This window comes from Acidovorax sp. SRB_14, from assembly GCF_012932145.1.
Taxonomy (GTDB): domain Bacteria; phylum Pseudomonadota; class Gammaproteobacteria; order Burkholderiales; family Burkholderiaceae_C; genus Simplicispira.
The window spans coordinates 1-91,082 of sequence record NZ_MWOK01000016.1; the positions used below are offsets into that span (position 1 = coordinate 1).

A 91,082-nucleotide genomic window follows, 5' to 3' on the forward strand; every position below is an offset into this window, starting at 1 on the left:
GGCGGCCGGCGCGCGCTGCTGCGCCACGAGCGTGGCGCCAAGCGCCAGCACGCTCACGCCCAGCACGCCGATGGCCGCCCAGAGCCAGCGCAGCGGCGGGCCGGAGGCGGCGGGCAGCGCCGCCGGCGTGGCGGCAGAGAGGGCGGGTGGCGTGGAAGGCGGTGCGTTCATGCGGATTTCCTGTGCAGGTGGGGTGGCAGGGCCACCGGGGCGCTCGGCGAGCGCGGTCCGCGACACGGTACACAGCACCCGCTGCCGGGATACGTCTGTTTGTAAACCCAGGTTATCGCACGGCGCTGCCGCCGCGCGCCGTTCAGGCCGCGGTCGCCACTGCCTCGCTGCGCTCCTGCAGCGCGCGCGCGCAGCCGGCCGACAGCAGCAGCACGGCCGACGAAAAATAGATCCACACCAGCAGCGCCACCAGCGAGCCCGCCGCACCGTAGGCCGACACCACGGCCGCACTGGCGAGGTAGGCCGACAGGGCATGGCGCCCCACGGTGAACAGGCCCGCGCCGATCACCGCGCCCAGCGCCAGGTAGCGCAGGCGCGGCTTGGGATCGACGCTGATGCGCATGAGCCCGAAGAACAGCGCGGCGGCGAACACAAACGACACCCCCTCGCTGAGCGCCACCAGCAGCACATGGAACGGCAGGTGCTTGCCCAGCCAGGCCGAGGCCACGGCCAGCGCGGCCGACACCAGCAGCGACACCAGCAGCAGGAACCCCATCGCCAGCACATAGGCCAGGCCGCGCACGCGCATCGTTGCCGTGATCCACCACGCGGGCCGCGACGATGGCGCGGGGTTCTCTTCCTGCCACAGCCGCGCAAAAGCCGCCTGCAGCTCGGCGAACACACCGGTGGCGCCCCACAGCAGCAGCAGCAGGGCCACGGCCGAGGCCGCCAGCCCCTGCGACGGCGCCTTGGCGCTGGCCAGCGCCTGCTGCACCACCTCGGCGGTGCGGTCGCCGCTGAGCGCGCGGATCTGCGCGAGAAGGTTGTTCTCGACCAGCGAGCGGTCCACCCACCAGCCGAGTGCGGCCACTACCACCACCAGCAGCGGCGCCAGGCTCAGCATGCCGTAGAACGACATCGCCGCGCTCATGCGCAGGCCGTCGGCGCCCAGCCACAGCTCGACAGCGCGCACCGGCCACCAGGGGCGCGGCGGCGCCGAACTCACAAAGCGCGCAGGGTCATCGGGCAGCACGGGCATGCGGACCACTGTAGCCGCCGGGCGCGGGCTGCGGTGTCGGACCGGGCCGTCTTTTCATCACTATCAAAGTGATAGCTTTCAGCGCTTTCCCCATAAGCGCCAGAGGCTATTTTTACCTGAAATTACAAGTTCGGCCCGAGCAGGCGGCGCAGTTCGGCCTCCGGCATGCCGCGGCGCTCGGCCATGTCGCGCACCTGGTCGTCGCCGATCTTGCCGACGCTGAAGTACACGCTCTCAGGGTGCCCGATGTAAAAGCCGCTGACGCTGGCGGCCGGCGACATCGCCAGGCTCTCGGTGAGCGACATGCCGATCTCGTCGCAGCGCAGGAGCGCGAACAGGTCGTGCTTGGCGCTGTGGTCGGGGCAGGCGGGGTAGCCGGGCGCGGGGCGGATGCCGGCGTACTTCTCGGCGATCAGGTCGGCGTTGTTGAGCTGCTCGCCGCCGGCGTAGCCCCACAGGTCGGTGCGCACGCGCTGGTGCAGGCACTCGGCAAAGGCCTCGGCCAGGCGGTCGGCCAGGCTCTTGAACAGGATGGCCGAGTAGTCGTCGAGCGCGGCTATGAAGGCCTGCTCTTTCTTCTCGATCCCCAGGCCGGCCGTGACGGCGAACATGCCGGCGTAGTCGGCGATGCCGCTGTCCTTGGGCGCGACGAAGTCGGCCAGGCAGCGGCTCGGGCGCGTCACGCCGTCCACGGTGTGCTTCTCGGTCTGCTGGCGCAGGCCGTACCAGGTCATCGCGACCTGGCAGCGCGTCTCGTCGGTGTAGAACTCGATGTCATCGCCCACGCTGTTGGCCGGGTACAGCCCCAGCACGCCGCTGGCCTGGAGCCAGCGCCCGTCGATGATTTTCTTCAGCATGGCCTGGCCGTCGGCGAACACGCGCGTGGCCTCCTGGCCCACCACCTTGTCGGTCAGGATCGCGGGGTACGGCCCGGCCAGGTCCCAGGTCTGAAAGAACGGGCCCCAGTCGATGAAGGACACGAGTTCGTTCAGGTCGAAATTCTTGAACACACGCCGGCCGAGCGCGCGCGGGCGCGGCGGCTGGTAGCCGCTCCAGTCGATCGGCGTCTTGTTGGCGCGGATCTTGGCCAGCGGCCACAGCGGCGTCTGCTTCTTGTTGGCGTGCTGGGTACGCACCTTGTCGTAGTCGGCGTTGACCTCTTGCACGAAGGCCTCGACGTTGTCGCCGAGCAGGCTCTGCGCCACGCCCACGCTGCGCGAGGCGTCGGGCACGTAGACCACGGGGCCGCCGTAGTGCGGCGCGATCTTCACGGCCGTGTGCACGCGGCTGCAGGTGGCGCCGCCGATCAGGAGCGGAATCTTCTTGACGCGGAAATGGTCGTCCTTGTGCATTTCGGCGGCCACGTACTGCATCTCTTCGAGGCTGGGGGTGATCAGGCCCGACAGGCCTACGATGTCGGCGCCCTCGGCCTTGGCGCGCGCGAGGATTTCATGGCAGGGCACCATCACGCCCATGTTGATGACCTCGAAGTTGTTGCACTGCAAGACCACGGTAACGATGTTCTTGCCGATGTCGTGCACGTCGCCCTTGACGGTGGCGATGACGATCTTGCCTTTCGTGCGCACGTCGCGCCCGGCCAGCTCGTCCTGGCGCTTTTCTTCCTCGATATAGGGGATCAGGTGCGCGACGGCGAGCTTCATCACGCGCGCCGACTTCACGACCTGCGGCAGGAACATCTTGCCTGCGCCGAACAGGTCGCCAACGATGGACATGCCGGCCATCAGCGGTCCCTCGATCACGTGCAGCGGGCGCCCCCCCTGCGCCAGGATCTGCTGGTAGGCCTCTTCGGTGTCTTCGACGATGAAGTCGGTGAAGCCGTGCACCAGCGCGTGCGACAGGCGCTCTTCGACGGTCTTCGGCGCCTCGGGCGTGCCGCGCCATTCGAGCTTCTTGCCCTCGTCCTTGGCGCCGCTCTTGGCGGTCTCGGCCACTTCGAGCAGCCGCTCGGCCGCATCGGGGCGGCGGTTGAGGATCACGTCCTCGACGCGCTCGCGCAGCTCGGGCTCGAGGTCGTCGTAGACGCCCACCATGCCGGCGTTGACGATGCCCATGTCCATGCCGGCCTGGATCGCGTGGTACAGGAACACGGTGTGGATGGCCTCGCGCACCGGGTCGTTGCCGCGGAAGCTGAACGACACGTTCGAAACCCCGCCCGACACCTTGGCGCCCGGCAGGTTGGCCTTGATCCAGCGCGTGGCCTCGATGAACTCGACCGCGTAGTTGGCATGCTCCTCGATGCCGGTGGCGACCGCGAAGATGTTCGGGTCGAAGATGATGTCCTCGGGCGGAAAGCCGACCTCGTCGACCAGGATGCGGAAGGCGCGCTCGCAGATCTCGATCTTGCGCGCGAAGGTGTCGGCCTGGCCTTTTTCGTCGAAGGCCATGACCACGGCGGCGGCGCCGTAGCGGCGCACCAGGCGCGCGTGGTGCTTGAAGGCGTCCACGCCCTCCTTCATGCTGATCGAGTTGACGATGGGCTTGCCCTGGATGCAGCGCAGGCCGGCCTCGATCACCTCCCACTTGGAGCTGTCGACCATGATCGGCAGGCGCGCGATGTCGGGCTCGGACGCGATCAGGTTCAGGAAGCGCACCATGGCGGCCTTGCTGTCGAGCATGGCCTCGTCCATGTTGATGTCGATGATCTGCGCGCCGTTCTCGACCTGCTGGCGCGCCACGGCCAGGGCGTCCTCGAACTGGCCGTTCAGGATCAGGCGCGCAAAGGCCTTCGAGCCGGTGACGTTGGTGCGCTCGCCCACGTTGACGAACAGCGAATCGGCGCCAATGGAGACGGGCTCCAGGCCCGACAGCTTGAGGGGAGGAGGAAACACTTCAGACATACAGCTCACCTGTAAAAAACGGCAATAAACAGGTGAGCGTCGTTGGGTGGGCCTGCTGCGGCACCCGAGCCTGACGGCTGCCGGCTCGGGGCCCGGGCTGCCGCTGCAACGCTCCTCGGAGGAAAGCAACCATTTTAAGGGATGGCCCGCTCCCGTGCGGCCGCAGGGCTGCGGCGCCGGGCGCGGCTCAGGCCGCCGAGGCCGGCAGGCCAAACACCCGGTCGAACGCCAGGTTGAAGGCAAAGGTGTAGCAGAGGAAGAAGAGCATCAGCCCGATGTCCATCACGAAGGCCTGCCACAGGCCCACGCCAAACCACCAGGCGAACAAGGGCACCAGCATGAACACCAAGCCGCCCTCGAACCCGATCGCGTGCGCGACGCGGCGCGCGATGCTGCGCCCGCGCACGGCCTGGCGCGCCTCCCAGCGCTCGAAGGCGCTGTTGAAGACGATGTTCCAGACCACGGCAATGACCGAGGACGCAGCCGCCACCACGCCCGCGTGGCCCGCACCGGCGCCGGTGAGCTGGGCCAGCCCGGCGGTGGCCACGGCGATGGCGATCAGTTCGTAGAGCGTGACGTAGACGATGCGGCGCTTGGGGCCCTGCAGGCCGCGCTGGTGGGGGATGGCAGAAGACATGGCCTCGACTTTATGTGTGATTGCCTGACACTAAAAGTTAGCTTGTTTCAATTTTTCTGATAATTGGCGCATGGCATTTTCTTCCGACAGCGTCCAGGTCTTTCTCGCCGTGCTCGACCGCGGCTCGTTCTCGGCGGCCGCGCGCGCCCTGGGCCGCGTGCCCTCGGCCGTGAGCATGGCCGTGGGGCACCTGGAGGCCGAACTGGACGTGCTGCTGTTCGAGCGCGCCGGCCGCGAGCCGCGCCCGACGGCCGCGGCGCGCGCCCTGGAGCCGCAGGCGCGGCTGCTGGCGGCGCAGCTGCAGCAGCTCAATGCGCAGGCGCTGTCGCTGACGCAGGGGCTGGAAGAGCGCCTGACGCTGGCGATCGCCCCCGAGCTGCTGGCCGCACCCTGGAGCGCGCCGCTGGCCGCGCTGGCGCAGGACCACCCGCTCCTGCAGGTCGAGGTGCTCGCCGCGCCGCAGGCCGACGCGCTCGACCTGCTGCACACCGGGCGCGCGCAGCTGGCGCTGGTGTTCGAGCGCCCCAGCATGGACGGGCGCGAGGGCTTCCAGGAAGTCGGCACCGAGGCCCTGGTCGCCGTGATGGCGCCGCAGCACCCGGTGCTGGCGGCCGCGCGCGCTGCCGCGGTGGCGCGCGGCGAGACCGCCGCCAGCGCGCGCCTGCGCGAAGAGCACCTGACGACCACGCGCCAGATCGTCGTGGCCGGCCGCGACCTGGCGCACAGCGACCCGCGCTTCGTGTTTGCGCGCCACAGCTGGCGCACCGACAACCACATCGCCGCGCTCGGCCTGATCGAGGCCGGCCTGGGCTGGGGCTGGCAGCCGCGTGCCCTGGTGCAGCCGCGCATCGAGGCCGGCACGCTGGTCGAGATGCCGTTCGAGAACCTGAGCAACGGGGTGGAGCTGTGGGTGGACCTGGTCTGGTCCAAGGAGCGCCCGCTGGGCCTGGGCGCGCGGCGCTTTGTGGCGCTGATGGGCGAAAGCGCCGCCGCCGGGGCGCCGGGCACCGCGGCACAAAAATCGGGCAAAAAAAGGCTATAGCCCTTACCCTGCCAGCGCGCACAGCCATTGATTCAGTAGCATTGAAGCCCTCGTGCGCGGGGCGGTGGCACGGGGCGCATGCCGGTCTCGCCTAAGCTGGGCGCTTCCCCCTTTTTCTGGAGAACCGCATGGCCTCCCCTTTCGACAGCCAGCACGCCGATGTGGCGCACCCCTGGTCCGCGTGGCAGCCCGCCGCCGGCGGCAAAGGCAGCAAGGCCGCCGCCGTGTCGCTGGCCGACTTCGACCCCGCGGCCAAGCCGTTCTCGCGGGGCAACAAGGCCCAGGACAAGGCCGCGGTGGAGGCGCTGGCGCTCGAACTCGACGAGCTGCAGAACCGCCTCTACGCCGACCGGCGCTACAAGCTGCTGGTGGTGCTGCAGGGCACCGACACCGCCGGCAAGGACGGCACCATCCGAAGCGTGTTCGGCCGCATGAGCGCGCTGGGCGTGCACGTGGTGGGCTGGAAGGCGCCCACTGAAGTCGAGCGCGCGCACGACTTCCTGTGGCGCATCCACCAGCAGGTGCCCGGCGCGGGCGAGGTCACGGTGTTCAACCGCAGCCACTACGAGGATGTGCTGGTGCCCGTGGTCAACGGCACCCTCACGCGCGCGCAGCAGCGCGAGCGCTTTGGGCACATCAATGCCTTCGAGCGCCTGCTCAGCGACACCGGCACCGTGGTCGTGAAATTCATGCTGCATATCAGCGCCGACGAGCAGCGCGACCGCCTGCAGGAGCGCCTGGACGACCCCACCAAACACTGGAAATTCGACCTGGGCGACATCGCCGTGCGCCAGCAGTGGGCCGCGTACCAGTCGGCCTATGAAACGCTGCTGGCGGCCACGCACACGCGCTGGGCGCCCTGGACCATCGTGCCGGCCAACTCCAAGACCCACCGCAACCTGATGATCGCCACGGTGCTGCGCGAGGTGCTGCGCAACCTCGACCTGCGCTACCCGCCGGGCGACCCGGCGCTGGAGCACTTCACGGTCGAGTGAAGGGAAGGCTGCCAGGCCCGGCCTGCCGCGCCTACCAGGCGCGCGCCACCGCCTCGGCAATCAGGCTCTCGCCGTGCGCCTGCAGCAAAGAACGATCCGGCGCGAGGCCGGCGAAAGATAACCGTCGCGCCGGTAGCTCACCCCCAGCGGGCGCACCAGGGTGGTCTCCGTCAACAGGACTTCCTTGAGCCGGTGGTCGCTCTTGTGGGCCCAGGGCCTCTGGCACTGCGCCCTGAAAACCTCGGAACGGCCATCACGCCTTCACAGCGCCGCCGGCCTCGCCTAAGCTTGCCGCTTCGCCCCTTTTCCGGAGCAAGGCATGGCTTTCCCTTTTTGCAGACCCTGCAGCGCGCGGTCCCCGGGGGCGACGCCATGAACGCCTCCGTGCGAACCCCTGGCAGCGCCGCCGCCCTGGTGGCGCTGTCGGCCGCCGGCTTCGGCGCCCTGGCGATCTTCGTGCGCGCTGCCTACGACGAAGGCGCGGACATGCTGGGCGTGCTGCTGCCGCGCTTTGCGCTGGCGGCGCTGGCGCTGTGGCTGCTGCTGCGCTGGCGGCACACCGGCCTGCCGGCGCGCGCGCGCCTGCCCGCCCTGGTGCTGATGGGCGCGGCCTATGTGGCGCAGTCGTTCTGCTTTTTTGGCGCGCTCCTGTTCCTTCCGGCCGGCATGGTGGCGCTGCTCTTGTACCTGTACCCGCTGTTCGTGGTGCTGCTGTCGTGGCTGCTGGGCCTCGAATCGCTCACGCGGCGGCGCCTGGTGGCGTTGGCGGTGTGCAGCGCCGGCACGGTGCTGACGCTGGGCTGGAGCCCGGGCCAGGGCGGCGGCCCGGCGCTCGACCCGCGCGGCGTGGCGCTGGCGCTGGGGGCGGCCTGCATCTACGCCTGCTACATCATCGGCGGCAGCCGGGCGACGCGCGGCGTGGCGCCGCTGGCGTCGACCGCGGTGATCCTCACCAGCGCGGCCGCCGTGCTGGCCTGCGTGGCCAGCGTGCGCGCGCTGGGGGGCCTGCCGCCGCAGCTGGCGCAGACGCTGCCGGGCTGGGGCGCCGTGGCCGCCATCGTGCTGGTGTCCACGGTGCTGGCCATTGGCCTGTTCGTCGCCGGGCTGGAGCGCCTGGGGGCGTCGCGCACCGCGCTGATCTCGATGCTCGAGCCCGTGGTCACGGTGCTGCTGGCCTGGGTCTTCCTGCAGGAGCACCTGGGCGCAGCGCAGCTGGCGGGCGGCGCGCTGGTGCTGGGCGGCGCCCTGCTGCTGGCCACCGAACGCGGCGCGCCGGCCCCGGCCGCCTGAAGCGTGGCAGCGCCGGAGGCAGGTTATGCGGGAAATGCATGACCACGAAACACCGCGGCGTTGGACACCGGCAGGGCAGTGCTTCTAAGCTAGGCGACCTTCACATCCTCCGGTCAGGATTGCCGCCATGTCACCCACCCCCAGCACCCCCGGCGTGCCCACGCACGCCCTGCCCTCGTACCTGCAGGCCGACCACCTCGGCCCCTGGGGCAACTACCTCAAGCAGGTCGACCGCGTCACGCCCTACCTGGGCCACCTCGCGCGCTGGGTCGAGACCCTCAAGCGCCCCAAGCGCATCCTGATCGTCGACGTGCCGATCGAACTCGACAACGGCACCATCGCCCACTTCGAGGGCTACCGCGTGCAGCACAACCTCTCGCGCGGCCCGGGCAAGGGCGGCGTGCGCTTCCACCAGGACGTGACGCTGTCGGAGGTGATGGCGCTGTCGGCCTGGATGTCGGTGAAGAACGCCGCCGTCAACGTGCCCTACGGCGGCGCCAAGGGCGGCATCCGTGTCGACCCGAAAAAGCTCTCGCGCAGCGAGCTCGAGCGCCTGACGCGCCGCTACACCAGCGAGATCGGCCTGATCATCGGCCCGAGCAAGGACATCCCGGCGCCCGACGTCAACACCAACGAGCAGATCATGGCGTGGATGATGGACACCTATTCGATGAACACCGGCGTGACGGCCACCGGTGTCGTCACCGGCAAGCCCATTGACCTGGGCGGCTCGCTCGGCCGGCGCGAGGCGACGGGCCGCGGCGTATTCACCGTCGGCATGGAAGCGGCGCACCACACGGGCCTCAAGGTCGAGGGCGCGCGCCTGGCCGTGCAGGGCTTTGGCAACGTCGGCGGCACGGCGGCCAAGCTGTTTGGCGAGGCCGGCACGCGCCTGGTGGCCGTGCAGGACCACACCGGCACCGTCTACCGCGACGCGGGGCTGGACGTGGCGGCGCTCACCGCCCACGTCGCTGACAGCGGCGGCGTGGCCGGCTTTGCCGGCGCCGAAGCCCTGGACAACAGCGCCTTCTGGGCCGTGCCCTGCGACATCCTGATCCCCGCCGCGCTCGAGAGCCAGATCACCGCCGACAACGCCGGCCAGATCCAGGCGCGCATGGTCATCGAGGGCGCCAACGGCCCCACCACGCCCGAGGCCGACGACATCCTGCACGACAAGGGCGTGCTGGTGCTGCCCGACGTGATCGCCAACGCCGGCGGCGTGACGGTGAGCTACTTCGAGTGGGTGCAGGACTTCTCGAGCTTCTTCTGGAGCGAAGACGAGATCAACGCCCGCCTGGTGCGCATCATGAAAGAGGCCTTTGCCGGCATCTGGCAGGTGGCGCAAGAGCACCAGGTGAGCCTGCGCACCGCGACCTTCATCGTCGCCTGCACGCGCATGCTGCACGCACGCGAAATGCGCGGCCTGTACCCCTGAAGCGGGCACGGCCGCCCGGCCGCGCAGATTTCCAAGCCAAAAGAGCTGCCAACGCTTACCCAGCAAGCGTTAGCAGCTCTTTTTTTGATAGTCACAGCGCCCGCCCGGGCGCTGCAGTATCAGGCCTCTGCGGCGTAGAAACCCGCGCGCTGCAGCGGCCGCGTGGCGACCGGGCCCACGGCCCGCGCGATCGCGCCGATGTGGTCGGGCGTGGTGCCGCAGCAGCCGCCGACGATGTTGACCAGCCCCTCGGCGGCGAACTCGTGAACCAGGCGGCTCGTGACCTCGGGCGTCTCGTCGAAGCCGGTGTCGCTCATCGGGTTGGGCAGGCCGGCGTTCGGGTAGCAGCTGATGAAAGTGTCGGGCGCGGCCTTGGCCAGTTCCTGGATGTAGGGGCGCATCAGCGCCGCGCCTAAAGCGCAGTTCAGGCCCACGGCCAGCGGCCGCGCGTGGCGCACGCTGTGCCAGAACGCCGTGACGGTCTGGCCCGAGAGGATGCGGCCCGAGGCGTCGGTGACGGTGCCGCTGATGATCAGCGGCAGGCGCTCGCCGGTCTTCTCGAACACTTCCTCGACCGCGAACAGCGCGGCCTTGGCGTTGAGCGTGTCGAAAATCGTCTCGACCAGGATCACGTCGGCGCCGCCCTCGATCAGCGCCTCGGTCTGCTCGAAGTAGGCCGCGCGCAGCTGCTCGAAGGTGATGTTGCGCGCGCCGGGGTCATTCACGTCGGGGCTGATGCTGGCGGTCTTGGGCGTCGGGCCCAGCGCGCCGGCGACAAAGCGCGGCTTGTCGGGCGTGGAATATTTGTCGCAGGCGGCGCGCGCCAGCCGGGCCGAGGCCAGGTTCATCTCGCGCGCCAGGTCGGCCATCTTGTAGTCCTCCTGCGCCACCGTGGTGGCGCCAAAGGTGTTGGTCTCGATCAGGTCGGCGCCGGCGGCGAGATAGCCCTCGTGGATGTCGCGGATCACGTCGGGCCGCGTGATGCTGAGCAGCTCGTTGTTGCCCTTGACGTCGCGCGGAAAGTCCTTGAAGCGCTCGCCCGCGCTGCCGGGTCCGCTGTAGCCCTCGCCCCGGTACTGCGCCTCGCCCAGCTTGAAGCGCTGGATCATGGTGCCCATGGCGCCGTCGAGGATGGCGATGCGTTGGGCCAGGATGGCGGGAAGCTGTGCGGCGCGGGTGTAGTGAAGGGCTTGCATGGGGCGATTGTAGAAAGAGCGCCCCGCCCGGCGCCGCGCGCGGGCATTGCGCGCCGTCGCCGCAACGGGCCTACGGCCGGTCCGCCGCCGGATAGCGCGCACGCGCCATGCGGAACGTCAGGTTCCAGCGCGCGCTGCCCAGCAGGTCGTGGTGGCCGTCCTTGAGCGGGTTAACGCCGTGGTAGGCCATGCGCGCGGGGCCGCCCCACACCACCACATCGCCATGCTGCAGCGGCACGCGCTGCACCGGGTCGCTGCGGCGCAGGCCGCCCCACAGGAAGGTGGCGCTCAATCCCAGCGACACCGAGACGATGGGCGCCGACAGGTCGGCCTCGTCCTCGTCGCGGTGCAGCGAGAGCTTGGCGCCGGGCACATAGCGGTTGATGAGGCAGGCATCGGGCACAAAGCCGGGGTGGCCGGCCGCGGCGGCGGCCGCCTGCGCCTGTGCGCGCAGCCACGCGGGCAGCGCGGGCCAGGGCTGGCCCGAGACGGGGTCGGTGGCGGTGTAGTGGTAGCGGCGTGCGTCCGACACCCACCCGAAGGCGCCGCAGTTGGTCATGGCCACCGACAGCGGTGCGCCGCCGGGCCGCACCATGGTGCGAAACGGCGCCTGCGCCGTGACCGCCACCACCTGCGCCACCCACTGCGCGGCCTGCGCGCGCGCCCAGCCGCGCAGCAGCATGGCGCCCGGCGAGAGCGTCTGCGGGCCGGGGTCGGGGGTGTCGAACAGGGGCAGTGTCATGGCAGCAATGCCATTGTAGAAACCCCGCTCCGGCGCAGGCGGCGCACAATAAGCGCCTTCGGGCGCCGGGCCTCACCGCACGCGGGCGCCGCCTGAAATATTGGTCAAATTGGCCTTCAACGCTTACCCATACTGCGCTGAAAGCTATCAAACAAAGAGCATCCATTTGTCCCCCGCGCACTCCGTCCTGCAGGACGCCTTCGGTTACGAACAATTCCGCGGCCCGCAAGAGGCCATCACCCAGCATGTGATCGCCGGCGGCGACGCACTCGTGCTGATGCCCACGGGCGGCGGCAAGAGCCTGTGCTACCAGGTGCCGGCCATCGTGCGCCAGCAGCAGGGGCACGGCGTGGCCATCGTCGTCTCGCCGCTGATCGCGCTGATGCACGACCAGGTCGGCGCGCTGCACGAGGCCGGCGTGAGCGCGGCGTTCCTGAACTCGACGCTGTCGTTCGACGAGGCGATGGACGTGGAGCGGCGCCTGCAGACGGGCGGCATCACGCTCTTGTACGTGGCGCCCGAGCGGCTGAACACGCCGCGCTTCCTGGGGCTGCTCGACGGGCTGTACCAGCACGGCGGCCTGAGCCTGTTCGCCATCGACGAGGCGCACTGCGTGAGCCAGTGGGGCCACGACTTCCGGCCCGAGTACCGCGCACTGTCGGTGCTGCACGAGCGCTATGCCGGCGTGCCGCGCATCGCACTCACGGCCACGGCCGACGAGCTCACGCGCGCCGACATCGTCGAGCGCCTGCAGCTCGAAAGCGCGCGCCTGTTCATCAGCAGCTTCGACCGGCCCAACATCCGCTACACGATCGTCGAAAAGAAGGACGCCACCGCGCAGCTGCTGCGCTTCATCGAGCGCGAGCACGCGGGCGATGCCGGCGTGGTCTATTGCCAGTCCAGGAAGCGCGTCGAAGAGCTGGCCGCCACGCTGGTGGGCGCGGGCGTCAACGCCCTGCCCTACCACGCCGGTCTGCCGCAAGACGTGCGCCAGCAGAACCAGGACCGCTTCCTGCGCGAGGAAGGCATCGTGATGGTCGCGACCATCGCCTTCGGCATGGGCATCGACAAGCCCGACGTGCGCTTTGTCGGCCATGTGGACATGCCGAAGAACATCGAGGGCTACTACCAGGAAACCGGCCGCGCCGGCCGCGACGGCCTGGCCGCCGACGCCTGGATGGCCTATGGCCTCAACGACGTGGTCAACCAGCGCCGTATGATCGACGAGAGCCCGGCGGGCGAAGAGTTCAAGGCAGCGCTGCGCGGCAAGCTCGACGCGCTGCTGGGTCTGGCCGAGGCCACCGACTGCCGGCGCGTGCGCCTGCTGGCCTACTTCGGCGAGCCGTCCACGCCGTGCGGCAACTGCGACAACTGCATCAGCCCGCCCGCCGTGTGGGACGCGACGGACGCCGCGCGCAAGCTGCTGTCCACGATCTACCGCGTCCACGCGGCCAGCGGCATCGGCTTTGGCACCGGGCACATCATGGACATCCTGCGCGGCAAGAAGACCGAAAAAGTCGAACAGTTCGGCCACGACAGGCTCTCGACCTTCGGCCTGGGTGCCGAATTCAGCGAGGCGCAGCTGCGCAGCGTGCTGCGCCAGCTGCTGGCCACCGGCGCCGTCGGCCTGCACAAGGTGATGCTCGAGAGCGGCCACAGCTTCGACACCCTGTGCCTGGCCGACGGCTCGCGCGCCGTGCTGCGCGGCGAGGTGCCGGTACAGCTGCGCGAATCCACCGCGGCCGCGCCGCGCGAGCGCAAGCGCCGCAGCCCCGCCGGCACGCTGTCCCCGGCCGCCGCCAACCTGGACCAGGACGCGCAGGTGCGCTTCATCAACCTCAAGGCCTGGCGCGCCGAGGTGGCGCGCGAGCACGGCCTGCCGGCCTATGTGATCTTCCACGACGCGACGCTCGCGGCGATTGCGCAGCAGCCGCCGCGCACGCTCGACGACCTGCAGGGCATCAGCGGAATGGGGGCGAAGAAGCTCGAAGCCTATGGGGCGGATGTGCTGCGCGTGTGCGCGCAGTGACGGATCCGGAAAGCGCCATCTTCTGCCGCTTGCGCAGACCGAGCGCCAGCCCCGCCAAACCGAGCGCCAGCAGCGCCAGGCTGCCCGGTTCAGGCACCTGGAGGAAGCCGCGGATCTCGCCCGAAGGGAAGGTGCTGGAGTGGATATTGAGGTAGGCCTCTCCCGCCACCATGCCGGCGTACAGCGTCGCTTCGGCGCTGGCCGTGCTGCCGCCGTTGGCGGAGATGAACGCCGCGTTGTACGACGAGGCCAGGCCCATGTCGAAGGTGTGGTCGTAGGTGCCGGCGGTCACCCCGCTGGGAAATCCGGTAAAGGTGGGCGTGGTGGTGGCCACCAGGGCGTTGCCCGCGTTGGGCACCGCAGTGCAGCAGTGGATGTGGGACGCCGTCGTGCCCGCGACCAGCCCCGAAAAATCGACGCGGACCCGCATCGTGTGGGCGGCCAGGTCAAAATCGACGGTCGCAAAACCGGTGCCCGGGGAGGCCGTCGCTGGGGACTCGCTTGCTCCGTTGAGGACGGCGCTGAAGGTCACCGGGCTCGCCTGCACCACCGGAGCGCCGACAAGCGCTGCGGCCAGGGCCAGGCCCCTGAAGAAGGTGGAAGTCATGGCGGCTCTCCTTGAAGCTGCGTGTCGTGCCCCGCACGGACCGCAGGGCGCATGCATGCCGTCAAGCAAATTGCGCGCCAGCAGGCGGGCCGGCCACGCAAACCCTTGCGGGGCGCGGCTTCCGCAGGCTTCGGTGGACGCCCGCTGGCTTGGCCCGCGCAGCCGGTGGCAATTAATCCGACAGACGTTGCGTTGCATCCGGTGACGGATTTTTCGCCGGGCCGGCGCCCCGCCGGTCGTCTTTATCGGCGCTGGCGCGTTCTACACAGTGGGGTGAATCACTGCGGCCGCCCCTGGTGTCAACAGGCTGCGGGGGGCCACAACGTGCATGCCAACGCCTTTATTTCAGCCCGCGGGCGGCGCCTGGCGCTGGTGCTGTTCGTGCTGGTGGCCGCCGTGTGCGGCACCGCCGCCTTCGCACAGGCCGCCGGTGACCCGCCCGGGCGCGTGGCGCAGCTCAACTATTTCGACGGGCCCGTGAGCTTTGCGCCGGCCGGCTACGAACAGTGGGCCGGCGCGGTGCTGAACCGGCCGCTGACGCAGGGGGACCGGCTCTGGAGCGACGCCGGTGCGCGCTCCGAGCTGCACATCGGTTCGACCGCGCTGCGCATGGACGCGCAGACCAGCCTGGCCTTGTCCGCGCTCGACGACCAGACCGTGCAGCTCGCGCTGACCCAGGGCAGCCTGATCGCGCGCCTGCGCAGCCTGCCACCGGACCAGCGCTTCGAGGTCGACACGCCGAACCTGGCGTTCATGGCGTCGCAGCCCGGCAACTACCGGCTCGACGTGGACCCGGCCGCCGGCACCACGCGCGTGACGGTGCAGGCGGGCAGCGCCGTGGTCTATGGCAGCGACGGCGCATCGGTGGAGCTGGGCGCGCGCCAGCAGATCACGTTCGCGGGCGCGGACCTGGACCAGATCGCCGGGCAGACCGCGCCGGCGCTGGGCCCGTTGGACCGCTGGGCGGCGGCGCGCGACCTGGACGAAGACCGGTCGGTGGCGGCGCGCTATGTCTCGCGCGAGGTCATCGGCTACCAGCAGCTCGACCCGTACGGCGACTGGGAGGATGACCCGGCCTATGGCACCGTCTGGGTGCCGCGCGTGGCGGTGGCGGGCTGGGCGCCTTACCGCGTCGGCCACTGGGCCTCGATCGCGCCCTGGGGCTGGACCTGGATCGACGACGAGCCCTGGGGCTTTGCCCCGTTCCACTATGGCCGCTGGGCCCAGCGCGGTGCGCGCTGGTGCTGGGTGCCGGGCGCCGCTGCCGTGCGCCCGGTCTATGCGCCCGCGCTGGTGGGCTTTGTCGGCGGCAATGCGGGCGCCGGGAACTTCGGCATCGCGGTGGGCGGCGCCGTGCAGCCCGGGGTGGCCTGGTTTCCGCTGGCCCCCGGCGAAGCCTGGCGCCCGAGCTACCGGGCCAGCCCGGCCTACGTGCGCAACGTGAACCGCAGCGGGATGCGCCCCCACGCCCCAAACTCCGCGAACGCCGCCAGTGGCTACCGCTACCAGCACCTGCCGGCCGCCGTGACGGCGGTCACCGTCGCCGCGTTCGCGCAGGGCCAGCATGTGCGCGGCAACGCGCGCCCGGTGGCCGCGGCCGACCTGCAGCGCACCCGCACCGTGGCGCCGCCTGCCCCCACACGCGACCCGCGCAGCGTGTTCGGCGCCTCGCGACTGGCGCAGCCGCACCCCGCGCCACCGGCCGCCGTGGTTGACCGGCGCGTGGTCTCCCCCTCGGCCTTCCAGCACGGCCGCGGCGGTGGCGCACCGCTGCGCGAAGCCCTGCCAAGCCCGCCGCGGCAGCCCGAACCGCCGCACAGCGCGGCCGCACCGGCGCGCGGCTTCTTGTCACCGGGCGCCGCCCCTGCGCAGCCCCCGGCCGTGCCACGCCCGCCCTTGGTGCAGCAGGAACCCAGACAACGCGAGCGGGCGCAGCCCAACCCGGCACTGCGTGAACCGAACGCGCCGGACACGCGGGCCGCACAGATGCAACAGGAACAACAGCGCGCACAGGCCGCCCGGCGCGCGCAAGCCCAGAACGAGCAGGCGGCGCGTGAACAGAATGCCCAGCGTGCGCAGGCCGCCCAGGCCGCACAGGTGCAGCAAGAGCAGCAGCGCGCGCAAAACGCCCGGCGCGAACAGGCGCAGAGCGACCAGGCAGCCCGGGAACAGAACGCCCAGCGTGTGCAGGCCACCCGGGCCGCACAGCTGCAGCAGGAACAGCAGCGCGCGCAGGCCGCCCGGCGCGAGCAGGCGCAGAACGAACAGTCGGCCCGCGCTGCGCAGATGCAGGCGCAACGCGCACAGCAAGAACAGCAAATGCGCCAGGCCCAGGCCCAGCACATGCAGCAACAGCAGCAGCAGATGCAGATGCAGATGCAGCGTGCGGAGCAGCAAATGCGCCAGGCCCAGAGTGAAGCCCAGCGCCAGCGGCCCCCGCAAGAGCCGCGCGGCACGCAGGTGCCCGACGACCGGGGCCGGCCTGGGGGCGGGCCGCAGCGCCCGCACCGCGAAGACCCGCGGCCGGCGCCAAACAACTGAGGGCGGGGCTTGCGCAGGCGCACCGGCCCGGTGCGGCCCAAGGCGGCTTGCCCACCAGGGCGCAGCGCAAAATGCTTCCAAAATAGTGAGCTAGAAGCGCTTATCCCATAAGCGTTACAGCCCATTTTCTTAAACTTCACGCACCCTGCCAGGCACGCCGTGAAGCGCCTGCAAAAGAGCCGGCGCGGGCGCTGGCCGGGGCCCCCCGGCGCGGCGGCTTGCGCCATCCCAACACCCGGCGCGGCCGTATTGCCTAGACTGCGGCAGAGACACCCATCCAGCCCGAGAACGGAGACCCCCATGGCCGGCCCCACGCACGAGGTTTTCAACCAGTTCGACGAGCTCAGCGGCTACGACCTGCTGGCGACCGATGCCGCCCTGCGCGAGGCGATGGCGCGCGCGGGCGCGCAGTGGGCGCTGCCGCAGCTCGGCGCCTATGGCGCGCAGCTGGGCCGCGCCGAAACCTACCAGCTCGCGCGCGACGCCAACCGCCATGGGCCCGAGATGCGCCCCTTCGACAGCCGCGGGCGCCGTGTGGACCAGGTGGAATTCCACCCGAGCTGGCACACGCTGATGGCGCTGTACCGCGCGCAGGGACTGATCTCGCTGCCGTTTAGCAATGCGCAGCCGGGCCGCTGGAGCGCCTGGGCGGCGGGCTTTTACCTGCACGGCCAGGTCGAGCAGGGCACGCTGTGCCCCGCGACCATGACGACGGCGAGCATTCCGGTGCTGCAAAAAGAGCCGGCGCTGTGGGCGCAGCTGCAGGGCAAGCTCTACAGCGACGCCTACGACGCGCGCGACGTTCCGGTGGCCGACAAGGCCTCGGTCTGGCTGGGCATGGGCATGACCGAAAAGCAGGGCGGCTCGGACGTGCGCGCCAACACCACGCAGGCCACACCCTTGCGTTCGGGTCCGGGCGCCGGCGGGCGCGGCGGCGAATACCTGCTGCGCGGCCACAAGTGGTTCTTCTCGGCGCCGATGTGCGATGCACACCTGGTGGTGGCGCAAACGCCGCACGGCGGCCCGGCGTGCTTTTACGTGCCGCGCTGGCGCCCCGACGGCAGCAAGAACGCGGTGCACGTGCAGCGCCTCAAGGACAAGGTGGGCAACCGCAGCAATTCAAGCAGCGAGGTCGAGTTCGACGGCGCCTGGGGCCTGCTGATGGGCGAAGAGGGGCGCGGCATTCCAACCATCATCGAGATGGCGACCATGACGCGGCTCAACTGCGTGATCGGCAGCGCCGCGATGCTGCGCCAGGCAACCGTGCAGGCCATCGCCTATGCGCGCCAGCGCCAGGCCTTTGGCAAGCGCCTGGCCGAGCAGCCGCTGATGCGCTCCGTGCTGGCCGACCTGGCGCTGGAGAGCGAGGCCGCGCTGGTGCTGGCGATGCGGCTGGCGCACGCTTTCGAGCACGCCGACGACCCGGCGCAGCGCGCCTGGAAGCGCGTGGTGACGCCGGCGGCCAAGTTCTGGGTCTGCAAGCGCGCCGTGGAGCTCACGGGCGAGGCGATGGAGGTGTTTGGCGGCAACGGCTACGTCGAGGACGGCGTGATGGCGCGGCTGTTCCGCGAGGCGCCCGTCAACTCGATCTGGGAAGGCTCGGGCAACGTGATGTGCCTCGATGTGCTGCGGGCGCTCGCGCGCGAGCCCGAGGCCGCCGCCGCGCTGCTGGCCGAGCTGGCGCAGGACGCGGCCGGCGAGCCGCGCCTGGTGGCCGAGCTGGACACGCTGGCCCAGTGGCTGGGCCAGGGCGCGCCGGTGCCCGAGGCCGCCGCGCGCACCCTCACCCAGCGCCTGGCCCTGGTGGCCCAGGCCTGCCTGCTGCGCCGCCACGCGCCGGCCTGCGTGGCCGACGGCTTCATCGCCACGCGCCTGGCCGACCCACACTGGGGCCGCGTGGTGGGCGCGTTCGATGCGCGCGCGCTCGCCGTGGACGCCCTGCTGGAGCGCGCCTTTCCGGCCTAGGCGCTGCGGAGCCACGCCGCCGATATGGATGAAAATCGCCTCTGGCGCTTATGGGACAAGCGCTGGAAGCTATCAAAAGAGAAGCGGAACCGGTGCGCCGCCCTCTTTCCAAAGAGGGACCTGCGGCCCCACAATGGCGCGCATGCTATCCCTCCAAGACATCCGCGACGCCGCCGTGCGCGTGCAGGGCCACGTGCTGAACACGCCCTGCGTCGAATCGCAGACACTGTCGCAAATCGTCGGCGCGCAGATTTTCCTGAAGTTCGAGAACCTGCAGTTCACCGCCTCGTTCAAGGAGCGCGGCGCCTGCAACAAGCTCACGCTGCTCACGCCCGACGAGCGCGCGCACGGCGTGGTCGCGATGAGCGCCGGCAACCATGCCCAGGGCGTGGCCTACCACGCGCAGCGCCTGGGCCTGCGCGCCGTGATCGTCATGCCGCGCTTCACGCCCGGCGTGAAGGTGGAGCGCACGCGCGGCTTCGGCGCCGAGGTGGTGCTGCACGGTGACACGCTCGACGAGGCGCGCGCGCACGCCTATGCGCTGGCCCAGGCGCAGGGCCTGATCTTCGTCCACCCCTACGATGACGAAGCCGTGGCCGCCGGCCAGGGCACGCTGGCGCTGGAAATGCTGGCCGCGGTGCCCGACCTGGACACGCTGGTCATCGCCGTGGGCGGCGGCGGCCTGATCGCCGGCGTGGCCACGGCGGCCAAGGCGCTGCAGCCCGGCATCGAGATCGTGGGCGTGCAGACCACGCGCTTTCCGGCCATGGTGAACGCGGTGAAGGGCACGCACCACCCGCAGGGCACGTCGACCATTGCCGAGGGCATTGCCGTGGGCACGCCCGGCGTGATCACGCAGGAGGTGGTCAAGCGCCTGGTGGACGACCTGGTGCTGGTCGACGAGGGCGACATCGAGCAGGCCGTGCTGATGCTGCTCGAGATCGAAAAGACCCTGGTCGAGGGCGCCGGCGCGGCCGGGCTGGCCGCGCTGCTGCGCTACCCCGAGCGCTTTGCCGGCAGGAAGGTCGGTCTGGTGCTGTGCGGCGGCAACATCGACCCGCTGCTGCTGGCCGCGATCATCGAGCGCGGCATGGTGCGCTCGGGGCGCCTCGCGCGCATCAAGGTCAGCGCGCGCGACACCCCCGGGGCGCTCGCGCGCATCACGGCCACCGTGGCCGACGCCGGCGCCAACATCGAGGAGGTGCACCACCAGCGCGCCTTCACGCTGCTGTCGGCGCAGAACGTGGAGATCGAGCTGGTGCTGCAGATGCGCGGCCACGCCCATGTGGCCGAGGTGCTGGAGCAACTGCGCAGCGCCGGCATGGAGGCGGCTCTGGTGTGAAGTTCCGAGGACCTGCGGGCAATACCCGCCGATCGCGCTAGGGCGCCATTTTCTTGAGCAGCGGAGCGACCAGGTCCATCGGCAACGGAAACACGACGGTCGTGTTCTTGTCCGCGCCGATCACGGTCAGCGTCTCCAGGTAACGCAGCATGATGGCCTGCGGCTCCTGCGCCAGGACTTTGGCGGCTTGGAACAGTTTTTCGGACGCCTGCAGTTCGCCCTCGGCATGGATGACCTTGGCACGCCGCTCGCGCTCGGCCTCGGCCTGGCGCGCGATCGCCCGGATCATCGATTCGGTCAGATCGACCTGCTTGATCTCGACATTGGACACCTTGATGCCCCAGGTGTCGGTTTGCGCATCGAGCGCCTGCTGGATGTCCAGATTCAGCGACTCGCGCTCGGCCAGCATCTCGTCGAGCTGGTGCTTGCCGAGCACCGAGCGCAGCATGGTCTGCGCCAGCTGGCTGGTCGCCTCCAGGTAGTTGACCACCTGGATCACCGCCTTCTCGGCATCGACCACGCGCAGATAAACCACGGCGTTGACCTTCACCGAGACGTTGTCGCGCGAGATCACGTCCTGGGGCGGCACCTCCAGCACCACGGTGCGCAGATCCACCCGCACCACCTGCTGGACCACGGGAACGAGGAGGACGAGCCCCGGCCCCCGGACCTTCCAGAAACGCCCCAGGGTGAAGACGACGCCGCGCTCGTACTCGCGAAAAACCCGGATCGAGGCGAACGCCAGGGCGATCAGCAGAAGCAGGCCTGGCAGCCAGGACCAGTGAAAAGCAGTTGCCATATTGCCCATCCTTTCGGCGGTGAATACCGATCCATCGCTGGCGCCAGCCGAGGCCGATGGACCTGCCCACGGGGCCAGCACGGCAGCGGTCGTGCTGTGGCCCGGCGCGCTGCCCCTCCAACGGCTAAAATCGCGCCAACACTGCAATTTTGGAGATGAGCACAATGTCCCAGCCCCACGCCCCGCAAGCGCACGATGCCCCGACACACGACGCCGTTGAGGCGGTTGTGCCCCTGATCCCCGTGGTGATCCCGCTGGTCGGTGGCATCATGATCTTCCTGCTGGCCATGATCGCCGTGACCATGGCCTGAAGGGTCCTGCGCTTCGCCCGAGCCCCGCTTTGCGGGGCTTTTTTTTCGACTCCGCACCAGAGTGCACGCTTGGCGCCCCGGCGATCTGGCTTACCGCACTACCGACCGGCCATCGACGGATGCACCGAGCATACGCAGTCCTAGCGCCCCGTTTTGCTCGAAGGTGCGGCTGACGCTTGCCACAGGCAGCACCAAGTCGGCACCGGGCGCGCACCATCCTGGAAGGGAACGCCATGGGGCGCGCCGCCGGTGTTCACCTAGGCCACGGAGGGGCCCCGCGCCACCGCGATCGCCGCGGGTGCCGACGCAAGGTTGGCGGCTGAAATCACGGCCTGCGCGGCGGCGGTCCCGGTGGCGGACGGTTGCACGACGATTTTGCGCGGTGCAGTGCCGACCGCGATTGCCTTCGTCTGGCCGGTGGCGAGGTCCACGGCGCTCACGTCGTTCGAGCCTTCGTTGGTGACATACACGGTTTTGCCGTCCACGGAAGCCTGCCAATGCGGCTGCTTGCCCACCGCAATCGAACGCACACTCTTGTTCGTCACGGGATCGAACAACTGCAATTCGCCCGGACCTTGGACGACCGCGGTGGCGAACGCCGCGCCACGGTAGAGTTTGGCCACGTGCGGCGACACGCCGGTCGGCACTTCGGCGACGGTCTTGTCCGTCTCCGGGTCCAGCACCTCGATCGCGTTGAGCCCGGCCACGGTGACATACAAGGCCTTGCCGTCGTACCCGAACTCGGGATCGCGCGGCGCCTTGTCCAGCGCCAGCGAACGCAAGACGGCGTGCGACGCCAGGTCGATCACCACCAGCGCGAATTTTCCGGGCGCCTGCGAGGCGACATAGGCGAGCTTGCCGTCCGGCCGAATCGCGATGGTGTGCGGATTCGCCACCGGGACCGTCGCCACGACGGCGTTCGTCGCCACGTCGATGAAAGCGACGCGGTTGTCGCCGTAAACCCCGGCGAGCAGGGTCTTGCCATCCGGCGCCATGGCCAGGCCGTGCGGCGTGTGGCCCACTTCGATGGTCTGGACGACGCGGTCATTCGCCGTGTCGATCACGCTGATGCCGGTGCTGCTTTCGCCACCGACATAGACCCGGCGGCCGTCGGGCGTAATGCCCATGCCGTGCGGGCCCGCGGCGACGGGCACCGTCGCGACGACTGCGCCCGTCGCCGTGTCGATCACGCTGACCGTGCTGTCCTTGAAATTGCCGACATAGGCCTTGGGACCACCCGCAAAAGCCGCGATGGCCAGCGACGCCATCGCGGCGCCAGTGACCATGCGCACGAGTTGCATCAACCACCGGCGGCATGTCGGCAATGCCGCGATCAAGGTGCCACCACGGTGGGGAAACAGCGAAGACAGCATCATGCGAACACCCCCTGAATGCCGGAACAAACGACCAAGAGATTCGACAGGCAGTACTTTTGGACCGACACGGCGCCACGTTGGTTCCGGCATGCGTGCGGGCCTGTCGGGCCGCCGCAATCGACCTGTGCGAACGGAGCGATGGGTGGGTTGACCGGGGCGGGCCATGCGCATCTTTCCGGCACTCGGCCGGTTTTATGGCTTTCTCGTCCACAAGCGGGCCGGAAACCACATAACGTTATGCTTTGTTTGCATGAATATGCCGCCTGTCTGACAGACAAAAACCGGACGGCTTCATAAAATCGTCACCCCAGCCGCTGGTGCAGCACCGGGCCATCACACCTGCCGGCTGAGCCCAAGCTGTTTTTTCAAAGGCAGCGCTTGGCGCTCGCGCCAACGCAGGCCTGTAACGCGCCCGCCGGTCCGCTTCCTTTGAAAAAACCGTTTTTCAACTTAAGGAAGCTCCCGATGAACTCCCCCCACATGCAGGGCCTGGCCCTCAATGCTCCCGACTATGTCAAACACCCGCGCCTGCTCGCCTGGGTGGCCGACATGGTGGCGCTGTGCAAGCCCGACGCCATCTACTGGTGCGACGGCAGCGAGGCCGAGTACGACCGCCTGTGCCAGCAGCTGGTGGATGCCGGCACGCTGCAAAAGCTCAACCCCGCCAAGCGCCCCAGCAGCTTCCTGGCCAAGTCCGATCCCAGCGACGTGGCCCGCGTCGAAGACCGCACTTTCATCTGCTCAGAGAAGAAGGAAGACGCCGGCCCGACCAACAACTGGATGGCGCCGGCCGAAATGCGCGCCACGCTGGCGCCGCTGTTTGACGGCTGCATGCAGGGCCGCACCATGTACGTGGTGCCGTTCTCCATGGGCCCGCTGGGCAGCCCGATTGCCCACATCGGCATCGAACTGTCCGACAGCGCCTATGTGGCCGTGAACATGAAGATCATGACGCGCATGGGCCGCGCGGTGTTCGACGTGCTGGGCACCGACGGCGATTTCGTGCCCTGCGTGCACACCGTGGGCGCGCCGCTGGCCGCAGGCCAGACGGACGTGAAGTGGCCCTGCAACAAGACCAAGTACATCGTGCACTACCCCGAAACGCGCGAAATCTGGAGCTACGGCTCGGGCTACGGCGGCAACGCGCTGCTGGGCAAGAAGTGCTTTGCGCTGCGCATCGCCTCGACCATGGGGCGCGACCAGGGCTGGCTGGCCGAGCACATGCTGATCCTGGGCGTGACCAACCCCGAGGGCAAAAAGTACCACGTCGCGGCGGCCTTCCCTTCGGCGTGCGGCAAGACCAACTTTTCGATGCTCGTGCCGCCCACCGGCTTTGACGGCTGGAAGGTCACGACGATCGGCGACGACATCGCGTGGATCAAGCCTCAGGCCGACGGCTCGCTGCGCGCCATCAACCCCGAGGCCGGCTACTTCGGCGTGGCCCCGGGCACGAACTACCACACCAACCCCAACTGCATGGCCAGCCTCGACAAGAACGTGATCTTCACGAACGTCGCGCTGACCGACGACGGCGACGTGTGGTGGGAAGGCATGGAAAAGGACACGGGCAGCCTGCCCGACCACCTGATCGACTGGCAAGGCCAGGACTGGACACCCCAGATCGCCAAGGAAACCGGCGCCAAGGCCGCCCACCCCAATGCGCGCTTCACCGTGGCCGCTACCAACAACCCGGCGCTGGACGAGGCCTGGGACGACCCCAAGGGCGTGAAGATCGACGCCTTCATCTTCGGCGGCCGCCGCTCGACCACGGTGCCACTGGTGACCGAGGCCCGCAACTGGACCGAAGGCGTCTACATGGCCGCCACCATGGGCAGCGAGACCACCGCCGCCGCCGCCGGCCAGCAGGGCGTGGTGCGCCGCGACCCGTTCGCCATGCTGCCCTTCATGGGCTACCACATGAGCGACTACTTCCAGCACTGGCTGGACCTGGGCACCAAGGTGCAGGCCAGCGGCGCCACGCTGCCGCGCATCTACACCACCAACTGGTTCCGCAAGGGCGAGGACGGCAAGTTCGTCTGGCCCGGCTACGGCGAGAACATGCGCGTGCTCAAGTGGATGATCGACCGCATCGAAGGCCAGGCCGCAGGCCAGCAGACCATGTTCGGCGTGGCGCCGCAGTACGCGGAGATCAACTGGACCGGCCTGGACTTCAGCCCCGCACAGTTCGAGACCGTCACCGCGATCGACACGGCGGCCTGGCAGGACGAACTCAAGTTGCACGACGCACACTTTGACCAGCTGGCCGAGCGCCTGCCCCGGGAACTGCTGGCGACGCGCGCCGCCATCGAGGCACGCCTCGGCGCCTGAGGCGCCAGCGCGGTGCAAGGCGCAGCAGCGCCGCGCCGCCCACCGCGCAACAGCCACCCGCCGGGTGGCTGTTTTTTGGGCCAGAAATCCCCGCTCTGCGCGGGTCTCCGCGGCAAAGACTCAGATCCTCTGAACGTCTGCGGTCGCTGCGGGCACAAAAAAACCGCGCACGCGGCGCGGTGGGACAGTGGCGCGGCGCTGGGCCGGGCGTTCAGTCTTGGCGGTTCAGGGCGCAGATCAGGTCGGTCATGATGCGCGGGTCGGTCTGGGCCAGCGCCCACAGTTCACGCTCTTCGCGGGCCAGCTTGCGGGCAGCGCGCCAGGCATTCCAACGTGCGCGCAAGCGGCCCACCGCGGGGGAGATCGCGCCAGATTCCGCCGCGCCATAGGCCGAGAACACGGTGCTGTGCACCACACGCTCGGCAGCAGGAGCCGGGGTCTTGGCCGGAGCGGAATACGAGGTGAAAACGGCGTTGTGGGCCAGGGAAGTCATGGTGGAGTCCTTCAAACAACAGCACTGTGTGGGTGCGATGGGTCAATCCTAGGGTTTACCCAGGCATCTGTCCACTTTAGGTTGGTGATGATGGCCATTCACACCATGAATACCGTTATCGCATGTCCACTGCTGCGTTTCGCCGGCTCGACCTGAACCTGCTGCGCGTCTTTGACGCTGTCATGGCCGAGCGCAACCTGACGCAGGCGGCGCACAAGCTGGCGCTCACGCAGCCGGCCGTGAGCAATGCACTGCGCCGCCTGCGCGAGGCGCTGGACGACGAGCTCGTGCGCCGCGGCGCCACGGGCATGGAGCCCACGCCGCGCGCCCTGGCGCTGTGGCCGGTGGTGCAGGAGGCCTTGGCGCAGCTGGAAGCGGCGCTGGTGCCCGCAGAGTTCGTCCCCCGGCTCGCACACAACACCTTTGTGCTGGCGATGGCCGACGCCACCGCGGCGGCGCTGATGCCGCGCATGGTGGGCATCCTCGCCGCCGAGGCGCCCGGCGTGTCGGTGCGCGTGCTGCCCCTGGCCACGCGCGACCCGCGCCGCCTGCTCGACGACGAAGTGGCCGATCTGGCGATCGGCTACTTTCCTGCCGTGCTGACCGACCTCACGGCGCAGCGGCAGGCGGGCGAACCGGTGGCCTATGCGCACCAGCGCGTGTACGACGGCGAGTACGTGTGCCTGATGCGCAAGGACCACCCGCTGGCCCATGCGCCGCTGACGCTCGATGCCTATTGCGCCGCGCGCCACCTGCTGGTGAGCTTTTCGGGCCGGCCGTATGGCTTCACCGACGAGGCGCTGGCCGCGCTAGGGCGCGAGCGGCGCATCGTGCTCACCGTGAACCAGTTCTTCACCGCCGGGCGCGTGGTCGCCCGCTCGGATCTGCTCACCGTGCTGCCGCTGCATTTCTTTGGCGTCACCGGGCTGGAAGGCGAACTGGTCTGGCGGCCGCTGCCGCTGTCCCTGCCCACGGTGCATGTGGACGCGCTGTGGCACCTGCGCCGGCGCCACGGCGCCGCGCACGAATGGCTGCGTGCCGTGGTGGAGCGCTCGGCCGGCGCCGACAATGGCGCCCATGAAGATCCAGCTGCTGTCCGACCTGCACCTTGAGGTACACCCCGGCTTCGTGCCCGAACCCGCGCCCGGCGCCGACCTGCTGGTGCTGGCCGGCGACATCGGCTCGTACCAGACCAGCTCGCTGCTGCAGGATGGCGATTTCGGTCTGGCGCGCTTTTCGCCGCTGCCGCAGTACGCGGGCTGGCCCACGCCGGTGCTGTTCGTGCCGGGCAACCACGAATACGACGCCCAGGACTTCGACGCCGCCCATGCGCGCTTGCGCGCCACCTGCGAACGCCTCGGCCTGGTCTGGCTGGAGCGCGAGACCGCCGTGCTGGGCGGCGTGCGCTTTGTCGGCACCACGCTGTGGAGCGACTTCGATGCGCTCGCCGAACACGAGGGCTGCACCGACCTGGCGCGGCGCCTGCGCATGCGCGAGAAGGCGTTCCGCGCCGCCAACTTCTACCTCCGCAAGACCGGCGGCACGCGCGCGGGCCAGCCCTTCCTGGCAGACGCCGTGCGCGCGCAGGGGCTCCTCTGCCAGCAGTGGCTGCGCGCCGCATTGGCATCTTCTTTCGACGGGCCCACCGTGGCCATCACCCACTTTGCGCCCAGCCTGCGCAGCGCCGACCCGCGCTATGGCCTGGTGCCCGGCACCGCGGGCTTTTGCAACGCGCTCGACGGTCTGATGGAACACGCGCAGCTATGGCTGCATGGCCACCTGCACGCCCCCAGCGACTACAGCGTGGCGGGCCGCCGCCGCGACGGCACCCCCTGGCAGTGCCGCGTGGTCGCCAATCCGCTGGGCTATGCGCGCAAAAACGAGCAGGAGCGCTTCCTGGCGCAGTGCTGCGTCACCTTATGATGCCCAGCGACCGCGGCGGTAGCGGGTCCCTGCAGCCCCACCGCCTTTTGTAAAACTGACTTATCGGATTGGGAGAACTGCATGAACATCCTGCTTGCTGTCGACGGCAGCGCGTACACCAAGAAAATGCTCGCCTACCTGGCCGCGCACGACGAACTGCTGGGCGGCTCGCACAGCTACAGCGTGCTCACCGTGCAGCCCGCGCTGCCGGCGCGCGCGCGCGCCGCGCTGGGCAAGGCCGTGGTGGACAAGTACTACGCCGATGAGGCCGACAAGGTCATCAGCCCGGTGTCCAAGTTCCTGAGCCGCAAGGGGGTGGAGCCGCAGCGCATCGTCAAGGTCGGCCCCGTGGGCGAGACCATCGCCAAGGTGGCCGACAACGGCAAGTTCGACCTGCTGGTCATGGGCTCGCACGGCCACGGCGCGCTGGCCACGCTGGTGATGGGCTCGGTCACCACCCAGGTGCTGGCACACAGCGGCGTGCCGGTGCTGATCGTGCGCTGAAGCTGGGACACCCGCTGCGGCGTCCGCCCTCGGCCTGCGTGCCGGCGGGTGGATCGCCGCACCGCACCGATGCCCGCCTGCGCGGGCGTTTTTCATGGCGGGCCGCCGTGTGCCGCGTCAGCGCGCGCGCAGGCCGTCGAAACAGGAGCGCAGCACGAGGTCGACGATCTCGGCATCCTGGTATTGGCCGCTGTCCTTGAGAAAACCCACCACCGGGTCGCAGGCGCGCGCGTACAGGGTGTAGAGCACGGCCAGCGGCGGCAGCGTGGTGTCGACCGCGCCCTGGTCCTGGGCCTCGGTGATCCACTGCCCGAGCTGGTCGCTCACGGCGACCAGGCCGGCGAGGTAGTTCGGGTCGGCCATCAGCACCGCACGCAGCGCCGAGTTGCGGCTGGGCAGCAGCGGCATCTCCTGCGCCAGCAGGCGCTCAAGCGACCAGCGCACCACGGCGCGCAGCTTGTCGGTCGGCGCCAGGGCGCCATCGAGCGAGGCGAGGTAGGCGCGCACCCGGCCCAGTACCTGCACCATGGCGGCGCAGCACAGGTCCTCCTTGCTGCCGAAATGCTTGTACAGGCTGGCCTTGGCAATGCCCACGGCCTGGGCCACGTCGTCCATGGTCATGGCATCGAACGCCTTCTCGCCGAGCAGCTGGCAGGTCGCCTGCAGGATGGCTTCCTCGCGTGCGAGGTGCATGTGCTCCTTGAAGGAACGCCGGGGCGGTGCGGTGGTCATGGCGCTATCTTATTCAGCGCAGGCAAAAAACAGATCGCCATGGTTAATCGGCAACCCCGCAGTAGCCGTGCATCCACGCCGGTCTTGCGGCCAACCCGTCAGGCCAGCGCCCGCCCGGCGCCCGCCCGCAGCGCCTGGGTCAGCGCATCGAGCACCTGCGACTCCAGATTCCAGCAGTGCCAGTACAGCGCGATGGGCAGCGCGTGGCCCGGCGCCAGGTCAACGAACTCGCCGCTGGCCAGCCGCTGGCGCACCAGCAGCTCCGGCACCACGCCCGCGCCCCAGCCCGCGGCCACCGCGCGCACCTGGCCTTCCGAACTGGGCACGAACAGGTGGCTGAGCGCCACGCGCTTGAGGCCGAAGGCGCGCGCAACGAACTCGGCCTGCATGTCGTCCTTGCGGTTGAACGACAGGAAGGAGACCTTGCGGAAGTTGTGCGCATTCAGGCCGTCGGGCAGGTGCTGCTGGGCGAAATCGCGCGAGGCCACGGCGACGTAGCGCATGGCCCCCAGCGGCACGACCTTGCAGCCGCGCAGGGCCTGCCCGAGCGTGGTGACGCAGCCGAGCACCTGCCCCGAGCGCAGCCACTCCTGGGTGAAGTCCTGGTCGTCGGCCACGATCTCCAGCGGCAGCCGCTGGTGCACCAGGGCCTGCAGCGCGTCCAGCGCCCAGGTGGCAATGCTGTCGGCGTTGATGGCGATGGCGATGCGCTCGTCCTCGCGGCCGCCGCCCGGCGCGCTGGGGGCCAGGTCCTGCAGATCGCGTTCGAGGTCGGCGCGCAGCAGGCGCAGCTGCTTGGTGTGCTTGAGCAGCAGCTGGCCCGCCGAGGTGGGCTTGAGCGGGCGGCTGCGCACGATCAGCACCGAGCCGACCTGCGTCTCCAGCGCGCGCAGGCGCTGCGACACGGCCGACTGGGTCACGTTCAGGCGCTGCGCGGCGCGCTCGAAGCCGCCCTCTTCAACGATGGCGGCGAGGCATTCGAGGGCGGTGGGATCGTAGGAACTCATGGCAGGCCAGGTCAGGGAAGGAACAGGGAGAGCGGGCTCGGCTACTCTATTAGAGCAACTGATGCTTTTAGAACAAGTTTAATTTTGCTGTTGGCGCCCGGCAATGTGTCGCACACTGCGCCCCATGAAAACCATTGTTCTGGGCGCCGGCATCATCGGCATCAGCACGGCCTGGCACCTGCTCGAGCGCGGGCACGAGGTCACCGTCGTCGACCGCCAGCCGGACGCCGCGCTCGAGACCAGCTTCGCCAACGCCGGGCAGATCTCGGTGAGCTACTGCGAGCCCTGGGCCAACCGCGAGGCGCCGCTCAAGGCGCTCAAGTGGATGTTCGACCAGGAGGCGCCGCTGCTGTTTCGCCCGCAGCTCGACTGGCAGCAGTGGCGCTGGGGCCTGCAGTTCCTCGCGCAGTGCAACGACGCGGCCTTCGAGCGCAACGTGCAGCAGATCGTCGCGCTGGGCGCCTACAGCCACGCCGCGCTCAAGGACGTGGTGCGCACCACCGGCATCGAATACCACCGGCTAGAGCGCGGCATCGCGCATTTCTACACCGACCAGAAGTCCTTCGACGAGGCCGGGAGCGCCGTCGAGCTGATGCGCAAGTACGGCGTGCAGCGCCGCCTGGTCAGCCGCGAGGAGCTGCTCGCGATCGAGCCCGCTTTCCGCGCCTACGGCGCGCACATCACGGGCGGCACCTACACCAGCACCGACGAAAGCGGCGACGCGCGCGTGTTCACGCAGGCGCTGGCCCGGCGCTGTGCCGAGCGCGGCGTGCGGTTCCTCTACGGCCACGACGTGCTGCGCCTGAACAAAATCGGCAATGCTATTGAATCCGTAGCTATCAGCGCACGCCAGGAAAGCGCTGGAGGCCAAAAACAGTCCAAATACCAGGCCCTGAAGGCCGACGCCGTGGTCGTGGCCTGCGGCTCCTACAGCGCGCCGCTGCTGCGCCGCGTCGGCGTGGACTTGCCGATCTACCCCGGCAAGGGCTACAGCGCCACCTTCCCGCTGCTGCGCCCCGAGGGCGCGCCGCTGGTCTCGACCATCGACGACGGCCGCAAGATCGCCATGAGCCGGTTGGGCAACGTGCTGCGCGTGGCCGGGACCATTGAGCTGGGCGGCTACGACCTTTCGCTCGACACGCCGGTGGCGCGCGCGCGCTGCCACATGCTCTCGCGCCGCATCGAGGAAATCCTGCCCGGCGTCTGCGACACGCGCACGCCCGAGCAGGGCGGCGATCCGCAGTACTGGGCCGGCCTGCGCCCGGCAACGCCGACCAACATCCCCTACATTGGCCGCACGCGCGTGGACCGGCTCTGGGTCAACGCCGGCCACGGCACGCTGGGCTGGACGCACGGCGCGGGCTCGGGCAAGGCGCTGGCGGAGCTGATCAGCGGCGAGCGCCCTGCCATGCAGTTCGGCTTCCTGGGCATGGACCGGGCGCCGGTGCCGCCGCAGCGCACGCGCATGCCGGCGTAGGCGCCACAGGCGGTCTGCGGTCTCTTGCGGGCATCGGCACGCGGCGCGCCGCCGCCCTGCCTCAGTGCAGCGTGCGCCGGCGGGCCAGGAAGTCGAGCAGCGCGGCGTCAAAGCCGTCGGGATCTTCGAGCTGCGGCCAGTGGCCGACCTGGGGCAGGCTGGCATGGCGCGCATCGGGCAGCACATGGGCCAGCGCCTGCAGGGCCTCGGGGGGCGTGCAGCGGTCATGGGCGCCGCCCAGCAGCAGCACCGGCAGGTGCAGGCGCGAGAGCGCCGCCGCGCGGCGGTCGAACGCGACCAGCGCCTGTAGCGCGCGCCGGTAGGTGGCGCGGTGCACCTGCGCCATGGCGTGGCTGGCCAGCCGCACGCCCTCGGGCAGCGCGCCCGGGCCGATGCCCTGCGGCACCAGCGTCTGCGCGATCTGCTCCATGCCGTGGCCCGCGTCGAGCGCCTGCAGGCGCGGCGCCACCCAGTCGCGCACGGCCGCCGCGTCCAGCGGCGGGCCGCCGGCGCACAGTACCATCCGGCGCACGCGCGCCGGGTGGCGCAGCGCCACCTCCAGCGCCAGCATCGCCCCCAGGCCGTGGCCCACCAGGGTCAGCGCGGTGGTGGGCTGCAACAGATCCATCAGCGCCAGGCAGCGCTGCGCGAGGCCTTGGAAACCGTAGGGCTCGATCGGGGCACTGTGGCCGTAGCCCGGCATGTCCCAGGCGACGGCGCGGTAGCCGGCGCTCGCCAGCGTCTCCACCTGGGGCGCAAAGCTCAGGTGCCCGCCGTCGGCGTCGTGCAGCATGAGCACCGCGGCGCCCGAGCCCAGGGAGGTGAAGGTGGGAAGCATGGACATGTGGTGGGGGGCGCGGTGCGCTGCAGCGTTTCGGTGCCCGGACCATAATAGCCGGCCCCGCCTGCGACTGCCCCACTTCCGCCCCCTCTCCCGTGCCCCGTTCTGCCCTGCTCCGCCCGCCCAGTTTTTCCTCCAGCGAATTTCGCGCGGCCCTGGGCATGTTCGCCACCGGCGTGACCATCGTCACGGCGCGCAGCGCCGAGGGCCAGCTGACGGGGCTCACGGCCAATTCCTTCAATTCGGTGTCGCTCACGCCGCCCCTGGTGCTGTGGAGCCTGGCGCGCAAGGCCGCGTCGCTGCCGGTGTTTGCCGCGGGTGCGCACTATGCGATCAACGTGCTGGCGGCGCACCAGAAGCCGTTGGCCGAGCGCTTTGCCATGCGCGGCGTGGACCGCTGGGCCGGCGTGGCGCACACGCCGGGCGAAAACGGCGCGCCGCTGCTCGAAGGCGCGCTGGCCACGTTCGAGTGCTTCAACCGCAGCCGCCACGAAGAGGGCGACCACGTGATCTTCGTCGGCGAGGTCGAGCGCTGCACGCACCAGGCCGGCGTGCCGCCGCTGCTGTACCACGGCGGGCGCTTCTACACCGAGCACCCGCTCTAGATTGCTATTGCTTCAATAGCTGCAAGCGCTTTGCCAGAAAGCGTTTGAGGCCATTTTGGCCCCAAGCTATCCGCGCGCGGTCTCGGGCAGCTCGATCTTGACTTCGAGCACTTCGAGGTTGTCCTGGCGCTCCAGGTGCACCTTGATGTCATCGGCGTTGATCGACACGTACTTGGAAATCACGGCCAGCAGCTCGCGCTGCAGCGCGGGTAGGTAGTCGGGCGCGGCAGCGTTGCGGCCGCTGCGCTCGTGCGCCAGGATGATCTGCAGGCGCTCGCGGGCGACGCTGGCGGTCTTTTTCTTTTCTCCGAGGAGCAGGGACAGCAGGGACATGGCGGCTTACCTCCCACCGAAAATGCGCTTGAAGAAACCGGGCTTTTGCGCGTCGGTGAAGCGCAGCGGCTTGTCCTCGCCGAGGAAGCGGTCGATCACGTCCTTGTAGGCCTCGGCCACGTCGGTGCCATTGAGGTGGATCGCGGGCAGGCCCTGGTTGGACGCCTGCAGCACGGCCTCGGACTCGGGGATCACGCCGATGAGCTTGATGCGCAGGATGTCCTGGATGTCGTCGAGCGAGAGCATGTGGCCGTCTTCGACGCGGCCCGGGTTGTAGCGCGTGATCAGCAGGTGCTCCTGGATCGGCTCGCCACCGTCGATGGCGCGCTGGGTCTTGGAGCCCAGCATGCCCAGGATGCGGTCGGAGTCGCGCACCGACGACACCTCGGGGTTGGTCACCACCAGGGCCTCGTCGGCGAAGTGCATCGCCAGCAGCGCGCCGCTCTCGATGCCGGCGGGCGAGTCGCAGACGATGAAGTCGAAGTCCATGGCCGCCAGGTCCTTGAGCACCTGGCCCACGCCGTCCTGGGTCAGCGCGTCCTTGTCGCGCGTCTGCGAGGCCGCGAGCACGAACAGGTTGTCGCTGTTCTTGTCCTTGATCAGCGCCTGGTGCAGGTTGGCGTCGCCCTGGATGACGTTGATGATGTCGTACACCACGCGCCGCTCGCAGCCCATGATGAGGTCGAGGTTGCGCAGGCCGACGTCAAAGTCGATCACGGCGGTCTTATGGCCGCGCAAGGCGAGGCCCGAGGCAAATGCGGCGCTGGTGGTGGTTTTGCCCACGCCACCCTTGCCGGAGGTCACGACGACGATTTTGGCCATGTGTTGCAAATCCCTTTGGGTTGGTTCAGAAAATCGGAATGCGGGGGGCTCACAGCGGCTCGATGAGCAGCTTCTCGCCCTCCAGGCGCACCTGGGCCGGTTTGCCCACGATGTCGGCAGGAATGGCGACCTCGGTGGTGCGGTAGATGCCGGCAATGGAGACCAGCTGCGGCTCCATGCAGGTGGTGAAGATGCGCGCGCCGGTGTTGCCGCGCGCGCCGGCGATGGCGCGGCCGCGCAGCGGTGCGTAAACGTGGATGTTGCCGTCGGCGATCACCTCGGCGCCAAAGCTGACCACGGCCAGCACCACCAGGTCGGCGCCGCGCGCATAGACCTGCTGGCCCGAGCGCAGCGGCTTGTCGACCACCACGGTGCCGGGGCCCGGCACGGGCACCTCGCGCACCACCTCGACCTCGTGCACTTCGTGGACCACCTCGGGCGGTTCGGTGGGCTCGGCCCGCGCGGGCGGCGCCTCGGGCGCGGCCGTGAGGCCGGCGGCCAGCGCTGCCGCCATCTGCGCGGGGCTGCCCCCTCGCACTGCCACCGGCACGGTGTGGAAGCGGCGCAGCAGCGCCACGATGGCCGGGAAGTCTATGGCCTCGTCCGCCTCGCGCACCGGCGCCAGGTCGATCAGCACGGGGTCGTTGTCGAAAAAATCGGGGGCGTCGGCCATGCGCTGGGCCAGGTCGGTGGCCAGCAGCGCAGCGTCGGCGGACTTGAGCACCACGGCCACCACCGGCAGCGAGGCGCTCTTGAGGTCAAAGCTGGTGTGCGCGGCGCGCACCGTGTCAACGGCCATGGATTTGTGGTATTCGAAAGCCGCAAAGTGTACCGTGCGCCCGCCCAGGTCCCGTGTCCGGGCGTGTCCGTGAGCGGCGCGGCAGCGGCCCGAGGCGCTTGGATAATGCCCCATGCCTTCCCCGCGCAAAAGCCACCTCGACGCCCTCGCCATCGCCCTGCTGTTGGGCTGCTGCCTGTTCTGGGGCTTCCAGCAGGTGCTGGTCAAGGTCACGGTGGCCGAGGTGGCGCCGGTGTTCCAGGCCTTTGTGCGCTTTGCCATCGCGACCGCGGCCGTGGCCGCGTGGTGCCTGTGGCGCGGCGTGCGCCTGGGCCACCGCGGCGACCCGGCCGGCTCGGCGGCCGCCGGGCTGCTCGCCGGGGCGCTGTTCGCCGCCGAATTCGCCTGCATCTACGTCGGGCTGCACTACACGACGGCCTCGCGGCTCACGGTGTTCCTGTACTGCGCGCCTTTCTGGGTCGCGCTGCTGCTGCCGCGCTTCGTGCCGGGCGAGCGGCTGCACGGCGGCCAGTGGCTGGGCCTGGCTGCCGCCTTTGCCGGCGTGGGCCTGGCGCTGGGCGACGGACTGCTGGGCGGCCAGCGCCCGGCCCTGGCCTGGCTGGGCGACGCGCTGGGCCTGCTGGGCGGGCTGCTGTGGGCGTTGACCACGGCGGTGATCCGCGCCACGCCGCTGGGGCGCACGGCCCCCGAGAAGCAGTTGCTCTACCAGGTGGCGGTGAGCGCGGCCGCGTTGCCGCTGCTGTCGCTGGCGCTGGGCGAGCGCTGGAGCCTCGACCTCAGCGCCTTTGCGTGGGCATCGCTGCTGCTGCAGGCGCTGGTCGGCGCCTTTGTCAGCTACCTGGCGTGGATGTGGATGCTGGCGCACTACCCGGCCACCCGGATCTCGGTGTTCGTGTTTCTCACGCCCGTGTGTGCGCTGCTGTTCGGCGCAGGCTGGCTCGGCGAACCCGCCACGCCGGGGCTGCTGGTGGCCTTGGCACTGGTGGCGTCAGGCATTGTTCTGGTCAACCGCCGGCCGGCCGCCGCATGATGGCGCCGGAATGGAGAGAAAACGCCTCCAGCCGTTGATGGGCAAGCCCAAGAAGCTCCTGGATTGATAGCAACCATTTCCCCGCCGCCGGCCGCAGCAGGCCCGATGCGGGGGTACAGCCGCCCACACGCCGGGTGGACCCCTCTGTGCCCCTCCAGCGGGGGCTGGCAAGGCAACTGGCGACAATAGGCGCTTTTGCCGGCATGCAGATCGTTTCTCGCCGCATCCCGTGCACGACTCTGCTTGCGCTTTTGCTGGAACCATGGACACGCCCACCGCCCACATGCTGACGCCTTGCCCCGCCGGTCTGCACCAGCCATGAGCGCCCGTTCCTCGGACGCGGCTGGGGCCGCTGCTGTGGCGCCCCGAAACTGCGAGCACTGCTCTGCGCAGCCGTCTTGTCCGGCGACCCGCATCCCAGGCCATCCCGCGGCCGAACTGCAGATCCAGGAACACCCCTTCCGCGCGGGCGATGTGCTGCAGGCGCAAGGCTCGACCTCCACCGCGATCCGCATCGTCAAGTCGGGCGCCGCCATGCTGTGCCGCGAATCCCGCTACGGCGAGCGCCAGCCCATCGGCATGCTCGGGCGCGGCACGGTGATCGGCAGCTTTGGGCTGCTGGGCCGGCCAAATCCGGTCACGCACGTCGGCATTCTGGAAGGCCGTTTTTGCGAGCTGTCCACCGCATCGCTGCGGCGCAGCGGACTGCTCGAAAACCCCGTGTTCCTCGGCCGCATGTCCGAGGCGATGGCGCAGGCGTTCGAGAGCCATTTCAATTGGTGCCAATTGAGCCACGGTGACGGCGTGGCGCGGCAATTGGCCGGGGCACTGCTGCACCTGAGCGACCTGCAGCGCAGCCTGCGGGTGCGCCTGCCGAACCAGACCACCCTGGCCGCGCTGCTGGGCACCACCCGCGAATCGATCACGCGCGCCTTTGCCCGGCTCGAAAAAGACGGCGACGTCAGCCGCAGCGGCCGCTATTACTGCGACCTCCACCTGCCCAGACTGCTGCGGCACAGCACAGCACCGGGTTCTCCCCCGCTGCACTAGGCCACGGGGCGCGCCGGCACGCGGGGCGCATCGCGGGCCAGGTTGGCGTCGCTTTTTCCGCACAGCGCAGGCGGTCTGCGGTGACATCGATCACATCAGCTGCCGTTACAGGGCTGCCGGGTGCAGGCGCGCTATCGCCTGACATGGTCACTTCCCACAATAAATTCCACGCCCCCGGCACCGTGCCGGGGCGCGGCGGCTTCTTTGGATGCCCTGAACGTTGACCTGCCCTCTCTCCCATGAAACACAACGGCCCCGTCACGCAGCGCGAGTACCCGGTCGGCGAGCACGAGACCTTGCTGTCTGCCACCGATCTGCAGGGACGCATCACCTATGCCAACGATGCCTTTATCGCCTGCAGCGGCTTTGAGCGCGACGAGCTGTATGGCAAAGCCCACAACCTGGTGCGGCACCCCGACATGCCGCCTGCGGCGTTCGACGACATGTGGGCCACCATCCAAAGCGGTCGCACCTGGACGGCCTTGGTCAAGAACCGCCGCAAGGATGGCGACCACTACTGGGTGCGCGCCAATGCCGCGCCCATCCGCCACCAGGGTGACGTGACAGGCTACCTCTCGGTGCGCACCCAGCCCGACCGCGACAGCGTAGCCGCGCACGAGGAGGCCTACCGCGAGATCCGCGCGGGAGGCCGAAAGCTCGGCCTGCGGCGCGGCCAGGTGGTGCGCATCAGCCTGATGGGCTGGTGCGCGCGCTGGCGCTTCGTGTCGCTGGCCATGCGCATGCGCCTGGGGCTGGGGGCCTTGTGGCTGGCGGGCTTGGCGGGCATGGCGTCGGTGGGGGGGCCTGCGGCATTGCCATGGCCCCCCATGGTGGGCTGGACGCTGGCCGTGCTGCTCAGCGGCTGGTGGCTGCGCACGGCGGTGCATGGGCCGCTGCAACAGCTCGTGGCGCAAGCGCAAGCCGTGGCCAGCGGCCAGCGCGCCGCACCCTTGTTCCTGCACCGCTGCGACGAGATCGGCGCGGTGATGCGCGGCATCGAGCAGGCATCGCTGAACCTCATCTCGCTGGTCAGCGACATCCAGGGCAAGGTGGTGCGCCTGCGCACCGCCGCGGACGACCTGCAGCACGGCAACGATGCACTGGCCCACCACACCCGTGAGGCCGCGGCCAGCCTCGAAGAAACCGCCGCCGCCAACGAACAGCTGGCTGCGACCATCGGCAGCAACAGCGAGACCGCCGCACAGGCGGCGCAGATGGCGGCGCAAGCGGTACAGGTGGCAGCGCAAAGCGCCGCCATGGTGGCGCAGGCGCAGGAAAACATGCGCGGCGTTTCGGCATCGAGCCAGAAGGTGGCCAACATCACCGGCCTGATCGACTCCATTGCGTTCCAGACCAACATCCTCGCACTCAACGCCGCGGTCGAGGCCGCACGCGCAGGAGCGCAGGGCAAGGGCTTTGCCGTCGTGGCCGCGGAAGTGCGCGCGCTGTCGATCAAGAGCGCGGGCGCTGCCAAGGAGATCAAGCAGCTCATCGATGCGTCAACCGCGCAGGTCGAGGCGGGCCATCGCACCGTGGCAGCGGCCGGCCACACGCTGACCGAAGCCGTGCAGGTCGTCGAGCGCGTGGCCACCATGATGGAAGACATCCGCCTGGCCGGCCGGGAGCAGGCGCACGGCGTGGCGCAGATCAACCAGGCGCTCGGCCAACTGGAGCAAATGACCCAGCTCAATGCGGTGCAGGTCGAGCACAACGCCCAGCTGAGCCAGGTGCTGGGCGAGCAGGCCCAGCGCCTCGACGAAGCCGCGTCGGTGTTCAGGCACGGGCGGTGAGGTGCCGAAGGCCTCCCCCGAGGCAGCCTTCGCCCCAGGCGCCCGAGCGTGGGCCAGACCGTGTGTTCTGGCCATTTCCAGCTCCGGCGGCACGCGAAGGCCCAGCGAAGCCGGCAGGGTGCAGGCTGGAGAAAGCGCGGGAATCAGAACTTGGGGATGCGGATGCGGCTGATCATCAGCGAGCCCGACAGCGCAAACAGCAGCACCAGCGGATGCAGCGTGAAGCCACCCACGCGCAGCGCCCCGCCCCACAGCCGATCGCCCACCGCGCCCTGCCAGGCGGCCAGCGCCAGCAGCGCCACGAGCACGATGGAGGTCGGAATGGGCGTGCCCTCGAAGTATTTGACCTTGCCGGCGCTGTCCGACAGCGCCTCGGCCGTGACGTTGAAGCGCGCCAGGCGCGAGACGCCGCAGGCGACGAAATACGCCAGCACGATGCGGTCGTACAGCCCCTGCATGCCGCAGCCGTAGGCGATCACGGCGGGCGCAACGCCAAACGAGATGACGTCGGCCAGCGAGTCGAGTTCGCGCCCGAGCGTCGAGCTCTGCTGGCGCCAGCGCGCCACGCGGCCGTCGAGCACGTCGAACACCAGCGCCGCAAGCACCAGCGCGCAGGCGTAGTAGACGTGCGCAACGCGCCCTTCCTGCAGGTACGAGAGCATGGAAAACAGCGCGCCCGTGCCGCACACGGCGTTGCCCAGCGTCACCCAGTCGGCCAGTTGGAACTCGCGGATCATGGCAAAGCGCTTGGACGCGGTGGACGGGGTCGTCATGGTGGAACTCCTGCTGAAAGGGGGCGCCACGGCGCCGCGGGCTGCGGGCCTGTCGCCTGCCACAGCCCCGGGACCGGGCAGGCGCCGCATGCCACCGATTATGGGGAGGGCCCCCGGCGCCCGGTGTAGGCCTGGGCCGGGCATTGCCGGGCCGGCGCCGTGCACCGGTCGGGTTCGTGTCTTTTAAGCAAAAATGGCCTCCAGCGCTGACGGAGTGTGCGCTGGCAGCTCTTTTTTCAATAGCATCCCGGGGCGGGCGCGGTGGCAGCTGCGGGGACTGCCGCCGCGCGCTCGGCGGCAAAGGCCACGTACCAGGCCAGGCAGCCGGGGTTCGCCATGGCATCCTTGTTGACCACCTTGTCGATCGGCTGGCCCAACAGCAGCTTCTTGATCGGCAGCTCCTGCTTCTTGCCGCTGAGCGTGCGCGGCACCTCGGCGACGGCGAAGATGGCGTCGGGCACGAAGCGCGGGCTGAGCGCCGTGCGGATCGCGCCCTCGATGCGCGCGCGCAGCGCGGCGTCGAGCGCGGCGCCCGGGCGCAGCACCACGAACAGCGGCATGTAGCTCTCGCGGCCCAGGTATTCGAGGTCGACCACCAGGCTGTCGAGCACCTCGGGCAGGGCCTCGACCGCACTGTAGATCTCGCTCGTGCCCATGCGCAGGCCGTGGCGGTTGATGGTGGCATCCGAGCGGCCGTAGATCGTGCAGCCGCCGTGGGCGCCGATCTTGAGCCAGTCGCCGTGGCGCCAGACCGCGCCCATCTCGGGCGGGCCGTCGCCGCCGCCGGGCCGGCGGCCATGGCCGCTCGGGTACATGTCGAAGTAGCTCGACAGATAGCGCGAACCGTCCGTGTCGCCCCACAGGTACAAGGGCATCGACGGGATCGGCTGCGTGCAGACCAGTTCGCCGACCTCGCCGATCACGGGCTGGCCTTGGTCGTTCCAGGCCTCGACGGCGGCGCCGAGCATGCGGCACTGCATCTCGCCCGGCACCTGGGGCAGCTCGCGGTGGCCGCCGAGGAAGGCGCCGCAGAAGTCGGTGCCGCCCGAGATGTTGTTCCACCAGATGTCCGGCGTGCCCAGCGCCTCGAACTGCGCCGTGCCCCACTGCTGCACCTCGGGCGACAGCGGCGATCCCGTGGTCCCGAGTGCGCGGATGCGCGAGAGGTCGCCGCAGTCGGACAGGTTCAACCCGGCCTTCATGCAGTGGGCATAGAAAGCCGCGCCAGCGCCGAAGCAGGTCACGCCGGTCTCGGCAGCAAAGCGCCACAGCAGGCCCCAGTCGGGCTGGTCCTTGCTGCCGCCGGGGTTGCCGTCAAAGATCACGCAGGTGGTGCCGCCGAGCAGGCCGCTGAGCTGGGCGTTCCACATCACCCAGCCGGTCGAGCTGTACCAGTGGTAGCGCTCGCCCAAACTGTTGGGCGCGTAGCTGCAGCCGACGTCGTTGTGCAGGCCCTTGAGCTGCAGCGCGACGAGCACCATGCCACCGTGGCCGTGCACGATGGGCTTCGGTAACCCCGTGGTGCCGCTCGAATAGACGACCCAGAGCGGGTGGTCGAACGACAGCCAGAGCGGTTCGAAGGCCGCGGTTTGGGCATCATTTCGGGCTGTAGCGCTGGCCCATTCTGCGCAGCCAGCTATCGAAACAGAAGCATCGAGCTGGCCCAGCAGCAGCGTGTGCTCGACGCTCGGCAGCTGCGCGCGCAGCTCGGCCAGCACGCCCAGGCGGTCGTGGTCGCGCCCGCCGTAGGTCACGCCGTCCACCGCGATCAGCACCTTGGGCGCGATCTGGCGAAAGCGGTCGAGCACGGCGTGCGTGCCCATGTCGGGCGCGCAGATGCTCCAGACGGCGCCAATGCTCACCGTGGCCAGCAGCGCCACCATGGCCTCGGGCACGTTGGGTAGGTAGGCGGCCACGCGGTCGCCGGGCTGCACGCCCTGGGCCTGCAGGTGCAGCGCGAGCGACGCGACCTGGCGGCGCAGTTCGGGCCAGGAGAGTTCGCGGTGCACGCCCTTTTCGTTGCGGCTGATGACGGCGGGCTGGCCGGCGGCGTGGGCCGCGTCGACATGGCGCAGCACCTGGCGCGCGTAATTGAGCTGCGCACCGGGAAACCACTGCGCGCCCGGCATCACGTTGCGCGCCAGCGCAGCGCTGTGCGGCGTCGGCGACTGCAGCGCGTAATAGTCCCAGATGCTTTGCCAGAATGCGCCCAGCTCGGTGGTGGACCAGCGCCACAGCGCGCCGTAGTCGGCAAACTCCAGGCCGCGCGCGGTGCGCAGCCAGTCCTGGTACAGGCGGATCTGGGGGATGAACGGGGGGGTGGGGTGGCGTGTCTCCATAGCGGCGCAGCCTACCAGTGGCGCGCCCGCGCTGCCCAGCCCCGGCAGTCCCTCAAACGACAGCGGCCGGGCGCCCGCAGGGCGCGGCGCAAGGCTTCAACCGGTCTGTTCGTGCAGCCCGGTGATCGCATAGCCTTTGTTCTCGATCTGCTGGCCGGGCTGCGCGATGCCGTAGTCGCTCCAGTGCGGAGCGTTCTCGTCGAGTTCCAGGCCGCGCTGCTCGCTCTCCCAGTCCACATTGATGGCTTCCGAGGGAATCGGCTTGCCTTCGGGCACCGCCAGGTGGGAAAACTTGTCGTCGGCTTCGGCTCGGCGGTAAATGTCCACGCGCATGGTTGCGTCCTCGCTGTTTCAGTGAATGAACACCCACTCTACGGGCGCCGCGCCGCGCGCCGCGTAGGAAGGGGGCGCCTTCGAGCGCGCGCGGCGCGCCGCATTTCTTCGCGCGGGCCGGGAACCCGGGGCGAACTCCCCTTACCATCCGCGCCACCAACCACAACGGAGAAAGTTCCATGGGCTTCATGACCTGGAGGGAGAAGAGTGCCGGCGCGCTGCAGCAGGGCGGCGTGATCGGGCCAGACGAGCGGCTGCCCTGGCCGCAGACCGCAGCGATGGGCGTGCAGCACGTCATCGCGATGTTCGGCGCGACGGTGCTCGCGCCCATCCTGATGGGGTTCGACCCCAACCTCGCCATCCTGATGAGCGGCATCGGCACGCTGATCTTCTTTGCCATCACCGGCGGCAAGGTGCCCAGCTACCTGGGCTCGAGCTTCGCCTTCATCGGCGTGGTGATTGCCGCCACCGCGTACGCCGGCAAGGGGCCGAACGCGAACATCGGCCTGGCGCTGGGGGGCATCATTGCCTGCGGCGCGGTGTACACGCTGGTCGGCTTCATCGTGCAGGCGGTCGGCACGCGCTGGATCGAGCGCTTCATGCCGCCCGTGGTGACCGGCGCGGTGGTCGCGGTGATCGGCCTCAACCTGGCCGCCATTCCCATCAAGAACATGGCGGCGAGCAACTTCGACAGCTGGATGCAGGTGCTGACCTTCGTCAGCGTCGGCCTGGTGGCCGTGCTCACGCGCGGCATGGTGCAGCGGCTGCTGATCCTCGTCGGCCTGGTGGTCGCGACCATCGCCTATGCGGTGCTGACCAACGGCCTGGGGCTGGGCAAGCCGCTGGACCTCTCGGGCGTGTGGAACGCGCCCTGGGTGGGCCTGCCCAATTTCTCGGCGCCGGTGTTCGACACCAACGCCATGCTGCTGATCGTGCCGGTGGTGATCGTGCTGGTGGCGGAGAACCTGGGCCACATCAAGGCCGTCACGGCCATGACGGGTCGGGACCTCGACCAGTACATGGGCCGCGCGTTCATCGGCGACGGCATTGCCACCATGGTCAGCGGCAGCGCCGGCGGCACCGGAGTGACCACCTACGCCGAGAACATCGGCGTGATGGCGGCCACCAAGATCTATTCGACCGCGGTGTTCCTGGTGGCAGCGCTGATCGCAGTGCTGCTGGGTTTTTCGCCCAAGTTCGGCGCCGTGATCCAGGCGATTCCGCTGCCCGTGATGGGCGGCGTCTCCATCGTCGTGTTCGGTCTGATCGCGGTCGCGGGCGCCAAGATCTGGGTCGACAACAAGGTGGACTTCTCGCTCAACAAGAACCTGATCGTCGCCGGCATCACGCTGATCCTGGGCACGGGCGACTTCACGCTCAAGTTCGGCCAGTTCGCGCTCGGCGGCATCGGCACCGCCACGTTCGGCGCCATCGTGCTGTACGCGCTGCTCAACCGCAAAGGCTGATGGCGCAGGCAAAACATCGGGTTAACCCTTAAACGCTCGGGCGCGCCAGATAAACTGGGGGTTTGCCTGGCGCGCGCCCCGCGCGCTGGCGCCCACCACCGTTGCGGAGTTTTGTCCATGTCCCTGGCCGATCGGGTCCGTCACCCGGCCCTTCTTGAACGCGTCATGTCGGCCCACGAGGCCGCAGCGCTGATCCCCGCCGGCGCCAATGTCGGCATGAGCGGCTTCACCGGCGCCGGCTACCCCAAGGCCGTGCCCGGCGCGCTGGCGCAGCGCATCGAAGGCCTGCACGCGCAGGGCCACCCGTTCAAGATCGGCGTGTGGACCGGCGCCTCGACCGCGCCCGAGCTCGACGGCGCCCTGGCGCGCGCGCACGGCATCGGGATGCGCCTGCCCTACCAGTCCGACCCGACCTGCCGGCGCCAGATCAATGCCGGCGAGATGCAGTACATCGACATGCACCTCTCGCACGTCGCGCAGTTCGTCTGGTTCGGCTTCCTCGGCAAGCTCGACGTGGCGGTCGTCGAGGTGGCCGGCGTGCTGCCCGACGGGCGCCTGATCCCGTCGTCGTCGGTCGGCAACAACAAGACCTGGCTCGACCAGGCCGACAAGGTCATCCTCGAGGTCAACCAGGGCACCCCGGCGGGCCTGGAGGGCATGCACGACATCTACTACGGCACCGACCTGCCGCCGCACCGCGTGCCGATCCCGCTGCTGCGCCCCCAGGACCGCATCGGCGAGCCCTACCTGCACTGCGACCCCGACAAGGTCATCGCCGTGGTGGTGACCGACCAGCCCGACCGCAACTCGGTCTTCGCCGCGCCCGACGAGAACTCGCAGCGCATCGCCGGCCACATCATCGAATTCCTGCAGGGCGAGGTGAAGCTCGGCCGCCTGCCGCGCGAGCTGCTGCCGCTGCAGTCGGGCGTGGGCAACATCGCCAACGCCGTGCTGGCGGGCTTGAACGAAGGGCCGTTCCAGCACCTCACCGCGTTCACCGAGGTGCTGCAGGACGGCATGCTCGACATGCTGCGCAGCGGCAAGCTGGCCTCGGCCTCGGCCACCGCACTGTCGCTGAGCCCCGCCGCGATGGACGACTTCGTGCGCCATCTCGATTTCTACCGCGAGCGCATCGTGCTGCGCCCGCAGGAGATCAGCAACCACCCCGAGCTGATCCGGCGCATGGGCCTGATCGCGATGAACGCGATGATCGAGGCCGACATCTACGGCAACGTCAACTCCACGCATGTGATGGGCTCGTCCATCATGAACGGCATCGGCGGCTCGGGCGACTTCGCGCGCAACGCCTACCTGTCGATCTTCATGACGCCCTCACTCGCCAAGGACGGAGCCATCTCGTGCATCGTGCCCATGGCCTCGCACGTCGACCACACCGAGCACGACGTGCAGATCCTCGTGACCGAGCAGGGCCTGGCCGACCTGCGCGGCCTCTCGCCGACGCAGCGCGCGCAGCGCATCATCGAGCGCTGCGCCCACCCCGACTACCGCCCGCAGCTGCGCGACTACGTCGAGCGCGCGCGCCGGGGCGCCACCGGCCAGCACACGCCGCACCTGCTGAGCGAAGCGCTCGGCTGGCACCAGCGCTATGTGGAAACCGGCAGCATGCGCGCCTGAATGCGGCGCCTGGCCTGGCCGTGCGTGCGCGGCCGTCACGGCGGCGACGTACAGCGCGCGCGCACTTCCGATAATGGCGGTCTGCTTCGGGCCGGCCCCGGCCGCCCGTCACCGCACTTGAGGAACGCCCACCCATGTCCGCCATCTGGAAAAAACCCATCACCCTTGCGCTGTGCACGGAGACCAGCGCGAACACCGCCGTCAGCCACCTGGGCATTGAATTCACCGAGATCGGCGACGACTTCCTGCGCGGCCGCGTGCCCGTCGATGAACGCACGCGCCAGCCCTTTGGCCTGTTGCACGGCGGCGTGAGCGTGGTGCTGGCCGAGACGCTCGGCTCCATCGGCGCGTTCTACGCCAGCCCCGAGGGCCACCGCGGCGTGGGCCTGGACATCAACGCCAACCACCTGCGCGCCGCCACCAGCGGTTGGGTCACGGGCACGGCGCGCGCCGTGCACATCGGCCGCACCACGCAGGTCTGGCAGATCGACATGGCCAACGACGCGGGAGAGCTGACCTGTGTCTCGCGCATCACCATGGCGATCCTGGCGCCGCGCTGAATTTCAGGTGATTTTGACCTCCAGCGCTTGACTGGCAAGCGTTGGAAGCTATTATTTTCGGAGCACTGATGCGCCCGCGCCACTCACTCGGCGTCGTCTGCCGCGCTGCGCGCCAAGCGCTCACTCTTCCAGTACACGTCGTCGCCGCCGTCCATGCGGTTGAGCACGCGCGCGAGCACGAACAGCAGGTCCGACAGCCGGTTGAGGTAGTGGCGCGGCGCTTCGCGCATGGCCTCCTGCGCGCCCAGCGCCACCACGGCGCGCTCGGCGCGGCGCGCCACGGTGCGGCACACGTGGGCCTGCGCGGCCGCGCGCGTGCCGGCCGGCAGGATGAATTCCTGCAGGCGCGGCAGCTGTGCGTTGTGCATCGCCAGCGCCTGGTCGAGCTGCAGCACGGCCTCTTCCTTGAGCAGCTCGAAGCCCGGAATCGACAGCTCGCCGCCCAGGTTGAACAGCTGGTGCTGCACCTCGACCAGCAGCGCGCGCACGTCGGCAGGCAGCGGCTCGCACAGCAGCAGGCCGATGTGCGAGTTGAGCTCGTCCACATCGCCCATGGCGTGGGGCCGCGGGCTGTGCTTGGAGACGCGCGTGTTGTCGCCCAGGCCCGTGGTGCCGTCGTCGCCGGTGCGCGTGGCGATCTGGGTGAGTCGCTTGCCCATGGGTGCTCCTTGAAAAATGGAATACGGGATTGTGGGTTACACCGGGCGCGCAAATGTTGGCCGGGGAAACAGCCGGCAAAAGTGCTGGCCCGGGCCCGCACGCTGCGGTGCAATGGGCGCCTGTTCAACTTTGATGGAGCATCTGGTCCATGCATTTGACGAAACAACGCACCGCCCCTTTTGACGCCCGCAGCGTGCTGCTGTTCGCGGCCCTGGCCCTGGGCGGCGCCGCCGCCGTGAGGGCGCAGACGGCGCCGGGCGCCAGCTCCCCCAACGCGTCGGGCCCCGCCGCCACCGTGCAGACCGCCACGCACTCCCCCCGCAGCGGCAGCGGCAGCGCCCACTCCGCGACCGAGACCGCGTTTGTCCGTGCCGACACCAACCACGACGGCAAGCTCAGCGCCACGGAAGCGGCCGCCCTGCCCGCGATCGGCAACCGCTTTCAGCAGCTCGACGCCGACAAGGACGGTTTCCTCTCGCGCGCAGAATTCGAGAAAGGCGCGCAGCCCTGACCGGCAGGCCGCGCGCACCGCTGCTCGCGTGAGCAGCGGGTTGTCCCTGGGCTCTGGCGGGCATCGCCGCCAGGGCCTTTTTGCTTTGGGGGCCGGTGGTATTCTTTTGCCCCCTGCCGGAGAACCCCCATGAACGCCCCCACCCCCACCCAGTTGCTGTCCCCCACCCTACCGCGCGCCGTGCCGCAGGCGCTGCTCGATGCCCTCGCCGCGCGCTTTGGCGCCCAGTGCTCGACCGCGCTGGCGGTGCGCGAACAGCACGGGCGCGACGAAGGCTCGCTGGTGGCGCCGCCGCCCGAGGCCGTGGTGTTTGCGCAAAGCACGCAGGACGTGCAGGACGCCGTGCGCCTGGCCGGCGAGTACGCGGTGCCCGTCATTCCGTACGGCGCCGGCTCCTCGCTCGAAGGCCACCTGCTGGCCGTGCAGGGCGGCATCAGCCTCGATGTCTCGCGCATGGACCAGGTGCTGTCCATCGACGCCGACGACCTCACCGTCACGGTGCAGCCCGGCATCACGCGCAAGGCCTTGAACGAGGCCATCAAGGACACGGGCCTGTTCTTTCCGATCGACCCCGGCGCCGACGCCAGCCTCGGCGGCATGGCCGCGACGCGCGCCAGCGGCACCAACGCCGTGCGCTACGGCACCATGCGCGAGAACGTGCTGGCGCTGGAAGTCGTCACCGCCAGCGGCGAGGTGATCCGCACCGGCACGCGCGCCAAGAAAAGCGCCGCCGGCTACGACCTCACGCGCCTGATCGTCGGCAGCGAGGGCACGCTCGGCGTGATCACCGAAGTGACGGTGCGGCTATACCCGCTGCCCGAGGCGGTGTCGGCCGCAGTGTGCTCGTTCCCCAGCATCGAGGCCGCGGTGCGCACGACCATCCAGACCATCCAGCTCGGCGTGCCGATCGCGCGCGTCGAACTGATCGACGCCAACTCGGTGCGCATGGTCAACCAGCACAGCAAACTGAACCTGCGCGAGGAACCGATGCTGCTGATGGAATTTCACGGCTCGCCGGCCAGCGTGCAGGAGCAGGCCGAAACCGTGCAGGAGATCGCCAGCGAATTCGGCGGCAACGCCTTCGAATGGGCCAGCACGCCCGAGGAGCGCACGCGCCTGTGGGCCGCGCGGCACAACGCCTACTTCGCCGCTGTGCAAAGCCGCCCCGGCTGCCGCGCGATCAGCACCGACACCTGCGTGCCCATCAGCCGCCTGGCCGACTGCCTGCTCGACTCGGTGGCCGAGGCCGACGCCAGCGGCATTCCCTACTTCCTCGTCGGCCATGTGGGCGACGGCAACTTCCACTTCGGCTATCTGCTCGACCCGAACATCCCCGCAGAACGCGTGGCGGCCGAGGCCCTGAACGACAAGCTGGTGGCGCGCGCGCTGGCCCTGGGTGGCACCTGCACGGGCGAGCACGGCGTGGGCATCCACAAGATGGGCTTCCTGGTCGATGAGGCCGGTGCCGGCGCCGTGGCCATGATGCGCGCCATCAAGCAGGCACTGGACCCGCAGAACATCCTGAACCCCGGCAAGATCTTCGCGCTCTGAGCGCCGGCCCGGCGCAGCCGCAGGAGAGCTTCATGCCGCGTCCTGCTGCGCGGCCTTGTGCAGCAGAAAATCGATCAGCGTGGCGATGGCCTTGGTCTGGTAGCGCGTGGGCATGTACAGCAGGTACTTGCTCGTCGACAGGAAGGCCAAGCTGCCCGGCTCGAACGGCAGGCGCACCAGGTCGCCGCGCTGCAGCGGCTCGCGCACCATGTAGTCGGGCACGACGCCCACGCCCAGGCCCTGCAGGATCGCGTCGCGCAGAAAGTAGAAATTGGCCGACACCAGCCGCGGCTGGATGCGCAGTTCGGCGCCGCTGCCCCCGTGGTAGCCGGCGAGGCGCAGCTTCTGGCCCGTGAGGTTCGAGGTGATGAGCGGCACCTGGTGCAGGTCCGCCAGGCTGCGCGGCAGGCCATGCGCCTGCACCAGCGCCGGCGCCGCGCAGGCCACGTAGTGCACCGGCCCCATATTGCGCGCGACCAGGTGGGCCGGCGGCTCGGCCATCACGCGCATCGCGAAATCGACCGCGCCGGCGAGCAGGTCATCGATGTCGTTGTCGAAGACCACCTCCAGCGTGACGCCCGGGTGCAGCTGCATGAACTCGGTGAGCCACGATGACATCGCCAGCTGGCCATAGCCGCTGGGCACGGACAGGCGCACCGTGCCCTGCAGGCTTTGGCCCAGGCTGCCCACCGACTCGGTGGCGGCCAGCAGCTCGCGGCGGATCGTGCGGCCGTGTTCATAGAGCTTCCAGCCCAGCTCGGTGGGCTCGATCTGGCGCGTGGTGCGCCGCAGCAGCTGCTGGCCCAGTTCGCGCTCGAACTGGTTGAGCCGGTGGCTCACGTTGGCCCGGCTCATGCCCAGGCGCAGCGCGGCCTTGCTGAGGTTGCCGGCTTCGATGATGTCCACGAGCAGGGACAGCGCGGTCAAATTCATTGTCAAATTTCCAGATACACAATGTCCAACTTTTATCACGATTGCAAAATTTATTAAACACATGAAAAATGCGCGCTGGTGAACTGCCCCTGCGCAATCCGCCGTTTCCAGGGGTCTGTGGGCCTCGTGTTGCTTTGTTGGACGAGGCCCTTTTGCATGAGCGTTACTTCTCCCATCCAGCCGCTGGCTGGTCTGCGTGTTCTCGACCTGTCGCGCGTGCTGGCCGGTCCCATGTGCGCCATGTCGCTGGCCGACCTCGGCGCCGATGTGATCAAGGTCGAGCACCCGAGCCGCGGCGATGACACGCGCGACTGGGGCGTGCGCGTGGGCAGCCGCAACACCTCGTACTTCAACAGCGCCAACCGCAACAAGCGCTCGATCAGCCTGGACCTGCAGTCGCCCGAGGGGCAGGAAATCGCGCTGCAGCTGGCCGCGCAGAGCGACGTGGTGGTGCAGAACTTCAAGGTCGGCGGCGCCGAAAAGCTGGGCCTGGGCTACGAGCAGCTGAGCGCTTTGAACCCGCGCTTGGTCTACTGCTCGATCTCGGGCTATGCGCGCTCGGGGCCGGAGGCCACGCGCCCCGGCTACGACCTGGTGGTGCAGGGCGAATCGGGCCTGATGGCGATGAACGGCGAAGAAGGCCAGGGCCCGCTCAAGTTTGGCGTGGCCGCCGTGGACATGTTCACCGGCATGTATGCCGCCCAGGCCATCCTGGCGGCGCTGTACGAGCGCCACCGCACCGGCCTAGGCCGCCATGTGCAGATGGCGCTGTACGACTGCGGGCTGATGATCACCAGCTACTACGGCATGGAAGCGCTGCTCCGTGCGGGCGACCCGCCGAAGTTCGGCAACGCCCACCCCTCCATCGTGCCCTACGGCGTGTTCGAGGCGGCCGACGGCCCGCTGGTGATCACCGTGGGCAACAACGGCCAGTTCCAGCGCTTTTGCACAAAGGTCATCGGGCGACCCGAATGGGCCAGCGACGAGCGCTTTGCCACCAACACCGCGCGCTCGGCCCACCGCCACATCCTCATGCCACTGATCCACGAGGCGCTGCGCGGGCTGCCGCGCGCCCAGCTGCTCGCGCAGCTGACGGCCGCGCAGATCCCCTGCGGCGAGGTGCTGGGGCTGCTCGATGCGCTGCAGTCCGAGCGCACCGAGTCCGCCGGACTGCTGCACCGCTTTGAAGACAGCGAAGCCGGCGCACAGGCCGTGCTCGCTCCGCCCTACGCGATGGACGGCGAACGCCTGGCCGTGCGCATGCCGCCGCCCCACCTGGGCGAACACACCGACGCCGTGCTGAGCGAGCAACTGGGCCTCGCCCCCGACGCCATTGCCGCACTGCGCGCACAAAACATCATCTGAACCCCTTTTTGACCCGGAGACAAACATGTCCAAGCCCCACGCTTCCCTCCACCGCCGCCACCTGCTGGCCGCTGCAGCCGCCGGCGCCCTGACCGCCTTCACGGGCACCGCCGTGGCCTCTGCCTGGCCCGACAAGCTGGTGAAGATCGTCGTTGCTTTCCCGCCCGGCGGCCCCACCGACACGGCCGCGCGCATCGTGGCGCAGAAGCTCGGCGAGCGCCTGGGCCAGTCGGTGATCGTGGAAAACCGCCCGGGCGCCTCGGGCTCGATCGGCACGGCGGCCTTCATCAAGTCCCCGGCCGATGGCTACACGCTGTCCATGTTCGGCATGCCGGCGCTACTGGCGCCGCTGCTGTTCAACAACAACGCCTACGACGTGCGCAAGGACTTCCTGCCCGTGGCCACGGTCTACGACCTGCCGATGGCCGTCGTGATCAACCCGCGCGTGCTGCCGAACGTGACCACCCTGCCGCAGCTGATCGCCCACGCCAAGGCATCGAAGACGCCGCTGAACTACACCAGCTCGGGCACCGGCAGCTTCGGCCACCTGTCGATGGAGCAGCTCAAGGACCTGGGCGGCTTCGACATGCAGCACATCCCCTACCGCGGCAGCGCCCCGGCCGTGACCGACCTGATCGGCGGCCAGATTCCGGTGATGTTTGCCGACGTGGTCGCGGCGCTGCCGCACATCCAGGCGGGCAAGCTGCGCGCCATCGCGGTCAGCTCCAACCAGGCCAAACTGCTGCTGCCGGGCGTCAAGTCGGTCGCCGAACAGGGCTTTGCCGGCTTTGACGCCGACACCTGGGGCGGCCTGATCGCGCCGCTGGGCACGCCGCGCGCCGTGGTCGACCGCCTGAACAAGGAACTGAAAGTGATCATGGCCGACCCCGAACTGCAGCAGAAGATGATCGGCGCCGGCGCCGTGGCCAACTACCAGACCGGCGAGACCATGCGCAAGCGCCTGCTGTCCGACTACGACCGCTGGAGCAAGATCGCCAAGGACAAGAACATCTCGGCCCTGTGAGCCCGGCGCCCTGCGGCGGCAGGGCGCGCACATCACCAAGCCCTGGCGGGCGTGCCCGCCAGGGCTTTGTTTTTTGGTGGCCTGCCAGCGCTTGCGCAGGCATGTATGTACGCTGCCTCCGCAATAATCACCGCCGAGCCGCCTGCGGGCGGTGTCCCTTGTCCCTGAGCTTGTCCGTTAGGCGCCCAACATGCACCACCTGCACACGCAGATCCAGATTTCCGCCCCGATTGAGCGGGTCTGGTCGCTGCTCGTCGACCTGCCCGCGCACGCGCGGTGGAACCCGTTTGTCCGGTCCATCGAAGGCCCGCTTGCGGTGGGCCAGACGCTCCAAGTCGCCATCCAACCGCCGGGCAGCCGGGGCATGCGTTTCCAGCCAACGGTGCTGGCCGTGCACGAGGGCCGGGAACTGCGCTGGAAGGGCAAGCTTCTCGTCGCCGGCCTGTTCGACGGCGAGCACTACTTCAAGCTCGAAGCCGGCCCTGCGGGCGGGACCGTGTTCCACCACGGCGAACTTTTCTCGGGCGTGCTCGTGCCGCTGTTTCGGCGCTCGCTGGACGGCGCCACCCAGCAAGGTTTCGTGGCCATGAACGAGGCGCTCAAGCGCGAAGCCGAGAAGCCGTGACGCCGGTCTGAAGCCGATTTGTGCCTGACCCCTGTCGGGGCATCCGCGGCAGTGGCGGCCGGCCGCGCGCCGGGCCGCGACAATCGCCCGTTCGGCACCTGCGCGCGCACGGACCTTCCGTCTCCGCCATCGCCCCACTTTCTGGAAACCCCCATGACCCGTTCTTTCCCTTCGATCCGCACGCTGAAGGCGCTGCTGGCCAGCGCCGTTCTGGCCCTGGGCAGCCTCGCGCAAGCCCAGACGGTCTTCAAGATCACCGCGATCCCCGACGAATCGCCCACCGAGCTGGCGCGCAAGGCCGCGCCGCTGGTGAAGTACCTGGAGCAGCGGCTGGGCATGAAGGTGGAGTTCACGCCGGTCTCGGACTATGCCGCCGCCGTGGAGGCGCTGGCCCACAAACAGGTGGACATGGCCTGGTACGGCGGCTTCACCTTCGTGCAGGCCAGCATCCGCTCGGGCGGCAAGGCCGTGCCACTGGTGCAGCGCGAGGAAGACGAGAAATTCCGCTCCGTCTTCATCAGCGGCGACCCGGCCATCCGTTCGCTCGCCGACCTCAAGGGCAAGACTGTGAGCTTTGGCTCGCAGTCCAGCACCTCGGGCCACCTGATGCCGCGCAGCTACCTGCTGCAGGCGCAGATCGACCCCGACAAGGACTTCCGGCGCGTGGCCTATTCCGGCGCGCACGACGCCACCATCGCCGCCGTGGCCTCGGGCAAGGTGGACGCGGGGGCGCTCAACATTTCGGTGTGGGAGAAGTTCGTGGCCGACAAGAAGGTGGACACCGGCAAGGTCAAGGTCATCTTCACCACCCCGGCCTACTTCGACTACAACTGGACCGTGCACAGCGACATGCCGATGGCCCAGCGCGAACAACTCACCAAGGCGTTCCTCGACCTGAACCGCAACACCCCTGAAGGCAAGGAAATTCTGGACCTGCAGCGCGCCACGCGCTTCATTCCCACCCAGGCCAGCAACTACAAGGGCATCGAGACGGCAGCGCGCAGCGCGGGCCTGATCAAGTAAGGGCCGCCTGCGCGTGCGCTCTATTTTTAATAGCTGGCTGCGCTGCCCCCGCAAGGGCTGCAGCCTGATTTGGCCATGAACCTGCGGCTGCACAACGCCACCGTGCGCCACCCCGCGGCGCGCGCCGGCGCACCGGCCGCGCTGCAGGGCCTGGACCTGGCGGTGGCCCAGGGCGAACAGATGGCCGTCATCGGGCCGTCGGGCGCGGGCAAGACCACGCTGCTGCACCTGCTGGCCTGCGCGCAGCGGCCGGCCGAGGGCAGCGTGCACTTCGATGGCAGCGACCCCTGGGCGCTGTCGCGCCGCGCGCTGCAGCGCTTGCGCGGCCGGCTATTTCTGGCCCCGCAGGTGCCGCCGCTGCCGCCCCGGCAGCGCGTGGTCACCGCGGTGCTGGCGGGGCGCCTGCCGCACGAGAGCCTATGGGCCAGTGTGCGCAGCCTGGTGCACCCGACGGGCACCGCGCTGGCCGAGCACGCGCTGGCCCATTTCGACGTGGCGGACAAACTGTTCGACCGCGTGGACCGGCTCTCGGGCGGTGAGCGCCAGCGCGTCGGCCTGGCCCGGGCGCTGGCCACGCAGGCCAGCCTGTTCCTGGTCGACGAACCCCTGTCCGCGCTGGACCCGGCACGCGCGCAGCAGGCCCTGGCCTCGCTCACGCAGGCGGCCCGCGAGCGCGGTGCCACGCTGGTGGCCACGCTGCACCACGTGGACATGGCGCTGCACCATTTCCCGCGCGTCATCGGGCTGCGCGGCGGCACGCTGGCCTTCGACCTGCCTGCGGCGCAGGTCACGCCAGACCACCTGCACCAGCTGTACGCGCAGCACCTGGACGAGCTGGCGGACACCACGCCGCCCGCACCGGACGGGCCCATGGCCGCCGCGCCCGTGCCCATGCAGTGCCGCTAGCGCAACGGGCCATGGTGTCGTTCCTGGGCGTGCCCCCCGGCGAAAGCCTGCCGTCCGCGCGGCGCGACCCGGCCTGGCGCGCCCGCCTGGCCGGTGCCGTGGTGGCGCTGGTGGTGCTGTGGCCGATGCTGGTGCTCACCGAATTCAAACCCTGGCAGCTGCTGGCCCCGGACGCACTGAAACCCTCGCTGCGATTTCTGGCGGACTTCGTGCCGCCCCGCTCGGACGCGGAGTTTCTCGCCCTGGTGGCGCGCGAGACCTGGCGCACCGTGGCCATCGCCACGGCAGGCCTGGCGCTGGCGCTGGCCCTGGCCGTGCCGCTGGCGCTGCTGTCGGTGCGGGCGCTGTCGGTCTCGGCGCTGAGCGGCCCGATGGCCGCCGTGCCGGCGCTGGTGCGGCTGCTGGTGCGCTGGCTGCTGGTGGTGCTGCGCAGCGTGCCCGAACTGGTCTGGGCGCTGGTGTTCGTGCGCGTGGTGGGGCTGGGCCCGACGGCTGGCGTGCTGGCCATTGCGCTGACCTATGCCGGGATGCTGGGCAAGGTCTATGCCGAGATTCTGGACAGCGCCGAGCCCCATGCCGCCGCCACCCTGCTGCGCAATGGGTCCGGCCGGCTGCAGGCCTTTTTCTATGCGCTGCTGCCGCAGAACGCCGCCGAACTCACCAGCTACACCGTCTACCGCTGGGAGTGCGCGATCCGCTCGTCGGCGGTGCTGGGCTTCGTCGGCGCGGGCGGCCTGGGCCAGCAGATGGACGCCTCGATGAAGATGTTCGAGGGGGCCGAGGTGGCCACCATGCTGCTGGTGTTCATGGCGCTGGTCTGGCTGGCGGACCGCACCAGTGCCTGGTTGCGGCACAGGCTGGCATGACGACGCGCCACCCGCCGCCACCCCGGCCACCCACCCAGCGCTGCCTGGCCTGCTGGTGCATGGCCGCCGGCGCACTGGCGCTGGTGGGCCTGAGCTTCTGGTCGCTGGACCTGCAGTGGGCGCAGTTCGCATCCGCACAGGCGCTCGCCAAGATGGCGCGGTTTCTGGCGGAGCTGCTGCGGCCCGACACCAGCCCGGTGTTCCTGCACAAGCTGCTGTGGGCGACGCTGGAGACGCTGGCCATGTCGGCGCTGGGCACGGTGCTCGCGGTGCTGCTCGGCCTGGCGCTGGCGCTGCCCGCCAGCAAGGCGTTCGAGGGCGACCCGGCGCGCTGGCGTGGCCCGGCGCGGCTGGTGCTCAACGCCTTGCGCAGCATTCCCGAACTGGTGTGGGCCACCCTGCTGCTGATCGCGGCCGGGCTGGGGCCGTTTGCCGGCACGCTGGCATTGGCGCTGCACACCTCGGGCGTGCTCGGCCGCCTGTTCGCCGAAGCGATCGAGAACGCCCCGCCCGGCCCCGGCTTCGCCCTGCGCGTGCGCGGCGTGGGCAGCAGCCGCGTGTTCCTGTATGCCACGCTGCCCCAGGTGCTGCCGCAGCTGCTGAGCTACACGCTGTACCGCTGGGAGAACAACATCCGCGCCGCCGCCGTGCTCGGCGTGGTGGGGGCCGGCGGGCTGGGGCAGATGCTGGCGTTCCACCTGGGGCTGTTCCAGATGGGCGAGACCAGCAGCGTGCTGGTCGCCATGCTGCTGCTGGTGGCGCTGGTGGATGCGCTGAGCTTTGCCAGCCGGCGCTGGCTGGCCCTCTAGTGCATCACCCCAGCGGGATCGAACCAGCGCGCGCCCGGCGCGGCCCTGCTCCCCTGCAGCGCAGGAAACGCCTGTCAACTGGTTGACATATTTCGGTAGCAAACTCCACCACTTTGCATCCTTGGTGCGCGGCCGTTGTGCAACCCCCTCTCCCCCGAGCATGGCTCGCGTTCCTGAGCCGCCATTCCGGGCGCATTCTCGTCACTGGCAGCGCCGGTCTGTCACTGGCTCTGCTGGTCCTGGTCTGGACCTTCACATGGCAGAGGCTGGACGCAGAGAAAGTGCTGACCCGTGCCAACGCCAGCGTACAGCAGCAGAACCTGAGCCACATCATTTCCGAGAACCTGGGCCAGATCCTGGACCGCGGACGGGTGATGGCGATCGCCGCCGAGGGCTGGTTCAATGGCAACCCCGCGGAAACCCTCGGCCACCTGTCGTCGATGGCGGCCGCAGACCGCATCTTTCTGCGCATCGCGCTGTACGACCAAACGTCGCGGCGGGTCTACACCTCGTCCCCCGCGCAGGACAGCCCCGAATTCACCACTGCCGTCTGGGCGTTGCTGAGCACGTCCGCGCAGGAAGGCACCAACCATCTGCGCCTCGCGCCCCTGTCGCCATCGAGTGAACACGCGTGGCAGATCCCGCTCCTCATCCCGGTGAACGGCAACCACAACACCCCGCGCGGCGTGCTGCTGGTGGTACTCGACCTCGGCTACTTTCTGCAGTTGTACCGGCACATCGACATGGGCCGCTCCGGCGTGATCCAGGTGCTGACGGCCGACGCCATGGTCGTGGCGGAGGCGCGCCCCGAGGGTCTGGTGCTGCAGAACGGCGCCCGCCGTGCGGGTGTGTCACTCCCGCCCGGCGTCCATGCGGGTGCGCTGCAGGGCGATCTGTTCCAGGATGGGCGGACGTACCTTTCCAGTTTTCGGCAACCCGAGAGCCGGCCGTTCACCGTCGTCGTCAGCCGCGACATGCAGGAGATTCTGACCGCGCACTCGGCCATCCGGTCCCGCTTGTTTGCCGGTCTGGCCGTGCTGACGGCCTTCTTCGCCGCGGTCACCTTCTGGGTGGCGCGCGGCATCCAGCGCCAGGGCGGTCTGGTGGAGGCCCTGGCCCGGTCCAATGAGAAGAACCAACTGCTGATCGACCAACTGGAAGAGGAGAAGCGCCGCGCGGTCATGCTGGCCGCCCACGACCATCTGACCGGGCTGCCCAATCGGCGCATGTTCAACGAGCTGCTGGCCAGCCACCTGCTGCAGGCCAAGCGCAACCGCAGGCACTATGCGCTGATGTATCTGGATCTCGACCGCTTCAAGAGCGTCAACGACACCCTGGGCCACCATGTCGGCGACCTGCTGCTGCAGGCCGTCTCGGCCCGGCTGCGCGCGGGCCTGCGGGAGTCTGACCTCGTGGCGCGCCTGGGCGGGGACGAGTTCGCCGTGCTGGTGACCGGCCTGGAGCGCATGGACGACATCGCCGCCGTCGCCGGCAAGCTGGTGGAACAGCTCAGCCTGCCCTACGAGGGCCTGGACGGCCACGCCATCCAGACCAGCCCCAGCATCGGCGTGGCCGTCTTCCCCCGGGATGGCCAGGACATCGGCGCCCTGAGCCGGCATGCCGACGCCGCCATGTACCAGTCCAAGCGCTCCGGTCGCGGCAGGTACACCTTCTACGACGCGGTGCGCAAACCGGCCGATGCGCGCTTCCTCGAACAGCGCCTGCCCAAAGCCATTGCCGAGCATGAACTGGTGCTGCATTTCCAGCCCAAGGTCCGCCTCTGCGACTACCAGTTGGTCGGGTTCGAGGCGCTGGTGCGCTGGCAGCACCCGGAGTTCGGCCTGATCTATCCGAACGATTTCATCCCCCTGGCCGAGAGCACGGGCGCCATCGTTGAGCTGGGCAACTGGGTCGCGCAGGCCTGCTGCCAGCAACTGGCAAGCTGGCAGGCCGAAGGGCTCAAGGTGGTGCCCATCGCCTTCAATGTGTCCGCCATGCAGCTGCTGGACGAGGAGCTGCCCCTGCGCGTTGCGGGCATGCTCGCCACCCACGGCGTGGCGGCCGGATCGCTGGAAGTGGAGATCACCGAGACCTGCCTCGTCGAATCGATGGACGTCGCTGTCAAGGTGCTCGATGCGCTCGAGAAGCTGGGCGTGCACATCGCCCTGGACGACTTCGGCAGCGGATTTTCCAGCCTGGGCTACGTGCGCACCCTTCCCATCCACTGCATCAAGATCGACCGCTCGTTCATCAACGACATCCGCAACAGCCCGGACGACGCGGTCATCGTCACCTCCATCATCACCCTGGCGCACAACCTCAAGATGCGCGTGGTGGCCGAAGGCGTCGAGCGGCTCGACCAGCTGATCCACCTCAAGACCGCCGGTTGCGACGAGGTCCAGGGATACTTTTTCAGCCGCCCCGTTCCCGCCGATGCGGCCCGGGAATTCCTCCTGCAACCCGCGATGTCCCCGGCATGAAAAACCCCTTTCGCAGCCTGTGCGCCGGCTTGGCGCTCACGGTGGTCGCGCTGCACGCCCCGGCGGCCACCTGTGAAGATCCGCGCCCCCTGCGGCTGGCGCTGGTTCCCCTGAAAGACCCGACGACCCAGCTGGCCCAGTACCGTCCCCTGATCCGACAGCTGGAAATCGCCCTGGACCGGCGCATCGAGACGGTTCCGGCCACCTCGTACGGCGCGGTCATCGAAGGCCTGCTGGCCGGCGGCATCGACCTGGCCGAACTCGGCCCGGCCTCTTATGCCATCGCGATGCACCGCGGCGCCCATATCGCCCCCATCGCCTCGTTTCGCCTGCGCGCGGGGCCGGCGACCGACTCCACCAAGTCCTACTACTCGCTGCTGATCACGCGCCGCGCAGCGGGCCTGACAAGCCTGGAGGGGCTGCGCGGGACCACGCTCAGCCTGACCGACCCGGCCAGCACCTCGGGCGCGTTGTTGCCGCGCAAGGCCATCCAGCAGTTGACCGGAACACCCCTGGACAGCTATTTCCAGCGCGTCACCTTCGCCGGCTCGCACGACCGCGCCATCGACACCGTGCAAAAAGGCCTGGTGGATGCCGCCTTTGTTTCGAGCACCTCGGTGGACGAAGCCGTCCGCCGTGGCAGGCTGCGCATGGAAGACCTTCACACCCTGTGGAAGTCAAACCCCATTCCCTACGACCCCTTCGTGCACCGCACTCAACTGTGCCCGGCGCTGGCCGCCAAAATCCGGCAGGTCTTTCTGGGCGACGTGAGCGCGTTGCAAGGCATGTTCAAGGACCTGGGAATGACCGGCTTCGTTCCGGTGTCCGATGCGCAGTACCGCGAGATCCGGGCGCTGTTCCCGCCCAGACCCTGACCTGCGGCCGGCTCACGCCGCCACCGCAGCGGGCCTCGGCGACCGCGCGGCCACGCCCACGCCCACCAGGGCCGCGGACACCACGCTCAGGGCCAGCGTGAGCGCAGAGCCGTAGAAGATGCCCGAGGTCATGCCCCGGTCGAGCATGGCGCCAAACACGGGGGCGGCGAGGCAAAAGCCCAGGTCCAGGCCAGAATACACCGTGCCGTACACGCGGCCCGTCGCACCGGGCGGGCTGGCGCGCTTGATGAGCATGTCGCGCGACGGCCCCGCCAGGCCGGTGCCCAGGCCTGCCACCGAAGCCACCGCCACCGCCGCCATGCCGGACAGCCAGCCGGTTCCGACCAGCACCAGCAAGGCCGCCGAGGCCAGCAGGCACACTGAGATCACCTTTTCCAGGCGCACCACGCGGCCCACCAGGAAGCCGCCCACCACCATGCCCGCCGCACCGCACAGCATGTAGCCGGTGACCACCATGGCCGTCACGCTCAGGGGCAGTCCGTGCATGGTCTGTAGCGCGGGGCTGGCGAAGCTCTGGATCGCGCTCAGGGCGCAGGTGCTCCAGAAAAAGAACGAAAAGCACAGCCACACCGAGGGCAGCTTGAGAAAGGCCATCGGGTGCTCATCCGCCACGGCGCTGCCGCCGCCCTTGGCCTGGTGCGCCCAGGCGCCCTGGCGGTCGTCGAGCGCGTCGCGGTTGGCCACCATGACGGCCAGCATCCCCAGCGCCAGCGCAGCACCGCACAGGCAGGCGGTGCGCCACGAGCCGGTGGCCGTGGTGATGCCGGCCATGAACACCGGCGCCATCGCCCAGCCCAGGTTGCCCGAGATGCCGTGCACCGAGAAGCCGTGCCCCAGGCGCTGCGGCGACACGCGCTTGTTCAGGATGGTGAAGTCCACCGGATGGAAGGGCGCGTTGCCCAGACCGGCCAGCGCCGCCGCCAGCACCAGGCCGGTGTAGCCCTGCGCCGTGCCCGCCACCAGGCCCGCGGCGGAAAAGCTCGACAGCGCAAAGAACAGAACCGGGCGCGCGCCCACGCGGTCGACCAGAAAGCCCGACATCGCCTGGCCCACGCCCGAGATGACGAAAAATACTGACACCAGCAGCCCGAGCTGCGAGTAGTTGAAACCGAATTCGGCGATCAGCCACGGAAACAGCGGGGGCAGCAGCATGTGGAAGAAATGCGAGGAGCCGTGCGCCAGGCCGATGAGGCCGATGGTGCGGGCGTCCTGACGCAGAGGCACGGCGGCCGGCGCGGGAGGGTGAGAGGGCGTAGTCATGGGCGCCATCTTAGGGAGATGGGAAAACCCTGGCTCGCCCGCACTGGGCGGCCTGCACGCGGCCGCTGCGGCAGGTCTACGTGCCGGGCCTGCAGGCACACCACCCGTCCAAAACACCTGCCGCAGAGCACGCCTGCGCAGGTTGCGTGGCATCACAGAAGCGCTGGATAAACACCGGCACACCACAAAAACAAGGGTAAATACCTAGACGCCTTCCAAGGGCCGAAGGAATAAAGCCCGGCATCCTGCGCTCTTATGCACATGATCCAAACGGCGGAGTCCCGCTACAACCAATGGGTGCGCGAGCACTACCGCTTTTTGCTGCGCAGCGCCTGGGCGCTGATGGGCTCGCGCGCGGTCGCTGAAGACGTGGTGCAGGACTGTTTCACCAGCGCCTGGAAGCACCGCAAGCAGCTGCGCGACCCGGCGCTGGCGCGCGCCTGGCTGTTCCAGATCATGCGCCGCCACGCCCTGCGCCACATGGCGCCACCCCACCTGGCGCTCGACGATGACCTGCCGCACGCCAGCGACGTGGTGGCCGATGGCGCGCTCGACGACCAGCTCGACGTGGTCAAGGCCCTGGCGCGCATCGCGCCCATCCACCGCGAGGTGCTGGTGCTGTTTTATTTCGACGACATGCCCACGGCGCAGATGGCGCAGGCGCTGGAAGTGGCGCCGGGCACGGTGCTCTCGCGCCTCTCGCGCGCCCGCGAGGCGCTGCGTGCGGCGCTGCACCCCACGGGCGCGGCCGCCGCCCCCTCCCCCGCAGCCCCGCGGCTGCGCAAGGTCTGACATGCCCGACCAACGCCCTCCCGACACCGCCTTCGACCTGCGCGCGCGCGCCGAACTTGCGCTGGCCTTTGACCCGGGCCAGCCGCCCCAACATCTGTTCCGCCACACGCCGCTGCTGGCGCGCCGGGGCCTGCAGCGCACTTTGGCCGCGCTGCTGCTCACGGCCACCGGCGCCACGGCGGTGCTGGCCATGCGCCCGCCGGCGCTGGTGCGCGGCGCCATCGAGCACGAGTACTACGAACGCACGCTGCGCGGCGCCTTCATGGAGGCCGCGCCGCTGCTGCAGCACCTCGGGCTGGGCGACCGGCAGGCCCTGCCCGGCTACCCGCAGCTGCTGCGGCCCTGCGACATCGACGGGCACCTGACCTACCACCTCACCACCTTCTTTGAAAAAGGCGGCATGGTGACGGTGTTCGCCTTTGACGACGCGGTGTCGCTGCCGGACGGCAGCGGCTGGTGGGGCAATGTGTACTGGCAGGTCGTGACCTCGCAGGGCGGCAAGCCGCTGGTGCTCGTCGCGCAGAAGAAAAAGGCCCTGGCCGTGGCGCAAGGCGCCTTGGCCGCGCCGCCGCCCTAGCTTGGCGCTCCCCGTTTTCCCTTTCTCACCCCCCGAAGAACCCAGGAGACTTCATGCACTCTGAACCCACTTCCCTGCCCCGCCGCCGCCTGCTCACCGGCACGGCCAGCGCCCTCGCCGCCGCCGGCCTGGCCACCTGGGCGAATGGCGCCGCGGCGCAAGCCGCCGCCGCCAAGCCCCTGCCGGCCTACCTGGGCTGGAAGGACGCCGGCAGCGTCATCGTGCACAGCAGCACCACGCTGGAGACCCGGCGCGGCGCGTTCGGCACCAGCGTGATCACGCCCACCGACCAGCTCTACATCCGCAACAACCTGCCCGCGCCCGACGCGGCCATCGTGGCCAACCGCGATGCCTGGGAGATCAGCGTCAGCGGCGTCAAGAGCCCGCGCAAGCTCACCGTGGGCGAACTCAAGGCCCTGGGCCTGGAGACCGTCGCGATGGTGCTGCAGTGCTCGGGCAATGGCCGCGGCTTCTTCCCGAGCAAGCCCAGCGGCACGCCCTGGACCGTGGGCGCGGCCGGCTGCGTGGTCTGGAGCGGCGTGCCGGTGCGCGCCGTGGCCGAGGCCCTGGGCGGCGTGGCCGATGGCATGCGCTTCATGACCGGCACGGGCGGCGAGAAGCTGCCCGAGGGCATCGACCCCAAGAGCATCGTCGTCGAGCGCTCGGTGCCCGCGGCCGCCATGCAGGACGCGCTGCTGGCCTGGGAGATGAACGGCGCCCCGATCCCGCTGGCCCATGGCGGCCCGCTGCGCCTGATCGTGCCGGGCTACACCGGCGTGAACAACATCAAGTACATCCGGCAGCTGGCCTTCACGGCGCAGGAGAGCGACGCCAAGATCATGTCGCACGGCTACCGCATGACGCCCCCGGGCGGCAAGGGCGACCCGAGCCAGCCTTCGGTGCAGGAGATGTCCATCAAGTCGTGGATCAACGGACCGCTGCCCGACGATGGCCAGATCGCGGCCGGCGCCCCCGTGCAGATCCACGGTGTGGCCTTCGGCGGCCTGCACGCGGTCAAGGGCGTGGAGGTGTCGATCGATGGCGGCAAGACCTGGCAGGCGGCGCGCTTTGTCGGCCCCGACCTGGGCAAGTACGCCTGGCGCCAGTTCGTGCTGCAGGCCAAGCTGCCGGCCGGCACGCACACGCTGGCCAGCCGCGCCGCCGACACGGCCGGCAACGTCCAGCCCGAGACGCGCGGTGAGAACCAGAGCGGCTACAACAACAGCAGCTGGGCCGACCACGCGGTCAAGGTCACCGCCGCCTGACGCTGCCCCGCCCCGCCCCCAGGCCGCAGGGCCTGGGGGTTTTCTTTTGCGCCCTCGGCGCTGCCCCCCTATGGATCGGAACCACACCATGCCACTGCTCTTCAACACCCCCGCCCGCTTCCTGCGCGCCCTGGCCGCGCCCGCGCTGCTGCTGGCCGCCGGCCTCTGCGGCACGGCCACGAGCGCCGCCGACGAAGCCGCCCAGATGGCCCTGGGAAAGAAGCTCTTCACCACCTCCACGCCCGCCTGCGCCGTCTGCCACACGCTCAAGGACGCGGGGGCCGAAGGCGCCGTGGGCCCGGTGCTCGACGAACTGCGGCCCGACGCCGCGCGCGTGACGAAAGCGCTGCGCGACGGCCTGGGCAGCATGCCCTCGTTCAAGGCCAGCCTGACCGACGCGCAGATCGCCGCGCTGGCGCTCTACGTCGCCAAGGCCAGCCGTCAGCCCTGAGGCGCGCGCCCCGCCGGCGCGTTCAGGCAGATGGGCAGGGCAGGCCCCTGCCCGACAGGCGGCGGCGGTCGTTTCAGGTCTGCGATTCGGCGCAGCGGTTTCTCGAAAAACACGCCAGAAAGGACCTGGGCCCCGGCCCGGGCCCATGCCGCCCGCCCCGGGAAAAACCCGCGGTCGGCACCGCCGCGCTCCAGGCTGCCGCGCAGCCCTGCCCAGGCCCCCTCCGCGCAGCAGCCCGGGGAGTGCACCCCAGCCAAATTGGCCTCCAGCCCTTTACCAGAAAGCGCTGACAGCTATCAATTTCATATTCCCGCCCCAGCCTCGTGCGCCCCACAGACCGCAGGACGCGCCATGCCGTGCGGCGGGCGCCCGTGCGCGGGGACCGCCCCGTTGACTTGCGTCAACGCCCGGCTTGAGGCACGCTCCAAAATCCACACCCTGACTATGGTTTTAAAAAGAACGGAGGGACCCCCCATGAAGCTGCTGACCGACCTCTTCACCACCGACTATGGACTGATGAGCATCACCGGCATTGCCATCATGCTGTTGGGCGGCATCGCATCGGCCGTCGTCGTGCGGCGCAAGATGGGCGAAGCTCCGACGGTGGCGGACACCCCCAAGTAACGTAAAGCGGCGCCCCCTGCCGCGCGGGACTACGGCGGCACGGCGGCGCACCACCCCGCCAGGGGTGCACGGGCCCATTGCTCGAGCCACGCCCAGACCTGCTGCACGCCGTCCTGGTCCGGGCCCTGCAGACCGTGGTCGGCCCCCGCCAGGCTGCGAGCGCAGTACGGCGCGGCACGGGTGCGCGCCCGGTCGGCAAAGCGCGCATAGGCTTCGGCCGGCACCAGCGCATCGTCGGCGCCCCAGACCTGCAGCAGCGGCCAGGGTCCGGTGCTGAGCGGCCCGGCCAGCGGCCAGTGCCAGAGGTCGCGCCAATAGCGCAGGCTGCGGCCTTCCAGCACCCTGCCATCGGGCCACGCGCCCGCCTGTGCCAGCCCCAGTGCCTGCCAGCGCGCGAGCGCGCCGTGGCGCTGGGCCTGCAGCGCGCCCGCGTCTCGCGGGTCCAGCCCGCTGGCGCCCAGCAAGACCAGCCCCGCCAGATGCGGCACCTCGGGCGTGAGCGCGGGCAGCAGTTCGGCCCCTTCCGAAATCCCGACCAGCAGCTGCGGCAGCGGCGGGGTTCCCGCGCGCGCGGCCGCGTCGGCGCGCAGCGCGGCACGCGCATGGTCGCGCCAGGCGCCCAGTGCATCGGCCCGCACGAAGTCGGCCGAACAGTCGCCCGGCGCGGTGGCAGCGTCGGCATCCATCCACGGCTTGTGCAGCACCAGCAGCTGCGCATGCAGCAGGCCGGCAAAGTAGCGCGCGGCCACCGGCCCCATGCCAGCACAGCCCGAGCCCGGCACCACGATCACCCGGTAGCGCGCGGGCGCAGCGCGCTCGGCGCGCTCCAGCACCTGCAGGTGCTGGCCCCGGTCGGCCGGCAGGAGGCGCACGGCAAAGCCTGCGCGCTCGCCAGGCAGCGGCGGCGGGCCGGCGGGTGCGGCGCAGCCGGCCAGCCAGGCGCTGGCCAGCACCAGCGCGCCCCGGCCTGCACAGCGCCCGACAGCCCGCGCAAAGCGGGCCGCAAGGGTGCGGGGGACGGGGCTCATGCGCAGCGACCGGAGGCCGCGCGGCGCGCCCTCACTTGAGGATGAGGACCTGTTCTTGCGGCTGCGGCGCGGCCAGCGGCTGGCCGCCCTGCAGCGGCAGGGCCAGGGCCGGGCGCACGCCGCGCGCCAGGCCCGGGTCGGTGGCGCCGAGCTGCTCGCCGAGCTGCTGGAACACGCTCTGGGCCAGGCTTTGCGAGGTCTCGCGCATGACCTTGGCCCGGTTGGGCGGAGCGATGTCGCCGCGGCCGGACAGGATCTTGGTGTCGTTGCCGGTGCCCTGCGCGGAAAACGCCGCCTTGATCTCGTAGGTCCGGGTGTGGATCAGCGAGAAGTCGGCCAGCAGGTCGAGGCCGTACTGGTGCGTGGCGCTGGCGGTGCCCTGCAGTGGCGAGAGCGCGTCGGAGAATGCGATGCTCGAGACCACGCCGAACAGCACGTAGTCGGCGCCGTTGAACTCGCCCTTCTTGATGCGCGCGATGATGTCGTTCACCTGGGGCTGGCGCACGGGTGGGACCATCTTGCCGCCCTGCACCTGGTGGAGCACCTGCTCGGCCTTGCTCGGCTGTGGGGCGCCGGCATCGAAGCCCTTGCCCTGCACGAGGCGGAACGTGGTGCCGCGCAGCAGCGCGCCCTTGATGTCGTTGGTGTAGGCACCGAGCTCGCGCTGCTCGATGTAGCTGTAGCGGCCCGCGACATAGGTGCCACTGGCCTGCGCGGAGGCCTGCATCGAATGGCTGCCCGAGCCGCCGTACAGCCCATGGCTGGCGGAGCCGCGGGCGCTCATCTGGCTGCTTCGCTGGTAGGTGCCGGCCTCGAAGTACTCGGACACCTGCTGGGCATAGGCCAGGTCGGTCACGGCGATGCGGGGCGGGTTCTGCGCGGGGGCCGCGCCGCTCCAGGCGAGCGCGGCGGCCGCCAGCGCGGCGGCCAGGGTGGTTCTGCGTTGCATCGTGGCCCCTTCAGCGCTTGCTGGTCTTGCGAATTTCTTTTTCGTCCGCCCATTCGATCGTGCCTTCCTGCACGTCGAACATCTTGAGCGTGAACTTGTAGAACACGTCCTTGGTCGTGTTGTTCTGCTTGACGATGCTGGTCAGCTCGCCTTCGAGCTGGTACTTGGCCGCCGTCATCTGGCCCACCTTGGCGGTGGTGTTCTGCTTGTACAGGCCGCTCTGGTTCTGGCGCTGCAGCTCGTCCACGCCCTGCTGCATCTCGCCGATCGAGCGCGTGAAACGCACCTTGCCCGACTTGACCAGCGCCGTCTGGATCGAGTTCATGACGTTGGTGGTGTCGATGTACTCGCTGGTCTTGTTCTTGACGGTGGAGATCGTCACCGTGGGGCGGCCCTGGAAGATGCCGGTCTCGAGCAGGCCGCCGGTCATCTTCTCGGCAATCATCTGCAGGTCGGTGGAGCCGAATTCGTTGGTCACCAGCTCGACCGCCTTGGCATCGCCGTAGTTGACCTGGCGGTCAAAACGCACGACGGGGGACGAAAGGCTCTGGCAGCCCGCCAGGGCCAGGGTGCTGGCCGCCAGGGCCAGGAGCAGCGCTTTGCGCGGTACGGTGTGCATCGGTTTTTCCTTTAGCGCGGCTTCAGCGCGCCTCCACGTTCATTTCAAGACGGAAGTCGACCGCGGCGCCCGTCGGCGCCACGCTCTTGACGGTGTGCTGGCCCAGGCCCTGCACGCCGAGCTGCTTCCACGATTCGCCGTCGCCGACCTGGTTGCCCACGGCATCGAGCCATTTGAAGCGGTAGAACACGGTGCGGTCGCTGCGCCCCGTGTTGGCCAGGTCGGCCTGCACGATGAGCACGTCGTTCTTGCGCACAACGCGCATCTCGCGCACGGCCAGGCCCTCGGCTTCGCCGCGCAGGGCGATCTTGGAGGCCACCGCCGGTGGCGTGGCGGGGTCGTGCTGTTGCGCCTGCGCGCTGCCGGCCACGGCCAGAAGGGCCAGGCAGGCGGCGGCAAGGGGGTGGCGGGGGGTCATGCGAAAAACTCCTTCGGGGACTCAACGGGTGTCAATGGGCACGGGCCTGGACGGCCGGCTTGGCCTGCGCGCGCGCCGGGCGCGCGGCCGCAGGCTGGGGCTTGGCGGTGGGAGCCACGGCGGCTGGCGCGGCCGGCGGGGGCGGCTCGGCGGCCACGGCCGCGAGCTGGCCCAGCGTGGCGACCTCGCCGGTCAGCACGCTGCTGTGGTAGAAGCGCAGCGGCACCAGGGCGTACTGGCCATCGACCTTGACCGGCTGCTCCAGCGCACGGCCATTGATGGTGATGCGGTGCTCGCCCGGCGGCAGGTAGCCGCGCGCCACATAGACGCGGCCGGGCAGCATGCGCCACATGCGGTCGTCGGCCTGCTCTGTGGCGGCGGACGCCACGGCGCCAATCAAACCGCCCAGCAGGCCCGCGTTCTTTTGCAGCTGGTCCTGCAGCACGCCCTTGGCCACGGCGCGCGTGAAGCCGCGCAGCACCATGCCGGGCATCTCGTCCTTGAGCGCGCGGCGCGCCATGGCATTGAGGTCGACCACTTTTTCGAGTTTCAGGTCGTAGCCCGCCACCGACAGCTGGCTCAGCAGCGGATCGCTCGACGGCTCGATCACCGGGTAGGAAATGCTCGCCGTCACCAGGCCGCGGCCGGTGGGCACGGGCAGCGTGAAGGCCTTGGGCTTGCGCGCCGGGGCGTCGCCGGCCTCGACCACGAACAGCACGTCTGTCATGCGCTGGCGGCGCTTCCAGGTGAAGCTGCTGCGGTCGTCGAGGCCGCGCAGGCCCTCTTCGAGCACGCCGGTCTCGGGCTTGAGCTCGATCGCCTTGCGGTAGCCGGGCGCGGCCAGGCCGGGCTCGTTCATGGCCTCGTACATGAAGCCGGCCAGGTAGTGGCTGAGCGCATTCTGGTAGCCGTTCTTCAGGGCCAGCACCTCGGGGTCGTTGAGGGTCTCGACCGGGTAGCCATTGATCTGCTTGCTGCCCGACGCGGCGCCCTTGGACTTGGCTTCCTCTTCGGCGGCCAGCGTTTCCTTGGCCCGGAACTCGGCAATGACGGCTTCGCGCTCGTGCGTGCGCTTGATGTCCACGCGGGCGTTGTCAAAGTCGCCCAGCGCCACGCGGTTGAGGGCCATGCGCGTCGTGAGCCAGACCTTCTCGTAGTCCTGGCCTTCGTACACCTTCAGGCGCTCGCTGATCAACGAGGCGCCCACGGTGCCCATGAGCTTCTGCGGGTTGCCGGTGGCGGCCTCTTCCCATTCCTTGACCTTGTTGTCGGCCAGCATGAAAGCGTGGTTGCTGTCCTCGTAGCGGCGGTCCAGCCGCAGCAGTTCGCCGCGCTCGAGGTTGTAGAGCAGCGCGGTTTTGTCGCTTTCGGTGGTGGCAGACGACTCCAGCCGCGCCAGCGCCGCAGGAATGCCCTGGGCCTGTCCAGCGCTGTGCACGTCCGAGGCCAGCTTGTCGTGGCTTTGCAGGCTGGCACAGCCCGTCAGCGCGACGCTCAGCGCCAGCAGGCCCCAGAAACGGGCACGGGAAAAAAACCGGTGGTTCATCAACATTCCTTGGAGGTCTTCGAAGGGCACCAGAAGACCCGGTGGCGCCGCGCAGGCGCCACAGGACAAGGAAAAAGCGGACGCGGGCCTGCGCCCCTGGCACCTGCGGTCCGACCCACCCTCCCGCATCCGGTTTCTTGGCTGGTATTGTAAAAATACAGCCGCAAATGTATCAAAACGTGAAGACAGAGTAATGCGCTTGGTCAATACTCTTGCCGCATGCCACCCTGCCGCCACAGGACGCGGCCGGCTTCAGGCGCGCGTGGCGGCCTCGGGCATGCGGTACACCCACGCACCGCGGCGGCCAGCCACCTGCAGCCGCGCCTGGGCCGGGACACCGGGCAAGGGAAATTCCAGGCTCACCAAGTACGCCCCGGGGTCCAGCTCGGCGCGCGCCTTATCCACGGCGCGCGCCATGCTTTCGGGACGCTGGAACAGGTAGACGAGCTGGTAGCCGCTCCAGTCGGCGCGCCACATGTCGCCGCGGCGCACGCGCGCCCAGGGGCAGCGCAGCGCGCACAGCAGGCGCAGGGCAGCGCTCCACTCCACGCCTTCGATGCGGGCCTGCGGATAAGCACGGCGCAACGCCACCAGCCCGTCGCCCAGGCCGCAGCCGGCGTCGAGCACGCGGTCCTGCGGCGCCAGGGGCGCGAGCGCGGCGAGCGCATCCAGGGCCTTGCGCGGGGTCGGGAACAGCGGCGCGTCGCGCCAGGCATTGAGCGGGTACACCAGCAGCAGCAGCGCCAGCGGCACCAGCCAGGCCCACGCCGGCACGCAGGCTGCGCCGCTGGCCAGCAGCGACAGCGGAAAGCCCGCGGCGATCAGCCCCCGGCGCCACCAGCCGCGCCCCAGCCGACTGGCCGCCGTGCCCAGCGCACAGGCCAGCAGCAGCGCCCAGGGCGCAGGCAGCGCGCGCTGCAGGCCGGCAAACACCAGCCAGGCGGCGGCCCACACCAGCAGCGCGGGCAACGGCCAGGGCAGGCGCAGCACCATGGCGGCGATGTATTTATTTCATTTCTCAATCCAGCGTGAACGCGAAGGACTGCCCAGACAGTGCGGTAGCACGGCAAGGTAATCCGACAAAGTTCCCGTTGGATCTAGAAATGGAATCAGCCGCGCAGCCGGTCGATCAGGCCATTGAGCGCGTCGAGCGAGCCAAACTGGATCGCCAGCTCGCCCATGTCTTCCATGCGACCGCCGCGCTTGACGCGCTTCTTGACCCGCACCTCGACCTCGGCCATGAGCAGGTCCGACAGCTCTTCCTCGACGCGCTTCATGTCGCGCGACTTTTCCTTCTGCGGCTTTTGCGGCACCAGGCTGAAGTCGGCGCCGATCCTCTTGACCAGCGCCTCGGCCTCGCGCACCGACAGCTTCTTGGCGGCGATCTGGTTGCCCGCGGTGATCTGCGTGGCGCGGTCCAGCGTGAGCAGCGCGCGCGCGTGGCCCATGTCGATGTCGCCGGCCATGAGCATGGTCTGCACCGGATCGGCCAGGTTCAGCAGGCGCAGCAGGTTGCTCGCCGCGCTGCGCGAGCGGCCGACGGCCTGCGCCGCCAGCTCGTGCGTGAGGCCGAACTCCTTGACCAGGCGCGAGAGGCCCTGCGCCTCTTCGAGCGGGTTCAGGTCTTCGCGCTGGATGTTCTCGATCAACGCCATGGCGGCGGCGGACTCGTTGGGCACGTCGCGCACCAGCACCGGCACGCTGGCCAGTCCGGCGATGCGCGCGGCCCGGAAGCGCCGCTCGCCGGCAATGATTTCATAGCGGCCGGCGTGCTCGCCCTCGGCCAGGCGCCGCACCAGGATGGGCTGCATGATGCCCTGGGCCTTGATGCTCTCGGCCAGCTCGTAGAGCGCGCCCTCGTCCATGCGCGTGCGCGGCTGGTACTGGCCGGGCACCAGCTCGGACAGGGCCAGCGCGTGCGGCAGGCCGTCGTCCTCGGCCGGCGGCGTGGCCGCGCTGTCTGCGGCCTTGGGGCCCAGCAATGCTTCCAGGCCGCGGCCCAGGCCCTTGGGTTTCTTGGTCGCCATAGGGTGTTCAGTCTTTCATCAGGGTTGCAAGCAGCGCACGGCCTTCGGGCCAGTCGCCCAGGCCCGATTCCGCATTGATATGGCCGCGCTCGCCGCAGTCGACGAAGCGCGCGCCCCAGGCGCCGGCCAGGGCCTGCGCGCGCCCCAGGCTGCAATAGGGGTCGTTGTGGCTACCGACCAGCACGGCAGGAAAGGGCAGCGGCTGCAGCGCCACTGGCGCCCAGCCTGGCAGGTGAGGGCGCAGGTCGGCGCGCTCCACATCGCCCGGCGCCACCAGCAGCGCCCCCTTGACGCGGTGCGCGTGCTTCGAATGCGTGGCCCACCAGGCGGTCAGGATGCAGCCCAGGCTGTGGGCCACCAGCACGACCGGAGCACCGGCGTCCAGCACGACCTCTTCGAGCCGCGCCGTCCAGTCGCCGCGCAGCGGGCGCATCCACTCGTGCTGCTCGACGCGCTGGTAGCCGTGCAGGCGTTCCCAGCGGCTTTGCCAATGGTCCGGGCCCGAGCTTTGCCAGCCGGGAAGGGACAGGACATGGGAAGGATTCACAGCCAATGCACTATTGTTTTGATAGCTTCAAACGCTTGCACATCAAGCATTTGAAGCCTTTTTCTCATTGGACGCGCGGGCGCGCCCGGCGGCTTTCTGCGCCATCGCGGGCACGCGTGCCACCATCTCCTGGGCGAACGCCACAAAAGCCTGGCTGCCTTTGGCCGAGGGGTCGAATACCACGCCGGGCAGGCCGTAGCTGGGGGCCTCGGCCAGGCGCACGTTGCGCGGAATCACGGTGTCGAACACCTTGTCGCCGAAGTGGCCCTTGAGCTGCTCGCTGACCTGCTGCTGCAGCGTGATGCGCGAGTCGAACATGACGCGCAGCAGGCCAATGATCTGCAGGTCGGGGTTGAGGTTGGCATGCACCTGCTTGATGGTGTGCACCAGGTCGGTCACGCCTTCGAGCGCGAAATATTCGCACTGCATGGGCACGACGACACCGTGCGCGGCGCACAGGCCGTTGAGCGTGAGCATCGACAGTGAGGGCGGGCAGTCGATCAGCACGAAGTCGTAGTCGCCATCGACCTCGGCCAGTGCGGCCTTGAGCCGCATCTCGCGGCGCTCCAGCGCCACCAGCTCGATCTCGGCACCGGCGAGCTCGCGGTTGGCGCCGAGCACGTGGTAGCCGCATTTTTCGGCCAACACGGCGGCCTCGCGCACCGACGCCGATTCGATCAGCACGTCGTACACCGACAGGGCCAGCTGGCGCTTGTCGACGCCCGAGCCCATGGTCGCGTTGCCCTGCGGATCGAGGTCGACCATCAGCACGCGCTGGCCGATGCTGGCCAGGCCGGCGGCCAGGTTCACCGCGGTGGTGGTTTTGCCGACGCCGCCCTTTTGGTTGGCAACACAGAAAATTTTAGCCATGGGATCCCGAAAGTTATGGGGTGGGAGACTGCAGCCGGTCAGCAACGGGTCCGCCGTTTTTTCGAGCGCACGGGCGAGGGCGAGACTGGCGCGCACAACACAATGGCGGCGCCGAATGCGCCGTGATCTGCGATACCACGCATGGCTTCTCCGGGGCTGCGAGCTGCGAGTTTACGCGACGGTCTTTGCCGTCACGGCGCGGGCCGCATCCAGACGATGCAGCGCTCGGCATCGAGCCCCGGCACGGTGAGTGGTTCCACGTGAAACACCTGCACCTTCGCGGGCAGCGCCGCGATCTCATCGGCCGGGTGCTTGCCCTTCATCGCCAGCCAGACGGCGCCCTCGCCCAGCGCCGGGCGCGACCAAGCGGTGAAGTCGGCCAGCGACGCAAACGCGCGGCAGCTCACCACGTCGAAGGGCCCGGCCAGCGATTCGACGCGCGCGTGCACGCCGTGCAGGTTCTGCAGCTTGAGCGTGACTGCCACCTGCTGGATGAATGCGGCCTTCTTCGCCACCGTGTCGACGCAGCTCACATCGAGCTGCGGGCAGCAGACCGCGAACACCACGCCGGGCAGGCCGCCGCCGGACCCCACGTCGAGCAGGCGCGGCGGCGCCCCCGCAGCACCCTGCCCGGCCTGCACCAGGTGCCGGCCAAGATGTCGGCGCAGCGGCGCCACGGCCGCCAGGCTGTCGAGCAGGTGGTGCGTCAGCATCTCGGCCGGATCGCGCACCGCCGTCAGGTTGTAGACCTTGTTCCACTTCTGCAGCAGCGCCATGAATTCGAGCAACTGGGCGATCTGCGCCTCGTCCAGGTCGAGGTCCAGCGCCTCGCCGCCGCGGCGCAACGCCGCTTCCAACGCCGCGCTCATGCGGTCTCGCCCGCTTGCGCGGCTTGTTCGGGTGCAGCGAAGCCTTTGAAACCGCCGCGCTTCAGATGCACCAGCAACAGCGAAATGGCGGCCGGCGTGATGCCGGTGATGCGCGACGCCAGGCCCAGCGTCTCGGGCTTGAAGCGCGCCAGCGCCTGGCGCGCCTCGATGCTCAGCGCCGTGACCTGCATGTAGTCCAGCTCGGGCGGCAGGCGCAGCTTTTCGTAGTGCGCGGCGCGCTCCACCTCGTCCTTCTGGCGGTCGATGTAGCCCGCATACTTGGCGGCAATCTCGACCTGCTCGACCACCGGCGCGGCCAGCTCGCCCAGCGCCTCACGGGACACCGCGTCGCTTGCGTACTTGCCGCCGTCCATGCCGACCAGCGCGCCATACGCCACATCGGGGCGGCGCAGCAGCTCGAACAGGTTGTACTCGTGCTCGATGCCCTTGCCGAGCACGCGCACCGATTCTTCGACCGGCAGGTTGCGCGGATTGACCCAGGTGGACTTGAGGCGCTCTGTTTCACGTGAAACAGCGTCGCGCTTGCGGCTGAACGCATCCCAGCGCGCATCGTCGACCAGGCCCATCTGCCGCCCGACCTCGGTCAGGCGCATGTCGGCGTTGTCCTCGCGCAGCTGCAGGCGGAACTCGGCGCGGCTCGTGAACATGCGGTACGGCTCGGTCACACCCTTGGTGATCAGGTCGTCCACCAGCACGCCCAGGTAGGCCTCGTCACGCCCCGGAAGCCACGGCGCCAGGCCCTTGCACTGCAGCGCGGCGTTGGCGCCAGCAAACAGGCCCTGCGCGGCGGCCTCTTCGTAACCTGTCGTGCCGTTGATCTGGCCGGCGAAGAACAGACCCTCGATCTGCCGCGTCTCGAAGTTGCTCTTGAGCGAGCGCGGATCGAAGTAGTCGTACTCGATGGCGTAGCCGGGGCGCAGGATGTGCGCGTTCTCCAGCCCCTCCATGCTGCGCACCAGCGCCAGCTGGATGTCGAACGGCAGGCTGGTGCTGATGCCGTTGGGATAGAACTCGTGCGTCGTCAGGCCCTCGGGCTCGAGGAAGATCTGGTGGCTGTCCTTGTCGGCAAAGCGGTTGATCTTGTCTTCGACGCTCGGGCAGTAGCGCGGTCCCACGCCCTCGATCTTGCCGGTGAACATGGGGCTGCGGTCAAAGCCGCTGCGGATGATGTCGTGCGTGCGCGCGTTGGTATGCGTGACCCAGCATGGCACCTGGCGCGGGTGCATCGCGGCCCCGCCGTGGGCGTGCGCCATGAAGCTGAACACCGGCACATGGCCTTCGTTGACGCCGCCCGGCATGCCGTCGCCCGGCTGCGCGGTGCATCTCGAAAAGTCGATGCTGCGCCCGTCGATGCGCGGCGGCGTGCCGGTTTTGAGGCGCCCCTGCGGCAGCTGCAGCTCCTTCAGGCGTGCCGACAGGCTCACGGCCGGCTGGTCGCCGGCGCGGCCGGCGGCGTAGTTGTTCAGCCCGACGTGGATCTTGCCGTCGAGGAAGGTGCCCGCCGTCAGCACGACGGTGCGGCTGCGAAAGCGGATGCCGACCTGCGTCACGGCGCCGACGACGCGGTCGCCCTCGACCATCAGGTCGTCCACGGCTTGCTGGAAGATCAGCAGGTTGGGCTGGTTCTCGAGCGTGCGGCGGATGGCTGCCTTGTACAGGATGCGGTCGGCCTGGGCGCGCGTGGCACGCACGGCGGGGCCCTTGGAGCTGTTGAGAATGCGGAACTGGATGCCGCCCTCGTCGGTGGCCAGCGCCATGGCGCCACCCAGCGCGTCCACCTCTTTAACCAGGTGGCCCTTGCCAATGCCGCCGATCGACGGGTTGCAGCTCATCTGCCCCAGCGTCTCGATGTTGTGCGTGAGCAGCAGCGTCTGGCAGCCCATGCGCGCGGCGGCCAGCGCCGCCTCGGTGCCGGCATGGCCGCCACCGACGACGATGACATCAAATTCCTGGGGGTACAGCATGGGAAGCGCTCCGGGGCACAGGGCCCAATGGTCAAACACAGCCCGCCATGCGCGGGGCGGCATGCGGGCTAACCCGTAATTTTCCCACTTTGCGGCGCGAGGCGTCCGGGCCATGCGCGCGTGGGGTTTTGCGCAGCCGTGGTGTTCCACGTGAAACAGGCGCCGCGCCGCAGGCGCATTGACCAGCGGCGGCACGCCAGTCCGGGGCCTGTGCTCCAATCGCGGCCATGAAAATTCTCGTCTTCGCGGGCAGCACCCGCCACCAATCGTTCAACCGCCGCCTGGCCCGCGAGGCCGCCGATCTGGCCCGCACGGCGGGCGCCGAGGTCACGCTGCTGGAGCTGGCCGAGCTCGACATCCCGATGTACAACGCCGACCTCGAGGCGCGCGGCACGCCGCCCGATGTGCTGCGCCTCAAGCGCCTGCTGTGGGAGCACCCGGCCTGGATCGTCTGCTCGCCCGAATACAACGGCAGCTACACCGCCCTGCTCAAGAACACCATCGACTGGGCCTCGAGCCCCGTGGCCGGCGACCCCGACTGGGGCGACGGCACCAAGCCCTTTCGCGGCAAGGTGGTGGGCATGCTCAGCGCGTCCAACGGGCGCCTGGGCGGCCTGCGTGCGCAAAGCCACCTGGCGCCGCTGCTGATCAACCTCGAATGCTGGCTCGCACCGCGTGCGTATGCGCTCAGCGGCGCCGCCAGCGCGTTCGACGAGCGCGGCGCGCTGCTGCAGGCCGAGCACCGCGACGGCGTGCGCGGCGTGGTCGAACAGGTGCTGTGGGCCGCTGAGCGCATGCACGGCGGGGCCGCCGCATGAACCTGCAACATTTCAATGAAATGTGCTGCAAGCGCAGTTCCAGCAAGCGCTGGCAGCTATGGTTCGGATAGCACGCCTGCACTGCAGGCCGGCCTGCGGCGCCTGCTGCACGGCACCGTCGATCTCGAGCGCCATCCCCGGCATGCCGCACGGCAAGCCCGCCGGCGTGCGCTGCGTGCAGCTGGGCCCTGACGAGCGCTGTCTGGTCTTTGGGCGGCCCGAGCGCCCCGCCGTCTGCGCCAGTCTGCAGGCCGAGCCCGCGATGTGCGGCAGCAGCCGCGCCGAGGCCCTGGCCTGGCTCGCGCGGCTCGAAGACCTGACGCAGCCGTGATGGCCCCGCCGTGCGCGCCGGCGCCGCAGCGCATAGCATGGCGGTTCCCTTTCTCCACCCAAGGAAACCGACCATGAAGCTGTACTACTCTCCCGGCGCCTGTTCGTTGTCGCCGCACATCGCCCTGTACGAAGCCGGCCTGCCCCACACCGCGGTGCTGGCCAGCACCAAGACCCACCAGTTGCAGGACGGCACCGACTACTACAGCATCAACCCGCTGGGCTATGTGCCGGTGCTCGAACTCGACAGCGGCGAGCGCCTGCGCGAAGGCCCGGCCATCGTGCAGTACATCGCCGACCAGGTGCCCGACAAACAGCTCGCCCCGGCCAACGGCACGCTCGCGCGCTACCACCTGCAAGAGTGGCTGAACTTCATTTCCAGCGAGATCCACAAAGGCTTCGGTCCGCTGTTCAACCCCGCCACGCCGGCCGACTACAAGCCGGTGGCCATCGAGCGGCTGCAGCAGCGCCTGCAGTGGCTCGACGGCCAGCTGGCCCACCGCTCCTATCTGATGGGCGAGCAGTTCACCGTGGCCGACGGCTACCTGTTCACCGTCGCCAGCTGGGCCCCGCATGTGCAGGTGGACACGGCGGGAATGGCGAATCTGCAGGCCTTCCTGCAGCGCGTGGGCGCCCGCCCGGCGGTGCAGGCGGCGCTGCAGGCCGAGCGGCAGCCCACGTAAGCGGCGCCGCGCTTAGACGGCGCTTGCGCTGCCGCCTGGTGCAGGCTCCGGCTCCGGCGCGGGTGCGGGCGCGGGCGCGGGTGCGGGCGCGGGTGTGCCGGCCGCGCGCAGCTGCAGCCCGGCCACGGTCTTTCTGAGCGCATCAAAGTCGACCGGCTTGGTGACGTGGGCGTCGAAGCCTTCGCGCCGCGCGCGCTCGGCATCGGCATTGCGGCCATAGCCGGTCATGGCGATGGCGCGCACCTGCCCATGGCCCGGCATCTGGCGCAGCGCCGCCAGCAGCGCGTAGCCGTCCATGCCCGGCATGCCAATGTCCGAAATCAGCAGGTCGTAGGTGTTCAGCGCCGCCAGGTCCAGCGCCGCGGCGCCGCTGCTGGCGGTGTCCACGTCGGCCCCCTCGTTTTCGAGCACCACGGCAAACAGCAGCAGCGCATCCTCCATGTCGTCCACCAACAGCACGCGCAGCCCCTGCAGGGCCGACGCCGCCGCCGCGGCCTCGGCCCTGGGCTCGCCGCCGCCGACGAGCGGCAACAGCACCGTGAACGTGGTGCCTTTGCCGAGGCCGTCCGACACGACGCTCACCTCGCCGCCCTGCGCGCTGCTGAGTTCCTGCACCAGCGCCAGCCCGATGCCCAGGCCACCGCGGCGTGCCGAGGCGGCGCCCCCCTGCGAGAACAGGCCAAACACCTGGGACAGGAATTCGGGCGCAATGCCGACGCCGGTGTCGGCCACCGTCAGCTGCGCAAAGGCGCCGCGCTGCGCCAGCGCCACGGTCACGCTGCCGCCGGTGGGCGTGAACTTGAGCGCGTTGTGGAGCAGGTTCCAGACGATCTGCTCGGTGCGCACACGGTCGCACCACAGCTGCAGCTCGGGCGCCTCGCACACCCAGTGCAGCGCCACGCCCTTGCGCTGGGCGTCTACACCGGCGATTTCCACGATCGCGGCCACGGCCTCGACGGCCACCGCTTCGAGGTTCAGCTGAAGCTTGCCGGTGCGCACGCGCGAGAGGTCCAACAGGTCGTCGATCAGCTTGGCCTGGCTGCGCACGGCGCTGCGGATGTTGTCGCTGGCGCGCTGCGCCATGGCCACGCCCTGCAGCTCGGGCAGGCGCGCCAGCAGCTCGGTGCTGACCTGGATCAGGTTGAGCGGGTGCTTGAGCTCGTGCGACATCACGGCCAGGAACTGGTCCTTGAGTTCGTTGGCCGCGCGCGCCTCGCTGCTGGCCAGCTTCTCACGCTCCAGCATCGCCTCGCGCTCGGCTTCCTGGGTTTTGCTGCCGGTCATGTCGCGGGCAATCTTGACAAAGCCCGACACGCTGCTGTCGCGCAGCTGCGTCATCACGCCGCTGCAGTAGAAGATCGAGCCGTCCTTGCGCAGGTGCCAGCGCTCGTCCTCGGCACGGCCGGTTTCGCGCGCGCGCCGCATCTCGTCCTCGGGCACGCCGCTGGCGCAGTCCTCGGGCGTAAAGATCAGGCGGATGTGCTGGCCCAGCACCTCCTGGTCCTGGTAGCCGAACACGCGCCGCGCGCCCTCGTTCCACGAGGTGATCAGGCCGTCGTCGTCGAGCGTCACGATGATGTAGTCGCGCGTGGTGAGCGCCGCCAGGCGCAGGCGCTCCTCGCTGGCGCGCACGCGCTGCTCGGCCTGCCGCAGTTCGGTCACATCGACGAACGCCAGCACCGCGCCGGCGATCTTGTTGTCCACCGTGCGGTAGGGGCGCAGGCGCGCCAGGTAGTGGCGCGCGTCCAGGCTGCGCACCGGACGCTCGACGGTGCGCAGGTCCTGCAGCACGCTCTGCAGGTCCTGCGCCAGATCGTCGTAGTCGAGCCGGTGCGTGATGTCCTGCAGCGCCCGGCCGACGTCGCTGTCAATCACGTTGAACAGCCTCGCGACCTGCGGCGTGAAGCGCTTGATGCGCATCGCCTCGTCAATGAACAGCGTGGCGATGTCGGTCGAGGCGAGGAAGTTCTGCAGGTCGTCGTTGGTCTTGCTGGCCTCCTCGACGCGCGTCTTGAACTCGTAGTTGACGGTGATCAGCTCCTCATTCATCGACTGCAGCTCTTCCTTGCTCGTCTCGAGCTCTTCGGTGGCCGAGCGCAGCTCCTCGTTGATGGCCTGCAGTTCCTCGTTCGACGCCTTGAGTTCCTCGGTCGAGATGCCGGCGTGCTCGACGGTGTTGCGCAGGTGGCTCTTCAGCTGGTCGACCTCGGCCTCGAGCTGGCCAATGAGCTGGCGGTCGGTGCTGTCGCCGGCCGCGCCGTGCTCCGCCGTGGCAGCCTGCTCGGCGTCCTCGAACACCACCAGCATCAGCGGCTCGGCGCTGTGCGGCTCGGCGGAGGTGTCTGGCGCGGGCGCGGGCACCGGCGTGACCGCCAGCCGGATATGGCGGGCCACCCCCCCGTGCTCGAAGTGGATGCTGCGAGTGCGCACCGCCTGGCCGATTTGCGCGACCTGGAACAGCGCGGTGCGCAGTTCGATGCGCAAGTCCGGGTGCACGCTGGCCAGCAGCTCGGCGGTGGGCGGGCCGCCGCCTTGCTGCAGGTAGCGCGCGGCGCCGTCCGACAGGTGCAGGATATGCAGCCGGTGGTCGGCCAGCAGGCTCGGCGGCGCGCAGGCACAGATGGCGCGCGCGTGCAACTCGGCCACCGCCGCGCGGCTGCTCTCGCGCAACACCGGTCCCTGCGGCAGCAGGTGGCGCCGGTCGGGACCCGAGAGCGCCGACAGCGGCAGATGGCGCACCCCATGCCCGGGCGCGCGCGGGTTGGCCTGGTAGATGCGGTTTTTCTTGTCCACCACGGTGAACAGCTCGCCCGCGGCGTCGGCCGACTCGGACATGCCCAGGAACAGGTAGCCACCGGGGCGCAGCGCAAAGCGGAACATCTCGAGGATGCTGAGTTGCGCCGCGCTGCTCACGTAGATCAGCAGGTTGCGGCAGCAGATCAGATCGAGGCGCGAGAACGCCGGATCGCGCAGCACGTTGTGCGCGGCAAACAGCACCGGCTCGCGCACCGCCTTGCCCACCCGGTAGCCAGACGGCTCGCACGTGAAGTACTGCGCCAGGCGTTCCGGTGCCACGTCGGTGGCGATGCAGGGCCCATACAGCCCGGTGCGCGCCAGCGCCAGCGCGCGCTCGTCGATGTCGGTGGCAAACACCTGCGCCGGTGCCATGCCGCCTCCACCGCGCCGCTGCGCCGCCTCGTGCAGCAGGATCGAGAGCGAATACGCCTCTTCGCCGGTGGCACACCCCGCCACCCAGGCGCGCAACGGCTCATTGGCGGCGCGCTCGGCCAGCAGCGGCGCAATCGCTTCGCGTTCGAGCGCCTCGAAGGCCTCGCGGTCGCGGAAGAAGTTGGTCACGCTGATCAGCATGTCCTGCAGCAGCAGGCCGGTCTCCTCGGCGTGGGTGCGCAGGTGTTCGCAGTAGGCGTTCAGGTCGGGCACCTCGCACACCTGCATGCGCCGCTCGATGCGGCGCAGCATCGTGGCGCGCTTGTAGTGGCGAAAGTCGTGCCCGGTGCGCAGGCGCAGCAGCGCCATCACGTCCTGCAGCGCCTTCTCGGCACGCTGCGCATCGGCGGCGCTGGGTGGGGACGGCAGCTTCTCGCCGCTCTCGACCGTCTCCGGCAGCCAGATGCGCCGGGCGTTGTTCCACAGGTCCAGCAGGCGCTGGGGCATGTCCGCCACCGGCAGCACGAAGTCCACCGCCCCCGTGGCGATGGCGGCGCTGGGCATCTCGGCGAACTCGGCGTCGTCGGGCGCCTGCACCAGCGCCACGCCGCCCTTTTCCTTGATGCGCTTGAGGCCCACGGCACCGTCGGCGCCCGTGCCCGAGAGCACGACGCCCAGCGCGCGCGACCCCTGCACGTGCGCCAGGGTGCGGAAGAACAGGTCGATGGCGACATGCGGTCCGTGCACCCGCACGGGCGCGCACAGCTCGAGCCGGCCGTCGTTCATCAACAGGTCTTGGTTGGGCGGGATGATGTAGATGTGGTCGGGCTGGACCGGCACCGGGCCGGTCACCTGGACCACCGCCATGCGGGTGTGGCGCTGCAGAATGGCATCGGCGCTGCTGGGGTGCTGGGGTGAGAGGTGCAGCACCACCACGAACGCCATGCCCGACTGCGACGGCATGTGGTCGAAGAACCGCTGCAGCGCCGCCAGCCCGCCGGCCGAGGCCCCCATGCCGACCACCGGAAAGTCCAGCGTGCTTTTCTGCAGGCCGGGCCATTGTTCCGGATCGGATGGCACTGCCACGGGTGGGGCTGTTGCGGGCGCCGGGGCGGGTGCCGGGGGCGCAGGGGGGGCAACGTGGGACATGGCGATTCTCCTGAACCATGGTAAAGCCAGCGTCCGCTGCATGCATCCACACCGCGCGGTAGGCTTGTGCATTGTCCTTGGCTTTCTTTCACCCCCCTCACGCACAGGCCCGTCCATGTCCTCTCGCCTTTACCAACCCGTGACCGCGGGTGCCTTGCACCTGAAAAACCGCATCGCCATGGCCCCGCTCACGCGCAACCGCGCGCCCGGCGCGATTCCCACGCCGCTCATGGCGCAGTACTACGCGCAGCGCGCCAGCGCCGGCCTGCTGATCACCGAGGCCACCGCGATCAGCCCGCAGGGCCAGGGCTATGCCGACGTGCCGGGCCTCTACAGCACCGAGCAGCTCGACGGCTGGAAGCGCGTCACCGAGGCCGTGCACCAGGCCGATGGCAAGATCGTCGTGCAGCTGTGGCATGTGGGCCGCGTCTCGCACACCACGCTGCAGCCCGGCAACGCAGCGCCCGTGGCACCCTCGGCCGTCCGCGCCCACACCAAGACCGTGCTGATCAAGGACGGCGTGCCCACCTTCGTGGAAACCTCGATGCCGCGCGCGCTCGACCTCGATGAGCTGCCCGGCATCGTGCAGGACTACCGCCACGCCGCGCGCAACGCGATCGCCTGCGGCTTCGACGGCGTCGAGACCCACGGCGCCAACGGCTACCTGCTCGACCAGTTCCTGAAAACCGGTGCCAACCAGCGCACCGACGACTACGGTGGCAGCATCAAGAACCGCGCGCGCCTGCTGCTCGAAGTGGTGCGCGCCATCGTCGACGAAATCGGCGGCGAGCGCACCGCGATCCGCCTCTCGCCCGTGACCCCGGCCAACGACATCACCGACGCCGATCCGCAGCAGCTGTTCGACTATGTGCTCGCGCAGCTGGCACCGCTGGGCCTGGCCTACGTGCACCTGATCGAAGGCGCTACCGGCGGGCCGCGCGAGCTGGCCGAGCGCCCGTTCGACTACGCCGCCCTGCGCGATGTCTACCGCAAGGCCGGCGGCACGGGCGCCTGGATGGTGAACAACGCCTACGACAAGGCCCTGGCGGAGGCCGCGGTCGAGAGCGGCGTCGACATCGTCGCCTTTGGCCGGCCGTTCATCGCCAACCCCGACCTGGTCGAGCGCCTGCAGCGCGGCGCGCCGATGAACCCGCCCGACCGCGCCACCTTCTATGGCGGCGGCGCCGAAGGCTATACCGACTACCCCACGCTGTTCTGAGAAGCCAGCCGCGGCCCACACCGCGCCCTGCGCCGCCCGCCCCCACGGCGGGGAAGGTCATCGCAGCCTCAAAAAAACGGTCAAAACCGCCCCTAACGCTGGTGCAGCAAGCGCGTGGCGCTATCAAATCAGGAATTCAGCGCTCACAGTGGCATGAACACCAGGCGCACGCACAAGCCCACGCCCTGGGGTCCGGCATCGAGCTCCAGGCGCGCCTCCAGCAGCTCGGCATAGCGCGCCACGATGGCCAGGCCCAGGCCCGCGCCCTGGCCCAGGCGCTCGCCCTCGCGGCCCTGGGCCCAGCGCTGCAGCAGGTGCTGGCGCTGCTCGGCCGTCAGGCCCGGCCCGTTGTCGAGCACCGACAGAACCACCTGGCCTGCCAGGCGCGACAGCTCCACCGTCACGCTTGGCGGCGTCTGCGGCGCCGTTGGCACGCCGTAGCGCAGCGCGTTGTCGATCAGGTTGTTGAGCACGCCCTCGATCAGCAGCGCCTGTCCCTGCACGGCGACCGTCCGGTCCAGCCCGCGCGCGCCCAAGTCCACGCCGGCCGCGTCGGCGCGGCGCAGAAACTGCAGCACGGTCTGGCGCACCAGCTCGTCGAGCCGCACCGTCTGGCGCGGCAGATCGCCGCGCACCTCGTCGGCCAAGGCCAGCGCCAGCAATTGGTCGATCAGGTGGCTGGCGCGCGCCTCGCTGTGCACGATGGCGCCCAGTTGCTCGCGCCAGACGGCCGGCTCTTTCTGCGCCAAGCCGTAGTTGGTCAGCGCGCGGATGCCGGCCAGCGGCGTGCGCAGCTCGTGCGCCACATTGCCGGCAAACTCGCGCTGCGCGCGCACGCCCTGGGCCACACGCGCCAGCAGGGCGTTCACGGCCGTGCCCAGGCGCTGTAGGTCGCGCGTGGACGCCTGCACCGGCACGGGCGCCAGGTCGCGCGCGTCGCGCCGGTCCAGCGCCTGCTGCAGCGCGGTCAGGGGCCGCAGCTCTTCCTGGATCGCTTGGCGCAGCCACGCCGCCAGCCCCAGCAGCAGCAGCGCCTGCGACACCACCGAGTACAGCAGCACGCTGCGCAGCAGGGCGCTGCGCCCGCGCGTGGTCTGCGCCATCAATACTTCGAAGGCCGCGGGCACCTCCAGCTGCAGGCGCACTGCGCGCAGCGCCTGGCCCTCGAAACGGATGTCGGAAAAGCGGTACGCATCGTCGTCGCGTGGCGGCGGCACGGGCAAACCGGGGTTGCCGGTCAGCACCGAGCCATTGGGGCGCAGTACCGCGAAATACACCGTCTCCACTTGGTCGAACAGCACTGCCTTGACTTCGCGCGGGGTCAGCGCGAACTCCAGCGCGCCGTCCACACTGCGCACGTTGGCGGCCACGGCGTAGGCATCGTCGAGCAGCGAGCGATCGAACGCGCGCTGGGTGAAGCCCCCGGCCACCAGCACCGACACCACCGTGCCCGCCAGCCACGTCAACGCCAGCGGCCCCAGCACATGGCGCAGCAGGCGCGAACGCAGGGACGGAAGCGGCACCGGCGCGCCGGCCGCGGCCACCGGATTCACGGCCCGGCCGGAGGCTGCGCCTCCAGCATGTAGCCCAGGCCACGCAGCGTGCGGATGCCGGCGCAGCTGTCGGTCAGCTTCTTGCGCAGGCGTGATATGAAGGCTTCGAGTGCGTTGTTGCCCAGCGTGTCATCGAAGCCCGAGAGCTTTTCCGACAGGCTGCGCTTGCTGACCACGCGGCCCGGCGGGGTCATCAGTTCCCACAGCACCTCGAACTCGCGTGCCGGCAGCTCCAGCGGCGCACCGTGCAACGTGAAACGCCGGGCGCGCCGGTCGAGCACCAGCGCTCCGGCCACGGTGCGGTCGTCCGTGCCCTGGGTGCGGCGCGCGAGCGCGCGCAAGCGCGCCTCCACCTCGGCCAGCTCGAACGGCTTGCCCAGGTAGTCGTCGGCACCCGCGTCCAGGCCGGCAATGCGGTCCTCGGTGCGGTCGCGCGCGGTCAGCACCAGCACGGGCGTGCGGTCGCCACGTGCGCGCGCCGCGCGCAGCGCCGCCAGCCCGCTGCCCATGGGGCTGTCGGGCGCGGCATCGTAGGGCAGGTTCAGGTCCAGCAGCACCGCATCGAAGGGCTGCACGCACCAGAAATGGTGCGCCTCGACCACGCTGGCGGCGGCATCCACGCGGTGGCCGGCATCCGTCAGGCTGCGCAGCATCACGCCGCGCAGCACGGCATCGTCTTCTATGACCAGGATTCGCATTCGGGCAGGGGCAGCAAGGGGGCAGGTGTACGCATTTTTACGGATCGCCCAGGTCAGGCAGCGGTCAGGCGGGCGCAACGATAAACGCTGGATGAGCATACGACAGTTGATCCTTCTCTCCGCCGTGGCCTGCGCCCTGCCCGGCTGGGCCCAAAACAGCGCACAGCCCCCCTCCCCGCAACTCACGCTGGCACAGGCGCTGGCAGCCGCGCGCGACAACAGCGACGTGGCCCAGGCGCGCCACGCGCTGGCCGCAGCGCGCGCCGACGTGCTCAGCGCCGACCACGCTCCCGCCCCCGTGCTCAGCGCCAAGGCCGCGTCCATCGACCTGCAAAACGGCATAGGCGGTGGCAACCTGGTGGCGCGCAAGCGCATCGACAAGTCCATAGGCATCGACTGGACCTGGGAGCGCGGCGGCAAGCGCGCCCTGCGCACCCAGGCCGCGCAGCGCCATGCCGATGCCGCCCAGGCCGACGTGGAAGACACACAAACCCAGCAGTTGCAGGCCGCCCTGTCGGCCTACTACGACCTGCTGGCCGCGCAGGAGCGGTTGCGCGAGACCACCGAGATCGAACGCAGCGCTGGCGCGCTGGCGCGCCTGGCCGCGCGGCGCGTGCAAGCGGGCGATTTGTCCGCGCAGGATGCGGCGCGCACCAGCATCGAAGCCGAGCGCGCCCGCGCCGAGACGCAAACCGCGGCGCTGGAGCGGCAGCAGGCAGCCCTCGCGCTGGCACAGATCACCGCCAGCGCCGCGGCCGTGGAAGCGGCCGGAACCGACTGGCCGGCGCTGCCCGCCACCGCGGACAGCGCCTTCGACCTGAACGCGGCAGCAGAAGCCCGCGCCGATGTGCGCGCCGCGCTGGCCCGCGTCCAGGCCGCCCAGGCCGCACGCGACCACGCCAGCGCCCAGCGCAAGTCCGACTGGACCGTGGGCGCCTCGTACGACCACTTTCCCGGCACCTCCAACCGCTTGGTGGAGCTGCGTGTGTCGGTGCCACTGCAATGGGGCTACCACTACGAAGGCGAAATCGCCCGTGCCCAGGCCGAATACGCCCAGGCGCAGGACGCGCTCGACAAAACACGGCGCTTGGCCGTGCTCGACCTGCAGCACCTGCAACAGGCCGCCGCCGGTGCCGCCCAGCGCGCCGCGAGCTTCGACAACGGCATCCTGCCACGCGCGCGCCAGGTGGCGCAAAGCGCCGAACTCGCCTACGCCAAGGGCGCCACGCCGCTGACCGACCTGCTCGACGCACGCCGCACGCTGCGCGCCACCGCGCTCGAAGCGCTGGCGGCCCGCCTGGAGCACGCCAAGGCCCTGGGTGCCTGGCAATTGCGCACCCGGCCCCAAGCGCTGCTGGCCACCCCCTGATCTTTCCCCCTTTCACCGAAGAGTCCCCCATGGTGCACACCCCTTTCCCGCGCCTGTGCGCGCGCAACGCCCCCCCTTTCGCCGCTCGCGGCCTGCCCACGCTCGCCCTGGCCTTGGCCCTGGGCGGCAGCGCACTGCTCGCAGGGTGCAGCGAAGCCGCCGCGCCTGCGGCCCCCGCCGCAGCCGCGGCGCCCACGGTACAGGGCACGCAGCTGCGCTTTCCGCCCGGCCATCCGCAGCTGGCGCTGCTCGAAATGACCACCGCGCAGCCCAGCCAGGACATTGCCGTGGACCTGCCTGCGCGGCTGGTCTGGAATGAGGAGCGCACCCAGCGCATCTACCCGGCCTTTGCGGGCCGCGTGACGGCCATCCGCGCCGACCTGGGCCAGACCGTGAAGGCAGGCAGCCCCCTGGCCACACTGGCCTCGCCCGACTTTGGCCAGGCCCAGGCCGACACGGCCAAAGCCCACGCCGAGCAGAACCTGGCGCAGCAAGGACTGCGGCGCCAGCGCGAGCTGTTCGAGGCCGGCATCGTGGCCCGCAAGGACCTGGAACAGGCCGAGGCCGACGCAGCACGCGCCCAGGCCGAGGTGGCGCGCGCCGCCGCGCGCACCAGCCTGTACGGCAGCAGCGCGGCCGTCAACCAGCAGCTGGCCCTGTCCGCCGGCATGGGCGGCGTGGTGGTGGAACGCAACGTGAACCCCGGCCAGGAAGTGCGGCCCGACCAGTCGGGCCCCGGCACGCCGGCGCTGTTTGTGGTGACCGACCCATCCACGCTGTGGGTGCAGATCGACGCACGCGAGAGCGACCTGGCTTCGCTGCGTGCCGGCGACAGATTTGTGCTGGAAGTGTCGGCCTACCCCGGGGAAACCTTCGCGGGCCGTGTGACGGCAGCGTCCGATTCCATCGACCCGGCCACGCGCACCATCAAGGTCCGCGGCCTGGTGGCCAATACCGACCGGCGTCTGAAGGCCGAAATGCTGGCCACGGCCCGCATCAAGCAAAGCCGCACCGGCGGCGCCGTCATCCCCGCGCAGGCCGTCACGCTGCGCGGCACCGTGCACACCGTGTTCGTCGAGAGCGCGCCCGGCGTGTTCGAGCCCCGCGCCGTCACGCTGGCCCATGAAGGCCCACGCGAGGTGGTGGTCGGCAAGGGCCTGGCCGCCGGCGACAAGGTGGTCACGCAAAACGTGCTGCTGCTGGCACGCCAGTTCCAGATGGCCCAGGAAGATGCCGCCATGAAGAAAGGCGTGCAATGAAGCGCCTGATCCATTACGCGCTGCACCAGCCCCTGTTCATCGTGCTCGGCACGCTGCTGTTTGCAGCGGCCGGTGTCTTTGCCTTCAAGAACCTGTCCGTCGAGGCCTTTCCCGACGTCACCGACACCCAGGTCACGGTGATCGCGCTCTACCCCGGTCGTGCGCCCGAAGAGGTCGAAAAGCAGGTCACGCTGCCGATCGAAGTCGCTCTGGCCGGCCTGCCCAATTCGATCCGCGTGTTCTCGCACACGCAGTTCGGCCTGTCGTTCAGCGTGATCACGTACGACGATGCGGCCAACGTCAACATCGCGCGCCAGCAGGTGGCCGAGCGGCTGTCGAGCATCGACCTGCCGCCTGGCGTGCAGGCCGAGATTGCGCCCAATGCCACGCCAGTGGGCGAAATCATGCGCTACCGCTTGAAGGGCGACGGCCTCTCGACCACCGACCTGCGCACCATCGAGGACTGGACCGTCGAGCGCGCACTGCGCCAGGTGCCCGGCGTGGCCGACGTGGTCGCCATGGGCGGCGCCATCAAGCAGTACGAGGTGCAGCCCGACCTCGACAAGCTGCGCGCCTACAAGCTCACCTTCCAGAACCTGCTGGACGCGCTGGGGCGCGGCAACGCCAACGCGGGCGGCAGCTACGTGGCCCAGGGCGCGCAGCAGTACACCATCCGCGGCATCGGCCTGCTGCAGTCGCCCGACGACATTGGCCGCATTGTGGTGGCCGCACGCGGCGGCACCCCGATCCTGATCCGCGACATCGCGCAGGTCAAAATCGGCGCGGTGCCGCGCCTGGGCGTGGTCGGCCAGGACCTGGACGACGACATCGTCACCGGCATCGTCATCATGCGCAAAGGCGAGAACCCGAGCGTGGTGCTCAAAGGCGTGAAGGACAAGATCGCCGAACTCAATGCGCGTGGCCTGCCGCCGGGCGTGCAGATCGTGCCGTTCTACGACCGCACCTGGCTCATGGACAAGACGCTGAGCACGGTGTTCCGCAACCTGGTCGAAGGCGCGCTGCTGGTCTCGCTGGTGCTCTACATCTTCCTGTCGAACCTGCGCGCCAGCCTGGTCGTGGTGGTGGTGATTCCATTGGCGCTGCTGGGCACCTTCATGGGCCTGAAGATCATGGGCGTGCCGGCCAACCTGCTGAGCCTGGGCGCGATGGACTTCGGCATCATCGTCGACGGCGCGGTGATCGTGGTCGAGAACATCATGCACCGCCTGGCCGAGCGCGGCGAGGACATGGACGAGCGCGACCGGCGCGAAACCATCATCGACGCGGCCAACGAGGTCGGACGCCCGACGCTGTTTTCGATGCTCATCATCATCGCGGCGCACATCCCGATCTTTGCGCTGCAACGCCATGAAGGCCGCATCTTCCAGCCAATGGCGCTGTCGGTGACTGCGGCCTTGATCGGCGCGCTGGTCTTCTCGCTCACGCTGGTGCCGCTGCTGGCCTACTGGATGCTCAAACGCAAGCTGCCGCACGGCGACAACCGCGTGGTGCGTGGCGCCAAGAACCTGTATGCGCCCGTGCTCGAGTGGGCCCTGGTCAACCGCCGCAAGGTGATGGTGATTGCGCTGGTGGCGTTCGGCCTGTCGGGCGTCGTGGCCTCGCGCCTGGGCTCGGAATTCCTGCCCGAACTCAACGAGGGCACGACCTGGGTCAACTTCGCACTCTCGCCCAACGTGTCGAGCGAAGAGGCGACGCGCATCCTGCGCATGGCGCGCCAGGCGCTGCTGTCGGTGCCCGAGGTCAACACCACGGTGTCCAAGGCCGGCCAGCCCGAGGACGGCACCGACCCCAAGACCATCTCCATGGCCGAGATCTTCGTTGACGTGAAGCCCGAGGACCAATGGCGCAAGGGCATGACGCGCGAGAAGATCACCGAGGAGATGGGCCGCGCGCTGTCGGCCCTCCCCGGCATCGACCCGGCGTTCTCGCAGCCGATCCGCGACAACGTGCTCGAATCGATCTCGCAGATCAAGGGCCAGATCGTGATCAAGCTCGCAGGCGACGACCTCGCGGAAATGAAGCGCATCACCGACGACATTGCCCGAGAGATCAAGCAGGTGCAGGGCGTGGCGCGCGCCGAGATCGACCGCGATGGCCAGGTGCCGCAGTTGCTGATCGACATCGACCGAGATCGCGCCGCACGCTACGGCCTCAATGTGAGCGACATCCAGGATGTGATCGAAGCCGCCCTCGCGGGCAAGGCCGCCACCAGTCTCTGGGAGGGCGAGCGCAAGTTCGCCGTCGCCGTGCGCCTGCCCAAGGACGAGCGCATCATTGCCAACCTGCCGCGCACACCCATTGCCACGCCGGATGGCGGCTATGTGACGCTCGGCGCCGTCTCGCGCATCCACGAAGGTACGGGCGCCATGAACATCGCCCGCGAAGCCGGGCGCCGCACCACGGCCATCGGCATCTTTATCGCCGGCCGCGACATGGGCTCGGTGGTCGCTGACATGAAGGACCGTGTCGCCAAGAACGTGACGATTCCGTCCACCTACCAGCTCAACTGGTCGGGCGAATTTGAAAACCAGGAACGTGCCATGAAGCGCCTGTCGGTGGTGGTGCCAATCTCGCTGCTGCTGATCTTCGTACTGCTGTTCGATGCGTTCAAATCCTTCAAGACCGCCTCGCTGGTGCTGATCAACGTGCCTCTGGCCCTGCTCGGTGGCTTCGTCGCACTGTGGATCTTCGGCATTCCGCTGTCGGTATCGGCGGCCATCGGCTTCATCGCGCTGTCCGGTCAGGCCGTGCTCAACGGCGTGGTGATGCTGTCGGTGTACCAGCAGCTGCAGGCCGGCGGCATGGGTGTCGTCGAGGCGGTGCGCCAAGGCTCCATGCAGCGCCTGCGCACGGTGCTGATGACGGCCATGCTGGCTGCGCTCGGCCTGCTGCCGATGGCCTTGTCGCACGAGATCGGATCGGAGACGCAGCGGCCGCTGGCCATTGTGGTGATCGGCGGTCTGGTCACGGCCACGCTGCTGACGCTGATCGTGCTGCCGGCGCTGTATGTGGCCTGGTTCTCGCCGCGCAAGGCGGCTGCACCATGCACGACCACCCCCGCAGCCACGGCATGACCGCCGAGCAGCCCGGACCACGGGCACACGACACGGCCGTGCTGTTGCTGCATGGCCTGTGCAGTACGTCGGACGAGCTGCTGTCGGTGCAGCATGCTCTGCGCGCCGCCGGGTGTGCGGTCTGTGCACCGCGCATTGCGGGCTAATTCGTTCGACCCCGACATGCAGGTCCAGACGTCGCGCCCCTGCACCGACTGCAGCGCAGCCAGCTTCGAGACCACCTTCCAGGCGCAACGCTGCATGCGGCCCACTACCATGCCCAACGCCACCGCAGCCGAGCTGGCCCTGCACCTTGGCGCTCAAGGGGCCGCGCTCATCTATGACTGCGCCTGTGCCTCTTCGGCCGCCGTCGGGGGCGAAGCGTTGCGTGCCATCCGCGCAGGCTGGATCGACGTGGGCATGCGCGTGCTGTCGCCACGGCGCAGCAGCGAGGACGCCTCGGGCATCTGCCGGCCATTCTCGGCCGATCGCGCGGGTTTTGCGCTGGACGAAGACGCGGCGGCCTTGGTGCTGAAGTCCGAAGCCCATGCGCGCGCGGTGCGCAGTCCCCACTGTTCATGGCCGGCTACGCGACCAATTGCGACAGCCAATGCGGCAGAAGCGCAGTCCATTGCCAGCGTGTTTGGCAACAGCACCGCCGTAAGCTCCACCAAGGCCATCCACGGGCATTTGCTGGGTGCGGGGGTGCGGTGGAATTGGTGGCCGTGCTGCGCGCACTGGAGCAACGGCGCCTGCCGCCCACAGCGCATCTGCGGGCCGCCGATCCGGACTTTGCGCTGGACCTCGTGCAGGGGGCAGCACGCCCCGCAGCAGACCTGCGCTACGCCCTGTCCAACTCGTTCGCCTTCGGCGGCACGAACGCCGTGCTCATTGCCGGGCGCGACGGTTAAGAAAGGGCGGAAGCCGCTCTGATTTCAACCGGTCAGCTGCGGCGTGGCGCGCCCGACCCGTGCCACGTCCTGGACGGGGGCCAGTGCCAGAGCGGCCTGCGCCCCGCCCCGGTCTTCGCCCAGGCGGAACTGCTGCACCACCTGCGACAGGCGCTGCGCC

Annotated in this window: 81 protein-coding genes, 1 pseudogene and 1 riboswitch; of the genes and pseudogenes, 47 read left to right on the forward strand and 35 right to left on the reverse strand. The window is 69.6% G+C overall.

All coding sequences use genetic code 11. The features are described from left to right. Window positions 1-313: 313 nt before the first annotated feature. From B2J86_RS12745 to B2J86_RS12755, 3 genes are all read right to left on the reverse strand, one after another. The gene (locus B2J86_RS12745; RefSeq protein ID WP_169167942.1) at window positions 314-1,210 is read right to left on the reverse strand and encodes a YihY/virulence factor BrkB family protein; all 897 of its coding nucleotides are present in this window, start codon (window positions 1,208-1,210) and stop codon (window positions 314-316) included. A 122-nt stretch (window positions 1,211-1,332) separates the two neighbouring features. Then, complete coding sequence (gene metH, locus B2J86_RS12750; protein WP_169167941.1) at window positions 1,333-4,068, reverse strand: methionine synthase; 2,736 nt, start codon at window positions 4,066-4,068, stop codon at window positions 1,333-1,335. Between the two features lie 27 nt (window positions 4,069-4,095). After that, window positions 4,096-4,191, reverse strand: a riboswitch (S-adenosyl-L-homocysteine riboswitch). A 64-nt stretch (window positions 4,192-4,255) separates the two neighbouring features. Further along, complete coding sequence (locus B2J86_RS12755; protein ID WP_169167977.1) at window positions 4,256-4,675, reverse strand: PACE efflux transporter; 420 nt, start codon at window positions 4,673-4,675, stop codon at window positions 4,256-4,258. A 100-nt stretch (window positions 4,676-4,775) separates the two neighbouring features. Here B2J86_RS12755 and B2J86_RS12760 point away from each other — a divergent pair, with 100 nt between their 5' ends. From B2J86_RS12760 to B2J86_RS12775, 4 genes are all read left to right on the forward strand, one after another. Continuing rightward, entirely contained in the window at window positions 4,776-5,747 is a 972-nt protein-coding gene (locus tag B2J86_RS12760; RefSeq protein WP_173025790.1) for a LysR family transcriptional regulator, read from the forward strand. Window positions 5,748-5,875: 128 nt separating this feature from the next. Beyond that, the gene (locus tag B2J86_RS12765; protein ID WP_169635997.1) at window positions 5,876-6,742 is read left to right on the forward strand and encodes a PPK2 family polyphosphate kinase; all 867 of its coding nucleotides are present in this window, start codon (window positions 5,876-5,878) and stop codon (window positions 6,740-6,742) included. A gap of 372 nt (window positions 6,743-7,114) precedes the next feature. Then, complete coding sequence (locus B2J86_RS12770) at window positions 7,115-8,032, forward strand: DMT family transporter (RefSeq protein WP_169167938.1); 918 nt, start codon at window positions 7,115-7,117, stop codon at window positions 8,030-8,032. A 127-nt stretch (window positions 8,033-8,159) separates the two neighbouring features. Further along, window positions 8,160-9,467: a Glu/Leu/Phe/Val dehydrogenase gene (locus B2J86_RS12775; protein ID WP_169167937.1), complete on the forward strand. Its 1,308-nt coding sequence runs from the start codon at window positions 8,160-8,162 to the stop codon at window positions 9,465-9,467. Between the two features lie 119 nt (window positions 9,468-9,586). Here B2J86_RS12775 and B2J86_RS12780 read toward each other — a convergent pair whose 3' ends face one another. After that, window positions 9,587-10,663, reverse strand: coding sequence for a homocysteine S-methyltransferase family protein (locus B2J86_RS12780; RefSeq protein WP_169635996.1), 1,077 nt, complete (start codon window positions 10,661-10,663; stop codon window positions 9,587-9,589). Between the two features lie 70 nt (window positions 10,664-10,733). After that, window positions 10,734-11,405 (reverse strand): DNA oxidative demethylase AlkB, encoded by a 672-nt coding sequence (alkB, locus tag B2J86_RS12785; protein ID WP_169635995.1) that lies wholly within the window; start codon window positions 11,403-11,405, stop codon window positions 10,734-10,736. A 166-nt stretch (window positions 11,406-11,571) separates the two neighbouring features. On the opposite strand from alkB, the gene recQ reads away from it, so the two are divergent. Continuing rightward, on the forward strand, window positions 11,572-13,434 hold the full coding sequence (recQ, locus tag B2J86_RS12790) for a DNA helicase RecQ (RefSeq protein ID WP_173025791.1): 1,863 nt from the start codon (window positions 11,572-11,574) through the stop codon (window positions 13,432-13,434). Here recQ and B2J86_RS12795 read toward each other — a convergent pair. Next, the gene (locus B2J86_RS12795) at window positions 13,367-14,041 is read right to left on the reverse strand and encodes a CHRD domain-containing protein (RefSeq protein WP_173025792.1); all 675 of its coding nucleotides are present in this window, start codon (window positions 14,039-14,041) and stop codon (window positions 13,367-13,369) included. The genes recQ and B2J86_RS12795 overlap by 68 nt on opposite strands. 324 nt (window positions 14,042-14,365) lie before the next feature. Between B2J86_RS12795 and B2J86_RS12800 the strand changes: the two genes are divergently transcribed. The 3 genes from B2J86_RS12800 to B2J86_RS12810 all read left to right on the forward strand — a co-directional run bounded on the left by B2J86_RS12800 (window position 14,366) and on the right by B2J86_RS12810 (window position 19,889). Next, the gene (locus B2J86_RS12800) at window positions 14,366-16,582 is read left to right on the forward strand and encodes a DUF6600 domain-containing protein (protein WP_173025793.1); all 2,217 of its coding nucleotides are present in this window, start codon (window positions 14,366-14,368) and stop codon (window positions 16,580-16,582) included. A 300-nt stretch (window positions 16,583-16,882) separates the two neighbouring features. Further along, window positions 16,883-18,547, forward strand: a complete 1,665-nt coding sequence (locus tag B2J86_RS12805; RefSeq protein WP_173025794.1) for an acyl-CoA dehydrogenase family protein — start codon at window positions 16,883-16,885, stop codon at window positions 18,545-18,547. 142 nt (window positions 18,548-18,689) lie between these two features. After that, window positions 18,690-19,889, forward strand: coding sequence for a threonine ammonia-lyase (locus B2J86_RS12810; RefSeq protein WP_173025795.1), 1,200 nt, complete (start codon window positions 18,690-18,692; stop codon window positions 19,887-19,889). Between the two features lie 37 nt (window positions 19,890-19,926). On the opposite strand, the gene B2J86_RS12815 is transcribed toward B2J86_RS12810, so the two are convergent. Then, window positions 19,927-20,688 carry a slipin family protein gene (locus B2J86_RS12815; protein WP_169167929.1) on the reverse strand — a complete coding sequence of 254 codons (762 nt, stop codon included), beginning with the start codon at window positions 20,686-20,688 and terminating at the stop codon, window positions 19,927-19,929. A gap of 155 nt (window positions 20,689-20,843) precedes the next feature. Here B2J86_RS12815 and B2J86_RS12820 point away from each other — a divergent pair, with 155 nt between their 5' ends. Then, the gene (locus B2J86_RS12820) at window positions 20,844-20,999 is read left to right on the forward strand and encodes a hypothetical protein (RefSeq protein ID WP_169167928.1); all 156 of its coding nucleotides are present in this window, start codon (window positions 20,844-20,846) and stop codon (window positions 20,997-20,999) included. Between the two features lie 257 nt (window positions 21,000-21,256). Here B2J86_RS12820 and B2J86_RS12825 read toward each other — a convergent pair whose 3' ends face one another. Next, the gene (locus tag B2J86_RS12825) at window positions 21,257-22,375 is read right to left on the reverse strand and encodes a cytochrome D1 domain-containing protein (protein ID WP_254068094.1); all 1,119 of its coding nucleotides are present in this window, start codon (window positions 22,373-22,375) and stop codon (window positions 21,257-21,259) included. Window positions 22,376-22,840: 465 nt separating this feature from the next. On the opposite strand from B2J86_RS12825, the gene B2J86_RS12830 reads away from it, so the two are divergent. After that, the gene (locus tag B2J86_RS12830; protein ID WP_173025796.1) at window positions 22,841-24,703 is read left to right on the forward strand and encodes a phosphoenolpyruvate carboxykinase (GTP); all 1,863 of its coding nucleotides are present in this window, start codon (window positions 22,841-22,843) and stop codon (window positions 24,701-24,703) included. 211 nt (window positions 24,704-24,914) lie between these two features. On the opposite strand, the gene B2J86_RS12835 is transcribed toward B2J86_RS12830, so the two are convergent. Next, entirely contained in the window at window positions 24,915-25,196 is a 282-nt protein-coding gene (locus tag B2J86_RS12835) for a hypothetical protein (protein WP_169167925.1), read from the reverse strand. Between the two features lie 122 nt (window positions 25,197-25,318). On the opposite strand from B2J86_RS12835, the gene B2J86_RS12840 reads away from it, so the two are divergent. From B2J86_RS12840 to B2J86_RS12850, 3 genes are all read left to right on the forward strand, one after another. Further along, window positions 25,319-26,308: a LysR family transcriptional regulator gene (locus tag B2J86_RS12840; RefSeq protein ID WP_169167924.1), complete on the forward strand. Its 990-nt coding sequence runs from the start codon at window positions 25,319-25,321 to the stop codon at window positions 26,306-26,308. Further along, window positions 26,274-27,119 (forward strand): metallophosphoesterase, encoded by an 846-nt coding sequence (locus B2J86_RS12845; protein ID WP_169167923.1) that lies wholly within the window; start codon window positions 26,274-26,276, stop codon window positions 27,117-27,119. Before B2J86_RS12840 ends, B2J86_RS12845 begins: the two co-directional genes overlap by 35 nt. Before the next feature lie 81 nt (window positions 27,120-27,200). Then, a complete protein-coding gene (locus tag B2J86_RS12850; protein ID WP_169167922.1) occupies window positions 27,201-27,623 on the forward strand; it encodes a universal stress protein in 423 nt (140 codons plus the stop codon). A gap of 117 nt (window positions 27,624-27,740) precedes the next feature. Here B2J86_RS12850 and B2J86_RS12855 read toward each other — a convergent pair whose 3' ends face one another. Then, window positions 27,741-28,355 carry a TetR/AcrR family transcriptional regulator gene (locus tag B2J86_RS12855; protein WP_169636071.1) on the reverse strand — a complete coding sequence of 205 codons (615 nt, stop codon included), beginning with the start codon at window positions 28,353-28,355 and terminating at the stop codon, window positions 27,741-27,743. 98 nt (window positions 28,356-28,453) lie between these two features. Beyond that, window positions 28,454-29,362, reverse strand: a complete 909-nt coding sequence (locus B2J86_RS12860; RefSeq protein ID WP_169167920.1) for a LysR family transcriptional regulator ArgP — start codon at window positions 29,360-29,362, stop codon at window positions 28,454-28,456. Window positions 29,363-29,486: 124 nt separating this feature from the next. Here B2J86_RS12860 and B2J86_RS12865 point away from each other — a divergent pair, with 124 nt between their 5' ends. After that, window positions 29,487-30,839 (forward strand): D-amino acid dehydrogenase, encoded by a 1,353-nt coding sequence (locus tag B2J86_RS12865; RefSeq protein ID WP_173025797.1) that lies wholly within the window; start codon window positions 29,487-29,489, stop codon window positions 30,837-30,839. Window positions 30,840-30,900: 61 nt separating this feature from the next. Here B2J86_RS12865 and B2J86_RS12870 read toward each other — a convergent pair whose 3' ends face one another. Then, window positions 30,901-31,683, reverse strand: a complete 783-nt coding sequence (locus tag B2J86_RS12870) for an alpha/beta fold hydrolase (protein WP_169167918.1) — start codon at window positions 31,681-31,683, stop codon at window positions 30,901-30,903. Window positions 31,684-31,841: 158 nt separating this feature from the next. Between B2J86_RS12870 and B2J86_RS12875 the strand changes: the two genes are divergently transcribed. Then, entirely contained in the window at window positions 31,842-32,285 is a 444-nt protein-coding gene (locus tag B2J86_RS12875; protein ID WP_169167976.1) for a flavin reductase family protein, read from the forward strand. A gap of 66 nt (window positions 32,286-32,351) precedes the next feature. Here the strand turns inward: B2J86_RS12875 and minE are convergent, their stop codons facing one another. From minE to minC, 3 genes are read right to left on the reverse strand one after another with little or no spacing between them, the layout of a single operon-like run. Further along, complete coding sequence (gene minE / locus B2J86_RS12880; RefSeq protein ID WP_169167917.1) at window positions 32,352-32,618, reverse strand: cell division topological specificity factor MinE; 267 nt, start codon at window positions 32,616-32,618, stop codon at window positions 32,352-32,354. A gap of 6 nt (window positions 32,619-32,624) precedes the next feature. After that, on the reverse strand, window positions 32,625-33,440 hold the full coding sequence (gene minD / locus B2J86_RS12885; RefSeq protein WP_169167916.1) for a septum site-determining protein MinD: 816 nt from the start codon (window positions 33,438-33,440) through the stop codon (window positions 32,625-32,627). Window positions 33,441-33,489: 49 nt separating this feature from the next. Next, the gene (gene minC, locus B2J86_RS12890) at window positions 33,490-34,239 is read right to left on the reverse strand and encodes a septum site-determining protein MinC (RefSeq protein ID WP_169167915.1); all 750 of its coding nucleotides are present in this window, start codon (window positions 34,237-34,239) and stop codon (window positions 33,490-33,492) included. 112 nt (window positions 34,240-34,351) lie between these two features. On the opposite strand from minC, the gene B2J86_RS12895 reads away from it, so the two are divergent. From B2J86_RS12895 to B2J86_RS12905, 3 genes are all read left to right on the forward strand, one after another. Next, window positions 34,352-35,269: a DMT family transporter gene (locus B2J86_RS12895; RefSeq protein ID WP_169167914.1), complete on the forward strand. Its 918-nt coding sequence runs from the start codon at window positions 34,352-34,354 to the stop codon at window positions 35,267-35,269. A gap of 318 nt (window positions 35,270-35,587) precedes the next feature. Continuing rightward, a complete protein-coding gene (locus tag B2J86_RS12900; RefSeq protein ID WP_173025798.1) occupies window positions 35,588-36,319 on the forward strand; it encodes a Crp/Fnr family transcriptional regulator in 732 nt (243 codons plus the stop codon). Window positions 36,320-36,558: 239 nt separating this feature from the next. Then, window positions 36,559-38,109 carry a methyl-accepting chemotaxis protein gene (locus B2J86_RS12905; protein WP_169167912.1) on the forward strand — a complete coding sequence of 517 codons (1,551 nt, stop codon included), beginning with the start codon at window positions 36,559-36,561 and terminating at the stop codon, window positions 38,107-38,109. A gap of 143 nt (window positions 38,110-38,252) precedes the next feature. Here B2J86_RS12905 and pssA read toward each other — a convergent pair whose 3' ends face one another. The 3 genes from pssA to B2J86_RS12920 form a co-directional block, all read right to left on the reverse strand. Then, on the reverse strand, window positions 38,253-38,882 hold the full coding sequence (pssA, locus tag B2J86_RS12910; RefSeq protein WP_169167911.1) for a CDP-diacylglycerol--serine O-phosphatidyltransferase: 630 nt from the start codon (window positions 38,880-38,882) through the stop codon (window positions 38,253-38,255). Between the two features lie 236 nt (window positions 38,883-39,118). Then, entirely contained in the window at window positions 39,119-41,221 is a 2,103-nt protein-coding gene (locus B2J86_RS12915) for an acetoacetate--CoA ligase (RefSeq protein WP_173025799.1), read from the reverse strand. Window positions 41,222-41,317: 96 nt separating this feature from the next. Then, the gene (locus tag B2J86_RS12920; RefSeq protein WP_169167909.1) at window positions 41,318-41,554 is read right to left on the reverse strand and encodes a DUF6139 family protein; all 237 of its coding nucleotides are present in this window, start codon (window positions 41,552-41,554) and stop codon (window positions 41,318-41,320) included. Between the two features lie 179 nt (window positions 41,555-41,733). On the opposite strand from B2J86_RS12920, the gene B2J86_RS12925 reads away from it, so the two are divergent. From B2J86_RS12925 to B2J86_RS12935, 3 genes are all read left to right on the forward strand, one after another. Beyond that, window positions 41,734-43,020: a solute carrier family 23 protein gene (locus B2J86_RS12925; RefSeq protein ID WP_169167908.1), complete on the forward strand. Its 1,287-nt coding sequence runs from the start codon at window positions 41,734-41,736 to the stop codon at window positions 43,018-43,020. A gap of 117 nt (window positions 43,021-43,137) precedes the next feature. Continuing rightward, entirely contained in the window at window positions 43,138-44,655 is a 1,518-nt protein-coding gene (locus tag B2J86_RS12930) for an acetyl-CoA hydrolase/transferase family protein (RefSeq protein WP_169167907.1), read from the forward strand. 134 nt (window positions 44,656-44,789) lie between these two features. Next, the gene (locus tag B2J86_RS12935; RefSeq protein ID WP_173025800.1) at window positions 44,790-45,215 is read left to right on the forward strand and encodes a hotdog fold thioesterase; all 426 of its coding nucleotides are present in this window, start codon (window positions 44,790-44,792) and stop codon (window positions 45,213-45,215) included. An 83-nt stretch (window positions 45,216-45,298) separates the two neighbouring features. Here B2J86_RS12935 and B2J86_RS12940 read toward each other — a convergent pair whose 3' ends face one another. After that, window positions 45,299-45,874: a cob(I)yrinic acid a,c-diamide adenosyltransferase gene (locus B2J86_RS12940; RefSeq protein WP_173025801.1), complete on the reverse strand. Its 576-nt coding sequence runs from the start codon at window positions 45,872-45,874 to the stop codon at window positions 45,299-45,301. 149 nt (window positions 45,875-46,023) lie between these two features. On the opposite strand from B2J86_RS12940, the gene B2J86_RS12945 reads away from it, so the two are divergent. Then, the gene (locus tag B2J86_RS12945; RefSeq protein WP_173025802.1) at window positions 46,024-46,386 is read left to right on the forward strand and encodes an EF-hand domain-containing protein; all 363 of its coding nucleotides are present in this window, start codon (window positions 46,024-46,026) and stop codon (window positions 46,384-46,386) included. Between the two features lie 129 nt (window positions 46,387-46,515). After that, complete coding sequence (locus B2J86_RS12950) at window positions 46,516-47,937, forward strand: FAD-binding oxidoreductase (protein WP_173025803.1); 1,422 nt, start codon at window positions 46,516-46,518, stop codon at window positions 47,935-47,937. A gap of 30 nt (window positions 47,938-47,967) precedes the next feature. Here B2J86_RS12950 and B2J86_RS12955 read toward each other — a convergent pair whose 3' ends face one another. Further along, window positions 47,968-48,870, reverse strand: a complete 903-nt coding sequence (locus B2J86_RS12955; RefSeq protein ID WP_173025804.1) for a LysR family transcriptional regulator — start codon at window positions 48,868-48,870, stop codon at window positions 47,968-47,970. Between the two features lie 156 nt (window positions 48,871-49,026). Between B2J86_RS12955 and B2J86_RS12960 the strand changes: the two genes are divergently transcribed. The 9 genes from B2J86_RS12960 (at window position 49,027) to B2J86_RS13000 (ending at window position 58,843) form a co-directional block, all read left to right on the forward strand. Next, window positions 49,027-50,235 carry a CaiB/BaiF CoA-transferase family protein gene (locus B2J86_RS12960; protein WP_173025805.1) on the forward strand — a complete coding sequence of 403 codons (1,209 nt, stop codon included), beginning with the start codon at window positions 49,027-49,029 and terminating at the stop codon, window positions 50,233-50,235. A 25-nt stretch (window positions 50,236-50,260) separates the two neighbouring features. Then, complete coding sequence (locus tag B2J86_RS12965) at window positions 50,261-51,259, forward strand: tripartite tricarboxylate transporter substrate binding protein (RefSeq protein ID WP_169167900.1); 999 nt, start codon at window positions 50,261-50,263, stop codon at window positions 51,257-51,259. A 190-nt stretch (window positions 51,260-51,449) separates the two neighbouring features. Continuing rightward, window positions 51,450-51,884 (forward strand): SRPBCC domain-containing protein, encoded by a 435-nt coding sequence (locus tag B2J86_RS12970; protein ID WP_169167899.1) that lies wholly within the window; start codon window positions 51,450-51,452, stop codon window positions 51,882-51,884. A 153-nt stretch (window positions 51,885-52,037) separates the two neighbouring features. Continuing rightward, a complete protein-coding gene (locus B2J86_RS12975; RefSeq protein WP_173025806.1) occupies window positions 52,038-52,907 on the forward strand; it encodes a putative selenate ABC transporter substrate-binding protein in 870 nt (289 codons plus the stop codon). Window positions 52,908-52,982: 75 nt separating this feature from the next. Further along, window positions 52,983-53,813 (forward strand): phosphonate ABC transporter ATP-binding protein, encoded by an 831-nt coding sequence (locus B2J86_RS12980; protein ID WP_169167897.1) that lies wholly within the window; start codon window positions 52,983-52,985, stop codon window positions 53,811-53,813. An 11-nt stretch (window positions 53,814-53,824) separates the two neighbouring features. Beyond that, entirely contained in the window at window positions 53,825-54,679 is an 855-nt protein-coding gene (locus B2J86_RS12985; RefSeq protein ID WP_173025807.1) for an ABC transporter permease, read from the forward strand. Beyond that, window positions 54,676-55,488 (forward strand): phosphonate ABC transporter, permease protein PhnE, encoded by an 813-nt coding sequence (gene phnE, locus B2J86_RS12990; protein WP_173025808.1) that lies wholly within the window; start codon window positions 54,676-54,678, stop codon window positions 55,486-55,488. Before B2J86_RS12985 ends, phnE begins: the two co-directional genes overlap by 4 nt. 281 nt (window positions 55,489-55,769) lie before the next feature. Further along, window positions 55,770-57,968, forward strand: coding sequence for a putative bifunctional diguanylate cyclase/phosphodiesterase (locus B2J86_RS12995; RefSeq protein WP_371736522.1), 2,199 nt, complete (start codon window positions 55,770-55,772; stop codon window positions 57,966-57,968). Then, window positions 57,965-58,843, forward strand: coding sequence for a phosphate/phosphite/phosphonate ABC transporter substrate-binding protein (locus B2J86_RS13000; RefSeq protein WP_173025809.1), 879 nt, complete (start codon window positions 57,965-57,967; stop codon window positions 58,841-58,843). The genes B2J86_RS12995 and B2J86_RS13000 overlap by 4 nt, the downstream gene beginning before the upstream one ends. A gap of 12 nt (window positions 58,844-58,855) precedes the next feature. Here the strand turns inward: B2J86_RS13000 and B2J86_RS13005 are convergent, their stop codons facing one another. Next, window positions 58,856-60,124: an MFS transporter gene (locus B2J86_RS13005; protein ID WP_173025810.1), complete on the reverse strand. Its 1,269-nt coding sequence runs from the start codon at window positions 60,122-60,124 to the stop codon at window positions 58,856-58,858. A 261-nt stretch (window positions 60,125-60,385) separates the two neighbouring features. Here B2J86_RS13005 and B2J86_RS13010 point away from each other — a divergent pair, with 261 nt between their 5' ends. From B2J86_RS13010 to B2J86_RS13030, 5 genes are all read left to right on the forward strand, one after another. Then, complete coding sequence (locus tag B2J86_RS13010) at window positions 60,386-60,916, forward strand: RNA polymerase sigma factor (RefSeq protein ID WP_173025833.1); 531 nt, start codon at window positions 60,386-60,388, stop codon at window positions 60,914-60,916. 1 nt (window position 60,917) lies between these two features. Further along, a complete protein-coding gene (locus tag B2J86_RS13015; protein ID WP_169167891.1) occupies window positions 60,918-61,493 on the forward strand; it encodes a hypothetical protein in 576 nt (191 codons plus the stop codon). 53 nt (window positions 61,494-61,546) lie between these two features. Further along, window positions 61,547-62,758, forward strand: a complete 1,212-nt coding sequence (locus tag B2J86_RS13020) for a sulfite oxidase (protein WP_173025811.1) — start codon at window positions 61,547-61,549, stop codon at window positions 62,756-62,758. Window positions 62,759-62,846: 88 nt separating this feature from the next. Continuing rightward, complete coding sequence (locus B2J86_RS13025; protein WP_173025812.1) at window positions 62,847-63,209, forward strand: cytochrome c; 363 nt, start codon at window positions 62,847-62,849, stop codon at window positions 63,207-63,209. Window positions 63,210-63,683: 474 nt separating this feature from the next. Further along, window positions 63,684-63,833: a DUF3149 domain-containing protein gene (locus B2J86_RS13030; RefSeq protein ID WP_169167888.1), complete on the forward strand. Its 150-nt coding sequence runs from the start codon at window positions 63,684-63,686 to the stop codon at window positions 63,831-63,833. A 29-nt stretch (window positions 63,834-63,862) separates the two neighbouring features. On the opposite strand, the gene B2J86_RS13035 is transcribed toward B2J86_RS13030, so the two are convergent. From B2J86_RS13035 to mnmG, 11 genes are all read right to left on the reverse strand, one after another. After that, window positions 63,863-64,861, reverse strand: a complete 999-nt coding sequence (locus B2J86_RS13035; protein WP_173025813.1) for an alpha/beta hydrolase — start codon at window positions 64,859-64,861, stop codon at window positions 63,863-63,865. Between the two features lie 31 nt (window positions 64,862-64,892). Next, window positions 64,893-65,810: a hypothetical protein gene (locus B2J86_RS13040; RefSeq protein ID WP_173025814.1), complete on the reverse strand. Its 918-nt coding sequence runs from the start codon at window positions 65,808-65,810 to the stop codon at window positions 64,893-64,895. A gap of 10 nt (window positions 65,811-65,820) precedes the next feature. Next, window positions 65,821-66,429: a penicillin-binding protein activator LpoB gene (gene lpoB, locus B2J86_RS13045; protein ID WP_169637948.1), complete on the reverse strand. Its 609-nt coding sequence runs from the start codon at window positions 66,427-66,429 to the stop codon at window positions 65,821-65,823. Between the two features lie 22 nt (window positions 66,430-66,451). Beyond that, window positions 66,452-66,847, reverse strand: a complete 396-nt coding sequence (locus B2J86_RS13050) for a YcfL family protein (RefSeq protein WP_169167884.1) — start codon at window positions 66,845-66,847, stop codon at window positions 66,452-66,454. 31 nt (window positions 66,848-66,878) lie between these two features. Further along, entirely contained in the window at window positions 66,879-68,393 is a 1,515-nt protein-coding gene (locus B2J86_RS13055) for a COG3014 family protein (protein ID WP_173025815.1), read from the reverse strand. 252 nt (window positions 68,394-68,645) lie between these two features. Then, a complete protein-coding gene (locus B2J86_RS13060) occupies window positions 68,646-69,386 on the reverse strand; it encodes a trans-aconitate 2-methyltransferase (RefSeq protein WP_173025816.1) in 741 nt (246 codons plus the stop codon). 116 nt (window positions 69,387-69,502) lie between these two features. Continuing rightward, window positions 69,503-70,420: a ParB/RepB/Spo0J family partition protein gene (locus B2J86_RS13065; protein WP_173025817.1), complete on the reverse strand. Its 918-nt coding sequence runs from the start codon at window positions 70,418-70,420 to the stop codon at window positions 69,503-69,505. A gap of 7 nt (window positions 70,421-70,427) precedes the next feature. Further along, on the reverse strand, window positions 70,428-70,967 hold the full coding sequence (locus B2J86_RS13070; RefSeq protein WP_173025818.1) for an alpha/beta fold hydrolase: 540 nt from the start codon (window positions 70,965-70,967) through the stop codon (window positions 70,428-70,430). A gap of 42 nt (window positions 70,968-71,009) precedes the next feature. Then, window positions 71,010-71,837, reverse strand: coding sequence for a ParA family protein (locus B2J86_RS13075; protein ID WP_173025819.1), 828 nt, complete (start codon window positions 71,835-71,837; stop codon window positions 71,010-71,012). 191 nt (window positions 71,838-72,028) lie between these two features. Continuing rightward, complete coding sequence (gene rsmG / locus B2J86_RS13080; protein WP_173025820.1) at window positions 72,029-72,706, reverse strand: 16S rRNA (guanine(527)-N(7))-methyltransferase RsmG; 678 nt, start codon at window positions 72,704-72,706, stop codon at window positions 72,029-72,031. Continuing rightward, the gene (gene mnmG, locus B2J86_RS13085) at window positions 72,703-74,691 is read right to left on the reverse strand and encodes a tRNA uridine-5-carboxymethylaminomethyl(34) synthesis enzyme MnmG (protein ID WP_173025821.1); all 1,989 of its coding nucleotides are present in this window, start codon (window positions 74,689-74,691) and stop codon (window positions 72,703-72,705) included. The genes rsmG and mnmG overlap by 4 nt, the downstream gene beginning before the upstream one ends. A 227-nt stretch (window positions 74,692-74,918) precedes the next feature. Here mnmG and B2J86_RS13090 point away from each other — a divergent pair, with 227 nt between their 5' ends. The 3 genes from B2J86_RS13090 to gstA all read left to right on the forward strand — a co-directional run bounded on the left by B2J86_RS13090 (window position 74,919) and on the right by gstA (window position 76,522). Then, window positions 74,919-75,509 (forward strand): NADPH-dependent FMN reductase, encoded by a 591-nt coding sequence (locus tag B2J86_RS13090; protein ID WP_173025822.1) that lies wholly within the window; start codon window positions 74,919-74,921, stop codon window positions 75,507-75,509. 58 nt (window positions 75,510-75,567) lie between these two features. Further along, on the forward strand, window positions 75,568-75,840 hold the full coding sequence (locus tag B2J86_RS13095) for a YkgJ family cysteine cluster protein (protein ID WP_173025823.1): 273 nt from the start codon (window positions 75,568-75,570) through the stop codon (window positions 75,838-75,840). A gap of 73 nt (window positions 75,841-75,913) precedes the next feature. Then, window positions 75,914-76,522: a glutathione transferase GstA gene (gstA, locus tag B2J86_RS13100; protein ID WP_173025824.1), complete on the forward strand. Its 609-nt coding sequence runs from the start codon at window positions 75,914-75,916 to the stop codon at window positions 76,520-76,522. A 12-nt stretch (window positions 76,523-76,534) separates the two neighbouring features. On the opposite strand, the gene B2J86_RS13105 is transcribed toward gstA, so the two are convergent. Then, window positions 76,535-80,839, reverse strand: coding sequence for a chemotaxis protein CheB (locus tag B2J86_RS13105; protein ID WP_173025825.1), 4,305 nt, complete (start codon window positions 80,837-80,839; stop codon window positions 76,535-76,537). Window positions 80,840-80,954: 115 nt separating this feature from the next. Here B2J86_RS13105 and B2J86_RS13110 point away from each other — a divergent pair, with 115 nt between their 5' ends. After that, on the forward strand, window positions 80,955-82,058 hold the full coding sequence (locus tag B2J86_RS13110; RefSeq protein WP_173025826.1) for an alkene reductase: 1,104 nt from the start codon (window positions 80,955-80,957) through the stop codon (window positions 82,056-82,058). A 143-nt stretch (window positions 82,059-82,201) separates the two neighbouring features. On the opposite strand, the gene B2J86_RS13115 is transcribed toward B2J86_RS13110, so the two are convergent. Both B2J86_RS13115 and B2J86_RS13120 read right to left on the reverse strand, forming a co-directional pair. Then, on the reverse strand, window positions 82,202-83,611 hold the full coding sequence (locus B2J86_RS13115) for a sensor histidine kinase (protein ID WP_371736526.1): 1,410 nt from the start codon (window positions 83,609-83,611) through the stop codon (window positions 82,202-82,204). Next, window positions 83,608-84,309: a response regulator transcription factor gene (locus B2J86_RS13120; RefSeq protein ID WP_173025827.1), complete on the reverse strand. Its 702-nt coding sequence runs from the start codon at window positions 84,307-84,309 to the stop codon at window positions 83,608-83,610. Before B2J86_RS13120 ends, B2J86_RS13115 begins: the two co-directional genes overlap by 4 nt. Before the next feature lie 106 nt (window positions 84,310-84,415). Here B2J86_RS13120 and B2J86_RS13125 point away from each other — a divergent pair, with 106 nt between their 5' ends. The 6 genes and pseudogenes from B2J86_RS13125 to B2J86_RS13150 all read left to right on the forward strand — a co-directional run bounded on the left by B2J86_RS13125 (window position 84,416) and on the right by B2J86_RS13150 (window position 90,922). Further along, window positions 84,416-85,678: a TolC family protein gene (locus tag B2J86_RS13125; protein ID WP_254068097.1), complete on the forward strand. Its 1,263-nt coding sequence runs from the start codon at window positions 84,416-84,418 to the stop codon at window positions 85,676-85,678. A gap of 29 nt (window positions 85,679-85,707) precedes the next feature. Beyond that, the gene (locus B2J86_RS13130) at window positions 85,708-86,937 is read left to right on the forward strand and encodes an efflux RND transporter periplasmic adaptor subunit (protein WP_173025829.1); all 1,230 of its coding nucleotides are present in this window, start codon (window positions 85,708-85,710) and stop codon (window positions 86,935-86,937) included. Next, window positions 86,934-90,032, forward strand: a complete 3,099-nt coding sequence (locus B2J86_RS13135; RefSeq protein WP_173025830.1) for an efflux RND transporter permease subunit — start codon at window positions 86,934-86,936, stop codon at window positions 90,030-90,032. Before B2J86_RS13130 ends, B2J86_RS13135 begins: the two co-directional genes overlap by 4 nt. Continuing rightward, complete coding sequence (locus B2J86_RS13140) at window positions 90,002-90,178, forward strand: hypothetical protein (RefSeq protein WP_206042535.1); 177 nt, start codon at window positions 90,002-90,004, stop codon at window positions 90,176-90,178. The genes B2J86_RS13135 and B2J86_RS13140 overlap by 31 nt, the downstream gene beginning before the upstream one ends. Before the next feature lie 109 nt (window positions 90,179-90,287). Beyond that, a pseudogene (locus tag B2J86_RS18225) lies at window positions 90,288-90,500 on the forward strand (beta-ketoacyl synthase N-terminal-like domain-containing protein); the annotation flags it as partial. A gap of 221 nt (window positions 90,501-90,721) precedes the next feature. Further along, window positions 90,722-90,922 carry a hypothetical protein gene (locus B2J86_RS13150; protein WP_173025789.1) on the forward strand — a complete coding sequence of 67 codons (201 nt, stop codon included), beginning with the start codon at window positions 90,722-90,724 and terminating at the stop codon, window positions 90,920-90,922. Window positions 90,923-91,082 lie beyond the last annotated feature (160 nt).

Excerpts from the sequence above, each read along its gene's own strand:
- B2J86_RS12745 (WP_169167942.1), bottom strand. The coding sequence starts at position 1,210 with ATGCCCGTGCTGCCCGATGACCCTGCGCGCTTTGTGAGTTCGGCGCCG.
- metH (WP_169167941.1), bottom strand. The coding sequence starts at position 4,068 with ATGTCTGAAGTGTTTCCTCCTCCCCTCAAGCTGTCGGGCCTGGAGCCC.
- B2J86_RS12760 (WP_173025790.1), top strand. The coding sequence starts at position 4,776 with ATGGCATTTTCTTCCGACAGCGTCCAGGTCTTTCTCGCCGTGCTCGAC.
- B2J86_RS12765 (WP_169635997.1), top strand. The coding sequence starts at position 5,876 with ATGGCCTCCCCTTTCGACAGCCAGCACGCCGATGTGGCGCACCCCTGG.
- B2J86_RS12770 (WP_169167938.1), top strand. The coding sequence starts at position 7,115 with ATGAACGCCTCCGTGCGAACCCCTGGCAGCGCCGCCGCCCTGGTGGCG.
- B2J86_RS12775 (WP_169167937.1), top strand. The coding sequence starts at position 8,160 with ATGTCACCCACCCCCAGCACCCCCGGCGTGCCCACGCACGCCCTGCCC.
- B2J86_RS12780 (WP_169635996.1), bottom strand. The coding sequence starts at position 10,663 with ATGCAAGCCCTTCACTACACCCGCGCCGCACAGCTTCCCGCCATCCTG.
- alkB (WP_169635995.1), bottom strand. The coding sequence starts at position 11,405 with ATGACACTGCCCCTGTTCGACACCCCCGACCCCGGCCCGCAGACGCTC.
- B2J86_RS12795 (WP_173025792.1), bottom strand. The coding sequence starts at position 14,041 with ATGACTTCCACCTTCTTCAGGGGCCTGGCCCTGGCCGCAGCGCTTGTC.
- B2J86_RS12805 (WP_173025794.1), top strand. The coding sequence starts at position 16,883 with ATGGCCGGCCCCACGCACGAGGTTTTCAACCAGTTCGACGAGCTCAGC.
- B2J86_RS12810 (WP_173025795.1), top strand. The coding sequence starts at position 18,690 with ATGCTATCCCTCCAAGACATCCGCGACGCCGCCGTGCGCGTGCAGGGC.
- B2J86_RS12815 (WP_169167929.1), bottom strand. The coding sequence starts at position 20,688 with ATGGCAACTGCTTTTCACTGGTCCTGGCTGCCAGGCCTGCTTCTGCTG.
- B2J86_RS12820 (WP_169167928.1), top strand. The coding sequence starts at position 20,844 with ATGAGCACAATGTCCCAGCCCCACGCCCCGCAAGCGCACGATGCCCCG.
- B2J86_RS12825 (WP_254068094.1), bottom strand. The coding sequence starts at position 22,375 with ATGATGCTGTCTTCGCTGTTTCCCCACCGTGGTGGCACCTTGATCGCG.
- B2J86_RS12830 (WP_173025796.1), top strand. The coding sequence starts at position 22,841 with ATGAACTCCCCCCACATGCAGGGCCTGGCCCTCAATGCTCCCGACTAT.
- B2J86_RS12835 (WP_169167925.1), bottom strand. The coding sequence starts at position 25,196 with ATGACTTCCCTGGCCCACAACGCCGTTTTCACCTCGTATTCCGCTCCG.
- B2J86_RS12840 (WP_169167924.1), top strand. The coding sequence starts at position 25,319 with ATGTCCACTGCTGCGTTTCGCCGGCTCGACCTGAACCTGCTGCGCGTC.
- B2J86_RS12845 (WP_169167923.1), top strand. The coding sequence starts at position 26,274 with ATGAAGATCCAGCTGCTGTCCGACCTGCACCTTGAGGTACACCCCGGC.
- B2J86_RS12850 (WP_169167922.1), top strand. The coding sequence starts at position 27,201 with ATGAACATCCTGCTTGCTGTCGACGGCAGCGCGTACACCAAGAAAATG.
- B2J86_RS12855 (WP_169636071.1), bottom strand. The coding sequence starts at position 28,355 with ATGACCACCGCACCGCCCCGGCGTTCCTTCAAGGAGCACATGCACCTC.
- B2J86_RS12860 (WP_169167920.1), bottom strand. The coding sequence starts at position 29,362 with ATGAGTTCCTACGATCCCACCGCCCTCGAATGCCTCGCCGCCATCGTT.
- B2J86_RS12865 (WP_173025797.1), top strand. The coding sequence starts at position 29,487 with ATGAAAACCATTGTTCTGGGCGCCGGCATCATCGGCATCAGCACGGCC.
- B2J86_RS12870 (WP_169167918.1), bottom strand. The coding sequence starts at position 31,683 with ATGTCCATGCTTCCCACCTTCACCTCCCTGGGCTCGGGCGCCGCGGTG.
- B2J86_RS12875 (WP_169167976.1), top strand. The coding sequence starts at position 31,842 with ATGTTCGCCACCGGCGTGACCATCGTCACGGCGCGCAGCGCCGAGGGC.
- minE (WP_169167917.1), bottom strand. The coding sequence starts at position 32,618 with ATGTCCCTGCTGTCCCTGCTCCTCGGAGAAAAGAAAAAGACCGCCAGC.
- minD (WP_169167916.1), bottom strand. The coding sequence starts at position 33,440 with ATGGCCAAAATCGTCGTCGTGACCTCCGGCAAGGGTGGCGTGGGCAAA.
- minC (WP_169167915.1), bottom strand. The coding sequence starts at position 34,239 with ATGGCCGTTGACACGGTGCGCGCCGCGCACACCAGCTTTGACCTCAAG.
- B2J86_RS12895 (WP_169167914.1), top strand. The coding sequence starts at position 34,352 with ATGCCTTCCCCGCGCAAAAGCCACCTCGACGCCCTCGCCATCGCCCTG.
- B2J86_RS12900 (WP_173025798.1), top strand. The coding sequence starts at position 35,588 with ATGAGCGCCCGTTCCTCGGACGCGGCTGGGGCCGCTGCTGTGGCGCCC.
- B2J86_RS12905 (WP_169167912.1), top strand. The coding sequence starts at position 36,559 with ATGAAACACAACGGCCCCGTCACGCAGCGCGAGTACCCGGTCGGCGAG.
- pssA (WP_169167911.1), bottom strand. The coding sequence starts at position 38,882 with ATGACGACCCCGTCCACCGCGTCCAAGCGCTTTGCCATGATCCGCGAG.
- B2J86_RS12915 (WP_173025799.1), bottom strand. The coding sequence starts at position 41,221 with ATGGAGACACGCCACCCCACCCCCCCGTTCATCCCCCAGATCCGCCTG.
- B2J86_RS12920 (WP_169167909.1), bottom strand. The coding sequence starts at position 41,554 with ATGCGCGTGGACATTTACCGCCGAGCCGAAGCCGACGACAAGTTTTCC.
- B2J86_RS12925 (WP_169167908.1), top strand. The coding sequence starts at position 41,734 with ATGGGCTTCATGACCTGGAGGGAGAAGAGTGCCGGCGCGCTGCAGCAG.
- B2J86_RS12930 (WP_169167907.1), top strand. The coding sequence starts at position 43,138 with ATGTCCCTGGCCGATCGGGTCCGTCACCCGGCCCTTCTTGAACGCGTC.
- B2J86_RS12935 (WP_173025800.1), top strand. The coding sequence starts at position 44,790 with ATGTCCGCCATCTGGAAAAAACCCATCACCCTTGCGCTGTGCACGGAG.
- B2J86_RS12940 (WP_173025801.1), bottom strand. The coding sequence starts at position 45,874 with ATGGGCAAGCGACTCACCCAGATCGCCACGCGCACCGGCGACGACGGC.
- B2J86_RS12945 (WP_173025802.1), top strand. The coding sequence starts at position 46,024 with ATGCATTTGACGAAACAACGCACCGCCCCTTTTGACGCCCGCAGCGTG.
- B2J86_RS12950 (WP_173025803.1), top strand. The coding sequence starts at position 46,516 with ATGAACGCCCCCACCCCCACCCAGTTGCTGTCCCCCACCCTACCGCGC.
- B2J86_RS12955 (WP_173025804.1), bottom strand. The coding sequence starts at position 48,870 with ATGAATTTGACCGCGCTGTCCCTGCTCGTGGACATCATCGAAGCCGGC.
- B2J86_RS12960 (WP_173025805.1), top strand. The coding sequence starts at position 49,027 with ATGAGCGTTACTTCTCCCATCCAGCCGCTGGCTGGTCTGCGTGTTCTC.
- B2J86_RS12965 (WP_169167900.1), top strand. The coding sequence starts at position 50,261 with ATGTCCAAGCCCCACGCTTCCCTCCACCGCCGCCACCTGCTGGCCGCT.
- B2J86_RS12970 (WP_169167899.1), top strand. The coding sequence starts at position 51,450 with ATGCACCACCTGCACACGCAGATCCAGATTTCCGCCCCGATTGAGCGG.
- B2J86_RS12975 (WP_173025806.1), top strand. The coding sequence starts at position 52,038 with ATGACCCGTTCTTTCCCTTCGATCCGCACGCTGAAGGCGCTGCTGGCC.
- B2J86_RS12980 (WP_169167897.1), top strand. The coding sequence starts at position 52,983 with ATGAACCTGCGGCTGCACAACGCCACCGTGCGCCACCCCGCGGCGCGC.
- B2J86_RS12985 (WP_173025807.1), top strand. The coding sequence starts at position 53,825 with ATGGTGTCGTTCCTGGGCGTGCCCCCCGGCGAAAGCCTGCCGTCCGCG.
- phnE (WP_173025808.1), top strand. The coding sequence starts at position 54,676 with ATGACGACGCGCCACCCGCCGCCACCCCGGCCACCCACCCAGCGCTGC.
- B2J86_RS13000 (WP_173025809.1), top strand. The coding sequence starts at position 57,965 with ATGAAAAACCCCTTTCGCAGCCTGTGCGCCGGCTTGGCGCTCACGGTG.
- B2J86_RS13005 (WP_173025810.1), bottom strand. The coding sequence starts at position 60,124 with ATGACTACGCCCTCTCACCCTCCCGCGCCGGCCGCCGTGCCTCTGCGT.
- B2J86_RS13010 (WP_173025833.1), top strand. The coding sequence starts at position 60,386 with ATGATCCAAACGGCGGAGTCCCGCTACAACCAATGGGTGCGCGAGCAC.
- B2J86_RS13015 (WP_169167891.1), top strand. The coding sequence starts at position 60,918 with ATGCCCGACCAACGCCCTCCCGACACCGCCTTCGACCTGCGCGCGCGC.
- B2J86_RS13020 (WP_173025811.1), top strand. The coding sequence starts at position 61,547 with ATGCACTCTGAACCCACTTCCCTGCCCCGCCGCCGCCTGCTCACCGGC.
- B2J86_RS13025 (WP_173025812.1), top strand. The coding sequence starts at position 62,847 with ATGCCACTGCTCTTCAACACCCCCGCCCGCTTCCTGCGCGCCCTGGCC.
- B2J86_RS13030 (WP_169167888.1), top strand. The coding sequence starts at position 63,684 with ATGAAGCTGCTGACCGACCTCTTCACCACCGACTATGGACTGATGAGC.
- B2J86_RS13035 (WP_173025813.1), bottom strand. The coding sequence starts at position 64,861 with ATGAGCCCCGTCCCCCGCACCCTTGCGGCCCGCTTTGCGCGGGCTGTC.
- B2J86_RS13040 (WP_173025814.1), bottom strand. The coding sequence starts at position 65,810 with ATGCAACGCAGAACCACCCTGGCCGCCGCGCTGGCGGCCGCCGCGCTC.
- lpoB (WP_169637948.1), bottom strand. The coding sequence starts at position 66,429 with ATGCACACCGTACCGCGCAAAGCGCTGCTCCTGGCCCTGGCGGCCAGC.
- B2J86_RS13050 (WP_169167884.1), bottom strand. The coding sequence starts at position 66,847 with ATGACCCCCCGCCACCCCCTTGCCGCCGCCTGCCTGGCCCTTCTGGCC.
- B2J86_RS13055 (WP_173025815.1), bottom strand. The coding sequence starts at position 68,393 with ATGAACCACCGGTTTTTTTCCCGTGCCCGTTTCTGGGGCCTGCTGGCG.
- B2J86_RS13060 (WP_173025816.1), bottom strand. The coding sequence starts at position 69,386 with ATGGTGCTGCGCCTGCCCTGGCCGTTGCCCGCGCTGCTGGTGTGGGCC.
- B2J86_RS13065 (WP_173025817.1), bottom strand. The coding sequence starts at position 70,420 with ATGGCGACCAAGAAACCCAAGGGCCTGGGCCGCGGCCTGGAAGCATTG.
- B2J86_RS13075 (WP_173025819.1), bottom strand. The coding sequence starts at position 71,837 with ATGGCTAAAATTTTCTGTGTTGCCAACCAAAAGGGCGGCGTCGGCAAA.
- rsmG (WP_173025820.1), bottom strand. The coding sequence starts at position 72,706 with ATGAGCGCGGCGTTGGAAGCGGCGTTGCGCCGCGGCGGCGAGGCGCTG.
- mnmG (WP_173025821.1), bottom strand. The coding sequence starts at position 74,691 with ATGCTGTACCCCCAGGAATTTGATGTCATCGTCGTCGGTGGCGGCCAT.
- B2J86_RS13090 (WP_173025822.1), top strand. The coding sequence starts at position 74,919 with ATGAAAATTCTCGTCTTCGCGGGCAGCACCCGCCACCAATCGTTCAAC.
- B2J86_RS13095 (WP_173025823.1), top strand. The coding sequence starts at position 75,568 with ATGGTTCGGATAGCACGCCTGCACTGCAGGCCGGCCTGCGGCGCCTGC.
- gstA (WP_173025824.1), top strand. The coding sequence starts at position 75,914 with ATGAAGCTGTACTACTCTCCCGGCGCCTGTTCGTTGTCGCCGCACATC.
- B2J86_RS13105 (WP_173025825.1), bottom strand. The coding sequence starts at position 80,839 with ATGTCCCACGTTGCCCCCCCTGCGCCCCCGGCACCCGCCCCGGCGCCC.
- B2J86_RS13110 (WP_173025826.1), top strand. The coding sequence starts at position 80,955 with ATGTCCTCTCGCCTTTACCAACCCGTGACCGCGGGTGCCTTGCACCTG.
- B2J86_RS13120 (WP_173025827.1), bottom strand. The coding sequence starts at position 84,309 with ATGCGAATCCTGGTCATAGAAGACGATGCCGTGCTGCGCGGCGTGATG.
- B2J86_RS13130 (WP_173025829.1), top strand. The coding sequence starts at position 85,708 with ATGGTGCACACCCCTTTCCCGCGCCTGTGCGCGCGCAACGCCCCCCCT.
- B2J86_RS13135 (WP_173025830.1), top strand. The coding sequence starts at position 86,934 with ATGAAGCGCCTGATCCATTACGCGCTGCACCAGCCCCTGTTCATCGTG.
- B2J86_RS13140 (WP_206042535.1), top strand. The coding sequence starts at position 90,002 with ATGCACGACCACCCCCGCAGCCACGGCATGACCGCCGAGCAGCCCGGA.